Origin of the sequence: Reichenbachiella agariperforans, from assembly GCF_900142205.1 — a bacterium.
In the GTDB taxonomy this organism is placed as follows: domain Bacteria; phylum Bacteroidota; class Bacteroidia; order Cytophagales; family Cyclobacteriaceae; genus Reichenbachiella; species Reichenbachiella agariperforans.
Genome location: NZ_FRAA01000007.1, coordinates 1 through 115,343, shown reverse-complemented (window position 1 = coordinate 115,343; position 115,343 = coordinate 1). Strand labels below are relative to the sequence as shown.

Here is a 115,343-nt window from a genome sequence, read left to right as displayed (position 1 = left end):
AGCCACGAAAGAGGAGGAATAATCAGTAATATCCCTTCTCCAAGAAGTCCATCGGTTTTTGCCCAAAAACCAGATATGTCCACCCTGATCCCAGTTTTGATCTGGGATATTATCGAAGGACACACTCGTGCTATTACCTGTAGTCCATGGAGCTTCCAGGTTGAAATGATCAAAATCTGTCTTATTGGGCCAGCGGGCTAGGATCATACCTTGACCATCGTAGTAGATCAGGTTTTGATCTTCGAGGGTGGTTGGCAAGTCAGCCACATAAATATCTCCCTGATACAGCTCCCAGCTATCTACTGCATCGAATCCAGATATAATCACCTCCTCGTCCGCAGCGGCAGTGAAACTCAAGTTGTCTTTAGTAGGCTCGATCGTCTCAGTATAAATTCCGGCATGAATGATACATTGATCACCGGCACCCATCACCTGAATCGCTTTCCCTATGGTAAGAAAGGGTTCTGCTTCGGTTCCAGCCTGACTGTCATCTCCTGATTTGGAGACATGAAAATCCCTAGCCTGCAACACAAAACCTGCTACAAGCAAACCTATCGCTAATAAATATTTCATAGTTGTTTTATCTTTTTTCTCCGGCACTCGCCCGATCTAAAATTCTCTGGCGTTGCGCCTCTTCTTTGCTCACATTCGCTGCATGGGGGTCGTCCCATTTGGGTGCTACATTTTGTTGATCCCAAGTCTCATACAGCGCCATAAGTTCTTTCACTTTGTCAGGTTGCCTTGTAGAGAGATCCTTTTGTTCATAGGGATCCGTCGACAGATCAAACAACAAGGTCTCATTTTTATAAGCAGACATGACCAACTTATAATCTCCCTGACGCAGGGCATAGCCAGCCCCACCCGAATAGCGCCAGAATAGTGCATCGTGAGGTGCTTCTTTTTCTTGTCCACCGAGGTATGGCAGCAAGTCCACTCCATCTAGTGATTTGGATTTTGGTGTTCGAATATCTGCAGCAGCCAATACGGTAGGAAAAACATCTAAAGCAGAAATAGGCTGAGCAAAACGCTTTCCTCCTTGTAGCCCTTTGGGCCATGAAATCAAGAAAGGAACACGAATCCCCCCTTCGAAGAGCATGCCCTTGTGTCCACGAAAAGGAGCACTACTCGCGCCATGTATATGAGCACCATTGTCACTGTAAAAAATAATCAAGGTGTTTTCATATTCTCCTGTGTCTTTGAGTTTTTGAATCACACGCCCAATACCCTGATCCATCCCTACCACCATCGCAGCATAGGCTGCTCGCTCTCCATCCTCGATATGAGCCACCTGATCAATGTACTCTTCAGTAGCCTGAATCGGCGCATGGGGTGCATTGTAGGCTAGATACATAAAAAAGGGATCCTCCGATTGGGCATAGTTGTCGATGTAGCGAACCGCCTCTCTACTAAAATCATCTGTCAGATAAGTGAGTGAATCTTGCCCTACAGGTATCCCATCTCTGAGCACTCCTTGTATTTCTTTCTTGTTGCCCAAATCCCCCCAATAGTTGAAACCTCCGCCATAGAACCCATACCAGTCGTCGAACCCACGGTTAGGTGGCCAAAATTTTTGATCATCTCCCAGGTGCCACTTACCCACTGCACAAGTTTGATAGCCCTTTTTCTGCAACAACTCAGAGAGCAACAGCTCATCAAGGGGCAAACCATCCTCTGAACCAGCCGTTTTGTAGGGGATATTGCACTCATGCCCAAAATGCTGCTGATAGCGACCCGATAGCAATCCCGCTCTACTGGGACTACAGTAAGGATGTGAGGCATAGCCCGCCTCAAAACTCACTCCCTGAGCCGCCAATCCATCGAGATGAGGCGTAGGTATGTCCGTACCACCGTTGAAACCTACATCCCCCCAACCCTGATCGTCGCTCACGATGATCAAGATATTGGGTCTGTCTTTCATTTTCGCTGGTTTTGTAGCAGCTACTACCAAAATGGCATTAAACAAAAAAACCAGTAATATTGACCTTCTAATCATTCCAGTGCTCATCGATTACCTTTTGGATATGCGGGTAATTTTCATCCCCTTCATTTAGCTCTCCTCTTAGTGTTAGCAATTGTGATTTCAAGTCTGCAATCTCCTCTGCATATGCAGGATCGCTGTAGCGATTATTCATCTCTTTAGGATCATCCTTCAGATCATAAAACTCCCAAGCGACAGGTGTATGTCTAGTAAAGTCATTGCCCCAGCTGGCTTTGTTCCACTCGGCATTGGGATCATCTGTATCTACCCAATAGCGACCGTAGTAGAATATGAGCTTCTGTGTTTTGGTACGAATCCCAAAGTGAGCTGGATTTTGATGACGATGTGCCAAATGCATCCAATATCGGTAGTAAGTAGACTGTGGCCAGTCAGCAGGTTCATCACCCGTCTCTAGGATTGTTTTGAAACTACGTCCCTGCATGTAATCAGGAGTTTTACCTCCAGCCATTTCAATGAGCGTAGGTGCAAAATCCGTATTGTTGATCATGGCATCAGAACGCGTACCTGCCTCGATGGACTTAGGGTATTTAACAATGAAAGGCATGCGCATAGACTCATCATACATCCATCGCTTGTCGATATAATCGTGCTCTCCGAGCATAAAACCCTGATCACCTGTATATACAATGATGGTGTTCTCCATCAAGCCTTCCTCTTCCAAATAGGCAAAAAGTCTGGCCAGGTTATCGTCCACTCCCTTCACACACCGAAGATATTTCTTGAGATAATCCTGATAGACCTTGCTGGCATTGGCCTTAGATTCGGCATCATACTGCCATGCTTCTAGGTCTTCTGCAACAATATCCTCTGCATTGCCATAGGCACGGCTAATCGATGAATCTGGATAAATATTGTTCGCCTGAGTTCGGATTAGGTTGCGTTCCGAGACCGACGAACCTATGATTCGCGTCAGAGAATCATTCTTGCCTCTTACTGCTTCTGAGCCATGATTACCCATCTCATAAAGGCTCTCTGGCTCTGGGATGAAAGTGTCCGCTAGGTACTCCTCATATCTTGGTGCATTTTCGAAATCATCGTGTGGTGCTTTATAATGATGCATCAAGAAGAAAGGCTTGTCCTTGTCTCTTTTGGACTTAAGCCAATCCAAAGTAGCGTCTGTGATCACGTCCGACGAGTGTCCTGTGGTTTGGATGGTATTGTTAGGCCAAGGCTTATCACCCTGTACTCTAAACAGTGGATCGAAGTATGTGCCTTGTGATTTGAGCACCTGATAGAAATCAAATGAAGCAGGTTCATTTTTAAGGTGCCATTTGCCCACAATCGCTGTTTGGTAGCCCAAATTTTTCATCTCCTGTGGCAGGTATTGCTCTGCAATTTCCAAATCTCCTTCCAAATCTAATACACCATTGGCCTGACTGTGTTGCCCCGTTAGGATTGCGGCTCGACTGGGCGTACAGATAGAATTGGTCACGTAGCAATTGTCAAACACGACTCCTTCACTTGCCAATTTGTCGATAGTCGGTGTGGGGTTGAGCTCTGCGAGTCGACTACCATACACCCCTATACTCTGTGTGGTATGGTCATCAGACATGATAAAAATGATATTGGGCTTTGTCGTCTCCTTATGTTCCTGACCACAGGCAGACAATATCAAGAAAGACAAAAACCAAAAACAATAGTAACCTCCTAAATTATATCTCATCATAATCCTATAAAACCAACCGGACAAGCTTAATCACCTGTCCGGTATTAAATCAAAACATATTCAAATTCTCGTTTTAGATTGAAATCGCCAGTGTGTGTGCAAAATCACCTACTTTTTCCTTTGGCAACATTACGATCAGTCCTTCTTCTGTTTGCTCCCAGACCAAATCCTCTTCACTTCCTAACAACTGAACATCTCCAATTTTTTCAGGAGCGTACTCTGCGCCTTTTGCTAAAGTTTTAATCCTGATCTCTCCGCTTTCTGGCCAATCCATGGCTATGGCATACAGTTTTCCTTCCTTAGTCGTAAACCGAATATCCTCTGCTGACATGCCCTTGTTGTTGCCTTCTGAGTGATGGCCTTTGGCAACCTCCGTAGGCCCTTCACCGAAGGTTTTCCAATATTCGGTCGCATAGATCGCTTCACCATTGGTGCTAAGCCACTCTCCTATTTCGAGCAAAATTGCCTTTTGATCTTCAGGTATCGTACCATCTGATTTAGGCCCTACATTGAGCAGTAGATTTCCATTTTTGCTCACGATATCAACCAGATCGTCTACCAGCTCGTTGGTCGTCTTAGACTTCCAGTTGGTCACATAACTCCAAGAGTTTTTGCCAATCGAAGTATCCGTCTGCCACGGCAGCTTACGGATACCTGGCAGTTTGCCACGCTCCAAATCATAAATCACCGTTCCTTCGGGAAATGCCTCATGGCTAAAATTTTTGTCCTGCAGCACTACTTCTTTGCCCCACTCTAATCCTTTGTTATAATAGTAAGCTGCTAGCTTTGGACGCATCTCTTCAAAATCAGGAATGTCTACATAAAAGTCAAGCCAAAAGATATCTGGTTGATAGTTGTCCAGAACATCTTTGGTACGTTCCCACCATCTCTGTTTGAATTTATCAGAAACAGGCTCTGTTAGGTCTTTACCTTTAGAGCTATACAAATCTGCATATTCAGGATCTACCGTATCAAAACGATCCTTTTTATTGTAAAAAGACCAGTTGAAGGCAAAATGCGAAGAAGTTCCCATGATCATCCCTTTGGCACGTCCCGCTTTAAACAACTCCCCTAGCACATCTCTCTTAGGCCCCATATCATAGGCATTCCATCGGGTGGTATTGGATTTATACATAGCGAACCCATCATGATGATCTGCAACCGGGATGACATAGCGTGCTCCCGCCGCTTTAAAAACATCTATCCACTCGTTGGCATCAAAATTTTCGCCCTTGAACATAGGGATAAAGTCTTTGTACCCGAATTCCTTTTGATCCCCCCATTGCTTTTTATGATGCAAAAAGACTTTATTTGGCCCAGTTTCTCCAGGGTTCAACTGAGCACTAAAAGTAGCCGTGTCCATATACATCTGACGTGGATACCACTCTGACCCGAATGCTGGCACGCTATAAGCCCCCCAGTGAATGAATATTCCAAATTTCTGATCGTTAAACCATTCAGGATCTGAATAATTCGATTTGATTGACTCCCAATTCGGCTCGAACACTTTCGAAGAGGAATCCTTCTCTGCCAACTCTTTGCTCTGAGTTGTACAAGCTACTATTCCCAAAGCCACGAAACATACTTTCAACCTGGTCAATAACCCTAATTTCTTTTTCATTGATTTTATTTTATGCATTTATGTATTGTCTTTTAAGAGGTATCGGCTCATCCCTATAACCTGTACCTAAGGTTCTTACTATCGAGGTATTCATGCTTTTCAGGTATTCACTAGGTAGATACCCATACTGCTTCTTAAAGCAACGGGTGAAATAAGAAGCAGAATTAAAGCCTGATTTATATCGAACCTCCTTTATCGAACATGCACCCGACCTGAGTAATGCCACCGCATGTTTTAGCCGAATAGTTCTAATGAATTCGCTTGTCGAAAACCCCGTCAATTCCTTGAGTTTGCAATAGAGTACGCTTCTACTCATTCCACTGGTTTGGACTAGGCACTGGACATTAAATTCAGTATCTGCAATATTCTCTTCTATGATGGCAGTAACACGTTCCAGCCATGTCGTAACCATGAATACCGATGAGCCTGAGAGTTCTTCCGTCCCCATAAAACTAAGCTGCCTAAGTCTCATTGCTGATTGATGCTTAGTATACAGTAAAATAGGAGCTACATGTGATGATACTATATCTATTACCCCTTGTTGCAATAGTTCCACCTGTATCTCAGTATCCAAATCATCACTCAAAACAAAAACAGATGTTTCTTCTAAAACAAACCACCGAGGATACTCTTTGTTAAATTCATCCCAAAGAAAATATGGAACCAAAACCACATCAATGGCAAATAACGCTTTGCCTGTCCCCACAACTTCAAATTGAGGAGATAACCAATGCTTATCTTTATTTTCCAGCACATTCGATCCATATACTATCACCGTAGTTTGCTTCATATAACCTTCTATTTGGATTCAAAAAACTTCAAACTCACTACTCAAAGATAGAGGCTACAAGACGGCATGTTGTAAAAGAATTGAAAGCTAAAGCAGGGGGATTTAAAGAAAATCAGGGGGCAAATCCATCTCTAAAAGAGGGGGAGAATCACATCAATAGCTCAGTAAACATATAACCAACCGAAACCAGTTCATATGATGCCATGCCTATAAACAAAGAAGGCAGCCAATGGCTGCCTTCTTTAAAATAAAACTAGATCATTATTCCCATTTTTCGAACCGTATACCATTGTCTCTGAATACCAAAGAATCAGATACGTAATGTACATCACTCGCTGTACTAGGGTCGCTATCCTCATCAAACTCATAGGTATAACTGTAAGAGATCGTATTGTCCTTAACCACTCCTGAAAAATCATTGATGGCTAGTTGAGCATTAGGTTTTGACAGATCACCACTTACTTCCATTGTTTCCATATCTATCGTCAATTCTAATACGTCTACAAAGTCGGTTGCTTTTCCAATAGCTGGCAACAACAGTTTGTTTTGTCCCAGCGTACTCAGATCTACCGTCTCATTGTATACCAAAGTATCCGTACTGTATCTAATAACATTATCCACATCTACAGAGTCAGCGCCCATACGGTAGTAAGTACCGTGGTAATCATTGATATACTTGACCATTAGCAAAGTATAGTGCTTGCCATACAAAACAGAATCAGTCGTAAACTGAACCAGTTTAAGTGGAAGAATATAGTGATCCTGATAAGACAATGCATCATTATAAAACTCATCTGTCATCACCAATTCAAACTCTCCTTGAAACGAACCTGACGGAATTTTTATCAAGGAATCCTCATCTACTCTCAACTTATAGTGAGTACTAGGCAACACTGCAAATCTACTATCTGTCAACAAAGCGTCATCTTTACTAAAATAAGCGTACTCATTCACTGTATTGTCACGCTTTCCGCCCAATACGATACCTACCTCTATCACCGAATCCTCCAGCGTAACCGTACGCATAGGCTGCTGATGAGGAAAGTATACCGCCGTGTAATCAAAAGGTTTTTCGTAATCTTCGTAGCAAGCAGTGGCTAAAACCACCACTGCTATCAACATCATATATATTGCTTTTTTCATCTTCTCCAATTTTTAATTACCAACCAGTGTTTTGCGTAATACTAGGGGTCTTAATCGCCTCAAAATAAGGCATTGGCCCAAAGTACATGTAATCCTTATAGGTCGGCGTGAATAGTGATTCAATTGAATAGGTAGCGACCCCAAATTGGTTTTTCTCTATCTTAACCGACTTCACTTCATCATTCAAATCCTCATTCCATCGACGCAAGTCATAAAAGTAATGCCCCTCAAAACAAAGCTCGATTCTTCGCTCATTGCGGATCAACTCTCTCAAATCATCCTGATCGGCACTAACCATATCAAGATAGACATCAGGCTGTGCGATCCCTGCTCTTCTGCGTACCTCACGAATCGCATCTACAGCTGTCATACCTACTCCATATGGATCTGCATTTGGACCGAAAGCTTCATTGGCTGCCTCAGAAAAATTAAGAAAAACCTCCCCCTTTCTGAACAATGAAAAGTAGTGATATGCATTGGTATTATTAGCTGGATTTTTATCCACAAAAGTACTCAACCACTTTCTGAGATAGTAACCAGTACGTGTTGAGTTTTCTGTATTAGCCGCTCCACCTACTCCACCTGAATAATCCTTACCACCTACATAAGTCTGTACCGTCTGACCTTTAAAGAAAGCTCCATCATACAGCACAGTCATATAAAAACGTGGATCACGATTAGCATAAGGAAAATCTTGGTCATACGTACTACTCGGGTGATCTATAGGATATCCATCCGCGGTAGGAAAAGCATCTACTAGGTTTTGAGTTGGATTAGTACGCCCATTCCCAAAGTAGCTCGGAGGGAAATTAGCTCCTTCAATCGCGTTTTCGTTATTGCCAAGCCTTCTCATGATGAGTTCATCAGAATCCCCATTGTTAAAATAGTTGTCATAGCCAGTGCTACCACCTGCATCGAGATAAACATCCGGTAGTGTGGTACCGATCAAACCAAAAGCTTCTCCTGCTGCTCTAGCTGACTCGACATTCATATCCTGAGCATCACTGAGGCCATAGAGTTCACTACCAGCATATAGCAGTACTCTAGATTTCAAGGCAAGACAAGCCACTGATGACGCACGCCCTAACTGGTTTTGTCCCGTTATCTCGCTTGAACCACTATAATTCTCTGGAAGAAAATTGACCGCATAGTCCAAATCATCTATGATCTGCTCCAACACCTCTCTAAAGGTCGCTCTAGGTAGCTCTGGAACACTAGCGGCATCCAGCTGCTTGGTGATCAATGGCACACCCATTAATTCCCCAGACCCATCCACACCAGCAAAACGCTTGAGTAGATCGAAATAGAAATAAGCTCTGAGAAAATAAGCTTCTCCCTCCAAACGCTCGGTCAATTCTTTATTCGTTTGCTCATTTCCCTTCCAGAAAGTCACATCACCTCTCAACCCATACTCGATAAAACGATTGATTGACTGGATCGCTGCATAACGACTTGACCAATTGTCAATTGGACTCCCTAATGCCTGCCATTCTTCCGAAATGGTCTTATTTAGCTGATTATTAGGCAGATTAATCACTGCATTCTGTGTCGCACAATCCAGAAAACCTCCATAGTTGTCCTGTCCTTTGGGCAATGCATCATAGGCTTTGAGAAGAAATCCCTGAACGACTTGTGGGTCACTCACTGCCTCCTCTAGGCCTAACTCATTGGCATACTTTGGCTCCATGAAATTCTCATCACAGGCACTTAGGCCTACCAATATGGCCAGTGTATATATTATTTTTTTCATTCTTTTCTTATTTAAATATTAGTAAGAAAGATTAAAACCTAGAGACACTGTCTTCATCAAAAAGCCATTAGACAATCCAGAAGCAGCGTTATCAGAGTTGAAGTCGGAATTGCCTGAAAAACTGAACAAGTCAGTACCTCTAGCAAATACACGTAACTCAGATGCACGAATAGAATTCCTGATTTTCTCAGGAAAGGCATAGCTCAACTCTATATTTCTAATCGTGAAATAGGAAGCGTCTTGCAACCAGAAGGAAGAACCTTGGTAACTGTGCGCTCCTCCCACAGTAGTCAACCGTGGATGGCTAGCATCTAAATTATCCGGTGTCCATCTATTCATGGCGTTAGCGGCATACTTACCCTGAGCCACTCCATTGTATGCAGTGTTCCAACTCATCATTCTATCATGACCTGCAGCTCCTTGCCCTAGTACCGATAAGCCCAATCCTTTGTATCCAATATTGAAATTCAAAGAATACTGATATCTAGGTGTAGTATTAGCAATTACTTTTTGATCTTCCACAGTGATCAGTCCATCTTCAGTGATGTCTGTATATTTCAGATCTCCTGCGATGACATCACCACCCAATGTACTCTGTACATTTACTTCTGATGCATCAGTATAGAACCCTTCTGAGTTATATCCCCACATCGCATCGAGCGGCTGACCGTCTCTGTTCAAATGAGAAAAAGCAGTAAGGTCACCGGTCTTTTCGTAAATCGCTTCAGAGTATGTTACATATCCACCTACACCGTAGCTGATATCCCCTGCTTGACCACTGTAGTTCAAGCCCAACTCTACACCCTGATTGCTAACCTCCCCATAATTGATATATGGAATATAATCGCCAAAATAGTCAGGATATAAACTTGAAACCTGCATAGGAATATCTGATCGATATTCATTGAAATAATTGGCCTCAACAGACAAGTTTTTCATAATCAATGCTTCCAAACCAATGTTGTATTCAGTCGCTATTTCAAAACCAATGGCGGGGTTCCCTGCCCGTATCAAATTGTAAGCGCTCGACCCATTGCTGTTTTGTGAGCCGAATTGCACCCAACCATTAGGGCCGTATGCATCTCTGTACCAAAAATGCTGCAAAGAACGGTCATAGCCCATCTGTCCATAACTCGCCTTTATCTTCAAATAGTCTAGGGCATCTACCGACTGCAAGAATCCCTCTTCACTCAGTACCCAGCCTAGTCCTACAGAAGGAAAAAACTCATAGCGGCTACCTTCTTCCAACTTATTAGATCCCATATAAGTCAGGTCCACTTCTGCGATGTACTTATTGGCAAAAGCATAGTTCAAACGATATCCATAAGTCACATTCTTGTATGGCTGAGCAGTTCCTTGATACTCACGGTTTTGAGCAATCGCATTGAGATGAGAAGTAAAAGCATGGTCGCCAAATGTACGGTCATATGTCATCGTAGAGATCATACCAATATTGCGATACGCAGAATCATCAAACTTGCTGATACCAGAAGCTTGTACATCATCACCGACTTGAGTCCCGTCTGCCTGGTATCTTGCATACTCATCCTTCTTTCTAGTAATTAGAAAGTTGTAAGTATCAAATGAAACGTAGTTTTTCCAGGACAAACCTTCAATCCCCCATTGGGTAAAATCCATATCCAAACCTATGTTGGACTGAGACTGTCTGAGTAGTTCATCTCTATAACCAGCTCGTAGCAATTCTCCTTCTATATTTGTACTCTTAGCAGCTCCCCAACCTAACTCTCCTGGAGATTCGGCCGTCGGTGCGTTGTGATATATCGGGTACTCATTGGGTCTATGAGAACTAAGTGTACTAAAGAAACCTTGAACAGTATTGTTGTCGCCCAAGTTGTTCGGGGTACCGTCATAGTTAGAATATGTCATCTGATTGGTCGAAGTAGTCTCCAACCTAGCTGCTACATCCACTTGTACACTAAAGATATCATTGATCTTATAGTCCAGGTTACCACGAACATTCATGCTGTTGTACTTGGTTTGCTCGCCAATGGCCTCCAAACCTCCCTCACCAGCGTATCCAGCAGTAAAATAGAATGCCGTCTTTTCATCAGCATTGCTATAGGTACCATAGATTCTCTGGTAATTGGTAAACGATTTCAAGTAACGATCATAGTAGTCCACGTTAGGCAACTCGTCGTTGATTCCTGCTGATTCATAAGCTGCGATATCAGCATCGGAATACTGAGGAGTTAAGCCATCATTCTCTTGTGCTTCGTTGTAAAGTCTAGCATAATCTGCCGAATTAAGAAAGTCAGGCAAATGAGTAGGTTTTCTAAAACCGTACTCTGCATTGATACTAGCCTTTTTTACGCCCACTTCACCTCTTTTGGTTGTTACCAAAATCACACCGTTGGCAGCCTGAGGACCATAGAGAGACTTAGCTGTAATATCCTTGAGTACTGTGATTGACTCAATTTCATAGAAATTGAGTGACTCTAGGGAACGATTACTAACTCCATCAACCACCACCAATGGGCCATCGCCACCGATAGTATGTAAGCCTCTGACATTCAACCATGAATTGTCACTACCAGGACCTGCTGAGTTTTTAAACACATTTAGTCCCATAGCTTTGCCTATCATGGCAGACTCTACGTCCAAATCCGCTGTCGTTATCTGATCCTGAGTAATGAGACTCGTGGCTCCCACTACACGATTTTTGTCCATATCTCCAAAGGGCAAATGCACCTTTTGTTTTTTATTAGCTCCCAGAGTGTCCTGTAGCACTACTTCTTCGACTTGCTGAGCCTGCACCTGAGCAAAGCCAAACAAAACAGTCGCAAGAGCTATGATATATTGTATATATTTCATTTCGATTCTTTTTGTGGTTTAGAAATTACCATCCTGGGTTTTGAGTAAAGTTTTCTACCAATCTCATTTCGCCAGAAGGAAAAGGATACCAATAGTGCTTTTCTTCAAACACACGTGCACCTTCTATTTCTTTTTTATCATAGATAAGTGTGCTACCTGATTTGAGAATTTCAGCTCCGTAGATTTCATCTAACTCTTCGTGAGCAATTCTCCATCTTCTCAGATCATGCCATCTGTGCATCTCCTGATAGAGCTCTACAAAACGTTCGTTTCGAATTCTCTCTCTCAATGCTGTTTTCGATCCAGTATACATAGGATCTACATCAGGCATTCCAACTCTATTTCGCACTACATTGAGTGCTTCTACTGCAGTCATGGTTTTTCCTCCAGCAGATACTGCTGTGGTAGGACCGACTGCCTCGTTAGCAGCTTCTGCAAAATCAAGGTAAACCTGCGCATATCGAATCAAAGGAAAGATCCTTTTCACACCCGCTACAACATCAATGTTATTTGCACCATCCCAGCGATGCTTTCTGTGCAAATACCCAGTCCACAACCCTACAGATTTGGCCTGTAGTTCATGATAGCCTCCATTCCAAGCTTCCAAAGTTGCTGGTTTGCTCGATGGTGCAGAGATGTACATATTGTCTCCATTTTTGTAGACGAACATGTCCAAACGAGGATCTCTACTCACAAAAGGATCTTGCGCATCAAAAGCAGGATCATCTTTGATATCCAAACCATTAGCAGTTTCAAATCTATCTACAGCGTTTTGGGTAGGACCACTCCATACAGTCCATCCACCGTCCCAGTGTGGCATATACCATCCAAGACCTGCATTAAAACCAGGAGAGTTGGCATTGGACTGTGGGGGTGCCCACAGTGCCTCATAGGAAACTCCTGAAGCTATTCCATTCCAGTTTTCCTTATACTCGGCTAGTGTTAGCATTCTATAATAGTTAGAATTTTCAGCAGCGGCCAGTGCTTCTAAGGCTGCCTCAGCTGCTTCCTGAGCACGAGATTGAACGTAGGCATTTGCTCCTCCATCGATCATGCTCATATTTGGACTAGCTGCATACAGCAATGCCATGCTTTTGATCGCCTTGGCTGTAGCTACAGTAGCACGCCCTTCATAGTTAACAGGCCACTTTTTCGGCAAAAGATCTGCCGCCTTGTCCAAATCAGACACTAACCAATCCGTACAATCCTGATATGATCTACGAGTAGAATCAACTATGTCTGAACTCGTAAACGACTTGTTCAAATAGAATATCCCCCCATAGCGCTGAATAACCTGAAAGTAGTTCCATGCGCGAATCAAACGAGCCTCTCCTTCAAGATGCCTCTTCATCTCCTCTGGAGTAAAATCAGCTAGTTCTGGAAAATTCTCTAGTTTATCCAAGTTTTCCAAAGCCAAGTTGACCATTCTAATACCGACGATAGCTTCTCCTGCAGGTTGCTTTCTAGATCTACGCTCTGGATTACCTTCACTCCAGTTGTAATCAAAACCAAACTCGTGAAACCCTTCATCTAACCATAGTCCCTGATTAAACACATTGGCTATTGGTTTGTTATTCACGTTAAGGTGTTGTGCTTCATCACTTAAGGTTCCGATTTCTGAATCCCAATCCTGTGGATCGTATGCATAGTTATGCAACGTCCAATAGGCATGCGCGATGACTCCTTGGAATGACTCGTAGTTCGTATAAACCTCATCATCATCAAGTCCCAAATCTGGACTCACATCCAAATAATCTTCACAGGCAGATATGGTGAATATTGTCACCAAAATCGCCACGTATATATAGATATTTTTTAGTTTCATAATTCTCGCTTTTTAGAATGTCATCCTAAACCCTACATTGTACCTTCTCGAAATAGGATATACCTCTAGGCTTTGTGCTTCTGGATCGAATTCACTCGGTAGACTACTCCACGTCCAAAGGTTGTTTCCATTCACATAGATTTCGAAATTATTGATCATGTTCACGTTTTGCATCGGCAGTTTGTAGGACACTTCTGCCATTTGCAGTTTCAGATAGTCAGCCTTTCTGATCGTATGCGTACTGGTCTGTCTGTTATGTGTACTGGACAGATGCAGAGCTGGGTGAGACGCATCCAGATTATCTTCAGTCCAATAGTCGCGTTGCTCATTATTGTTCAGCTGAAAACCAAGAATACTCCTAGTTTCATATTCCCATAGGTAACTAGGTGACATATACTTAGCCATATTAAACACCCCAGTAAACCTGGCCATAAGACTCAACCCTTTGTAAGAAACACCTCCAGAAAAAGCATACGCATTGGCGGCATAACTAGGCTGCTTAATCACCACCTGATCTAGATCATTGATGATTCCATCAGCATTATAATCCACATACTGAAAATCACCTGGAATCAGGTCTTCTGTACCCCATGAAGACTCCGTCGTATTGTACACCTCGTCCCAGCTATCCAGATAACTATCAACCATCAGTCCTCTCCATGATCCAATTGGCTTTCCAGCCTCTTTTTGATACTCTGGAGCAAAACGTTGATCATCTTTGAATATGACTCTGTTTTCAGCCAAACTTAGGTTCGCTTTGACGAAATATGAGAAATCAGCAGAAACTGCCTCTTTCCATTGGAGGTCAAACTCTATACCGTGAGACTCTGTGCTTCCTATGTTCGCTTGTACTGCTCCAGGAAACCCAGTAAACACACTTACAGACTTTCTGTTAAGGAAGATATTCTCTCTTTTTTCATCATATAACTCTACATCCAAGGTCAAACGACTATCCAAAAACCCGAATTCAAAACCAAGGTTCTGTTTAGTACTCTCTTCCCACGTAGCACCAGGATTGGCAACTTTCCCTTCCTTATAGGTCGCTATCGATTCTTTATTTTGTCCAAAGTAAGGAACTTGATCAGCTGTATTGTTGATAGAATATGTCGAAACATAAGCAAATCTGGCGGCAGATTTTTCTGACCCCACTACCCCATAAGAATATCTAATCTTCAAGTGATCTAACCAACGCTTAGCTCCTCGCATAAAGCTCTCGTTAGACACCATCCAACCAATAGCGCCAGAAGGGAAAAAACCAAAACGATTGCCTGGAGCAAATTTTTCAGAACCATTATAGGCACCATTCATCTCAAAGAAATAGCGTTCGTCATAGTTATAAGTCACACGCCCAATCCAGCTTTCGAGTACACTTTTGAATTCGACTTTATTCTGGCTTTCTTGACGATAAAAAAGTCCTAATGCTGAAACGGAATGAGCGCCGAAGGTATTGGCATAGTCTATTCCACCTTCATAATAAAGGCTCCTGTTATAACTGTCCAAAGTTTCGTCACCCAAAACTGGTGGTTTTTGTACATCTTGGGTATTACTTCCATACTGTATAAGTTCTATCTCAGTCTGATCTGACCCCTGCACAGGCACTTCCTCTGCATAATATTGAATGATCTCATGCTTGGTTTCCTGTCGATACTGAAAGTAAGAGTTATATGCTACTTTGCCTCGTAGTTTCAATCCCTCTACCAAAGAACTCAAATCCTGCTCAATCCCAAAATCAGTCCAAAGCTTATTAGATTTTCGCTGTACAGAGCCATTGTGTTGCATCCTGACTAGGTAGTTGGGATTTTCAGCAACACCTTGCTCGATACCAAACTCTCCTGTAGAAAACACTGGCGGAGCACTTACCATCGGCCAATTATAGAACTGCTGAAGATAAAGGTTTCGACCAGAACCTGATCCCTGAGAAAAACCTGTTCCTCCACCTGCAGCTGTCACAAAATTACCGTTCCAATTGGTGATTTCACCAGCTAGTTTCATTTTGACAGTTGTACTTTTTGTAAGATTGATATCGACATTGGCTCTATAGTTATATCGCTTTTGCCAGGTGCGAGGGTCGTAATCCGATTGTTTTTCTAGATCGAAAATATCCCCATCATTGTTGTGTCCAAACGAAGTAAAGTACTTGACAAATTCATTCCCTCCCGAAATATTGAGGTTGTAACTCTGATTATACCCTGTCTGAAGCAACTCGCTCACCCAGTCAGTATATGAATATAAGTCTGGGTTTCTATTGGGGTCTTCCCATGCGGCAATTGTCTCCTCAGGTATCAGAGAGCTATATTGCCTATCATTCATGGCTGCAATATTCAAATGCCTCAAATTGGTAGGCATATCTGCCATGAAATCTGTATCGATTGTAGGCTGCTTCATACCAAAGTTTGCACTGAAATTCACATTGACTTTACCAGAAGTACCCGTTTTGGTAGTCACGATAATTGCACCATTACCTGCACGAGCACCAAACACCGCCGTAGCGGAGGCATCTTTCAAGACTGTAATAGATGCGATTTCATTAGGATCGATATTGTTCATATCACGCTCTACCCCATCTACCAATACTAATGGAGAGTTATTGTTCCATGAAGACTTACCTCTAATGAGAATCTCAGCCTGTGATGCTCCAGGTATACCCGCATTTTGCTGGGTAGTCACACCAGGCATCAACCCAGCCAATGCCTCACTCACAGTCGTCACACCACCAGATTTCACTACATCTTCTCCAGTAGTGGTTACGATTGAGCCTACTACACTTTCTTTCTTTTGTTCGGCAAAGCCCACCACGACCACTTCATCGAGTGATTCTATATCCAGCTTCATCCCCACATCTATAGTAGATCTAGAAGAAACCGTTACCTCCTGAGGTTCATATCCAATAAAAGAAAAAGAAAGAATAGCACCGCTCGGCGCATTGACTGCAAAATTTCCATCCAGATCAGTAATCGTACCTGTGGATGACTCCTTTATTACAACGTTGACGCCCGGTAATGGCTCTCCGTTTTCATCTGTTACCTTTCCCGATACCTTTTGGCCGCCTTGTGCAAAGGCATCCTGAACAAAGGCCGAAAAGAACAGCAACAATATCATACAACAAGCTACCCGTCCTGGGAAGCCGAGAAGTAGTATAGTCTTTTCACGCATTTAGTTATGTTTAAAATTTAACTTTCATTCATGGCTGATGAGCAGTTACTCCGTTCGCTTTTTGGTTAAAAAAGAGAATCGTTGATTATATCTTCAAACGAACAGAAAACGAAACTATCAACTTTAACAAATTTAAGCAGGAGCCTAGCGCAATAAACGAAAGCATGGTATGGGAAAAGGGGGTGATTTTAGATTTCAAGGGGGGAATGTACGGAATTAAGGGGGGTAAGATTCTCCCAACCTATCTATAAGCAACAAAAAAGGCCTTCGAGAGATCGAAGGCCTTTTTTGTATTTTCATGATAAGAACTTAATTTTTGACTACTCCTACGTTATCAAACCTCCATTTGGAAGCTCCACCATATACCTTGAAGGCAATGTTATATTTGCCAGGAGCAAGGGTCTTAGTCACATTGGCTCTATACCATTGGTCTTTCATGTTAGCTGGTGCCTGCCATGATTTATAGACTTCTGTATTACCGTCATGATTAGCTACCAAGTTTACTTCCACTACCATATTCCCCGCAGTTTCTGGTATGGTCTCTGCGTACAAATCAACAGAGAACGTGTGGTCTCCCTCGGCCGTGACTTCAAACTGTTGAGAGAAGAACTGAACCGTTCCTCCACCACCATCGTGGTAGTATATAATAGCTCCAGACCCACCTTCACCCAAATCTGGTGAATAACTGAGTCTTGACATGTGATTATAAGAGGCTCCATTAGAACCAGCCACCCATTCTGAGATATCATTACTTTCCAAGTCAAAATTACCACAGGCCAATAGATTAGGAGACGCTGTACATAATTCATCCTCTGCTCGTACATATACCAACACAGTATCTAGCTGGCCAAAATTCTCTGGTCTAGACGCTTTATAGGTTTTCAATACCGCACTGAATCGACCTGAACCATTGTAGCGTATCGTTGGATTCTTCTCAGTAGAAGTAGCGGGTACCCCTCCTTCAAATGTCCACTCGTACGTATCAGGAGACCCGAGTGACTTACTCGTAAATGAAATGGATTCACCTGGCAAAATCAGCTCTTTATCCACTTCAAAATCCGCAATTACTGGAATAATTGGGTTGACATGAATCAACTCACTCATAACCACAGTCTCAACGGATCCGTCAGGGTTATTCCTTGTCGTTTTCAGTGTGACATCATAATCACCTAATACCGAATACATTGCCACTGGATTTTGCTCATTAGAAGTAGAAGGAGTTGCTCCCTCAAAAGTCCATTCCCATTGATCAGGTTCTCCGATACTCTCGTCTACGAACTGAACCTCATCTCCAGTAGAGATATGAAATCCTGAATCTGATTCTAAAAGATCTACTCCTACTACAGGCTGAAGATCGTCCAAAACTTTGATCGGGAACTCAACAAGCTCTGACAGTCCAGACTCATACTGAATAGACAAACTGGCCTTGAACTCACCAGCTGTCTCATACATCACCTCTATGTCTGGATCAGAAGATAACTCAGGTATCCCTCCTTCAAAATTCCACACTCGCTTTGTTACGGATTTGGATTCATCTACAAACTGAGTACTCTCTCCATTTACGAGCAAAGTTTGGCTAACTGAGGCACTTGCCTCCCCCTTCTCGGGAGGTGCATTATTTGCAGTTTCTTCTTCGCAACCAAAGAGAAAAACACTAGTAGCTAAGGTTGCTACTCCTATATATTGATTTATTGATTTCTTTTTCATAAGAATCTATTATTCCGTCATCATTAGTTTTTCACCACATTCAGATTATCAAAATGCCATTTGGAATGACCTCCATACAATCGATACCCCACCACATATGTACCCGCAGGCAATGTCTTAGTAACAGACTTGGTCGCCCACTGATCCTTCATATCAGCTGGAGCTTGCCAGCCACGGTACAAGTTGGAATCGTTGGTTCCTTTGGGTATGATAGCTATTTCCACCACCATGTTTCCTGAGGTAGTACCAAGTGTCTCCGCATATATATCTGAGGTAAATGTATAATCTGCCTCTGTGTCTACTGTAAATTCACTTCCTGTAAAGATAACCAGACCATTTCCTTCGATCATCTCATACGAAATGCTACCTGCTCCACTACTCACTACAGCGGATGAAACACCTAAATGATCCATCTGCGTAAAAGAAATCGCATCTGTAGCAAACGAGCTTCCAGTAGCCGCTCTCCAGCCTGACAAGTCATCTGATTCACCTGCATAGTTTCCACACGCGATCAAATTGGCTGGTGAGTCATCACAAACAGTACCATCAGAAGCTACCACCACATAATTGGCTAGCATTTTAGAATTGCTACCTTGTGAATTTGTAGCAGTCAGCTTTACATCAAATGTCCCTCCTGAACTGTAGGTAACTGTTGGATTCATGTCAGTGGAAGTCGCTGGTGTTCCACCTTCAAATTCCCAAAAATAACTCGTAGGATCATTGGTCGTAGCATCTGTAAATGTCACAGTACCTCCTGCGTCAAAAACCAACGTTTTGTTATAATCTGACGTAAAATTAGCGACAGGCGGTTGTGGATCAGTGATCGTCACATGGTCTGACTTCAGTACTACAGTTTCTCTAGAAGGTTCAGATCTAGTCACAGTCAATTTCACATCATATACTCCCACAGTACTGTATGTCACAGTAGGATTACGTTCAGTCGACGTAGATGGGGTACCTCCCTCAAATTCCCAGAACCATTCTTGTGCATTGTCCGAAGATTCTTCGGTAAAGGTAATTTCACCTCCATAAGGGACAGACGTAGCATTGGCTACAAAATCAGCAGTAATATCTGGTGCTAACCCTACAGTAATATCACTCACTAACGTTTCGTCCCTGTCGGGTTCTGTCCTTGTCGTTCTAAGCTTCACCTCAAACGTTCCTGAGGTCTGATACAGCACCGTTGGATTAGCCTCTGTAGAAGTAGCCGGTTCGCCACCTTCAAACTCCCAAAAATACGTCTCTGCGCCACCTTCTGTAAGGTCAGTAAACTGGACAGATTCATACTCAACGGGGTTTTCATTGTCGACCTCATATTCAGGGTCAAGGGATGGGGCAGAAACTACCTGCACATAATCACTGACCAAAGTAGTGTCGGTATTTGCTATCTCTCCACTTTGTTTCACGATTAATTTCACATCGTACATACCTACATTTTTGTAGCGCACGTTAGGTAGCCTTTCCGTAGAGGTCGCTGGTTCGCCACCTTCGAACTCCCACAGCCACTCATCGGCCTTACCTATGGTGGTATCACTAAACTGAATGTAGCTATACTCTATGACCGAACTCTGGTCTGCTGAAAAGCCAGCCGTTAAACCATCTACAACCCTTATGGTTACTTCTTCCAGTTCAGTCTCACCGTTCGTGTAAGTCACTCTAAGCGCAGCTTTAAACAAGCCCGCTGAGTCGTATTGTACGGTCACCTCTGGCTCAGAAGACGTTTCCGGTATTCCTCCAGCAAATAGCCACTCTCGTTGAGAAACCTTGGTAGAAGAGTCTGTATACATAACCGTCCCTCCACTCATAATTCCTTTGTGTGAGGCCTTAATAGTAATGACACCACTTTCTTCGCCTACACCATCTTCTTCCTCATCACAAGATGAAGAAAAGACAAACAGACCTGCAGCCAGGCACCAACAGCCCAGTGAGATCCACTTCTTTCGAACATTATTCAACATACAAATAAGTTTAAATAATGATTCACTTTTTTAACCATCACCAATCTAAAAGAGACCCTATATACTCATGATAGGTATTTTCTCTTTTTTCCCCTCCATACAGAATACCCCATCCAATTTGCATGAATTTGCCCCCTAACCCAATAAAACTCCTTCCCTGCTAAATCCTTATTATTGCATAACACAAAAGTATAACGTGCATTAATTCTGTAGATTCAATAATCTAATGGACTGGTTATATTTAGCGGCAGTAAATTGATAAGGCAAGGCGAAAAATTATGAAGAAGAGATTTACTATTCAATCCACTATTACAGTATTGTTCATTTTTATTGGGGTTAGCTCATCTCTATCCCAATCTTTATACAACGATTTCATACACTATAGTACGAGGAATGGTCTTAGTCAAAACGACGTTCGGTCTATCTATCAGGATAGCTATGGATACATATGGATTGGCACGCACGATGGGCTCAATAGATTCGATGGGTATGATTTTAAGACCTTTAACACCGACATCTACGGGGGAAATTCTATCTCTAGTAACCTCATCAGTGATATTACGGAAGATAGCAGAGGCAATATTTGGCTCGGAACAGATGACAATGGAATCTCTATGTACAATAGAGAAAAAGGTCTATTTCACATAATAAATAATGATGATAACATTCGCGAAAAACGTCTTTCTAGCAACAGAATTGGCAAAATACTCATTGATCAAAATGGTACAATCTGGGCGGGATCTGACGAAGGGCTCAATAAAATAACTTATGACTATGATCAGGATACTTACCTCGTTTCTAATTTCTATCATGAAGAAGCACAACCAGAATCCATTTCACAGAATTTTATCACTAGTCTATTTGAAGACCGACTAGGTAACATATGGATAGGAACTAAGCAAGGACTGAATAGGTATGTCTCTAACAAACAGGGACAGGATTTATTTTTTAAACACCTCAGTGATCACGGGATTACCGATGTTCAAGAAACAGAAAAAGGCCTCTTAGTATGTGCAGGGCAGTTGTACTTTATGAGTTATGAGAGCTTTTACAATGGCGCCCCAGAGTTTAAGCGAATCTCCAATGACTACATGTCACGCGTAGAATCCGATAATCAAGGTAATATATGGGCTTTGTTAAAACAAGGAATGAAGGTGTATCAATTCGATGGAGATTCTGCGCTTAATCCCATGAAACAATTCAGGCACTACTGGGCCAACAACAAGTCCATTAGTAGCGATTACACCACCGAAATCATGAAAGACAATACAGGTATCATCTGGATAGGTACTAATGGATCTGGATTGAATAAATACAATCCCAAAAGAAAAAATTTCAAACACTTTTCTACCAACGAAAATCTGGGTAGCCTGTCCCACAACAAAATACGATCGATCTACGAAGACAATAACGACAACCTCTGGATAGGGACTGAAGGAGGTGGTATCAACTTCCTAAACTCAACCACACCTAAGCAATACGCTGACGGATTTGTGAACTACAAAAACAACAACATGAATAACGTCCCTACCTCTATCTATGCCATCGGTGGTATATCGAATTCGAATCAAGACTTTATCTTGGCTGGAGGCGGATTTCCTAAGAATTTAAATTCATTTATAGTCAATGGAAAAAGCCTCCCTGTTTCAGTCGACAATGTCTCTGGTATCATTGGTTCAGGCTTCTATATATTCACTGATAAAGATCAACAGGTTTGGGTAGCTTCATACAATGGCGGACTGTATCGTTTTTTACTAAACGAACGAGGAAACTTGATTGAAGACACTGTTTTCAAACATGATCCACATGTTAAAGGCAGTTTATCCTCTAACATAGTAAGAAGTATCAATCAAGACTTAAAAGGAAACCTTTGGATCGGTACTGACAAGGGACTAAATAAACTAACCTATGATCAAGTCCAGTCTAAGTCTGCTCAGTTCATCGTCTATAAACATGATCAAAATGATCCCTACTCACTTAGTTTCAACTATGTACTCCCGATCATGGTCACGGAAGACAATCAAGTTTGGGTAGGTACACTAGGTGGTGGACTAAACAAGGTAATACAAGGAGACAAGCCAGACAATGACCAATTCCTATCATACACCACTAAAGACGGACTACCTAACAACGTCATAAAAGCCCTACTAGAAGGAGATGATGGTTCTATCTGGCTTTCTTCTAACAAAGGAATCACTCACTTCTCTCCTGATAAACTAGAGTTCAAGAACTATAGCATCAATGACGGGCTTCAAGATTTAGAGTTTAGTGAACTGGCCGCCTACAAACGAAAAGATGGGGAAATGATCTTCGGTGGAGTCAATGGTTTCAATGCCTTTTATCCTCAGAACATCACGCGAGACAGCACCCAAATAACCGTAAGGTTAGACAACCTACAAATCCTCAACAAGGAAGTAGCTATTGGCGACAGTGTAAACCAACGAGTGTTGTTAAAAAAGAACATTAACGATCTAGAAAAACTATATCTTAAACATAACGAAAATAGCTTTTCGGTCAGTTTTGCGGCATTACACTATGCTGCACCAGATCAAAATGCCTATGCATACAAGCTGGAAGGCTTTGACAACAATTGGATAAAAACGACTGCCTCTAACAGAGTAGCTAAGTACACCAACTTATCTCCAGGAGACTATACCCTACTGGTCAAGGGTAGCAACAATGACGGCTTTTGGAGTAGCGAACCTATCAAACTACCCTTAACTATCCTACGACCATTTTGGAAAACACCATGGGCCATCGCAACCTATGTACTGCTAGTTTTGGCAGGTCTATGGTTCTTTAGAAAATTCACCCTGATTAGTATTACTAGCAAAAATGAGTTAGTGCTAGAACACATGGAACGTGAAAAACATGAAGAAGTCAACCAAATGAAACTAAAGTTCTTCACTAATATTTCTCATGAATTCAGGACCCCGTTGACATTAATCATTGGTTTCATTGAACGACTCAAAAATCACTCTGGTAGCCTCAGCGAGGAAGAAAGGCAAAAATACTATCAGAATGTAGGTAGAAACTCAAAGGTCTTGCTCAATCTCATCAACCAACTGCTCGGGTTTAGAAAGCTCGAACAGGGTAAAATGAAACTAAAAGCTTCCTATAACGACCTGACCAACTATGTCCAGCTCCTTGGTGAGAATTTTTACGAACTGGCCAACCAAAAAAACATCACTTTCAATGTAAACTACGACCATGTCATTGAAACATGGTTCGATCATGAAATCTTAGAACGTGTCATATTCAATCTACTATCCAACGCCTTCAAGTATACTCCAGCCGGAGGGAAAATAGATGTTCATCTAGTGTTAAATGGTGAATACGTAGACATCATCGTCGAAGACAATGGCGAAGGAATACCCGAGTCTATGCACGATCAGGTATTCGAGCGTTTTGCGCCCAACATGTCCAAACGAAAAACTGGCTCAGGCATAGGTCTTTCCTTTGTGCAAAGCCTAATCCATCTACATCATGGCGAAATCACTTTCGATAGACAGAGGGATACAGGTACTTTGTTTTGTGTATCTCTACCTATGGACAAGGAAGTATATACCAAAGATGAACTTGTAGACGGAGGAAATACAAGTATGGAAATACACACTGAGACCGATTGGCTCATCCCTACCAGTAATCCACGTCAAATACCTGCAACTAGCGAACCCAAAGACAAGACACTGCTTCTGATAGAGGACAACAAAGACATTCTTTACTTCCTAGAAGAAAATTTCAAGCATGAGTTTAACATATTGATGGCTGAAGAAGGGGAAAAAGCATATGACCTATGTATAAATAATAATATTGATCTGGTGATCAGTGACATCATGATGGATGGTCTCAATGGTTTAGATTTTTGTATAAAACTCAAACAAGACGAACGAGTCAACCATATTCCAGTAATTCTACTCACCGCTAAGGGAGATTCTGAAGACAAAATCAAAGGCTATGAGGTAGGTGCAGACGCATATATCGCTAAACCATTCAATCTCAAGGAATTGGAAACAAGAATACATGCTATTTTAGATTCTAGACAAGCCGTCATCGGGAAATTCAAATCCAACAAAAGCATTTCTCCATCAGAAGTTGGCATGACGAGTATTGATGAGAAATTCCTCAATAGAGTCATGGTCTATATCGAAGAGAATCTTTCGTCCTCTGAGTTTACAGTGGAAATGCTCGCTAGAGAATGTGGATTATCACAACTCCATCTCAACAAAAAATTAAAGGCTCTAGTAGGTGACACAGCTAATTCCTTCATCAGGAACATCAGAATACAAAGGGCTGCACAATTGCTAAAAAGGAACATGTACTCTATAAGCGAGATCATGTATGAGGTAGGGTTCAATGATGCCAAATATTTTAGAGATTGCTTCAAAAAAGAGTACCAAATGACTCCTAGCGAATATCAAAAACAACATACCGAAGAAGGCAATGAAGAAAAAGCTCCCAGTTGATACTGGAAGCTTTTCTTTTACAATTCATTAAGCTCCAAATCTAGTTTGACGGATGACCCATCCTTAAATTTAATAAAGTAGTAAGATTCTGTAGCGTTCCAAACTTGATTGACCGGACCAAAATTATCTAGTCCGCCATGGTCATTGACATACATCATCAATTCAAGAGGCAGTTTGAAGTAGTCATGCAAAAAAGCTTTAGTTTCTACCCATTCTCCCTGTTTAGAATATAGTATTTGACCATTTTGAAACTCGACATAGTCCGTTTTAAAAATGACCGTATACTGCTGGTTAAAATCCTGATAACCTCCAATAATATAGGCATTTTCGAGTCTCTCCTCTATATCCTTCTTGACCTCAGAGGTCAATACTAACCCGCCTCTGAGTGGCCCTACCTCCATCTTTTCAAATCCTGTATCCATCAACATAGTTTCGCCACTTTTAAGCACCATTTTATAGTATGGGGCATTCTCTGAAGTGTATATGAGCTGTCCAAATGCCAAAACCGCACCTTCCCTCTTATCTATGGCAGCTTGAATCGATACAGGTATTCGATGACTAATATCGAATTTATCTTCCATCCAAACTCCCTCCTTAGTATAGGCAGAAATATGATACACAGGTTCATCAAATTCATAAATCGAATTAGCCTTAACCCAGTACACCCCCCAATCTTGATACTCGATTTGATGTATAACCTGTGTATTTAGCCGTTTTTTCAAATCAGCCTCAATCATCGATACTACTTGAGGATCTTCCTGTGCCTGAGCGACATTTGGCAAAACAGCTGTTATTCCACAGATCATTACCATCGCAATTAGTTTTTTCATCATCATGTTTGTTTTAATTGTTACTCATTATACCGTTTGACATAAAGTAGATTAAGACAGGCAATTAGATAGCTATAAGGCCAAGGCTATAACTTTATGAACTCAAAAAACCAATAACTCTACGCTCTTAGGATTTCACGAATCGCTTAGCTTTATAGCCAGAAACATAGAGTACATATACCCCGCGAGGTAAAAATGAAATATCCATTGGGTCATTGATAGAGACGACTCCTTCTCTGACAATGCTACCCTGCATAGACACTAATTTCACCTCCAGTAATTCAGACGATTTGACCCACATCCGATCTTGTCCTGGATTTGGGTATATTTCCATATTTAGCTTGGGACCTTCTACTGCTAGGGTCACCTCATCCAAATCAACTATCTGCTCATCGACAAGACTATTCTCAATATCGTATAGCCTAAAACGCAACCGCTTAGCATGACTATTTTGCTCAGATGCTCCAATCAAAGCCAAATCGAAACGATCCTGTCCAAAGCCAAAATACAAATCCTGTTTAACACTAGATAATACCACATCATCTACCCCTAACAAGTCTACCTGCATATTTCCGTTGCTATTAAGTTTATAATTGAGTCGAACAGATATATCATCTCCTTCGTCAAAATCATAATCCAGTGCCATCAGTGATAAATCTTCTTCATAGACAGGAGTCATCATTTCCACATTAGCCCCTTGGGTATTAGCTACCAACTCGTAGGACCGTATCCAGTCGTAGTACGTGACATTCTTGCTGTTGTCAGCCAATTCCTCATCTGTGGGCACTCCTACCCAATCATAAGTTTCGGTCACCATATTGATCTGCATAGGTCGATCAAAAGGATTATCGGTCACGTCATTCCTAAATTTGACATTCCGTCCTGGCTGATCATCAAAATAGAAAGTCACTTCTTTGGCATCATGCCAGTGTGCTGCGTAGACATGAAAATCCTCCGTTACGTCCGTCTCTACCTCCTCTTCTGACCCTAGACTATAAGTCTCTTTCTCTCCTTCACAGTCGGTATACCAATAGTGCGTGTTCGAATGCATTCCTTTATGAAAACTATTCGTGGCACTACTAGCTCTACCTACACATTCTTGAATATCCAGTTCTTCAGAATAACTATCACCACACCCCTTTGGACCTTCACTCCCTCTATTCGACATCCAAAAAGTAGAAGACATCAGCGTCTTATTAGCTTTCATCCTGCACTCATAGTAACCATAGTGTGCCTCCAGTGTGCGAGATACGACTGCTCCACCAGCGATACTAAAAGTGGTATAAGTATCATTCCACGAATTGTATACCACAGAATCCTTTTCCAACTTCTGATTTTTTATTTGCAACATGCCCTCTGCTACACTGACCATATCAGTATGAAACATGGCAGGAGGACGGCCTTTCCAATAGGGATGATAGTTGTACCATTTATCCAGATTCAGCTCACTCCCATCAAACTCATCAGAAAACTGCTCTTGGAGTACCCATCGATAGCCATTGGCTGGCTCTGGTGGTTGTGCAGCTAGAGCATAGGACTGCAACACAACCATTAGCAACATTAGTCTTTTCATATCATTCGTGGGTTTAATTATTTCGACAGATCATAGCTTACCTTCTTCAATACATCACCAGATACTGAGGATACCAGTTCCAGTTCCAACTGGTATGTTTTGGATGGTGTAGGGGTAAAATCAAGCTCCAAATCTGCCTGCCCATGACCATAGCCTGCGTACACTTGCCACTCCATGCTTTGTATAGTTTGGGCTTTTTTGTTTACTCGCTCTACGACCTTACACACTACTTTTGTATTTTCATCACTAGCAAAAACATACTCTAGCGAAATGTTCTTCGACTCAAAAACAGTCTTCGGCATCTCCTTGAGATAAATTTTATTCTCGAATAGATCCAAATCAATTGCTTCAGAAGCTGCATCCTTTTGATCGACTGGCACCAACTTGTAAGCCCTTATCCAATCATAGTAAGAAGTGTTGATGGATTTGTCTTTTAGCTCCTTGACAGACGGTGCGGGTTGCCAATCATAGGTCTCCGTGACCATATTGACATGCATAGGCCGGTCGAATGGCTGCTCAGAGATATCTTTCCTGATTTTGATAGACTGAAAAAATGCATTATCCGCATAGAAATAGACCTCCTCAGCATCTCTCCACCAGGCTGCATAAGTATGAAACTCCTCCGACACCTCAGAGTCTAAGGTTGTTCCAGCTCCTTTGGAAATAAAATTTTCACGTCCTCCTTCGCACTTCACATAGCGATAGTGCGTATTAGAATTCATTCCCTTTCCCATTTTAGGGAAAGCCGGGTTGCCTCCCACGCATTCTTGAATATCCAACTCCTGACTATAACTATCACGTGGACAATCCGTGTCCTCGAAAGGCACCTTATCATTGGACAGCCAAAAGGTCGTGGACATCCCGATCTTTGATGCCTTGAACCGACATTCGTAGTAGCCAAAATGTGCCTCTGACGATTTTGATACCACAGCTCCGCCATACATCGTATAATCTTTCACTGGCTTTTTATACACACCACTTTCTATCTGAAGGTAACCACCCGAAAGTCTCAAGGCTCGTGGATCGAACCGTGCTGGAGTTCGTCCCTGCCAACCAGGATAGTAGTCGAACCATTTGTCGCTGTTTAATTCATCACCATTAAATTCATCTGAGAACTCAGGCTGCAACACCCACCTAAACCCCAATGGAGGCAAAGGGGGAACTGCGTGACAAATACCCACTAGTACCATCAAACAACACAATACAATCGTTTTTTTCATAATATTCATTTATTTCACTTTAAAGAGTAGTATCTGATCTATCGGGTGAAAGCGTGACCTACCGCATACTTCCACAGTATAAGTCCCCGCCCTATCAAACTGCGCATATAGCTGCATACCATTGACACCATGGTGTTCACCAAAACTGGCCCATGACCATGACTTAGTATCCTGAATCCATATCTTGGTAAAATCTCCTGTCAAATCTGTTTGCAAGCCATTTTTAGTACCGATGAAAACATTTGCATTCACACGCATCCAGCTGTCATTCATTTCATCGAATCTGACTGCTCCTTTACCATTTCTTGATTTCCATTTAACTTGATAGAGCCCTGGCGTATTAATTTGAATCGTATAGCGCAATGTATTTTTGTTCAGCGCTTTGGCATAGCTGTTTTCACCAGCAAACTCCAGATGCCCAGTACCCGCTGCGGGTTCATCAAATGACTGTTCTACAGTCCAGTCCCCCACCAACTCCGCTTCTTCCGCTTCTATCAGTAGAACGCCTCCACGTTCGACAAACAGCTTTGGCAGCTGCTGAGAAGGCGAAAAGGTTAACTTCAACCATCTGGCACGACTCCATTCTTTGCCATCTGCCGAATGTGTCATCCCCTTCACAGATACCACATCAGCCTCTTTCAATCGCACAGATCGGAAAACAGCATTGTAGGATTCACCTACCTCCCAGGACTCATTACTCAGTGGGAGCTGTACTTCACCTCCTATGGGCTGATCGTTGATGAACAGGAAAAAACTACTGCGACCGTCATTTTCTCCTACCCCATGAAATCTGATATCGTAGTATCCCTCCGACTGATCAAACACACGACTGGCAGTCGCACTGACAGGCTTGCCATTTTTTTCATCTGGGCGGATGGCAAGCAGTTCGACCCCAGTGTATTGATCTGTGTAAAAACCATCACTTTCAAAATCACTGGACGACCATTCTATTAGGCTCGACTCCTGAGCTATTGTCATGGGCAGATTTACTAGCCATGCGAAGCTTATTGCCAAGAGCCCCCTTATTGCTGTTCTAATTATCATTTAGTTTTTCTATTCGTACTAAACCAAATCTATAGCAATCGACCTCTACGGTCAGGGGTCATATTGATAGGGAATAAAGGGGGAAACCATTGGCTACATGAAATAACAAAATACCCCTGCAATACAGTACTTCTCTAGCCCTGCCATCTGACATAATGCAAGCCAAAGGGGTGGTTTACCCACTAATTAGATGGTAGAAAGATAATAGCACATAATACTGCAAATGCAGATTGACATTTGTCTTTATCATTGCTATATTAATGACAAAGACAAGCATACAGACCAAAGACAAAACGGAGCAGGGACAATTCTTGAAGATCGCGCCGTTTCGCAAACACATCCGTAAGACCGATGTGCACAGACACAAAAACTATTTCGAGATCATCTTCCTCTCCCAAGGGTCTGGCAGTCACAGCATAGATCACCACAGCTATCCTATACTGGGGCCTACTTTGTTTTTCATGCGTAGGGATCAAATTCACCACTGGGACATCCAATCAGAACCCGAAGGCTATGTGATCATCATCAAAAATGATTTTGTAGAAGAATCCGAAGATCTAGCGCTTCGCAAGCAGCTCTTGGCACTATCACAGGTCAGTTGCTTGCCAGTGGATGACGAGTCTATTGAACTACACTTTCGGTTGCTTCATCTAGAATTCGAAAGAACAGAAAAGTCCCAAAAGGCCATAATCATCCATCTGCTCAAAGCCTTGCTGGCTAAAGCCATTGATATCTCAGACCGTACCGATTCCCATACAACGCATAACTCTGACCTGTTCCAGTCCTTTATCAACCTACTCGAGACAGCGCGCCCCCTCATCAATCAGGTTGCTCACTATGCAGACCTGCTCCATACCAGTCCTCAAAACCTCAATCAAACCTGTAGAAAGGCCGCAGAACAATCCGCCTCCGAACTCATCTCCAGTTATATCATAGGAGAAGCCAAACGCCTGCTAGACTACACTTCCATGTCTGCAGCGCAGGTTGCGTATGAGTTAGGTTTCAAAGACCCCTCCCACTTCTCTAAATACTTTAAACGACAATACCAGCTAACTCCACAGGAATACAGAAGAAGAAAAAAAGCATAATACCATAGTTTTTTTTTCAAATAGACCATAGCTCGGTCATTCCTCCCACCTACTTTTGAAGCGAAATCATAATCAACAACAACAATTAAAAGTATACCAATGAAAAGGCTCTCCATTCTGTCCTTGTTATGCACACTGACAAGTGTTACACTAGCTCAATCCACCATTAGCGGCAAACTGGTAGACAGTGCCGAAAAATCCCCCATAGAATTTGCGAGTGTAGCGCTATATCAGCAGAGTGACAGCAGTCTAGTCACCGGAACAGTATCGAACACAGATGGTTCCTTTACCCTATCCAAAATCAAAACAGGCCAATACTATCTCAACATACAGTTCATGGGTTTTCAGGGTAGGTTCGTCTCCGATCTTTCACTTTCCAGAAAAGAAGATATGGAATTGGGTGTCATCGAATTGACTCCCGACGACCAATTACTGCAGGAACTGGTGGTTTCAGGACAAAAAGTGACCACTATGCATAAGATAGATCGACAAGTCTATGAAGCTGACCAATTCCAGAGCAGCCAAGGCGGCACTGCCACCGATGTACTGCGCAATATGCCCTCCGTCAGCCTCAATGCCGAAGGAGATATTTCTGTACGTGGCAGCACGGGCTTCGTCGTACTGCTCAATGGACAACCCGTACAGTCCGATCCCAAAATGCTGTTGAGCCAGCTGCCAGCCAACTCCATCCAAAACGTGGAAGTAATCACAGCCCCCTCTGCCAAGTACGATTCGGAAGGGAAATCTGGGATCATCAATATCGTAACCACTCAAAATGCGACAGACGGTCTCTTTGCGCAAATCAATACCAAAATAGGTCTCCCCAGCATCGAATCCTACGACAACAAAGAAGCCGCTCAGCGCTATGGAGCAGACTTTACGCTCAACTATCGCAAGAACAAATGGGACTTTGCGCTAGGAGCTGCCTATCTGCGAAACGACAAATCAGGTCGCAGAGAAGGAGATGTCTGGACAGAAATCGGTGACAAACGCACGGAATTCCCGTCTGATGGCGAAAGGAGCTTCGATGAAAAAAACTACTCTGGACGTCTAGCCATTGGCTTTCGTCCCGATGAAAACAATGACTTCAATGTTAGTTTTTATGGAGGAAAACGATCCAAAGACCGTACTGCCGACATCTACTACGACAACAAGACCTATCACCTGCCAGATGGCACCCAAACAGGTGCATTCGACTACTACAACGAAAATTTGAGAATTCGAACCAGTGACTTTGCCTTGGGGAGCTTTGACTATAGCCACCGCTTCGCCAACTCCTCCCAAATCAGTGTTTCGGCATTGTATGAATATACACTGCTAGGTGGGCCCACAACCAACCGCAACCTGGACAGCAACTGGCCAGAAAACCAGACGATCTACGATGATGAATACAACACCAACGACAACCCACTCTACGGTACCCGTTTCAATCTGGACTATGAATTTGCACCTTCGAAATGGGGACAATGGACTATTGGCTACCAGTTTAGAAATCTCGATCATCAGGGTGACTTCTACTATGAAGCTTACAACTTTGATAGCGACCAATGGGAGATGATACCTGAATACTCCAGCAATCTGAACCTGAAACGTAGCATTCACTCCGGCTATGTCAACCTCAGTGGCGAAAAAGGGAAATGGAATTATGGCATTGGCGTAAGGTCGGAGCTAATGGACAGGCAGCTCGATTACCAAGGCCGTGAAGCAGGCGCACAAAAGGAAGTGCTGAACTACGACTATTTCCGTCTCTTCCCTTCGGCCAGTCTACAATATGCTATGAGTGAGGATTTAAAACTAAAAGCTGCCTACAGCAAACGAGTGGAGCGCACGACGACCTTCAAAATGAACCCTTTCAAAGAGAAGGAACACTCCGAAACATTGGAGCAAGGAGACGCCAATCTCTTGCCCGAGTTTATCGATTTGGTAGAGTTAGGAGTGATCAAAGAATTCAATGACCACTCTGTTTTTGCTACGGCTTATTTTCGCCATACGCAAAATGTAATCAACCGAGTAAACACCGTAGATAGCGACACAGTGCTCAACCGTATCTACACCAACATAGGGACAGGACAAGCCATTGGGCTCGAAATAGGCAGTGACCTACAGCTAAACAAGTGGTGGAAACTCTACGCAGGAGGTAATATCTACAACTACCATATTGACGGTACTTTCAACAACGCAAATATCAATACGAGCGCCTGGCAGTACAACCTGAATGTGAACACAACATTTCAGCTCACCTCCACACTGGATCTGCAGTGGTCGCTCAACTATCTGTCGGAACGGGTGACAGCCCAAGGCAAAGACTCGCGCTACTATTCACCTAACCTGACACTGCGCAAAACCTTCCTAGACGACAGACTGACCACTACCCTACAGTGGATCAACATGGACATGGGGCTACTCGACACCAACGAGCAGCGCATCACCACATCCGGTAACTATATCGACCCGGCTGATAGTATCCAAAAGACCTTCTACACCACCACCAACTATGTCTATGAAGTAGACATGATCATGATCAATATCAGTTTCAAATTCAACAAACTGAAAAACAAAGCGAAATTTGCCGAAAGTGAATTTGGAGACAAAGAGTTTTAGATACGATCGTTTTATCTCCTAAAGAAAAAAATCAATATTGTTAGATCCCTAACCAGAGGAACAAAAATGCATAACTTTATTGGCACCTACCGAGGTTACGGTTTTACGTTGATAAACGTCCTCTCATGACAATGAATAACCAAGAGAAGGATGTTATATCCTATCCCGAAACGCATACACAGCTTGTTTATTTGTGGGGATAGAGGTCTGGAATCCCAAAGATTCAGGATAGCCAGCTAGTAACCATTAAAGGTTAATGAAAGTGATATTTATCAATGCAATTATATTTAGAATGAGGCAGAGGTTAATAATACAGAAGCATATGCTTAACGTCCTTTTTCTTTTGGTTAAAATTGATAGGAGCGAAAAAAATCAGTATAATCGAACATGGATAATGAAAAAATAATAGGTGACCTGCTACATGCTCATGGGCTTAAAAAAACGCCCATCCGTATGGAAATGCTTGACCTTTTTATGAACCATGACTTTGCGCTTTCGGCAAGTGATATTGTAGCTAAAATGAAAGCAAGACATGACCGGGTAACGGTATATCGAGCGCTGGCTTCTTTCGAAGAACATGGTATCTTACACAAAGCTTCTGAAGATGGACAAGGGGCAAAATATGCTCTTTGTGGTCATGATTGTCCTGATGAGACCCATGCTGATCAGCATGCCCACTTTGTTTGTGATGAATGTCATCATACCTATTGTCTGGAAGATGTAGAAGTTCCAGAGATAAAGATCTCTAGCGAGTTCTCAGTTAATCGAGTTAATTATACCCTCAGTGGTATCTGTAAGGAATGTAAAGTCTGATAAAGACCACCGGCCAACAATACTATTTGATTTCATAGGCACACTTTCATGTTGTGATGTAGCTTTGAAATGTCCGAATCTCATCTTTTAGTATAATCCAGAGCATTATTGCATAAATGACATTTTCGATGGCTAATGCATAATAAATTCCGTCTAGGGAGATAAAATTAGGCAAAATAAAAATCAAAGGAACGAATAAAAGTACCTGCCGTACAAGTGGGAGCAATGTGGCCTTTTTACCTTTTCCTATTGCCTGAAAAAAAATGATTGTACTCGTGGATATGGGTAAAAATGGCAGAGCGAGTAAAACCAGCCTTAGGTAATTCAGTTCATTATTGCTAATTGATTCATTAGGAATCATAAACCCCAGAAACTCTCTTGGGAATGTTACTACTGGTAGTAAAAGTAGACACATCAGAAGAATGCCGCCCCATCTGAACGTATTGATAGTATGAATGCACCTTTGCCAGTTGGCAGCTCCAAAATTCACCCCTATTACAGGCTGTAGAGATTGCAATAAGCCCATTCCTGGAATGGAAACGAAAGAGAATAGTCGAAAAACGGCACTAAACACAGCCAAATCATGGGCATTGCCGTACCATGTGACGGATCTAAAAACAATAAACTGACGAACCACATTGGACAATTGCATGACCAGTGTCGATGAGCCTACATTGATCACATCTGCGATAATGTCTTTTTCAATCCTAATGCAGAACTTCCCAGTATCGAAGGTAGCTTTCCCCTGGGTGAAATAGAAGGAAGTGAGTACGCTATACACCATCATACTGACAATACTGCTCAACGCTGCCCCCCTTACTCCCAAACCAACTGATTCTATAAATACCGGGGTTAGAATAATATTAAGAACCACAGCAATAACAGTATAAGTCATGGCCTGTCTGATTTTACCTTCTGAACGGATCAATCCATTGGCCGAAAGCCCGTAAATACTGAAAAATATCCCCAACACATAAACCTGCAGATAATCCACACCTGCCTGATACACCGCTCCTTCGACTCCCATCAACAAGACAGCTTCTTCTCCAAAAAACAACCCTGCCAACATAAGTATTACCGAAGAAAACAATGCAAGGACGATCATATTAGGTATAACCATTCGTTGAACCTGTTGGTTACCAGCGCCAATCGCCCTGCTCAACACAGATGATGAACCTGCTGCAATAAATCCGGTTACACTTGTAACCACTAGTGTCAGTGGAAACAGTAGAGATACTCCAGCAAAAGCGTCTGCACTTACCAAATGACTTAAGTACACAGAATCCACCAAGGAATTGATAGACAACACCATCATACCCAAAATACCTGGCAATGAAAGCCTATGCATTAGTTTCCAGGGGCTATCCTTCAGCAAATCAGGCTCTCTTAACATCCTAAAACTGCTTCAAAAAAGTGACCTTCCCAATCAACTGCTGTTGCTCAAAGGGTCGCTCCAGCCCATTGATTTGAGTGTCATTAAACACCAAATAGATAAAAGACAAAGGGCGGTATTCCCAACTTCCACGAACGTTCCACCGACCTTGCTCATCAAATGAATTGTATTGGTAAAAAGCAGAAAGTTGCAAACGTGGATTAAGTGCAAATCTTGCCCCAAAAGTGGCTAAGTGTGTATCCAAATCTTCCAACAATACACCTAAGTTATCCAAGTTGTTGTATTCATAATCAGCTGTAAATGCCACATGTGGAATAGGCGCATAACGCAAGCCTGTATTAGCAGTTAATCGTTTTCCATTGTAAAAACCACCCCAACCGAGTTTTCCTGATACTGAAAATTTCCTTGACTGATCTGAATTGTAGTTGATCTGATGACGAGTGTAATAATATTCGTCCTGAGCAATAGCTATTCCCAAAGGAGCAAAATCGAAATTGATGTTTTGCCAGGTTGGGTAAATGGCATATTCAAAAAAGCTGCCATCCGTGAAGTACACGTAAATAGGAAACAAGTAAATACTGGCCTGCTGAAAATTAGTAGGATCGCTTGCGTCCTGATAATAGTTGAAAAAGGCTCCAGGATCAAAACGCCTGATCCAAGGTATACTTTTTGGCCGCCAGATGAAATAACCACCTGGGTTATGCCAGATTACATTTTTCTGAAAGACAAACCCCATATCTGGATTGTAATCTTCTGTGACGAAATTAGTTAGCCAGCCTAAGTAAAACTTATTGGTGTTATAGCCCGCAAATAGCTTTCCTGCTAGACCTAAGGTGTCATTGGAATTATCACGTGATCCTGATAATAAGTAGGAGAAGGTCAGTTCGCTTTTGGGACGGATCAACCCATCCACAGTCAAGGTTGTATTGTTGCTTTGTGTCACTCCCAGTTCTTCGGAAGCCTCATCTAGCCGATGAGTGAACATGATACCTACATTGTTTTCCTTTCCATAATTTTGAATATAACGACCTACGGCAAAACTTGCAGCTGGAGAGTTGGCGGTTTGAGCTTGGTGCATGTACAGCCCTGCCGTGGATCGGTCATCGTTTCGCATGGTATATCTTGCACCTCCATCGATCCGAGCGGGTTCTGCATTAAAATTGCCCTGTAAGCCAATGGTTCTGCTAAAAAAGGGGATAACCGAACGGTCAGCCGCCCCAGCCCAGATACCTGAGTTCTCTAAGAAAAATTGCCTCTTTTCAGGGAAATAGACGTTGAATCTTTCCAGATTATTGACAGCCTGATCCACATCAGCTTGTGCAAAATCAGTATTGAAGGTAAGATCTAAAACCGAGCGTGGATTGATCGCCCATTTGATATCTCCACCTAATTTCACATTATCATCCGAAATAGTTTCACCATTAATTTCAGTATCCTCATACTGATAAAGAAAATAGGGTTCTATTCTCACATTGGCACTTGGTTCGGGAACAGTGAGCCCTTTTAGTTGAGCGGCATACGTCATCCGATAGGGAGAAAAAGACTGAGGTATGGCTGGAAATACGGTTTGTTCATACTCTCTACGAGCCAGACGTGTAAAGGTAATACCCCAGGTCACAGAGTCCGCTATTTCAGGTCGCTCGTACCGAATAGACTTGAAAGGAATGGCAAACTCTGCAAAGTAACCCGAGTCGGTCTGATGTGTCCGCACCGTCCAGAGCGCATTCCAATTGCTATCCGTATTGTTGTCATTGAAGTTTTGCATATCTCGTTGATTGCCATAGGGAGTAGTTTGAAACGACACACAATATTGCTTTAGGTTTTGCGGATCCAACTGAATACCAAAAGCATCATTTTCTCCCCAAGAAAAATCCCTTCGCAAGTCTTGCACCCGAACACCCTTTTTTCCGAGGGAGTCTGTACAAAAAACACCTACATATAGATTCTTCTCGTCATAAAGTAACCTCACCTGTGTCTGATACCGATAGGTGCCCCCCTGACGAGGCTCTACTCGATAAAAATCATGGGTTACTGGTGCTTTTTGCCAGGAATCCTCCATTAGTTCCCCATCCACTTTTATGTCTTCGCTGGTGCGAATGGCACGTATTTCAGGAGGTTTTGTAGGAGGTGGAAAGTTTTCAACTTCTTGTGCTATCAGGTAATAGGCATGGATTATAAAAGTAAGAAATACTAATACCTTTTTCATTGCTTGACCCCTTTACGCATTCTGAAAAAGCCTACTAAAAACACCAGCCCTGCCGCTATCAAAATTTTGCCTAAGCCAAACCAAATGATGTTCCCGCGATTTAGATCTTCGGACATCTCAAAAACAGGCAATTGCTCGTAATCTTCTAATAAAATTGGTCTGTCCCAGAACAGGCGCGTGAAGTAGAAGTCTGTGATTTCTTCATGAAAATCCGCTAACGCATTCTGAAAATCAAGAAAAGTATTGAGGTCCGTTTGCGTTATGTGAGCCAAAATCTCCTGCATGTTTACTGCTGGGCTGAGCCATAGAAACTGTGATGTCCATTGATTCCTTTTCGCCACCTTGTCATTATAGTGATCCACTTCCTGTTGGCTGTTGATGTCTTTTAGTGTGGTAAAAGCCGCATAAGCTTTTGGGAGCATGTTGTTTTTCATTAAGCTATCACTCCCAGTCAGCTCTGGCATGTGAGCAAGGAATTCCATAATTACTTCTTTAGACTCCTCTTCGTCATCCTCATTTTCGAGCCCAGTTCTGCGGGTGAGGCCAGCCAATGTTGCACTGCTCAAAGGATACTTGACGGTAACAATCACATTGAGCACTGCTGGAACTACGATGAGCAATAGCAACCAGCAACCAGCAGCGGAAATGGCATTGAAAGCCGAACCTTTCTTAAAGCTTATGATTAAAAACAGCAGCCCAAACCAAAAGGCACAATACAAAGTGGTCCCTATCACCCATGCGATGGCAGGCAACATGTTTTCCTCTGTAAAAGGATTGCCTGATAAACATAGACCTAAGAGCGAAATGAATATAGCTAGTCCCGTGATCAGTACGAAATAAAATGCCAGGCGAACCAGCATGATTTTTCGGATGCTAACGGCCTGTATCTGTAAGAGTGCAAGCGTACCGCTTTCCTTTTCAGAAGAAAACAAACCATAGCAAAAGGCGATAATCAGCAGCGGGAACAAATAAACCAGCAGGAAAGAGAGATCAAAATTGCCTGCTAGGAGGTTCACAGGGTTGGCCAGTTCATTTTCAAACAGCTGATAATGCAAGCTCGTGCCTGTGAGTCGGTAGTAGTACCGAAACAAATCACGCTGGCCGATCGCCAGTGGAGCATAATCGTGTGGAGGTAAAATAGCATGATAGCCATGGCGATACCAGGCATACTCTGGACGGGAAGCTATATCATGTGTTTGCTCCTGCGTCTGGTTTTCCATTTCTGTAGTAAAACTGCCTTTGTATTGAGAAAACTCTTTTGTCTCTAGAGCAGTTACTGCGTTGATCGTTTCCCGCTGTGCATTGATTTCTGACTGTCCGTAGTATATCGCGTACAGACCAAAAAGAAAGGTAATGACGAGCAGGAGCAGCTGAAACTTGTTGCGAACAAAAGTTTTCCACTCGTAGCGGATCAATGTTAGAATCTGTCTATTCATGGATTGGTTTCATTTTTCGGTTTGCAACATGTAAGAGTACCATTGTAAGCGCCATCCACAGCATCAGGGAGATTAGTTCCAATTTGTAGTAGCTGAGGAGCTGCCAGGCGGTAGGTGCTCGGTAAGAAAAGTCTTCGATTTCTCCCCACAAGTCACTTCCTGCCTTGTAGCCATAGAATTCTCCATACTTAGAGTTTTCGGCCATATCCTGATTCATTTTTCGTACCAGCTCTCTTCTATATCTCTCTACCTCTTCTTCAAAGTGGATAAAGGTGTGTATATCTGTCCCTGATAGAGCCATGGAAAGGTGCTGTACAGCCAGATAGGGATTGAAGAGACTAGCGATGCTGCCCAACTGGTTTTGCTTATGAAAAATCTCACGAAGGTTATTTAGATGATAATCATAGACTTGGTCACCAAATTCTTCCCCTGCCTGCATGCTCACGCCTTCAAAATTGAATGGCAGCTGTTGCACCGAATCTACCCCGTATTTTTCCAGATACTCTTTTTTCAAATTAGCCATACGAACGGATCGGGGCGTTTTCCCATCCAGTCCATTTCGCTTGGTTTCATCGATCTGTGCTTTAAACTCCCGCATGGAAGGTAGCGAATAAAAACTCTCACTGAGGTTAGCTACTGTTTTGGGCAAGAGAATGGCAAAAAATATCCAACAGGTAAGTAATGTAAGTAGCGCATTTCTCCCTGAGCCAGACCGTAGAGACACCCACACAGAAAAAGCGATAAAGAAACATAAATACAGACCATAGATCAGCACCAGCATGGCTACTCTGACTGTTATATCTGGAATGACATCATAGCTCATGTGACTTACCGAAAGGAGCACCAAACCGAGCAAGAACGGTAGTAGGATCACTGCCAGCATCACTGCGTAAGCCAGTATTTTTCCCCAAGTCAATGTATTGAAAGATGTCCCCTGACTCATGAGCAGTTTGAGTGTTCCGCTTTCCCGCTCACGAGTGAAAGAAGCAAAAGCCAAGAAAATAATGAGCAAAGGAACGAGTACCTGCAACACCAACGCAGCACTTAGTTCACCAAAACGGATCATACTGCTATGATCTTGGGCTGGACGAAACATGAATTCATGCTGATGATGTGCTTCCAAATACACCGAGGTCCCAGTATAAGCGTCTAAACCAAAGTCAAACAGACTGAGAATGGTTTTGGGTTTAAATACAAAGGTGCCATAGTGTGCAGCAATATGCGGATGTTTGTCACCTTGATTCAACCATTCTTGCCGCTTTTCAATCTGGGTTTGGGTGATGATTTGCTGCTGCTGACGATATGAAATATATCCAGCATACAAGGCTACTCCCAACAACAAAATAATAATTGCTCCTAGAGAAATAACGAGCCTTTCACGAATGGCCACCTTGATTTCCTTTTTGGCTATAAAAATTAGCTGATTCATAAACTACTTAATTGTGCATGTGCTTGAGGTAGAGTTTTTCCAAGTCCTGAAAGCTGACATCATCCGAAGCAAACTGCTCGATCAGTATCCCTTCTTTCATAATCCCGATATGCGTGCCCGTATCTTTGGCACGGAAAAGGTCATGAGTGGCCATCAATGTGGCCACTCCTTTGTCCTTCATATCTAGTAAAAGTTCGGAAAACTCGTTGCTGGCTTTTGGATCAAGTCCTGATGTTGGCTCATCCAGTAGTAGTACACTGGCTTCACGAGCTCGTGCCAAAGCAATTCCCACTTTTTGGCGCATGCCTTTGGAGTAATTGCTCACACGCTTGTGCAGGAAGTTGGTCTGCAAACCTGATTGCTTGAGCAGTTCTTCCAAATGATCCTTGCTATAACTCTTGCCTCCCAAGCCACAGAAAAAATCCAAATTTTCCAGCCCCGTTAGGTTAGGATATAGCATCAGATTTTCGGGGATGTAGGACAGCAGCTTTTTGGTTGCTTTCCCGTGCTGCGTCACGTCCAGTGCGTTGATGGTGGCTTTACCCCCCGTAGGCTCAATGAAGTTAAGAAACAGGTTAATCGTGGTAGATTTCCCTGCCCCATTAGCCCCAAGCAGGCAAAATATATCGCCCTTTTTTACCGAAAGATTGAGGGCATTCAGCGCTGTGAATTTTCCGTACTTTTTCGTGAGTTCTGTGGCTTGTAGCATAATTAATTTAGTTTTTCCAGACCTGAGATATAACCACCTGTGGATACAAAAAGCTTGCTACTGGTATTGGTATTCGTGTCAAATTCGTACACCGCATTTTCATCATTTGTGGCAATAGTGAATAGCAGTTTCTGATCTTCCAACTCATGAACGATCATTGTTCTTGAACCATAGGTAGTAGGTAACCCTGGAACATTGCCAAGGCTTTCTGTAGCTTCAAGGTCAATTTCTACATACTTAAATTGGGGCTCGTCCGTGAGATATTCCCAAAAGTCTGTTTCGTTTTGAACATTGGCGGTGAAAGTACGTCCGCTTGAAGTATGATAGATGCCATAGCAGATATTGCCTACTGCCTCTTCGAGATCAAAGAAATAATCTGGATCAAAATCGGTTTCACCACTTTTGATGCGTAATACCCCGCTAGGAGCTACTCCTCCGGCATTTGTAGTACCCAGTGTCTGAACATATATGTCCCCATTAGCGTCCAATATCATTCCTGAGTTGGGTGCTTGTCCACCGAAAAACATACCAGTTCGGGTGTCTGATATTACTTTTTCTACTGTATTGGTGCTTAAATCAATGACCGCTACGTAGGCATTGTCGTTGACTGGCACAAAATTATTTTCGTAATGAATGCCCATAAAAAGCTTACCATCTCTTTCTATCATGTCGAGATAATAGGTGCGAGTGGCTTCTGGAAATTTTTGAGTTATAGCCGTTAGGGAAACTTCATCCGTAATCCGCATCGTAGAGGGATCGAATATGATAAGTTTTGAAATACCCCCAGCTACCGTGCCATATGCTACGGTTTCACTTTCGAAATAGAGTGTGGAAAAGGTATTAGCCCCAGGCACTACAATTCGTTCTTCTTCTTCAGGAACGCCATTGGTATTTATGCTGTATTTTATCAGGTTAGCAGGTGCACCTGATGGGATCGCATACACACTGCCTTCGTAAGAAACTGTACGAGCACTTCCTGTCAGTTCTATGGCATTTTCATTTCCCAAACTGGTAAAATCCAAAGATTCAACGCCCTGTATATAAGTGGTTTGATCAGGCCATGCCCCACTTACCGTGGAAATGGCAAAATCAACTTCCACGCTTGGTTTGGTATTTGGTTCGGGATCATCATTTTCACATCCAATGAATGACCATACAGATAATAAGGCTATAACCAATATACCTTTTTGATTGAGTAATTGCTTTTTCATTAATTCTAATTTTAGTGTAAATAAGTTCTAAGAGTGACATACAAAGCCCTGCCTGGACGCTGCACACTGAAGTTGTCAAATGCTTTCTGGTCAAAAAGATTTGTGGGTTCGAGGCTGACGGAGAAGCGGTCAGCTGGAAGAGCGTATGAGACCCCAATGTTTTGAATGAATTGACTCGGTATGGTGTTTTTTAAATCTTTATTTCCATCTACTGCCCAATAGAGATAGAACTCATGTACATAGCTAGCAGACCACCACGCAGAGAATCGGCTATTTGTCCCAAGAAAATCGGACTTTTGATATCGGACTTCTCCATTGCCAAACAGATAGGGAATGTTTGGTAGTCGGGCGTCATAGTAGCGATTATCTACCGAACCAGTCACACTTCTCGATGATCTGTTTCGGATGTCCTGATAGGTTGCGTTTGCCTTTAGTCTGATAAAATCGAATGGTTGGTATTGAACCTCAACATCCAACCCTTTGACAAGTGCCTTTAATAGGTTTTGATATTGTGCAAAGAACTGAGAAGTCCGTAACCAGATGATGTTGTCAGTCAATCTGTAGAATGTATTCAATTCCACTTTTAACTTTTGGGTGTTGAATTGAAAGCCCAAATTGGCATTGTGGCTTTGCTCAGGGTTCAAAAACGGGTTGGGACGCACCAGGGTAAAATCACCAAACAACTCTGTCTCGTCAGGCAGGCGAGTGGCATATTCGTAGGAGGCTTTGGCTAGAAAATCCCTAAAAAATCGATAACGCAACGATTGGGAAACCCCAAAATTGGAGACTGTTTGCTTATTGGGCTGAAATTCCATGTTTTGAATGGCATACCCATCTGCCATCATATAGAAATGCTTGACCCCCGTGTAACTTACCAATGCAGTGGAGAAAGCATGTTCGTATGCCAGACCTGTGGCATTTTTAATCAAAGTTGTGGGGTTGGCATAAAAGTCCTCTCCATAAAATTCGGCGGCTATCGGATCTTTCCCATATCTATTGAACCGCGAGGAAAAAACATTAAGAGTGAACTGTCCCTTTTCCCAAGGATTGTGGTGAAGATTGAGCCTGCTTACAGCATTCCTAGAATGGAGACTCAAGAGGTTGCGCGATGTGGAAATCTCCCCTCCATCCGTTCGTCTGTCATATACCTCGCCATCCCATGTATAGGCATTGAGTGTGGTGTCCACAAAGTTCCCGCTAGTCATATTTACTCCCCCGTACCACTTGAGCGCCATACGAGGCAAGATTTCTTCCTTTTCATAATTAGCAGAAAAGCCCAATGTAGATTCATCATAAGTAACCTGACCATAAGGCTGAGCCATCACGGCATTGTGCTGAATATCATCATCAAGTCCTGAAAATCTGGCACTAAAAACTAGTCGATCAGCATACTTCTTATCATAAACTCCAGCATACGCATTGACTAAGTAGTTGGTAAACTGATCATGAAACCGTCTGACGGTAGTAGGTTCAGGGTTACCAAACTGATCAGGAATCTCTACGTCAACTTTATAATTATTATCCGAATGATTGTAGAACGAATTGACTCCTGCTATTAAATGATTTTCTGAATTTACGTATTGGCCATTCAGGTTGACTTTGTGTGTGTTGAAAGAACCAAGGGAATAGGATGCATCCAAGTAATTGATGTATTCCTTTCTCGATTTGATGTTAATTGCTCCCCCTAATGCATCAGCTCCCAGATCAACTGGCACTACGCCTTTGTACACTTCGATTTGTTCCATCAGGTTGACGGGTAAAACATTAAGCCCCAGTCCTGAACCATAGTAAGAAAGTGGAATTCCATCAAGAAAGAACTTTACCTGCTTGCCGGACATGCCGTTGATGTATACATCAGCACTACTACCAAACCCTCCCGTTTGTCTCACATTCACCCCCGAAATCTGCTTGATCACATCGCTGGTGTTGTTGCTTTGGGCATACAGTTTTTTTGTTTCAAGTACAGCGACACTTGCCACACTTTCATGCAGCTCTTGACTTTCTGATTTTGCCATGACAGTAACTTCATTCAATTGTGTTACCGCTTCTTTCAATGTGATATTGATGCTTATGGGTTTTCTATCCTTTATGGTAAAACGCTGATTATACTTCTGAAAGCCGATAAATGAGGCCGTGATTGTGTAATTACCTGATTTAAGATTTGGGAAAGTATAGTGCCCTACATGGTCAGTAACAGAGCCACGATTTAATTCATTGATTTGAACCGTTACACCAGGAAGTTTCTCCCCATGGGCGTCTATCACTATACCTGAAATCATAGCATCTTGTCCAAAACAAAGGCTTTGAAGAAGGGTGAGGGGAATCAATATATAAAGGCGATAGATCATACTCTTTTAAAATGCAATATTGTTGCAAACATAGCAATTCGTTTCAAACGCAATCATATTGCGTTTGAAAAATAAAAGTAAATTTTATGATTCGATTAAAACGATGGGTAAGTGGCAAAATGGAGAGGTTTCCCCTCTAAAGAGATAAGTAGTGAATCAAGTCTTCTGCTACCATTTCTTCCAAAAGCATTCTTTCATTTTTGGTCAAAGATTCTGTCTTCAATAAACCATTGGCTTTTTGCCATAAAATTCTTTGACTTTCATTGAGGTGATAAGCTTCAGTATTTTCTTTTTTAAATAGATAAATATCTCCTCCGGATTTATTTAATGAAGAAATCTGTTGATTTCTCAACAAAAGATTAGTAAAACTCTCTTGTAAAGGAATAACCTGCCGTTCTTCATTGTAAAGTAAAAAACTCAAGGAGGTAGTTAATGGGACTTTTTTCTCTTCATAACCGCCCATTTCAAAGACATTCACAGTGGTCTGCATTTTCCCTTCTAGGGTAGGTATGCAACCGACTATTTTGACCGGCGTTTTTTCCGGAGAATGATTAAATATTAATACTTGATGGTGATCATTGAATTTTTCAATCTTTTTGGAAGACATTTTTTCAACAAAAAAGAAGTCATCTGCCGCTGTTTTGGAAAGCCTTAACTCTCCATTGATGTGGATTTCTGAGATCAGATGATATTTGCCTAAAGGAGCATTTTTGGGCACTTTATAGGTGAAATAATAATGGCGACCAGATTGGATGTTTTCAAGTATCTCAACCAGCTTTTCCTTTTTGTGCTTTCCGCTGAGGTAATCGGCCAATAAAAGTAAGGGTACACTTTTGTTAAGATATTTTAATTTTGGTTCTTCAGTCTTCAGTTCTTTTGGTTCATCAGGTAGTCCTAGTACATGTCCTTCAAAAAGCATTGTAACTTTTCCTAAAGGATTTTTGATGCCAATCCTTACCCAAGGTAACACATGAAAATCATTAAGGTTAGATGTATTGAAGTTCCAGTGAATAGTCACTGTTTCACCCTGTATAGTCCGTTTGGGGAAAATGCTCATTTTCTTAACGCTTTAATTTTCTCTTTACTGTATTTTTGGGGGTACTCCTGAAACCATTTCTTTACAGTTTCTTCACCTAAATGATCATAGGTAATGGAAATAAGTACTTGCAATTTGTCAAGATACTCTTGCTTAGCATTTTCAGGTTTCTGCTGAAGTACCCACTTTCTCTCTTCCTTTTCCGACTTTTTTGCGGGTAAGTGATGAAGGTATTTAGAGAAATACTCTTGTGAAAACCTGTGATACTCTGGTGTAAACAAGATCATATTGTGCCACATTTCATCCAACATCAGTATGTCATCGGAAATAAAAACACCTGGAATATGACAGATATAAAGAAACTTAAGCGTTTCCTTTAAAATATCCTCTGCCTCTTCATTACTCACATCAAACGTATCAGTGAATCTAGAAATCACATTTTCGTCATTATAATCAAGAAGTCTGTCTAACCGTATTTTTTCTAAACCTCCCATATTAGAATATTTAAGTAGCAGTAGTATGATTCTCACACTACTGCATATTGTGATTACAAAGTAGAAGTACAGTGGCCACCGCCACTACAGTGCGTACCTCCAACAGGGTTTGCTGCTTTGCTTACCAAAATTTGTGCAATCAAAGCTTCTTTGTTGGTTTTCATAACTGATAAAATTTAGAATGACGCCTACTCTATTTTGAGGTTTTCGGCTTGCCCTCTACTATCGCAACAGTGTTGCATATTTAATGAAAGAATATTACAAAAGCAATAATGTTGCGTTTATAATATTGATACTATGATTTAGAGAAAGTTTAAAGAGCTGTCTTAATAGTGTGGGGTTCCGAAAGAAATCCAAAGTTTAGCTATTTGGAAAGAGGAAGAGTTTTTTGCTTAGGCAACTTTAGAACTAGACTTCTGATTTCAGACCAGTCTGTAAAGTTGGGGGGATAAACTAGGTAGTCAGGTTCAATATTTTTTATTCCAATCATTCAAACTAACCTCAAGGACTTATAAGAGATGGTTATTCACGAAAAACAATAATGAATTTCGAACAATGAATCTTGAATCACGAAGTGATCTATGAATTTTGGGCATAAAAAAAGGTCAACTATTGTTGACCTTTTTTGCTTAGTAGCGGGAGCTAGACTCGAACTAGCGACCTTCGGGTTATGAGCCCGACGAGCTACCAACTGCTCCATCCCGCGCCGTTTTCGACCACCTTTTTTGTGAATCGCGTTGCAAAAGTAAGAAGCACTTTCGCAAAAAGCAAGTACCTTTGTTAATATTTTATTGACATGGAGGAAACAAATTTTAAATCTGGCTTTGTAAGCATAATAGGCAAACCAAACGCTGGAAAATCAACATTAATGAACGCACTAGTAGGTGATAATTTATCCATTATTACTTCAAAGGCACAGACTACCAGACACAGAATTATGGGTGTGCTGACTGGTGACAATTTTCAGATTGTGTACTCTGACACACCGGGTCTACTCAAGCCACAGTACTCACTGCAAAAGTCTATGATGAGCTTCGTCTCTTCATCTCTCGAAGATGCAGACCTAGTGCTCTATGTCGTAGATCTGATGGAGAAACAAGATGAAGACGAAGAAGTACTCGAACGTGTCATTAATAGCGGTACACCAGTCATATTCGTCATCAATAAAACTGACCTCAACAAAGGCTCGCGCCTCAAAGACAAAATCGACTACTGGGAGTTAATCCATCCAGATATCGAAATACTTACACTATCTGCGCTGACTAAAACTAACGTAGATGTTCTCTTTGCTCGAATACTGGAATTACTACCTTTACACCCTCCTTATTTTCCACAAGACACACTGACAGACAAGCCGGAGCGCTTTTTCGCATCTGAAATCGTTAGAGAACAAATTTTCAAAATCTACAAACAAGAGGTCCCCTATAGTTCGGAGGTAGAGATCACTTCGTTCGAAGAAGAAGAGGATATCATACGACTCAGAGCAGAAATCATCGTCGAACGAAAATCACAAAAAGGGATTATCATTGGCAAAGGTGGAGAAGCCATCAAAAAGGTAGGAATTGAGTCTCGTTTGCAATTGGAGAAGTTCTTTGGCAAAAAAGTTTTTATAGAGACTTTTGTCAAAGTAGAAGCGGATTGGAGAAAGAAAGACAGAAGTCTGAAAAGGTTCGGATACAAAGGATAATCAAGCAAAGTCTAGGAATATATGAAGCATTTTAAAAATACTTGGTTTTGGAAATTGATCTTAAGAATCTATGGAGCGTATTGCATCCTTTTATTTGTAGCGACTTTCACTTTGTTGTTTCCATTATTCGTATTTGCTGACAAATTTAATCGCCCAAAGTTTGGACTGATACTCAATCATTACTGGGCGCATATCTTCTTTTTCCTCATTGGCGTCAGAATGGAGATCACTCAAAAAACTGACTTTGACAAATCGACTAGTTACATCCTCTGCCCTAACCATTTTTCGTTCTTGGATGTTGCGATTCTGCCCTTTGTACCGATCCCGTTCAAGTTCGTTGGGAAGATTTCTATTGCTAAAGTTCCTTTCTTCGGCTATATGTTCAAGGCCTTTCACATCACTGTGGACAGGTCCAAAATGAGACAGCGCTATGCAACCTACCAACAAAGTATCGATGCACTCGCCAAGGGTTTTTCGTTAGCCGTCTTCCCCGAAGGAGGAATCAAAAGCAGTCAACCTCCCCAGATGCATACATTCAAAGAAGGAGCGTTTCGCATGGCCGTAGAGACAGGTGCCATGGTCGTGCCTGTCACCCTCGCTGACAACTGGCACATGTTCCCTACGGATGGAAAGTACTTTTTTAGACGGAGAAAATGCAGAGTGGTCATTCACGAACCGATCGACCCACGAAAATACACTTTGGACAACCTCAAAGACTTTCAAAATGAAGTCTATAACCTCATCCAAACCGAACTCAACACACTCAATAATCTCACACCTCACCCGGTCAAATAAAACATGATTGATCTAAGAAGCGATACAGTCACCCGCCCTACTCCTGCCATGCTAGAAGCCATGATGACCGCTGAAGTAGGCGATGATGTATTCGGAGAAGACCCAACTGTCAGCGCACTAGAACAACGTCTCGCTGGCATGTTCGGCAAGGAGGCTGGGATCTTCTGCGCTTCGGGTACGATGGCCAATCAAATCGCTGTAAAAATCCACACCCAGCCTGGTGACCAGGTCATCTGCGACAGCACCTCACACATCTATCACTACGAGGGAGGTGGCGCTGCCTTCAATGCAGGTGTATCACTGCGAATGCTAGAGGGGGATCAAGGTAGATTCAACGCGGAGCAAGTCCGTGACAACATCAATGCAGATGACATTCACTTCCCGAAATCTACACTCATCTCTATCGAAAACACCTCCAACAAAGGCGGTGGCAGTATCTGGAACCTCCACGAAATCAAAGCCATCGCTCAAGTAGCTGCTGACCATCAAATCAATATGCATCTAGACGGAGCACGACTCTTCAATGCACTCGCTGTGACAGACGAATCTCCTACTGAGATAGGACAGCTCTTTGACACGCTCTCGATCTGTCTCTCCAAAGGACTGGGAGCTCCCGTCGGTTCTGTTTTGCTAGGAAGCGAAAAGCTGATAAAACAGGCCAAAAGAGTTAGAAAAATGCTCGGTGGTGCGATGCGGCAGGCTGGATATCTCGCAGCAGCTGGACGCTATGCATTAGCTCATCATGTCGACCGAATCAAAGAAGACCATCACCGTGCTGCAACATTGGCTGCACTATTTGAATCTAAAAGTTATGTAGACAGGGTTTTGTATGCAGGCACCAACATTGTGATCCTACAGCTGAACAAGGAGACAAATGAAAAAGCATTGCTGGAAGACTGGAAAGCCAAGGGACTGCTGGCAGTTCCCTTTGGCAAAGGCCATATCCGACTCGTGACGCATTTAGATTTTAGCGATGATCAACTGGATCAGCTATCCTCTATTGTCTAACAAAACCCTCATTTTCCTTCCCAACCAAATCCCGGTCGATCGCTAGGATATAGCACCCCTTTCTCGCAGCGCACCATGGCAGCAAAAGGATCATCGATCAGGTCAAAGTGACCATCCAAATCTGCATAAAGAATATTAGGGCGAGCAAGTGCAAAGTGCAGTCCCGCTGATATCCCCATCGCTGACTCATCCATGCAGCCCACCATCGTCTCCACATTGGCGGCCATAGCTACCGCATTGATCCGAATCCCCTCCATGATACCGCCTGCTTTCATGAGCTTGATATTGATCATATCCGTACTATTGTTGGCGGTGAGATGAAACACATCCGCCAACCCCATCAGGCTCTCGTCTGCCATGACGGGTACACTCACTTGGCGACTCACCTGCTTTAGCAAGTGATCCTCCTCGCGCTTGGTAGGCTGTTCTAGCAGTTCGATCTTAGCAGAGCGGATTTGGTGCATGAAATACACCGCCTCTTTGACACTGTAGCCTTGGTTGGCATCAAAACGAATCTCCATGTCAGGCCCTACCATCTCGCGGAGTTTCATGATCCGCTCGACATCCTCATCCACATCCGTCCCTCCTTTTACCTTCAGGATAAAAAAACCCTGCTGCATAAAAGCCTTGGCTCTCTCCAGTGTTTCTTGCACTGGCAATATCCCGACCGTGACGCTAGTTGGGATCGCATCTCGGTACCCTCCGAGCAGTCGATAGACGGGTTCCTGCGTTTTCTTCCCTATGAGATCAAAAAGCGCCATGTCTACCATGGTCAGCGCAGCAGGCTGACCATGAAGTAGGGTCTTTAGTTCATCCAAAATCAAAGCGTAAGTAAACGGCGCCTTGCCCAACAGGTACGGCTCGATGATGTCTCTAAAAGCAGTCATCACCGTCTCCCCCGTCTCGCCAGTCACCTCCAGATCAGGTGCCGCACAGCCAAAACCGCTCGGCGACCTATCTGTATCTATGCGCATAAACACGTTGGTAGTGGTGTCTATGGTTTCGTATGCAATCGTATAGGGCTCTGCCAGTTTCATTTTCTCCTGCCAGCATTCTAGTCCTGTGATTTTCACAGTTGTTGCATGATTAGAGACACGAGCGCTTCAGGACCATCCTGCAATACATCGGTACACAGTAGTCCTGTCTCGGCAGTGATCTTCGCACATTCGCTTGCTATGTCGGCCTTGTCCATGTCCTCATGGTTGAGTGTGATCGCCAAGACCTTCTTGCCAGAGATCATCTCTATCGCTGCGATCTGCTCGCGAATCGGCTGAATCGGATAACCAGGAAAGCCATCATACTCCAGTCGTCGTGGTGCATGCTGTAGGATCACAAAGTCCGGTCTACCTGCTGCGAGTATCTCAAACCCACCGGGGTAGGCTGGATTCATCAAGCTCCCCTGCCCCTCGATCACAATCGCATCAGGCTGCTCGTTTTTCCAAGCACTATGTACAGCATGCTCGATCTCTCCCGATACGAAATCGTTGATCAACGAATCCATCACCATCGAGTACTTTGCCCCCTGCATCCAGCCCGTCTGTCCTGTCCCTATCATTTCGGCTTTCTTGCCCGCCTGACGCAGGCCATGCACGATGATCCATGCCGTGGTACGTTTACCTACCGCAGAGTCCGTCCCTAGCACTGCCAGCTTCAAGCAGCTAACCTCTTCTATCTTCCCTGAGAAAAAATGCAGCTCTTCACGCTCAGGCGTACGGCGAATGTCTCTGAGCTTGACACCATTGGTCTTAGCCAGCGCGACGAGTTCCGCATCCTTGTACATGAAGTCATGCAAGCCCGAGTCTACATTGAGTCGCTTCTTCACCGCAGCATGCACATCTGCACGCGCCGCATCGGGCAGCCTCCCCCCATCCGGTGCGAGTCCCATGACGAAATACTTCGCACCATCCGTTTGGTCCAGTGCCTCTAAAAAACTCGCAAAAACAGGGATTCCGTTCTTTTTGCCATCCAGTACTTCACCCGCATCTTGGCCAGCGTACCGTGAGTCTATCACACCGAGAACTTTGTAGCGCTCCGTAAAGCGAACCAAGCCGTGTGCCGTTTTACCATTGGGTGTATTGAAAGCTCCTTCACAATAGACCAGAGCATTTCCATCTATAATTTTTGTCATCTTCTACTCGTAAGGACCGCCACATAGCGGTCAGGTTCTAATTCTTTTTGATCATCTATCTCTAACAAAGCCACCAAGCCAGCGACCGAGGCGGGCAGTACATGCAAACCCTCTTTTTCCTTGAGCAGTTTGGACACTTTCAGCATTTTTTCATCGCTGATGTTGTGCGCACTGCCGTTGGACTGACGAATGGCGTACAGTGCCTCCTCTCCATCGAAACTGTGCCAGTTGATCAATGGCTCGTTTACCACAGTCTCCTTGATCTTTTCGGGTCGCAGGTCTACACAGTTTTCCATCCCCTTTTTGAAGGAATACACGATGGGGTTTTTGTGCGTAGACGAAGCAGCCACCATGAGTGGCACCCGCGAGGTTTTGCCTCGCTTGTAGAGACTCACAAAACCACGGTATATCCCTGCCAGCAGCGTACCGTTGGACACAGGCACTGCGATGATCTTGGGCGCGTCTCTCAGCTGGTCGTAGATCTCGTTGGCCATCTCGGCATAAGCCATAATCTGTAGTGCCGTGTTCGCTCCTCCCGGATTGGCATCATACCAGCCTTCAGCAGCTGCAGCTTCACTGGATGCCTGTACGGTATCTTCGTAGGTCCCCACGACACGATGCACTTCTCCGCCTGCCATCTCCATCTCACTGATGCGGTCGGTATGGTAGTTTTCGGGGATGTGAATCACACAGCGCAGACCTGCCAAATAAGCCGCCAATGCTACAGAAGCACCATAGTTGCCACAGGTAGCGACGGTGATCGTGTCATAGCCTCGGCGCAGCGCATCTAGACACTGCGCAAAGGCTATGCGGTCCTTTTGGGTGCCGGTCGGATTGCCGCCCTCAAACTTGAGAAACAACTGCCGAAAACCCGTCTCCCGCTCGATGTTTCGGGCACGAGACAGAGAGGTATCTCCCACTTCTAAGTTGATAATGTCCTCAAAGGACTCGATCCGATCCAGCAGCGACAAGGAGGTGTCCTTGACCATTTCACTGAGCTTTTTGGACTCTGGTGAGATGGCTTTTTGTAAGAAGTTGGGGTCTGGTTTTTTTTCCGTTTTCATGTGTTTATGCTAACACCATATACATGGCAGCATGCATACGGAGATTCGTTTTTTTCGAATGAATATTGAGACGAATTTTTTCGCTTTTTCCCGTCTTTTTTTCTTATCCTAAAAGGTAGACAATTATTGACACGGCACAAGGCATAAATCGCACAGGTTTGTACACTCCAAAACGGAGTAACTGCAGACCGCAAGAAGCAAATCAAGATAAGTCTAAACTGATTGGGTCTAAATGAGAAAATGGTCTGGGATATCTGAGGAGCTTGTACTAGTTTGGTCTCACAGGTCGAAGCTATTTTGTCGTCAGACCTAAAAAGAATTCTATATCAGGGATACAGCATATTTTACCTACCACTTTTTCAATAAGGATGATTGAAGCAATTAAAGCTTTTTGGGTTTTCATCATGGTGCTGAGTGCTACATCCAGCAGTGCCCTGGCGATGGAGCAAGATACTGTCACCAAATATTACCTTGATGAGGTAGAAGTGACTGTCGATAGGTTCAACAGCGAACTGTCCAAAATGAAGGAAACAGGAGGCTGGTTTTGCCGTGAGACAGATACCGGAGGAGCTACAGGATACAACTGCCAAGACAAGGCCGGGCGAGCCTATAAGTACGTCTGCATATCCGAACCCCATGAGAATCGCTGCAGCCTCTCCCGAATCAACGCTCCTGCTTCAGGAACTCTTGACCCGTGAGTATGCTACCTGTGGAGAGAATGCTGATCCATAAATCCAAATCCCTAGAAGAATATGACGATGTACGCGCGATACAAAACCACCTCAAAAAACGTGGTATAGAACTGACTGCCGAAGCTAAAGTCAGAATGGAGCACATTCCAACCCAATCTGAACTGAACCTTCAGTACAAAGCATACACAGCCTCTTGACTCTTAATCATTTAGACATAGGCCTAACTATTTTAGAACCTATTTTTTAGTACAAACTAAGGTAGAGCAGATACCACTACACCCTGATGATTGCTATAATGAGTTATACATTCTGCTAATCATAGCAATCATCATTGAGATCTCAGGTATAATCCGTTTAGACAATCAGATCATCAGAAGCCAGAGCGTCTTTTTTCTCGGGCATACCAGCTTCGAGCCATTCATTGTACATCGCAATGGACTCATCTGGCAATGGACCACCTGGAGGCATACGATGTGCAGTAGGTGTTTCAGGTCTGTAACCTTCTATGGCGATTTTGATTCGTTGGCTCAGTTGACATACAGACTCATAGTTGCTCAAATCCAAACTAAAGGTACCTTCATCGGTAGCGATAGAGACTGCGAGCATAGGCTGTACATAGGGTGCAAAGATGGTTTTGATATCGGGATCGAAGTAGACACTCATGGTATTATCGTTTAGTATAGTTTACAGTTATTTGGTATGCCTCTCCAGCATGATTCTGATTCAAGGCATTCATAGCTTCCGTTAGGTTCACATTCAACTTGTGCTCCCCCATCATGTGGTGAGCATGACTACTATCTAGCCATGCGGTGGCAGCTCCTACAAAATATCTCTTTCTAAATTTTTCCAAAGAAACATTAGGCTTCACTTTTACTGGATGCATATAGAGGTCTATTTGGTAGGAGGAAGAAGGGTCTTTCTCGGTATAGCTATAGCTGTATGGATTAGCTACGTCAGCGGCTCTAATCGTTATCGTTTCAGATGTCAACTGCCCCTTAGTCTCTGGTCTCCATGACACTCTACTGGTAAAGAGTCTATAGTAGGGACTCTCTTTGCTTTTTCCCAAGACAAGTGGACGACCCTTTTTATCCTTGAGAAGCCCCTCTAATTCCTGCTCAGTATAAAAATCATCCTTGCCTCTGGCTAAATACTGATAGCCCAATTCAGAGATATCAAGATACAATTCGGCTCTCCCCATATTTGGTCTATCACCTAACCCGGGATCATAGCCTGGCAAGTTAAAGTCCTTGGGTTGCTCCGCCCTCAAAAAGTAATCTAATGATGTGATATCTCCTGAGCCATGCTTTTGTATCCATGCCTCAAAGATATAATCGATGTAGGCATGAAAAGAATAGAAAATCGGATCATATGCAGCTCTCGAAGGATAAGTCATATCTCCTCCTATATAGGGGGTATGCATCGGATTGTGCATTTGGCTTTCAAAAGTACCATAACCACCATGGGTAGCATTTGGATATCCTCCAAATGTAGACCAATTGCTTTCTTGCATTAGTTTGGCTAGCAAATACGGAGAGGTAAAACGCCTATAATCAGGATTGACTTGTAAGTTTCGACCTGCGTGATATAGTACCGAGGAGCTGTCTTCAAATATCGCTGGGAATTTAGTACCACTGGGCTCGTTGGTAAAATTCCAGAACGGGACGCCTACCTTAGCAGTAGGACATTTATTCCCCCTGCTGTCTACAATCGTACCCTCAGGGTCTGTGTTTTGAAGCACTTTTTCGAAATAATAAAACTGCGCTCTATGCCAGACAAAGAAGATATCCTTGCCGTGCTCGCACATACCGGGGTACCCATAGGATCCATCAGCATAGGTTTGCGTAGCAGCCATTTCATAAAATGCCGTAGGGTCTTGATCTCCTTGACTTAGTGTATTCTCCTTAGGGACTGAAACACGGTTCTTGTTGTGCACCCAGGCCTGCCATGCATAGCCATCCATTAGATAAGGGTTGTCCGCACTACGATCTCTTAGCAGCTGTATAGCATGTTGATATGCAGCTAGTTCCTCGGTACTAAGGGAGTCAATATTCTTTCTGATCACCTGTGCATGGCTCAGTGATGCTGACAATACCCAGAGCAGACCTACTAAAAGCAGTCTGTAGACATGTACATTCATTGTTTTGGTTCGTGTCATGATTCGCTATGGTTTTAAAAGTTTAGTTACTGGTGAGGCTATTGGTATACTGTGGTCCACAAAACTCGATCCCCTGATCCAAGAGATAGTTACCAATAGTATTGGCACTATCTATACGTACACACTGCATCATCCCCTGGTCTTCATGATCCAAAATATGACAGTGTAGTACAAAATCTCCAACAAAGTCTTTGTAGACAGTTTTGAGAACAATAGAGTCTGAACTTGGTACGAAATAAGTGTCTTTCCATATAGGTTTCACTTGTTGCTTTATCCACTGGTTATTCCCTTTGGTGTAGCGCTCCTGGATCTGAAAATGATTGATATGAATATGAAATGGGTGGCCACCTAGAGATGAGGTCAGTGTCCATTCTTGTATATTATTGAGACCAAGTGTACGTGGTGGATTGCTATGATCGAATGAAACATTGTTGATTTGAAACAATGTCGTATCGCCAGGTTTAATCTCAAAATTAACATACTGCATCGTGTCTGTAACTGGTACATTGACCAATGAAGGATAAGGTGCATATTGGCGCAATGCTACTGAAGTGGGGAGCTGCCTAGCCACTGGCTTAGTCGTCTTAGCCTTCAACACCACCAGAGCGAGTACTCTTTCGGACTCATACTCGTCAGTGTTCGTTTCGTCCAAAACGGGAGAACTAGCATCTATCAGATAGAGGGTGTCTTGACCGAGTCCATCGGTCAGTTTGGCTTGTACCAATAGGTCTGCCCTATACCCTGGCTGTAGTAGCATACTGTCTATATCACTGCGGTAGCCATAGGCTATGCCGTCTTCGGCAATAGCGTATAATTTTTCATGAATCACCTTGCCCTCCTTTGATTTGATCAGTTTGAGGTTGAGTGTCTCGCGTACGCCTGCATGTACAAACCGCCACCTTTGTGCTTCTTCTGATTCTATTTCGATCACAGGCAGTACCATGCCATTGATGGTCGTTCTCCAACCTGTAGAATCCTTAATTCCATCCCCCCAAGTACCTGGGCCAAAGGTTTTATCCTCAATGAACTTTAAAGCATACCTATTCGGATCACCTCCTGCACCTGTATCTGGCACATAGGGTATCTGCTGCATCACGAAAACCTTCTCATCCATCTCTTTGATTTGTGGTTGGTCATCCAAACCTCCCTCGATGAGGATGGTCCCTCCCATCCCTGAGGACACCTGAATCGCCGTAGACCCGTGTACATGGGCATGGTACCAGAAAGTGCCTGATGCATGATCCAACGGAACAGCTATTCTGTTTTGAAAATCACAGCCAGGAGCCAAGTTGACAAAGACGTTGTCCCCATGTGCCATAGGCGAAACATGCAGGCCATGTGTATGTAAGTTGGTGTTGTTAAATCGGAGCGAATCAATGATATTAGGATCCTGATCATCATGTAGTGGCTGGTAAGGGTCGCATGGTCCAGGGTTTTCATAGACGGGTAGTTTGTTAATCAAATTCACCAGAAGCGAATCTCCAGGTTTCACTCGGAGCGTAGGCCCCACCAATCGACCATTGTATGATCGATGATAAAGTTCAATATTTTTCTTTTCTATAGTATTGTAGAGGCGATTGGTCGCAAACTTGATTACCATCTCAGTATCAAGTTTGCCATCTATGGAGGAAATTTCTTCTGGATTAGCAAATGGCAGGTAAACCAGCCCTTGCTCCTGATTCTTCAAAAGAGCTGATGATGGCCTGAGACTCGACTGAATATTAGCTATTTCGCTCAGAATGTCTGAAGTCGCTCGGGTCGTCAACCGTGCATCGACTGGCTCCTGACAAGAGAATATAACAGAGAAAAACAGGATATAAACTATTTGAAACCTGTGCAGATAGAATAATTTCATGGTGTGGTGAGTTTGTTTGCCATAGAATGAATCTTGTCTCACTCCATATCATCATATGATAAAGTTAGGAAGGCCGTTTAGATCAAGCAATACCCTAATCTAGGTATATATCAAGCAACGGTATGCTCGGAGTACTACAGACAACCCCAAACTGCTATACATCTGAGTAGCCTCTCCCGAACCAACGCCCCTGCTTCAGGAACTCTTGACCCGTGAGTATGCTACCTGTGGAGAGAATGCTGATCCTTAGATCCAAATCGCTCATAATATTCCAAAAAAAGTGAACAATACGACCCAATGCATATATTTATTAGGTCATCCACTAGGGATGCAATACCTAGAAACCTGCGTCCGATTTTAACTTTCATTAAAACCGTTTCTGAAATACATCAATTGTACTTTGTCTTCAAGCCAGACAGGCCATGCTTCCGGCAGGTAAACGCTTCCTTTTTCATTGCCAAAAAAGGAAGCAAAAAGGCTGGAAAATTATAAACTCGCTATCGCTCAGACAGTATAATTTTCAAAAACATTGAATTAAGAAGATAATTTATTTCCTTTATTAATCGAACTCAGGTTAGAACAAAACAGAAATACCATGAAATTAGGCGCATTTTCTATCAGTCTGGCTGTCAAAGACATCCACAAATCAAAAGCATTCTATGAGAACCTAGGCTTTGTATATAAGGGTGGAAACATCGACCAAAACTGGGTGGTTCTCAAAAATGAAAATGCCGTCATTGGCCTTTTTCAGGGGATGTTTGAGGACAATATCATCACCTTCAACCCTGGATGGGACGGCAGTGCACAAGAACTAGAAGAGTATGACGATGTACGCGCGATACAAAACCACCTCAAAAAACGTGGTATAGAACTGACTGCCGAAGCTGATGAAACATCCTCTGGCCCAGCACACATCACCTTGACCGACCCTGATGGCAACCATATCCTGATCGACCAACACAGGTAAGATCAACCTCCGTCCAAACTGCGTAGAAAAACACAGTACAGTATAAAAAAGGTATAGTAGAAATAAAGCGTACTCATTTTATTTGAACGTTAGATCCAACAGCCCTAACTACAACAGAACATTGAAAGCTAAATCAGACATCCCGATTTATAACCAAAGTAGCGAAGCAATTGGCGGTATACAAATTGTGAAATCATCACTCCAAGGCATAGACTACCCACCTGAAAAAATGGGAGCGCATAGGGACGAGTTTTATGTTTTTTTTGTTCTGACAAAGGGGAATGTAGTCGTGCTATGTGACAACATAGCGGTTGAATTAAACGAAATCGGAATTGGTTTTATCAAACCTTTTCAGGTACATGCGGCTAAGCACATCTCTAATAATACAACTGGCTACTTTATTAGCATTGCCCCTTTCCTTGTCCCTGACGCCTGTTTAGAAATATTTCAACCTTTACAAATCTCCGAACAAGGAAAAAAAATAGACCCGCTTTTTCAAGATGATTTCCTGAATCTTGTTTCATTACTGCACAACTCTTTTGAAAAACAGAAACAAAACAAACCACAAATCATCAATGGGCTTTTCAATGCTTTGATTTACGAAATTGCGAATTTGTTTCAATCGTCAGAAAGAACAATTCCCAAACCAAGAAACCAATCAACAGTCATTTCCACAAACTTTAAAAAACTCATCTCCAAAAGTAATTTTTTAGAAAGCCCTTCTTTTTTTGCAAAAAAACTAAACATTAGTGCTTCACATTTGACAGACTGTGTAAATGCCAGTACAGGAAAACCGACAACTTACTGGCTTCAAAATGCTATGATAATAGAAGCGCAAAGACTTTTGTATTATACCGAAAATGATGTGAAAGAAATTGCTTTTAGTCTTGGGTTCAAAGACCATTCCTATTTCTCAAGAATGTTTAAAAAATTAACCCACGAAACCCCATTAGCCTTTAGAAAAAAATTCCGTAAATAGTCCTATCATTACGCCAAGCTATCCATTTCTATTTTTTTGTTTTCGCTCCAGTTTTGCCATTGAATTAATAGAAAACAATTATGCCAACAGCACCAAAATTCATAGGCGACTTTATGGAGTTACGTCTTAGTAACAAATTTTGTAAAGCAAGCGTCGTTTCAACTGAAATATCAAGCCCTAATGTCAAAACGATCACATTTAAAGGGTCATTCCCAAAGATTAAATTCAAAATAGGACAAGCAATACTCATTCGAGTCAACGATACAAACTACCGAAACTACACACCCAGTAAATGGGACAGTGAATTAGGGATATTCGAAGTTGTCTTTCATATGCACGGCAATGGACCAGGAAGTCATTTTATTAATCATCTAAAAGCCGATGACCAAATCACGGTGGGTCTACCAAGAGGATTTAATATTTACAAACAAGAAGCTCAATATCAGTTCTTTTTTGGTGATGAAACGTGTATTAGTGTTTTTAAAAGCCTGAAAGACAAAATAAATAGTGACAATAATAATTATTTGGGGGTTCTGGAAGTAGACGAAGTATCGATTGACGAACTCTACAACCTAGGTCTGATGTTGGACACAGTCCCAAAATCAATAAACCATGCTGAATTCGCAATTGAGAGTTTAAATGAATTGGATGATAAGATTTGGGATCTCTGGCAAAACGGATATTTCTATCTAATGGGCAATGCTAAGTCAATACAAGCTTTTAGACGAGCATTAAAAGAGAAAGGCGTGTCAAGCAAAAACATTTATACCAAACCCTTTTGGGCAGACGGTAAAATTGGGCTTTAATAGATTGGACAGAGAAAAATGGCGGCAGCCAACAAGACCATTAAAACCCGCCCGCCTACATTTTCTTATCGAATTATCTTACCCGATCGAGTACGTTTGTAACGCGACTACCAAAAAGCAAAGACTGCTACTTATCGTTTTCCAGCCTTGACAAAAGCGAGGCTATAAATCCCACTGATAGTCGTCTGCGAGAAGGATACAAAATCGACATACAGCAGGGCGACCGATGGCACAAAGCAGACACTCAGGCTAAAAGCCCTATAACGAAAAACGGTCTCACTGCTGCGAGACCGTTTCATGGTCTGATACTAAACATGGCTGTTGATTTAAGTGAACTTATGGGGCTGGCGCTACATCGCTGGCCGTGCTTACTTTCTCATACTTTAGCGTTTTGGCCAAACGCTTCAGCCTTGCGCCGGGTCTGAACCTGATACGAGCCTGTTTGATCCTGTCGCTACGGTACTCCTCTGGGCGCTCTACCCCTTCGCTATTCAGGGTCAAAAACAAGGTACCCAGGTTGCTCAGCCTCACTTGTCTACCAAATGCAAGCTGCATCTCGATCACCTCCAGCAAGGTACCGATCGCACCCAGCACCGTGCCGTAGTTCAAACTGGATACTTTGCTGATGATACCGACCAGTTCCTCAAAACTGACATCATCGCCATTGATGATTCGTGCATAATACTTCTTGGGGAGGGTAACATCATTTGGGTTGATACGCTCCGTGACTTTATACTGTACTGACATAATTGATAAAATTTAAAGGGTTAAAAAATAAAACTGTGATAAGAATCCTAACGGAGCGCTCTGTGTGGGATTTGTCATGTTAAAGACAAGTATGATGCCAAAAGGAAGGCTGATTCTGCCAAAAAACGTTAAAAAACCACAGCCTTTTCATTGCTCAAAAACCTTCTAAAAAGGCATTTGAGCAGGCTTTATGCGCTTTGAACAAAAGCTTAGCTTACCTGAGCCTGAAGGTAAGCTTACCAGAGCCCCAACCTAAGCTTACTACAGGGTGAAACTAAGCTTACCTCGACCCTGAGGTAAGGCAACATGGGAGCCGAACTAAGCTTAGGTTGGACAGGTCAGGTCTCACCCCCCTCCCAACCCAAAATATAGCACCCACCTCATAGCGTTTTGTGATATACCAAGGGATTTGCTTGTAGCCTTGGGAAATATCGATAGGAAATACTAGTTTGGCCTCACCAAGCCGATCAGCAGTCCGCTTCCCGCAGCATCATTCGAGAAGAGAAAAACAATTTTTCAAACGTTTATAAACGTTTGAAACAGTGCGCTGTGTACTTTACACGAATGTTGTGCTTAATTAAAATGGATTATGGCTAATCTTAAGATATTATTATCATCTACCTGTTACGATCTATCAATTGTTAGGTCACAGGTTCGGTCATTCATTCAAAAAATGGGATATGAACCAGTTATGAGCGATAACTCAGACATTCTGTATGACCCTAGAACACATACTCACATCAGTTGTGTAAAGGAAGTCGAGAATTGCGACATGGCTGTGCTAATAATTGGCTCAAGGTTTGGTGGTGAAGCAATTCCTCAAACTCTAGATGAACTAGATATTGAAGGGCTTAAACCTAAAAGCAGAAATGTAAAGTTTTGGGAGACAGTTGAACATATCTCAGTTACCCAAGCTGAAATTCTAAAATGCGTTGAACTAGGATTGCCAATATTCACATTTGTTGATTCTGGAGTAATGCATGATCATTTCGTCTATGAAAAAAACAAGAATAAAGAATTCATTAAGAACATAGAATTTCCATCGATTGAAAAAAAAGAAACAGCTCAATACATTTTTGAATTCATTAATTTCATCAGGTTAAGAAGTGAAAACAACAGCATTGTAGAATTTTCAAAGTTAGAAGACATTGAAATATTTTTAAAAAAGCAATGGGCTGCATACTTCCAGAGATTGCTACAAGAACAACAAAATAAGAAAGGTGAATTTAGAAGATTGGATTTTGTTGCAAACGAACTTGCTGATATAAAGGCTGCATTATTTTCTTCTATTTCCAGTGAAGATCTTAGAGATACTGCATCTGGGGCTATAAGATTCAGACGATTAATTGACTCTCTAGCCGTTTTAGCTCCTGATAAGTACGAAGAATATTTAATGTCTAATTCTCGATGGGAAACGATATTCAAATCGAAAATCGGAATTGAGGAAATAATACAAAGCGATGGTATTCAAGGACCTAGAGCTTTTTCATACTTAATTCGTAAAGATAGAAAATTCTTTATCATGAGATATCCATTAAGATTTTTGGAACGCATGGAAGGCGAATGGAATGAATTCAAGAAACTTAATGAACCTACTAAAACGGCAATTATTAAGGCAATAAAGGACATTTCGGATGATAGATTTTTTCATCTAAGATTTAAAGACAAGAAATTTGAAGATTTCATTGAAGAATCGAACAACGAATCTGATGATGATTAAAACTAAGCACAACAAGGGCTAAGAAAACATAGGGGTTCGGTGGTATTCGAAAGTTCAGAGCTTTTACATGTTCCGCCAATCCAAAATTTTGATAATGATTAAGTAAATTGAATTATAAAAATATTTGGCTTGGCTAATGAGTAAACCAAAGGGCAGCATTTCAAACTCCCCTACGTTTCTTAGCCAGTCGTTATATGCCAGAATCAAATCGACTATAAACATCAGGATCATGAGGACTCATCGTAAGAATTTCATCCTGTTTTAAAACAACATTCATAATTGCCCGTTTTTCTGAAAAAGAACCCTCAAATTGGACCGACATACGAAAAGAAAGAATTCCGTCAACTTCTGATTCATCCACTGGTAACGCTCTATTACGAACTCAAAACTGACTATATCAGTCTAACTTTGGTTTGGGCTAACAAGAAAGATCCAGATGAGTTGCGGGAAGAATTAAAACGGATGTGAATCGAGTAAACAGCTGACGGTCAAATAACCGTCATTACACGACAAGGACGAGGCACGAGGACACAGATCGGGTAATCCCCTACTAATCGCAGGGTGACATAAAAGCCGTCCCAAGGTCTGTGGCACACAGACCAAGTACTATTAATTCGTTCTATCACACCTTATAGCTCTAATGTTCAGTACAGCCGATAGACCTATAAGGTTAGGGAGCCTCTAACAGACCTACTTTAGGCTTTCCTCTCAAAGAAGATCTGTTGTCACCCCTTGGAGCGTATCGTCGCATTAGTAGACGACATCATTTTGATTATCTCCTGAATTGCATCATTCTGGTTTAAATATGTTTGCCCTGCACCAGAAACAGGACATGATCCGTATATTGCCTAGTATGAAACAACTCTCGCTGTACAACGACCAACTGATGCCTGCACTAGGGCTAGGCACATGGAAATCTCAAAAAGGAGAAGTCTATACGGCGATTAGACAAGCCATAGCAATCGGGTACAGGCATTTTGATTGCGCGCCCATCTATGGCAATGAAAAAGAAATAGGCACTGCGCTGCACGATGCGCTGCTGGCTGGAGATGTCACACGAAAGGAGCTGTGGATTACCTCCAAGGTATGGAACACCCATCACCGTGCCGAGGATGTGATCGTGGCACTCAAGCGGACACTAGCGGATGTACAGTTAGGCTATCTCGACCTCTACCTGATCCACTGGCCTGCCGCCCATCTCAAAACAGTCAAAATCCCTAAGACAAAAGAAGACCTGATCAGTCTCCAACAGCTACCGCTCGAAGAGACATGGCAAGGCATGGAAGAATGCGTCCTCGCTGGACTCACGCGTCACATCGGTGTGTCCAATTTCAGCACGAAAAAGATCAAGGGCATTCAGGCCTCCGCTAAAATCAAAATAGCGGTCAACCAAGTAGAAGCCCACCCGTATTTTCAGCAAAAGGAGTTACTGGCATATTGCCAGCAGCAGCACATCGCCCTGACGGCCTACGCTCCTTTGGGTGCCTATGAGCGTGCCAGTCTGATGCCCAACCATTCCCTGCCTTTTCTCTCAGACAGTCCCATCATCCAGCGCATTGCAGATCAGCACGATGCTACGGTAGCGCAGGTACTACTCGCCTGGGGCATCCAGCGGGGCACGGCTGTCATCCCTAAGTCTACCAACCCCGACCGACTGCTACAAAACTACCAAGCAGCCGACCTATCGCTATCGACCGAGGATATGGACATGCTCGCGCGCTTGGATAGCGGCTACCGCTATGAGAGAGGCAGCTATATCACACTGGAGGGATCTCCCTATACGGCAAAGAATCTCTGGGACGAATGATTAATTCTGTAGGGACATTCCTTATTAGTACATCATTCATTAAATTGCCCAGATCAATATTCAATCGTCACCAAAATCAGATTATGAAAAATACATACAACTTATTCATTGTCCTACTCCTATCTGTTGCGATTATTAGCTGTAGCACCAAAAAAGGAACTGATACTGAAAAAGTAACGACCGCCAATGTCAAGCAAGTCGTGGAGAAAGAGTTTAACTACCCTATCCCTACGTCGTTCGAAGTGACCACACTTCTACAAGACGCAGATGCGGCGTTCGTACTCGACATAACCAACCCAGTAGAAAACGTAGACAAATACGAAACACAACGAGACAAAGCGCTCAACCTCGGTATCTATGGAGCTGACCTCAGCTACGCCAGTACTTACAACATGAACGAGCAGACTTTGGAATTCTTAGACGCATCGAAGACGCTTATCGATGGACTGGATGTCCCAGGTATATTCACCGAAGACATGTTGGTACGTGTGCAAGAGAACATGGACAACAGAGATTCGCTGATCCTGATCGTGACTGAGTCGTTTTACAACACCTACGAGCAACTAAACAAACTAGGTCAGGACAAACTTTCTTTCCTCGTGATCTCAGCCAGCTGGATCGAGGGATTGTATATCACGACGCAACTCGCCGTCTCTAGTAACTACGACGAACGCATCATGGCGATCGTAGCACAGCAGAAAGGACCAGCCAGCATCCTCGTAGATACTGCCGAAAAATACAAAGACGATGAAGATATTCAGGCGATCGCTCCCCTGCTCAACTTCATGAAGTTGACCTACGAAGGAGTCGATCCTGCCGTGGGGATCACCAAAGGACAGTTGGATGACATCACCGCCAACGTCGAGTCTACTAGAAACGAAATCGTGGATTGATCCAAATATCAATTTCTTATTGGAAAGGCATATTGATTATTCAATATGCCTTTTTTAATTTGCGCCCGACAATAACATGATCCCGAACGAATGAGTGAATCTATTATTAATGCCCTGATGCGGCTATTTGCCATCATCGAAAGTGTAAAAGATGAAGTGGTGGATTCGGGTCACATGATCGTCAAGCCCTACCTACAGCGACAGCTCAACCAAGAGCTGTCAGACCAGTACCTGGGGCTATTTCAGGACTATGTGGACTTCTACAGAAAAGAAGCTTCGTCCAATACGCCTGAGATTGAAAACGAAACCAAAAACATCATTCAGGTCACCAAAATCTGTCAGCAGCTCAACAAAGAACTGCTACAGCATGAGCGCGTACTCGTATTCGTCGAACTGGTAGAGCTCATCAATACGGACAAGAAAGTCTCCACCCGCGAGAACGATTTCATGCAATTGGTCGCGCTCAACTTTAACCTACCCAAACAAGAAACCGACGACATCTGTTCGTTCATCCTCGATCAGGACATCAAAAATGTCCACAAGGGCAATGGCATGGTCATCGACAACAAAGTCACCGAATGGCCAAAAGAGATCGCTTGGATGATGAAACGAAAGACCGAACCCGGCATCACGGATTTTCGACACATCCAGGTCGAAAACCTATTCGGCACCATCGTCATACTCCATGTAGAAAGTGTCAATACTTTCATCTTTAGATACAATGGCCCACTGAGTCTGTTCGTCGAGGGAAAGAAAATCCAAAACGGAAAAATATACATCCTCAACTCTGGCGCCATCATCAAGGGCAGTACGATCAAACCCATATATGAGTCAGACATCAGCAAACGGTTTCTACTGGATGTCAAAAAAACAAAGCTCGTCCTACAGGCCGAAGAGATGACCTATAACTTCAAGAACAGTGACAATGGCATCAAGCCATTCAGCTTTAGTGAAGAGTCGGGGCAGCTCATAGGCATCATGGGAGGCAGTGGCACTGGCAAGTCCACCCTCATGAACCTGCTCAATGGCAAACTAGAGCCTAAGTCTGGCGAGATCAAAATCAATGGCTACAGCATACCCCGCAGTGTACAAGAAGGGGTCATCGGCTATGTCCCGCAGGACGACCTCCTGTTCGACGAACTCACCGTGTACGAAAACCTCTACTTCAATGCCAAGCTATGCTTTGGAGACCTGCCCGAAAACCGCATTCGTCGAGAGGTCAACAAAGTGCTCGAAGACTTAGACATAGAGGAGATCAAAGACCTCAAAGTCGGTGATCCGCTCAACAAGTCCATCAGTGGTGGGCAAAGAAAACGCCTCAACATCGCGCTGGAGCTACTGCGTGAGCCATCGGTACTTTACATCGACGAACCTACCTCCGGTCTATCCTCTATGGACTCAGAAAAGGTCGTCAACCTACTCAAGGAACAAACCCGAAATGGCAAACTCGTCATCATCATCATCCATCAGCCCTCGTCGGCCATCTACAAGCTCTTCGACAAAGTATGGATACTAGACAAAGGAGGCTACCCCGTATACACCGGCAACCCCATCGATGCAATCGTCTATTTCAAAACCATGAATACGGAGGTCAACGCTGCGGAAAGCGAATGCCGTACCTGTGGCAATGTCATCCCAGAGCAGATCCTCCACATCATCGAGACCAAAGAGATCGACGAAAAAGGTGGCTCCACCAAACACCGAAAAACATCACCCGAAGAGTGGTACGAAAAATACAAAGAGAACATAGAGTCTAAGACTGAAAAAATAAAATTCGAAACGGCACTCCCTCCGTCCAACTTTTCGATCCCTAACCTCATACAGCAGTCTACGATCTACCTCAAACGTGTACTGCTATCCAAGCGTAGCAACACGCAGTACATCCTACTCAACATCCTAGAACCACCACTGCTGGCACTCATATTGGGTTTCCTAGCCAAGTATTCGGAGAGTAGTGTGTATGACTTTAGCGAAAACCGAAACATCCCGATCTATCTCTTTATGACCATCGTCGTATCGCTGTTTACAGGACTGACGGTCAGTGCAGAGGAGATTTTCAAGGACAAGAAAATCCTAGAACGGGAGTCCTTCCTAAACCTCAGTCGGTTTAGTTATCTCAACTCGAAGATTATCTATCTGTTTGGGTTATCCGCTGTGCAAGTATTGATTTTCACCCTGTTTGGTAACTACCTGCTTGAGATCAAAGGGCTGACTTTCCAATACTGGCTGATACTGTTCTCTACCGCTTGTTTTGCCAACATGGTCGGGCTCAACATCTCATCGGGGTTCAACTCTATCGTCACGATCTACATCCTGATCCCATTGATTCTCGTGCCACAGCTGCTGCTAGGCGGTGCGATGATCCGCTTCGACGATCTCAACCATGGCGTTGGGGACAAGAAGAATGTGCCCTTTATCGGAGACATGATGGTATCCAGATGGGCTTATGAGGCTCTCGCAGTAGAGCAAGCGTCTAACAATGCCTACAGAAGTCACTTCATGGCTTATGACAAACGCATGAGTGACGCCAGCTACACTTTTGCGTATTTGATTCCTGACCTATCTGGTAAACTCCGAGAAGCCTATATGGAAGTGCTAGAAGACAACCATAGCCAAAAAGCCATCTATAACCTCAAGATGTGCCGCCACGAAATCGAGAAACTCCAAAACGAGGAAGGCAATCCACGCTTTGCAGCGATGGACCAGCTGTACTTTGAGAACCTAGACTCGGCACTGTACGAACAGTCCCTAGCCTACCTAAGAGGGCTGAGAAAGAAGTACAAAAACATCAAACAACAGGCAGTCAACGAACGTGACTCAATCTACCGTCAGCTCATCAAAGAGATCGGACAAGATGGATTGCTAGAACTCAAACGAACCCATCACAACGATGCGCTGCACTCGCTCGTCCTCAACCGAGACCAAATACAAAAAATATATGAAGGTGAAGATGAGCTGATTCGCAAAAAAGATCCGCTCTTCATCACGCCTGATTCGAACTGGGGTGATGCTCCATTCTACGCCCATGTCAAGGTACTGGGCAACTGGGAGATAGACACCTTCTACTTCAACTTGGCAGTGATATGGATCATGACCTTTATCACCTACCTGATGCTCTACTTTGACCTCTTGCGAAAAGTGCTCAAATGGTCCTCTCGCCAATTTGAAAAGCGATAACAGAATGAATAATATATCTACTCAATCTCCCCACAGCTCTCGCGCTGCGGTTAGTATCTTCTTTTTGATCCATGGCATCAACCTTGCCTCGTGGGCCTCACGTATCCCAGACATCAAGGCTGCCATGGATATCAATGATGCGCAGATGGGTACACTACTACTCGTTATGCCCATCAGTTCTCTACTAGGGCTCGCTGCGAGTAGCTGGATACTGCGGAGCTTCGACAACAAAGTACCGCTGATAGTCGCCATGATCGCCCAATCTATCGCGCTGGCATGTATCGGCATCAGTAGCAACCTCATCGCATTAGGCAGCTCATTGTTTTTCATGGCGCTGGCATTTCGTGTAGGAGGCATAGCCATGAATACACAAGCTGTGATTCTACAAAAATCCTACGCCAAACCGATCAATGGCTCTTTTCACGCCATGTGGAGTTTTGGTGGGATACTCGCTGTAGGGCTCACGTCTCTGATGATCGCCTTAGACGTCCCTATGCATACCCACCTCATCTGGACCTCTGTATGCATCGGTATTTTTGCGATCGTGTGTTACCCGTGGTTACCCTCAGGAGATCGTGCTACCGAAGGCTCTAAAATCAAAATGGGCAAGCCAGACAAACCACTGTTTCTACTGGGTGTACTGATATTACTCGCTTCGTTCTGTGAGGGAGGGATGTTTGACTGGAGCGGTGTGTATTTCAAAGACATCGTCAACGTAGAAGTCTATACCGCAGGCTATTTCACTTTCATGATCTGTATGACGATAGCCAGACTACTCTTAGACAAACTAATCGCTCACATAGACAACAAAAAAATCTACATAGGGAGTTCATTACTCATCGTCGGAGGCATACTCCTCGCTGTACTCCTCCCAAACCTCATACCAGCTATGATTGGTTTTTCAGTAGTCGGTATGGGTACTGCAGTCGTGATCCCAACTACTTTTCTGATGGCTGGGGATTCCAAAAAATACTCCGCAGGCATGGCTATCTCTATCATATCGAGCTACAGTGTGGTTGGTATGTTATTTGGCCCTCCCTTGATAGGTTTTATATCCGAGGCGTTTGGGTTGCAAGTGTCCTTTCTCTTCTTTGCCTTGATGGGTCTATTGATTCTTCCCGTTTCGCTGATGTACTTTCACGCGGTTAAGCGGCAAGGTTAATCATCGAACTGAACTACCCTCATCACCCCGACATGAGATCGAGGTATCCCTCACATCGGGCAGACTGTATTATTCTTTGTAGTTCTTTCTCATAGGATTCCCTAATAGCGCTTTTATCGTTTATGCAGACGAAGCTAAAAGGAGATAGTAAAGGTACAGTCACGTTAAAATTCTAAGACATATTACCCATCATGCAATCTCAATCGATCAAAGAAGGTTGGCTAACACTAGATCTGTCCAAATATGATTTGCAGATAAATGAAGATTTCGTAGTTACCTTAGAAACAGAGAGAAAATCTTCAGATGTAGGCTCCCTATCCTATGAAGTAAAACCACTGGCTAACAGGTACAGCTATTACCGCATCAACGGTAACAAAACCTGGAAACGCCCCCCTCACAGATATTGCCTACAAGTCGTCGCTGATGTGTTGTAGATCGGTATGACAAAAAACTGACGCTAGAGTACTTTCGACGTACCTCTAGCGTCATTGATGCTTTATCCTTTCACGTCAAACGCTAGTAAACTCTCTCCCTCCAAAGTAGCGACGAGCTTGTCGCCTGCTTTCACCGCTCCTACGCCATGTGCGGGTGTTCCTGACAAGATGATATCTCCTGGGTTGAGCGTCATATACTGCGACACATGCGCGATAATTTCTGGCAGTTTGTAAACCATAAGCGAAGAATGACCTGTCTGTACACGCTCCCCATTGAGATCTAACGCAAAATTGATGTTATCAATGTCAGCAAACTGCGACAGTGGCAAAAAGCCTGAAATCGGCGTAGCGCCATCAAACCCCTTGGCCAATGCCCATGGTCCCTTTCCTTCGCGACTTTGTGACAACACGTCCTTTGCCGTAAAATCAATCGAAACAGCCACTTCGTCTACGTGCGACAATGCTTCTGCTTCCGTTATATTTTTACCTTGCTTAGAGATTTTAAAAGCGAGCTCAACCTCGTAGGCTACATTCTGAGAGACTGCTGGAATTTCAAAAGCAGCATTGTCAGTCAACAGCGTAGTTTCAGGTTTGGTAAAAATAATAGGAGCCCATTTGGGCGATGGCATTTCCTCCAGCGTATTCACATAGTTTTTGCCTATTCCGATGATAATCATAGTCTTGTTTTTAGTTTTTCACAAAAATAGACGACTATCCGATTCCTGCAATTGAACACATATTATTCTCTGCTTTATTTGTTTTCATGGAAGTAAAAACCACTTTACCAACAAAGAACAACAAAGATGTCAATCAATACACCAAAGACTTCATCTTGAAAGAAAAACAGATCGAGTCCATCGAAACTGAAACAATTGAAAACCATAGCCCTAATCAAAAAAAGAGGCACCTCTACAAGCACCTCTTTAAACTATGAATTACTAATTACTAAAACTCTATTTTACTTGTCGGTAGACGTTGTTGTGCTGGAGCGTGCTTTTGAAATCACGAATGTTCGTGTTTTCATCGATGGTCACGATTTCCAGATCTACCATATCGGCATAGTCTTCTAAGTATTCATTGCCTAGGTTTTGACTATAAACGGTGTGGTGTGCGCCACCAGCCAAGATCCATGCTTGTGCAGCGATCTCAAGGTTTGGTTTGGCATCCCACAGTACACGAGCCGTAGGCAAGTGTGGCAGGTCTTGTGTAGGCTCGATGCCTTCCACGTTGTTGACAATCATGCGCATACGGCCTCCCATGTCTACTACAGATGCATTGAGGGCTTTGCCACCAGCTGCATTGAATACCAAACGAACCGGGTCTTCTTTTCCACCAATTCCGAGCGGGTGTACTTCACATTTTACTTTCTCAGCGCTGATAGATGGACAGATCTCCAACATGTGCGAACCGAGTACCAAATCCTTCTCAGGAGTGAAGTGATAGGTATAATCCTCCATGAATGAGTTGCCCCCTCCCATACCGGCAGCCATGACCTTCATCGTACGTGTGAGAGCAGCTGTTTTCCAGTCTCCCTCACCAGCGAACCCAAAGCCATCAGCCATCAGTCGCTGTGCAGCGATACCTGGAAGTTGTTTTATGCCATGTAGGTTTTCGAATGTATCGGTAAAGGCTGTGAACCCTCCTTCCTTAAAGAAACTTCTCAGACCTATCTCGATCTTTGCTGCATCTTCTAATGACTGTCTCTGTGCTCCACCTAATTTCAATACATCTTGCATGATGTAAGTCTCTTCATATTCCTGAATCAAAGCCTTCACCTGATCATCAGTAGCTGACTCGATGTGCGCTACGACATCCCCCACGCCATAGCCATGTACTTCATAGCCAAACTTAATTTGTGCTTCTACTTTGTCTCCTTCGGTCACAGCTACCTGGCGCATGTTGTCACCGATACGAGCTACTTTGCCTGACTGAGCATCCTGATGTGCGCTGGCCACACGCGTCCATACGTTGATTTGCTCTACGACACGCTCGTCTTGCCAGTGTCCAACGACTACTTTGCGTTGGATACCCAAGCGAGAACAAATAAATCCAAATTCACGGTCACCGTGAGCGGATTGGTTTAGATTCATAAAATCCATGTCTATAGTCGACCATGGAATCTCCGCATTGAACTGTGTATGAAGGTGCAAGAAGGGCTTGTTGAGTACTTTCAATCCACCGATCCACATTTTCGCAGGAGAGAAAGTGTGCATCCAAAAGATCAAACCCACACAATCGTCTGCATTGTTAGATTCTAAACATATTTTTTTGATCTCTTCTGGAGTTGTTACTACTCCTTTGTATTCAATTTGTACCGGAATCTTACCGTGGGCATTCAGAGACTTAGAAATCTCTTCTGAATGCGTCGCTACTTGCTTGAGCGTCTCTGGTCCATAGAGGTGCTGAGACCCTGTGACGAACCATACTTTATTTTGTTCTATTGATATCATCGTGTTAATCGTTTCTTTTATAACTATTGCTAAGGCTGTGGTATACAGACCAAGGTCTCAAAACACACCCAAATTATGACTGACCGTAATAAGCTCCTTTGCCGTGTTTGCGCTCGTAGTGTTTCTTTTTGAGTGACTCCTTGAGACGTGGTGCTTCGGGATTAATCGTCTTGGTGATCCATGCCATCTTGGCAACTTCTTCCAATACAGCAGAGTGGTACACGGCTTTTTTTACATCCTTGCCCCAAGTGAATGGCGCATGATTCGCGACGATTACCATCGGCACTTCTTCTGGTGTGATACTTTTATCTTTGAAGCAATCCATGATCTGAAACCCCGTCTCGTACTCATAGTCTCCTTCGATCATCTCGTCAGTCATCACAGGAGCACAAGGAATATCAAATGCCAAGTGATCCGCATGGGTCGTCCCATAGATCGGAATGTCCAGTTGGGTCTGCGCCCAAGCCGTAGCATGTGTCGAGTGCGTATGCACGATCCCGCCGATGTTTTCCCAATTTTTATATAATACAGCGTGTGTTTTGGTATCGGACGACGGTCTCATGCTGCCTTCTATGATGTTGTTCTCAAAATCAACAATCACCATGTCCTCGACTTTCAAGTCTTCGTAAGGCACCCCACTAGGCTTGATCGCAAAAACCTTCTTGTCTCTGTCAACAGCACTGGCATTGCCAAAAGTGAACAGCACCAATCCCAGTTGAGGCAACTGCATGTTAGCGTCGTAGGCTTCTTGTTTTATTTTCTGATATGGGCTCATTGCATGGTTATTTTTTCGATTGATTCTCCTAGCTGGCAGTACTTTACGTACAGCTGTGCATAGACTTCTGCTTTGTCCGCATTGGGCTGATAGGTCTTCTCAAAACCACCCCCCATGGCCTTCATCGCTTGTTCTACTTTCTCATATTTGCCTGCTGCGACTGCCGCAAACATCGCCGCTCCTAGAGCACAAGTCTGCTCTGAGCTAGCCACTTTGATGGGCATCTGCATGACATCAGAGAGCGTCTGCATCACGAGTTTGGACTTCTTGGCGATCCCACCGAGCGCGATGACGCCTTTGATTTCGACTCCCTCGTCTGCAAAGCGATCCGAGATGCGTTTCGCACCAAAGCATGTCGCTTCGACCAGACTCTTGAATAATCGTGGCGCGTCTGTGCCGAGATTGATACCAGAGAGTACACCTTTGAGTGCTTGATTGGCGTCCGGAGTTCTGCGTCCATTCATCCAATCGAGTGCTACCGGGTCATTGGCAGTTGTTTCTAATTGTGCTGCAGCTTCTGCGAGGGCGGGGATGATTTTATCATCCAGTTCTGTAGCATATTGCTCCTTCAACTCCGTACTCATGTGCTCTACGGGCCAGAGCAACAGTCGCTTGAACCACGCATAGACATCTCCAAAAGCAGATTGTCCCGCTTCCAGACCGAGCATGTTAGGGATCACTGACCCGTTGACTTGCCCGCATATTCCTTTGACAAGGTGCTCTTTGGCCTCCAAAGGAGCTACCATGATATCGCAAGTAGAAGTCCCGACGATTTTGCTGAGGTAGCCTGGCTCGATCTCACCACCAACAGCTCCCATGTGACAATCGAATGCCCCCACTGCAACGACCACATCCGTAGAAAGACCGAGTTTATCCGCCCATTCGCCTGTCAATTGTCCGACGGTTTCGTCTGAACTATACGTTTTTTCCAGAAGCTCCGTACGGTACTCCGCAAAGCTCGAATCGATCTGTGTCAAGTAGCTTTTGGGTGGTACACCATGGTAGTCTTTGTGCCAGAGAGCCTTGTGCCCTGCAGCGCATACGCTACGTTTCAAATCCTCGGCCTTGTTTCCTCCTGTAAGAAGAAAAGGTATCCAATCACAGTGCTCGACCCAAGTATAAGCAGCCGATTTGACGACAGGATCGACACGGTTGGTATGTGCTATTTTGGCCCAGTACCACTCAGAAGAGTAGATACCTCCGACATACTTAAGATAGTCTTCGTTGGATTGCGCATTGATAGCGTTGATTTCGGTAGCCTCTTGTAGTGCCGTATGGTCTTTCCAGAGGTGAAACATCGCGTTAGGGTTCTCTGCAAACTCGGACTTAAGCGCGAGAGGTGTCCCTGCTGCGTCAACTGGCACGGGTGTAGAACCCGTAGTATCTACCCCGATACCAATTACATTTTGACTCACTGCTGATCCTGCTTCTAACATGGATCGAGTGATTACATCTGTCATGGCTTCTATGTAGTCGAGCGGGTGCTGTCTAAACTGGTTGTCATGCGGAATGCAATATTGCCCCTCTGCCCATCTCGGGTAGTTGCACACGGCAGTCGCTACTTCTTCGCCAGTCTCCACATTGACGACCAACGCCCTGACACTGTCAGAACCAAAGTCTAGTCCTATGGTATATTGTTGTCCTTTCATTCTCTGCTTTTTAATTCGTGTACGATTCACACTTACTAGACAAATATAGCAACTTTTAATAAAGTGTCTATTTTACACTTATAAATTTTAAAAGAAATTTGATGAACTAAAACGCAAGAAATAGTACTGATGACTCAGACAGTCTAAATCAAGATAAGGCTGGAGATTTTGATTTTATTTCGTCGTAACACCGACTTAAACATGAGATAATACCAGATTAAGAAAGGTAAATCATAAATACTATAATAATATTACAAAATATTATTGGATAAGTAATATTTTAAAACAGCAGCTATGAGAATTTTTAAATCAAATATCCGTCTATGGATTGGGATAATCGCTATTTATATGCTCTCTTCCTTAAGCGCATGCGTCGCACACAAACCACAAAGTGCATGGATGGACCTCCCACACGCCCGTTCATTAGACAAGAAAAAAGGCAAACGCTCCAAAAAGATTCAAAAACGAGAAAAGCCCCCTCGTCGCTACAGACCCTGACATCATAACTCCGCAACAATACACTTAATTAGATGATGGCTAGCCTATCATCTAGCCAAAATACATTAATACTACTCCAACGTTCAATTTGGAATCAGGATTGATATGCACAGTCGTAAATAGGGGCCAAATCATACCAATTAATACTACACTACCACATTAACTTTTCAATTAGTCAATTTTCATATTGCCTCCCACAATAATTAGTATTGGTCTCTTTATGAAAAATTAATTCGTGCCAGCACCTTCATATACCTTTCTAAAACAATGAATATTCTGTAAATTAACAGAAAGAGAGTTCTCATAGATTTGAATCTGACACGATTGCAAACTATGGGTTCTTATTTACATCTAAACTACAACCATTAAAACACCTCACAATGGAAAACAATCATTCAAACTCGGATGGGGAAGGCAAATGTCCGTTTATGCATGGGACACTAGCTCATGGAGCTGGTAGTGGTCATAAAAACCAAGACTGGTGGCCCAATCAACTAAAAATAAATCTCCTCCGACAACACTCCTCACTGTCCGACCCAATGGATTCAGGGTTTGATTACAAACAAGCATTCGAGAGTCTCGATCTAACAGCCATCAAAAAAGACCTTACGGACTTGATGACTGATTCGCAAGATTGGTGGCCAGCAGATTTTGGCCACTATGGCCCGCTATTTATCCGAATGGCTTGGCACAGTGCAGGCACCTACCGCGCTGGAGATGGTCGTGGAGGAGGAGGCAGTGGATCTCAGCGCTTTGCGCCGCTTAACAGCTGGCCAGACAATGCCAACCTAGACAAAGCCCGCAGGCTTCTCTGGCCTATCAAACAAAAGTATGGACGCAAAATATCATGGGCAGACCTCATGATTTTGACAGGTAATGTCGCACTAGAATCTATGGGATTCCAAACTTTCGGTTTTGCAGGAGGGCGTGAAGATGTTTGGGAACCCGAAAACGATATATACTGGGGTGCAGAAACCACGTGGCTTGATGACAAACGCTATACAGGGGAGCGCAACCTAGAAAATCCTCTAGCCGCAGTACAAATGGGACTTATCTATGTCAACCCTGAAGGTCCAAACGGTAATCCAGACCCGATCGCTGCTGCTAAGGATATCCGAGAAACTTTTGGCAGAATGGCCATGAATGATGAAGAAACCGTCGCACTCATCGCAGGTGGACACAGTTTTGGTAAGACACACGGTGCAGGAGATGCAGGACTCGTAGGTGCAGAACCCGAAGGAGCGGGTATCGAAGAGCAAGGTCTAGGCTGGAGGAGTACCCACGGTTCAGGCATAGGCGCTGACGCAATCACTGGAGGGCCAGAAGTAACATGGACCACCACTCCTACTCAATGGAGCAACAACTTCTTCGAAAACCTATTCGGCTATGAGTGGGAACTCACCAAAAGCCCCGCTGGAGCCAGCCAATGGATTGCCAAAAATGCTGACGACATCATACCTAATGCTTTTGACTCATCCAAGAAACAAGCTCCCACTATGCTCACGACAGATTTATCGCTTCGATATGATCCAGCCTATGAGAAAATATCTCGACGGTTCTATGAAAATCCTGACGAATTTGCAGATGCATTTGCGAGAGCTTGGTTCAAACTGACACACAGAGATATGGGGCCTAGAGTTCGCTTTTTAGGGCCAGAAGTACCCGCCGAAGAACTTATCTGGCAGGACCCGATCCCAGCCGTTGATCATCCGTTGATCAGTGATCAGGATATAATTACGCTCAAAAACAAAATTCTAGATTCAGGACTATCGATCTCACAACTAGTTACCACGGCGTGGGCTTCTGCCTCCACATACCGTGGCTCTGACATGCGTGGTGGTGCGAACGGATCGCGGATCAGGCTTGCACCACAAAAATACTGGGAGGCTAATAATCCAGCAGAATTATCTATAGTACTGAACAAACTAGAAAGTGTACAGCAGGAGTTTAATAACTCTGGTAAAAAAGTCTCACTAGCCGATGTAATCGTCCTAGGCGGATGTGCTGCAGTTGAAAAAGCAGCTAAAGATGCTGGACATACGCTGACAGTTCCGTTCTCTCCAGGAAGAATGGATGCAACACAGGAGCAGACAGAAGTCGAGTCTTTTGCATTCTTAGAACCTTTAGCAGACGGCTTTCGCAACTACCAGAAAAAACAATACGCTGTCTCTGCCGAAGAACTGCTAATCGACAAAGCACAACTACTGACTCTTACTGCTCCAGAGCTAACCGTCCTGATTGGAGGCATGCGGGTACTAGACACCAACTATGACCAGTCTAAACATGGCGTCTTGACCGACCGACCAGGAGTACTCACCAATGATTTTTTCGTCAACTTACTGAATATGCGTACTGTATGGAAGGAAAGTAGTAAAGAAGGAATTTTCGAAGGCAGAGACATTACCACTGGTAGTATCAAATGGACTGGAACCCGTGTAGATCTAGTTTTCGGATCAAACTCAGAACTCCGAGCCATGGCTGAAGTTTATGGTTGTGAGGATTCAAAAGACAAGTTCGTCAAGGACTTTGTCGCAGCATGGAGCAAGGTTATGAACCTAGACCGCTTTGATTTGGATTGATTCCAATAGGAAAACATGACGAGAGGTTGCGTTGGCAACCTCTCGCTTCATTGCATGACTATGATACAACTGATGACTATAGTGAGACAGAGTGCTAGCAGCCTCTTTCTAAATCGGCAATACCTGTCGGATTTCAAATCTCTAATGCGCGCACTCACCTCGGGCAACGTCACCATTATATCTACCAAATTCAGATCTGACTTCTTCTACCATAGCCCCACTCCTAACAATACTTCTATCCTAAAGCTGTGGTCATTATACGCCAACATCAATCCCATAACTCTGGACCCAAAAGACTTGATAACGCATGCAGGAGATAAAAAATCACTTACGAAATACTTTCAATCAATTAACCATCTATCCACAAACAGATACTACTACCGACAATACAAACAGGCTTTTTTAGACAGTATCTATAGCGACGACCCCAACAATACCATAACACAAATGATTCTGGCATGCGATGAATACCTTATCAATAAGTGTCGCATCAAACGAATGCTACTAGTAGAACATAAGAACCTAGCCTCTTTTCAAACCCTCACCAAGGACACTTTCTCTCTGGCCATGAGGATTCTCCACAGTGAAACACATGTGAATTGAGCTTTTTTGATTATCATAAATTACTTAAAACAAAAAACTTACAACCAACTGATTAACAGCTAGCTTACACTTAATCAATCCCAGAACCATCATACTTTTTATTGACTAAATATTCTTTAGTTTTGTAGCCTTCCCTGATATTACTAGAACAAATCCCCCTGTATGAACTGGTGGGTAAATTAGGCGGGTGATCAAAGGGTTTGTTGGTTCTGCTCATCCCAAATAGCTACTCTTCTCATGATTTTAGGGTACTTTTTCTGTATGCATTCAAAGGCTTATTGCGAAATTGGTGTCCCAAAATCTGTCTATTTATTGAGTTTTTAATTGAGAAAAGAACACTTGAAGTAAGTGTCATATCTATATTATTTTAATATAACTAATTAGTTTTTCTTCAACAACATGACCTATAACGTGACCTAAACAAAAAAGCCTTGCAAATCATTGATTTACAAGGCTTTAACTGCTTACATGTACCCAGGGCCGGAATCGAACCGGCACGACCTAAGCCATTGGTGTTTGAGACCAACGCGTCTACCAATTCCGCCACCTGGGCATATTCTTCGAAATGACTACTTCATTTTCTTGCGGAATGGCCCGCTCTCTTTCAAACGGGACGCAAACATATTTAAAGTTTTTTATTAACACAATAGCCAAATGAAAATCCAGCTATTTTATTTTCACCTCAAATGAACGAGCCTCTGCTGGGGCAGCAAATAGCAGTTTGGTAGCAGGCCAGATTCTACCAAAAATAACAGACTGACGATACGCGTTAAGTTCCTCCTCCGAATCCCAGTGACTATGCGTCACAAACACATTCGGTTCATGTAGATCCTGTAACAACTCCACCGAACGACAGCCGGGAAAACCCGCTATATCATCATGGTATGCCGCAAACAATGCTCTGAAATCCTCCACTCGATCTATTGCGATCGTTAGTTTCACCAACCTTACTATCATATCTTAAAATCTAAAAACACTTGATCGTTGACCATTAGTCCTAATAGCTCAGAACCATTCCCTTGCAATATTCCAATTTGTAGACGTCCTGAGGAATCAAAAACCACGAAACACTCTCCTGGCCCAACATCAAAAAAATGATCATGAATAATTCCGATTTTTTCCCTCCTGAAATTAATTTCATAAGGACAATATTTATTGATCTGCATGATCGCTTCAAAATCATGCTTCATTATGTTGGTAATCAAATTACCATAGTGATCAACTCGAACAATATTACCAGCAATCTGCTGCTTGGTTGCTTTCGCTCTAGTAGGCATGTACTTATTGATAGCTGAGATTTCAGTACCTACCTCTTCTAACGCCTCACCACTCGCCAAACGTGCCGCGACAGGGCCAAACACCTCCTGTGCCGCGAACGTCCCCATACTTCCACCCAAAGCAATCATACGCGTAGCTGGCTGTTCTGACAGCAGTGAAAACACCCCTGAATCTTCTCCTATGAAATAGTGGCCTTCTATCTCCACAACCACTGACCTTGGCCTGCGTTCGTTGCTATTCGACACACCAATGATATGAACAGTCCCCACAGGAAAGTCTCTAAATACTGATGAGAGCAAGTATGCTGCATGCCCCATATCTCCTACCTCGACCTGATGAGAGATATCTACGATCACAGCCGTTGGCAGCCCTCTCAGCACACTTGCTTTGACAGCAGCCACGTAATGATCCGACAACCCGAAATCAGAAAGAAAAGTTACGATGGCCATAGAGAGTGAATGAGAAAAAATTGTTTATTTTGGGTACACAAAAGTAAAAATTGACTGCAAATTAGGTATTTCATTTGGTAGAAAAAACTATAACCCTAGAGAACATTCCTTTGGCCGAATTCCTCGGTATCGAGAATGAAAACATCGAAGTATTGGCGACCGCATTTCCAAAGTCGAAGATTATTTCGCGTGGCAATGAGATCAGAATCCAAGGCGCTTCGGCTGAGATCAAAAAGATCAATGAAATTCTAAACGGTCTCGTTGATCACTATCACAAATATGGTAAAATCAGCAAAAACCACGTCTCCTCGTTCATCAATAGCGATAGTGATGTGTTTGGAGAAGAAGAGTCTGACGTACTCGTATTCGGGACAAGAGGCTCTAAAATAGCTCCTAAATCTCAGAACCAGCAAAAGCTCGTATTGAGTTCTCGAAAGAATGACTTGGTATTTGCGATAGGACCTGCGGGAACGGGCAAAACCTACATTTCAGTGGCTATGGCAGTCAAAGCACTTAAAGATCGATCGGTCAAAAAAATCATCATTACCCGTCCTGCAGTAGAGGCGGGAGAAAATTTAGGTTTTTTACCAGGTGACCTCAAAGAAAAGATCGACCCCTATTTACGTCCAATTTATGACGCGCTCAACGACATGGTCCCCTCAGAAAAGCTTCGTTTCTACATGGAAACTGGCGTGATAGAAATCGCACCTCTAGCTTACATGAGAGGGCGTACGCTCAACAATGCATTTATTCTACTCGATGAGGCGCAAAACACCACGCCGATGCAGATCAAAATGTTCATGACACGCATGGGACCTAATTCTAAAGTCATCATTACGGGAGACATGTCTCAAATCGACCTTCCCACCAAACAAAAATCAGGACTGAGAGAATCTATCAGAATTCTAAAAGATGTCAAAGGAATTGGTTTTGTTACCTTGGATGGAAAAGATGTCATGCGACATGCACTTGTCAAAAACATTATAGACGCGTATGATAAAGCCTCAGAAAATGAATAACCGTTTCCATTTTTTTTACTAAATTGGAGGTAGCAGCAGCATTTTATTCGGATAGAAATGTTTGCATGGTCGCACCTTCCATTTGTTAGAATTACTGCAGTATTCATTTTGGGAATACTGCTCTCAACTCAATTGCCTCAGAGTTGGGGTTTCTCTTATCACGTCTTATTGATTACTATAGCCTTTATGGTTACTAGTATTTTTTTCCTGTTCGAAAAAAAACACCTGACCACTCTCACAATAGGCTGTATACTACTCGGGTTGGTCGCTACACTCGGTAGTTACCGCTACCTAAACTATAACCAATCCCACGTCCAGCAGAGTGATGATATTTTTCGCCAATGCCAAGCAAGTACGGGTGTTATCACTTCTTACCCTATATCCAAAGCAAAATATGATATCTACCAAGTCGAAACACAACACATCAAAACCGACTCAAGCATCATCGCTTGGCAAGAGAACATTCAACTCTACGTCAAAAAGGACACGCTAAACCCCAGTGTATTTCAATATGGAGACCTCATCACACTGCAAGATTCTCCATTTCGGATTTCACCTCCGAACAATCCCCATGAGTTCAATTATGCTGAGTATATGGCGATAGGAAAGATATACTTTCAACAATTTATTGCTACCGAAGACATCATTTTGCTCAAAGAGCATCAGGCCAATCCTCTACTAGGTGCAGTATATAGACTAAGGGAACATTTCGAAAACCTCATTCTATCCGCAGTTCCTACCCCTAAAGAACAAGGCATAGCGCTAGCCCTACTCTTAGGCATCAAAGATCAGCTCGACACAGACATTAAATCCGCCTATGCAGCAGTAGGTGCGATGCACGTCTTGGCCGTGTCAGGCCTTCATGTAGGAGTCATCCACTTCATTCTACTATTCTTTTTTCGACCGATTCGATCAGCCACTTTCAAAAAATACGTTCTCCCGGTGATTAGCATCACAGTCCTATGGGTCTACGCCTTACTCACTGGGTTTTCTCCATCTATATTGCGTGCAGTTACGATGTTTAGTCTTATCATCTTAGGACAGTCCATGGATCGCACAGTTAATATCTATAACTCGATATCTGTCTCTGCCTTCATACTCCTGTTTTTCAATCCCAATCAGATATTTTCGGTCGGTTTTCAGTTGTCTTATCTAGCCGTCATCGGGATTATTTACCTATATGACAAAATCTATCAACTCTGGAGCCCCCGACTATGGATTTTAGATAAAGTCTGGTCATTGACCGCTGTTTCTATTGCTGCACAGGTAGCCACAGCACCGATTAGCATCTACTATTTCAACCAATTCCCTAACTATTTCTTAGGCTCGAACCTCGTCGTTATACCTGCCGCTTTTGCCATCATGGCCGAGGGCTTGTTTATGTTTTTAGCGAATAGTATTTACCTAACAGCTTGGCCTGGTTTCATACTATCACATACTATCATGTGGCTCAATTGGGTCGTTGACTTCATCTACCTGCTACCTGGAAGTCTAAAAAACTGGCTATTTCTATCAAGTACTCAGACAATACTCACGTATCTAGCTATACTCTTTGCAATAGCATTTTTTGAATTAAAAAAAATGCGCTTTGTATGGCTCATTATGTCTTGCATACTATTGATTGCCTGCGAAGGTAGTTGGCGTATCTATCAACAACACCACACCCAAGAGACACTCCTCTATCATACGCGAAAAAACCGAACCATTGATCACATAGACGGGCTTAAAACTAAACTCTATGCACTAGACTCGGTCAGTGACCATGAACTACTTGCCTATCAGATTAACCCCAACCGTCTGCACAAAGGCTTACCTGAACTGACAGGTTATACTTTAATCTCTCAACCTCAGAACATGATAGATTCGGGTATTTATGCACAAATTATAAATGACGAGAAGTTCATATTCCTAACGGAAAAACTCCAGTCTCAAAAGATTCGCTTCAAGTTAGAAACAGACTACTTGGTTCTCGAAAAAAATGCTTTGAGCAGTCTAGAAACAGTTGATAAATATTTCGAGTTTAAAGAAGTGATACTATCCAACTCGAATCGTAGAGGACTGATTCGTAAACTAGAAAAAGAAGCAAAGCAACTCAATATTGCCTATCGTTCTATGCTGGACGAGTCTTACATGCTTAAGAAATAAGAAATTTTTGGATCTCCTTTTTCAGTGATTCTTTGTCAGCACAAAGATCTGGGTCTGCATATATCTTAAGCATGAGTTCGAACAAAACGTTCTCATCATAACCAAGACGAGCAGCCATCTTAGCACAGTATTTAATCTCTTCGTTGTAGAGTTTGCCGTCGATTTTCATCAACTGCACTACTGAGTAAATCAATTCATACTTTTCATCATCTTTGAGCTCCGACAGGTTTTCTAGCGTCATCTCTTGATCATAAAAAGCCATAATCTCCTCTTCTGTCAACCCATTAGCCTTACCTACTTCATTGATCAGATCGATTTCTTCTTGCACTACGATTCCATCAATCTTAGCGAGCTGAATGAGGATATTAAGGTGAATGTCTGACATGATTAGATTTTTATGCTACCTGACAAATATAACCAATCAAGTGAAAAGCTTTATATTAACCCCACAATGAATTACCTCGCGCATATCTTCCTCTCTTTTGGTGACGAATCCATCACTATTGGCAATGTCATTGCTGATTTTGTCAAAGGAAAAAAAGTCCTAGACTATAGTCCTGAAATCCAAAAAGGCATACTGATTCACAGAGAGATAGATTCATTTACTGACCAACACCTATTGGTCAGACAGGGCAAGAGGCGGCTATCTGAATACCGCCATTACTCTGGAGTGATTATGGACATGTACTACGATCATATCTTAGCCAAAAACTGGAGTCGCTATTCGAATGAGACCTTACAAAACTACGCTGCACGACATTACACCTTATTTGAAAAGAACAAAGTGTTAATCCCTGAGAAGGCCAATTACCTCCTCCATCACATGAAAAGAGGAAACTGGTTATATAACTATCAATATATCGAAGGGCTCCAATCTGCATTAACGGGCATGTCCCAACGTACCCCCTTCGAATCAGGTATGGAGCGTGCCACAATCAACCTTAAGAAGGATTATACATTACTCGAAAAAGAATTTGATGTGTTTTTCAAAGAAATTATTGATCATATCCATAATTTTACCACTCAATTAGAAGTGGTATGATCATATCTAAACCAAAAGTTACAACCCTATTTTCTATTAGTATATTTCTTGTCCTAGCGTTCGGGGCATTGATCTATGGCCTATTGAATATCACCGAATCGGATAGCAAAACGGGTTGGTATATCCTCATTTATACCTCTGGGCCAATTGGTGTCGTCGTACTCCTCAAAGTGTTAACAGGGCTAAAATACATGCGCATCGGCAAAGAAAAATTCGATCTCAAAATGCCTTTTAGGTTTAGTCGCCTTCGTTTCGACGCAAAGGATATCGAAAAATGGAGTCATAGCTCTATCAAAACTTATGGAGGACAATACGAAGAAGTCACATGGAGACTCAAGTCAGGAAAAGAATTTGGGCTAAGTAAGCAGGAAAACACCGACTTTGACAAAGTACTGAGGTATATGAAGAAGAAACTGAAAAAATTAGAAGCATGATCAAACTCGCTCTTTTTGTTGGTATTGGAGGATTCTTAGGTAGTATAGGTCGTTTTTTATTAGCACAGGTATTTGTCAAATGGTTCCCAGGCTTTTCTTCAGTAGGCACCTTGGCGGTTAACCTTATCGGATGTTTTATCCTTGGGGTTCTCGTGCATAGTGCTACCAAACTAGACAAGGAATACTTTCTACTGCTGACCACAGGCTTCTGCGGTGGTTTCACCACTTTCTCTACATTCGGGATAGAAAATTTAAATTACCTTATTAATAACAACATCAATACCGCACTGCTATATATGGCGATCAGTCTGGTCTTTGGACTATTAGCTGCATTCGCTGGATGGTATATTGGCAGACTACTCATTGCATAACGATTGACCTCATGAAAACAACTCCAATTCAAAACATTTTATTTTGGCTGATAGGCTCTGTGATCTTTTTCTCTTCATGCGAAACCGAAAAAGAAACCTATAACCCTGTACGCAATGAGACCGATTCTCTGTTTATCGTCAACAACTATGACAAATTAGAAGTCGAAATACCGATGCGTGATGGAACCAAGCTATTCACTGCTGTCTACACTCCCAATGATGGCGGTGAGTATCCAATCATTTTGTTTCGTACACCATACTCTATCGCACCTTATGGAATAGAAAAATCAGACTATCGCATGGATCTAGGGCCTAACATGGCACTCACTAGAGATAAATACATCTTTGTCTATCAGGATGTCAGAGGAAAATTCATGTCCGAAGGAGATTTCGTCAACATGACACCACACAACGGTATCGTCAATGGTCGCCGTGTCAACGAAAGCACAGACACCTTCGATACCATCGAATGGCTCATTGCCAACACCAAAAACAACGGAAATGTCGGTCAGTGGGGTATCTCATACCCTGGATTCTATACTGCTGCAGGCATGATTGATTCTCACCCAGCGCTCAAAGCAGTATCCCCTCAAGCGCCTATAGCAGATTGGTTTTTTGATGACTTCCACCACAACGGCGCTTTTTTTCCATCCCACACCTTTTGGTTCTTTTCCTTCTTTGGCGTCCCACGTGAGGGACCTACCCAAGACTGGGCTCCAAGATTTGATTTCGGTACGGAGGACGGATACAGTTTCTATCAGAATATGACACCACTGACCAAGGCCAATAAAAACTATCTACACGACAGCATACCGTTTTGGAATGAGGTCATCAGTCACCCGAACTATGATCAGTTCTGGCAAGACAGAAGTATACTCCCTCACCTCAAAAATGTAAATTGCGCTGTCCTCACCGTCGGGGGATGGTACGATGCAGAAGATCTATATGGGCCGCTCAATATTTATCAGACGGTGGAGAAAAATAACCCAAAGATCAGCAACACGCTCATCATGGGGCCATGGAGTCATGGTGGATGGCGTAGAACCGAAGGGGACTTTTTAGGAGATGTCTATTTTGGAGAAAAAACATCTACATTCTTCAATAATGAAGTCTTAACTCCCTTTTTCTCCAAGCATCTCAAAGAAGACACTGATGCAGCACTGGCAGAAGCGATCATGTTCGAGACAGGAACGAACCAATGGAGAAAGTTTGATCAGTGGCCTCCCGAAAATCTGAGCTACAATACGCTCTACTTCAAAAAGAAAAATGAGTTATCATTTACCCCTCCTAAGGCCAATGAATTCGGTGTAGATATATTCAAAAGTAACCCTGCCAGCCCAGTACCATTCACCCAATATCCGAATCTAAGAATACCGAAAGAGTATATGGTCGAGGATCAGAGTTTTGTCATCACGCGTGATGATGTGCTGTACTATGTGACAGCTCCTCTCGAAGAAAACCTTACTGTAGCTGGTCCTATCACAGCTAATTTAGTTGTACGGACGGATCAAACCGCTGCGGACTGGGTAGTAAAACTCATTGACGTATATCCGAATGACCATGCAGCCTTCTCACATCAACCTGACAAGATAATGGGTGGCTATCACCAAATGATCCGTAGCGAAGCAATCCGTGGGAGATTCAGAAACGGCCTAGAAAACCCAGAGCCTTTCACACCAAAAAAAGACGAAACGGTGAAGTTGAAACTACAAGACGTTCTACACACCTTCAAAAAAGGACACCGGATCATGGTACAAGTGCAAAGCTCTTGGTTTCCGCTTATGGATATCAATCCGCAGACTTATGTAGACAATATCTTCGAAGCGGAAGAAGACGATTTTGTACAGGCCAAACACTATCTAGGTCGATCAGGGGCTAACCCCTCTTATATCAAGATCGGTGTATTGCAAAATGACAAATGACCGAAATACCTTCTTTAGATATTCTCTAATTCATTTTTGTCAATCCCTAGGATGAAAATACAGACTACAAAACTTTTGACAAGATCTTATAAACAAACCATCCTGACTTATAGCCCCTCATAGCTTCTGCTACGAGGGGTTTCCTCCCTCTTAAAAAAAAAGCCATCTCAAAAGAGATGGCTTTAACCAAAGTATTTAGGTCAGTTTGGTTTTTGGAATTTGTACTATAAAGTAGCGTTTTTTTGGCTAGAATCAAACACATTCTTCGATGAACTGAGTCATTTCTTAGATAAGTGACATTATCCTCTCCAAATAATGAAACCTATCATCTGATTAATCATATTTCATTGTAATACTTCGGAATCCAAATTTTTATCCTTAGCCAACTTTCTAGCCAATGGATAAAGCAACACTGACAGGATGATCAGAGCAGTCCCAAAGTAAAAACCATTCCCCATATGCTCATCATCTTTAAAAATCAACACTGCCATAACAATCCCATAAACTGGCTCCAAATTGATTGTCAGATTGATAGAAAATGCTGAGAGCTGTTTCATCAGTTTGACGCCTAACGAAAAAGCAAATACTGTACACAGCAGACTCAATAGTGCTACATACACACCATCCAGCCCCTCCATCACAAAATGATCCGATGCAGATTCACCCACCCAATACATGCTAATGGGAATGATCACAAGAGTAGTCATACATGCCCCCATCATCTCATACATCGTGATTGTATAATGACTCTGGTGGGTAATCAACCGACCATTGATCACAGTAAAGGTCGCTGCTAGAATCGCTGACAAAATAGCTACTGAAAGCCCCAGATATTCATCAAAAGAAGAATTGAACACAAGTACAATTCCAACCACTGATAACACACCTAACAAAGGTTCATAAAACTTAATCGGTCTCCTATTCACTAACGGGTCAATAAAGCTAGTCCAAAAAGAAGTGGTAGCAATCCCTGCCAAACAAATCGAAATATTAGATAACCGTGCAGCTAAGAAAAATGTAGTCCAATGCAAACCAATCAGGATACCCGTACCCGCTATTTTTGCAATTTCCTTGCGCGGTAGTAAGAACACAACACCTCTAAACCGTACTATCGCATATAAAGCAATCGCTGAAATCAGTGTACGATAAAAAACCACTCCTAACGGAGATAGACTAATCAGCTTTCCTAAAATGGCTGTAGCTCCCCATATCAGCACAATGAAATGCAGCTGTAGATAAGCTTTGATCTGCGACTCTTCATTCATCATTTCGGTACAAATCGATATAGCACGAGCGTAATAACCGTACCTATTATATTAGGTATCCAGATTGCAAAAAGTGGATTCATAGAGCCTGCCTCCGCTATCGCCTTGACCAAAATAAACATGATAATGAATACAAAAGCGATCAAGAAGCCCAAAGCAATCTTAAATCCAGAACCTCCCCTACTGGACTTCTCTGCAGACACGGAGACGCCCATCATCGTCAAGATGATCGCCGTAAAGGGTAACATGTAGCGTATATACTTTTCAATTTCGTAGACTGCTACATCATCAGCTCCACGATCCTTGAGCATCGCGATATGGTCATTCAGTTCATTAAGATTCATCGTCTCATTGAGCTGGTATTTGTTATCAAAATCCTCTGGCGTGATACTCAGCAGCGTATCTATTTCATCCCCTTTCGAGTAAGTCTCACCAAACTCACCAATCTCGCGCAGCTCCCAGTTTTTGAATTCCCAGACTTTGAGAGAGTCATCCCACGTCATCTTCCTAGCCGTTAGTTTTTGTTTCAGTTCTGTCCCTACGATTTCTTCCAGTGTCACTTTATAACCGACTTCTGACCGATTATTATAGCGCTGCAGATACAGGTATTGATCTGGCCCTATTTTAAAATGGATATCTCTTTCATTGAAATAAAAGGGTTTTTTGAGGTACTCGACCTCAAATGCAATCCGGTATTTATTGGAATTAGGGATCATCCACCCATTAACATAAAAAGTCGTGAGTGCTATCAATATCGATCCCACAGCAAAAGGCGCAAGCATCCTTCTAAAACTGATCCCTCCTGCCAGAATCGCTACTATCTCGGTCTTTCCTGCCATTCCTGCCGTCACTAGTACTGTTGCGATAAAAACGGTAATCGGTGCAATCAGATTAGCAATCCACGGCATGAAGCTCATGTAATAATAGAAGATCAAATCAGTAGGTACCTCATTCTTGATGAACTTCTCGTTTTTCTCCGTAAAGTCAATCACCACAATCACCACCACCAACATGGCTACCACGAAGATGAAAGTGGTCATGAATTTTTTAAAAATATACTTATCTAACAGTTTGATCTTCACGCCTTATCTAAAGTCTTGATGAAATTTTGGGTAATATAAGATTTTTCCAAGTGGAGAAATCTCCCGCTTTGATGTGTGCTCTAGCCTCACCCACCAGCCACAAATAAAACGCCAAATTATGGATACTCGCAATCTGCGCTCCCAAAGCTTCGCTGCTATGCACCAGATGTCTCACGTAGGCCTTAGAATATGCCGTATCCACATAACCTCCGAGATTAGGGTCCAGTGGAGAAAAATCCTTCTCCCATTTCTTATTCTTTATATTGATGATTCCCTCAGAAGTATAGATCAATCCATGTCGGGCATTCCGAGTAGGCATCACGCAATCGAACATATCCACTCCTAAAGCAATGCACTCAAGGATATTTTCAGGAGTCCCAACACCCATCAGATAACGAGGCTTATCCGCAGGAAGGATACTACATACGAGATCTGTACTTTCATACATCATCTCGGCTGGCTCACCGACTGACAGTCCTCCGATAGCATTTCCTTCCCGACCAAATGAAGCGATAGTCTCCGCAGATTTTTCACGAAGGTCATGATAGGTGCTACCCTGCACGATAGGAAACAACGTTTGGCTATAACCATACTTAGATTCGGTCTGATCAAAACGGTCACAACAGCGTTTGAGCCAGCGATGGGTCATTTCCATAGATTCCCGTGCGTACTTTCGATCACACGGGTATGGCGTACACTCATCAAACGCCATGATGATATCCGCGCCTATCGTTCGCTGAATATCCATTACCACCTCAGGTGTGAAGTTGTGCCGAGAACCATCGATATGCGACTGAAACTTGACTCCTTCTTCGGTAATCTTACGACGGTGCTTCAATGAGTACACCTGATACCCTCCGCTATCAGTCAGCATAGGCTTTTCAAAACCATTAAACTTATGCAGACCACCTGCCGCTTCGATCACATCCAGTCCAGGACGGAGGTAGAGATGATAGGTATTGCCCAAAATAATTTGAGCTTTAACATCCTCGTTGAGCTCACGTTGATGCACAGTTTTGACTGTACCAGCAGTACCTACAGGCATAAATATCGGTGTTTCGATTTGCCCGTGATCTGTCGTTATCACCCCTGCTCTTGCTTTTGACTTAGCGTCAGTTACTTCTAATTTAAAATCCATAGAGGATGCAAAAATATGTGGATTTCTCAGATTAAGTTTATGTGCTGGTGCATATTTGCAGGCAATTCGGGATCAACAGCTATGACGGATATTTACTTATACATTTTACTAAGCAGTACTGGTATTCTTTTCATTTATTGGATTTTGGGATGGACCAAAATAGGACTCTACCGAAAAGCAGCCCAAACCACAGCACAACCTGTGTCTATCATCGTCTGTGCACACAACGAACTCCACAACCTCAAACTACTCATCCCAAAGCTACTACAGCAAGACCATCCAGATTTTGAAATCATCATCGTCAATGACAGATCGGATGACGGCACCTATGATTTCATGCTCGAAACCAAATCTGATCGTATCAAAAACGTAACTGTAGATCAAGTACACGACCACATCAACACAAAGAAATACGCCATCACTCTTGGTATACGAGCTGCCAAACATGATGTACTGCTATTCACCGATGCAGACTGCATGCCTTACTCGGACCAGTGGATACAGGAGATGACCAACGGCTTTACCGATCAAACGGATTTTTGCATTGGCGTGTCCCAATACACCAAAACTAAGGGTTTTCTCAACCGATACATACGCTACGAAACACTCCTCACTGCCATCAACTATAGCAGCTGGGCACTAGCTGGAAACCCATATATGGCCGTAGGTCGAAACCTCGCCTATCGAAAGTCAAGTTTCTTAGAACACAAAGGTTTTAATAAGTTTCAGCATATCACAGGAGGAGACGATGATCTTTTGATCAATCAGTTCGCCAACAAGAAAAATACGCAGGTAGTACTCGGGGCAGACGCTCTCACCCACTCCATACCCAAAACTGGATGGAACACCTATTTCAAACAAAAGCTCAGACACTTTTCGGTGAGCAAGTACTATTCTACGAAAGATAAGGCACTACTCGGATTACAAAGTCTATCTAACCTGCTTTATTGGTTGTCTTTGATTATTTTAGCCTTACAAACCAACCAATACGAAATCCCACTAGCTGTGCTTGGGTTTAGATGGATCATACTGATGAATCTGAACTTTTTCACATCTAAAAAGATTGGAGATCGTATGAACAGTTGGCTAGTTCCCGTTCTAGATTTGTTTTACGTACTATTCGTAACCATCACTGGAACGATCGCGATATTCACTAAGAAGGTTAAATGGAAGTAAAGAAGCAGTTTTCCGAAAAGGCACTAAAAGATTTTAAACTCATAGATCATGCGATCAATGAAGGAGACGAGCAGGCATTTGCAGAGCTCATGGATCGCTACAAGCGTCCCGTATACCACATGATCCTCAAGATGATACGCAATACGGACGATGCGGAAGACCTAACGATCGAGGCATTTGCCAAGGCTTTCAAAAATCTCCATAAGTTCAAAAAAGACTACACTTTTAGTACGTGGCTATTCAGAATAGCCACCAACAACACCATTGATTTCATCCGAAAAAAGAAATTGAAGACTTTCAGTCTAAACACCTCTTTCACCGATGATGGAGGTGAATCTGTCACGATAGATGTAGAAGACAAAAACCTCAATCCACAGGACGAAACGATCAAGACCCAAAAAATAGAATTGGTACAAATGTTCGTCACCAAACTACCACCAAAATACCAGCGTTTGGTTCGACTCAGATACTTTGACGAATTGTCATATGACGAAATCGCCAAAACCTTAGATGCACCCTTAGGTACTGTCAAAGCACAGCTACACCGTGCTCGCGAACTCATGTACGATCTGGTCAAAGACAAAAAGCAGCACATCTAGCTACACCGATGCACCGACTTATTACTAAATATTTTCCGAATCTAACGGACAAACAAAAGGATCAATTTGCGCAGCTCGAACCCCTCTACAAAGAGTGGAATGCGCAAATCAATGTCGTCTCTCGTAAGGATATCGACGAACTATACCTGCGTCATGTACTGCATTCGCTAGGAATCGCTAAAGTAATGGAGTTCCTACCAGAAACCTCTGTTCTTGATATTGGTACTGGTGGTGGATTTCCAGGCATCCCGTTAGCGATTTTATATCCTGAAACTGATTTTGTACTAGTAGACAGCATTGGAAAAAAAATAAAAGTCGTAAACGAAGTATCAAAAGGCCTTGGCCTTACCAATGTAACTGGTATCCACGGCAGAGCAGAAGAAATCAAGGGTTCTTTTGACTTTATCGTCAGTCGAGCTGTGACTCGCATGAAACCATTTTATCAATGGACCAAAGGAAAGATCAAAAAGGAATCTAAACACCCGCTCAAAAACGGAATACTTTATCTAAAAGGAGGGGATCTCGGCGATGAAATGCTAGAATCCAAGCTTAGATACAAGTTGTACAATCTCACAGACTATTTTAAGGAAGACTTTTTCGAAACGAAAAAGGTCGTTTACGTTGAAAAGCAGTAGTATCTAATCGCCAGCGATCTTTACATAGTGCAGTTGTACAAGACCAGATTCGTAACTCGTCGAATTGATGAGTGCAATATCCTGAGGAAGTAACCCGCCTTTGAACAGCCTTTTACCTTCTCCCAAAAAAACTGGTATAATCGAAATAATAAACTCATCAATCAACTGATGCTTCATCATCAATTTGACCAAATCAGCTCCTCCATCACAGACGATATTCTGACCACTCTCTTTTCTCAATTCATCAATCAGATGCTCTATATCATCATTATAAAATATGATATTCTTCTGAGGTAACAGTTCTTGTCTCGTGATCACATAACACTCCATCTTCTCAGCCTGAGGCAGATACCCTACTATATCGACTATCTTATCATAGGTTTTCCTACCCACCAGATAGGTATCCACGTTTTCCATCACAGCAGCATAACCATAATCCTCCCCCTCACGCTCTACTGTATCCAACCAAGACAAATCATCATCCTCTGTAGCCAAATACCCATCAACACTCATACTCACATATAGTATTACCTTTCTTTCGGACATAAATAGTGTTTTAAAAAATCAACTTGTCAATTAGCTACAATTGCTAGCCATGACAGTATCCAAGATAAGAATCCTGATTTAGAAAGAGAATAGTAGAAGCTGATCTTTTTGATGAGAAATTAAAAACCTTGACACATAGAAGAACCTTTACATCACAAAGAAGTCGTCTAATACAGGTTTCTTAGCGGGAAGGTCATCTCTACTTAAGAGTTGTTTGATATTGAGTTCTATCGTATGAGCAATGGCCGATACAGACACATCTGTAGGTCGGTTTTCGAAGGGATCTTGGAGGTAAAGAGCTGTTTTCTCAAGTAAGAAAAAAGGTAGAGATATCAGTACCAAGAGAGGTATCTCCCACAGTCGGTCCACTTCTGCTAGCGCTACTGCAAGCAACGTAATAAATAAGTATATAAACAAATGTAGAAACAACCTATAAGTGGTAGGAAACACCGTGTTTTTGATCCTTTCGGCACGTCCCATACTCTCACACAGCCTAACTAGGGTCTTATCAATTTGTATCTGCTGATATTCATTAACCTTTCCATCTCTAAATATTCGCTTCAGGTCTGCTGATTGCTCGTTGAGCAGTGCTAGGGGAATATTACTATGCTCACTAATGCGTGCAAGCTCCTCAGCACTGATAAACTCATCCAGTTTACCCAACGGAGACAATCCTCTCAGCGACTGTCCCAAACTGTGTGACCACCCCGCCTGACGCATTGCCATTCGCTCTGTGATTTCACATTTCCCATCAGTATGATAGTTGAGCAGTTGCATCGTCAACGTCCTAGAGTCATTGACGATTGCACCCCATATCTTTCGCGCTTCCCACCATCTATCATACGACTGGCTCAGTTTAAAACCCAGCAACAGTGATATTGCCGTACCCATAAAGGCAGGTATGTTAATGGGAATGATTGGGAAATCAATTTTTCGTATCGTAAAGAAAACCCCAATGGACACTAACAGTACCACGATCGCATCTACGTAGGCAAATCGAATAAAGTATTTGAGAGGAATTCTATATCTAACGAGCATACCTGACTACTTAAAGAATGTACTGACTGAGGTCTCTATTTTCTACCATTCCGCTAAGTTTCTCTTGCACCATCGTCTTATCTACCACTATTTGAGCATTCGCTCCGATGACATCTGGAATATCAAAAAGTATATCATTGAGCAGTCGACTCATAACCGTATGTAACCTTCTCGCTCCTATATTTTCTATCTCAGCATTGATATCAAACGCTATCGATGCTATCTCTTCGACAGCCTCATCGCTAAAGCTGACATTCACATCTTCCGCACCGATCAAAGCAATATACTGCTTGGTTAAAGCATTTTTGGGTTCGCTGAGAATACGCACAAAATCAGCTTTGGTCAAGCTCTCCAACTCTACTCTAATCGGGAACCTACCCTGCAGCTCTGGAATCAAATCCGAAGGCTTGGCAAAATGAAAAGCCCCTGCAGCTACAAAAAGCACATGATCCGTATTGATGACGCCATATTTGGTATTGACAGCACTACCCTCTACGATAGGAAGGAGATCACGTTGGACTCCTTCTCTGCTGACATCTGGGCCACCCTTTTTAGATGCCCCTACTGCTATCTTATCTATCTCATCGATAAAAATAATCCCTGTATTCTCCGCTTTGGCAATCGCTTCATCTTTGACCTCATCCATGTCTATCAAACGAGAAGACTCCTCTTCCATGAGTAGTTTTCGAGCATCAGCGATCGTCACCTTACGCTTTTTACTCTTCTTAGGCATCATGTTGCCGATCATCTCTTGGATATTCATCATGGATGACTCATCCATCTGCCCTCCACCGATCATCCCTACACCAGGTGACGAATTTTGACTCACGCTGATGTCAATCTTGCGATCCTCCAGTTCACGGTTTTTTATTTTCTCTCTAAAACGCTCACGCGTACGTTCGTTCAAATCTTCATCATCAGTCACTGCGTCTCCGTTGCTCTCCACAGTCGACATAGCAGATGTAGATTTCTTTACTGGTGGGATCAGCGCGTCAAGGATGATGTTTTCCACGGCTTCTTCTGCCCTTTCTTTGACTGCCTCTTTTTTGTGGGTTTTGACAAGTGCAACAGCCTGCTCAACCAAGTCACGAACCATGCTCTCCACATCACGCCCGACATAGCCTACTTCTGTAAACTTCGAGGCTTCCACCTTGACGAAAGGCGCATCAGCAATCTTAGCTAGTCGCCTTGCAATTTCGGTTTTACCAACACCCGTTGCCCCTATCATTAGAATGTTATTCGGCACTATTTCACCTTGAATCTCAGTTTTGACATTCATCCGTCTCCATCGGTTTCGCAGTGCGATCGCTACATTTCTCTTGGCACTATCTTGGCCAATGATGTATTTATCCAGCTCGGCAACTATTTCCTTTGGGGTTAAATATTGATCTGTTGACAACATTCTATATTTCGTTTTTATTCAACTCTAGCTTTAAAAAACATCACCTCTCAGACGAATCTCCCCTTGAAAGGTGATGAAATACTTCTATTACTTTTCAGGGAATTCAAATTTCATGGCATTCTGAACCTTTTGAGGAAGCAATGCAATCTCCAAAACCTCATCGACTGTATCCACAAAATGGAAGATCAATCCTTTGATATATCGCTCATCGATTTCATCAATATCCCTTCGGTTCTTCTTGCACAAGATAATCTCATTGATCCCTGCTCTTCGCGCAGCAAGAATCTTTTCTTTGATCCCCCCGACTGGCAGCACCTTTCCTCTCAATGTGATCTCGCCTGTCATGGCCAGCTTATTTTTAACCTTTCGTTGCGTAAAAATAGATGCCAATGAAGTCAGCATTGTGATACCCGCAGATGGCCCATCTTTAGGAACAGCACCCGCTGGTACGTGAACATGCAAGTCGTATAGATCGAAAGCCTTGTAGTTGATCCCTAACTCCTCAGCATTAGATCTGAGATAGGATAGCGCCGTGATGGCAGATTCTTTCATCACGTCACCCAGCTGACCTGAAAGTGTCAATTTCCCCTTACCTCTACTCAAACTAGACTCAATAAAAAGGATTTCTCCCCCGACAGAAGTCCAAGCAAGCCCCGTCACGACACCCGCCATTTTGTTATTTTGGTACAACTCCTTATCAAAAATTTCTGCTCCTAGTATGCGACGCACCTGCTCTGAATCGACCTTCTTCACATATTCCTCCTCCATCGCAATAGACTTGGCTGCATCTCTCACCAGTGAACCTAATTTTCTCTCTAAGTTTCTCACACCAGATTCTCGAGTATAATCATCGATAACTTTCGAGAGTGACTTTTTATCGATAGATAAGTCAGAAGATTTCAAACCGTGCTCTTCCAGTTGTTTAGGGAACAAATGCTTCTTCGCAATCTCGATCTTTTCCTCCATGGTATAGCCATTGATTTCGATGATCTCCATTCTGTCTCTCAGTGCAGGCTGAATTGTATCCAGTGAGTTCGCAGTAGCGATGAAAAGCACCTTGGACAGGTCATATTCTACCTCCAAGAAATTATCCTTGAATCCGTTGTTCTGTTCTGGATCCAGTACCTCTAGAAGTGCTGAAGAAGGATCACCTCTAAAGTTGGTCGCGATCTTATCGATCTCATCCAGTACAAATACAGGGTTAGAAAATTTCGACTTATTGATATTCTGAATCACCTTGCCAGGCATAGCACCTATGTAGGTCTTGCGGTGACCTCTGATCTCTGCCTCATCGTGCACCCCACCGAGAGACATTCTGACATACTCACGGTTCAGTGCTTTAGCAATTGATTTTCCGAGGGATGTTTTACCCACACCGGGAGGGCCAAACAAACATAAGATCGGTCCTTTGAGATCATTCTTAAGTTTTCTAACCGCTAAATACTCGATGATACGATCTTTGACTTTCTCTAACCCGAAGTGCTCTTGGTCTAAGATTTTTTTGGCACGTTTGAGATCAAAATTATCTTCTGACATCTCGTTCCATGGTAATTCTACCAGTAGTTCCGCATAGTTCATCGCAACTGGATATTCAGCTGCCATAGGGTTCATACGCAAGATTTTATCCATCTCCTTATGAAAATGTTGGGCAATCTCTACTGGCCAATTCTTCTTAGTTCCTCGTTCCCTCAAGTCATCCAGCTCCTGCTCTGGACTCCCCTGACCTAGTTCCTCCTGTAGGACTTTCATCTGCTGTCGGAGATAGTAGTCACGCTGCTGTTGATCTATATCCGTATTGACTTTGTTCTGGATTTCATGTTTGAGTTCCAAAACCTGTATATCCTTCAGCATATACTTCAACAGCAACTCAGCACGCTTCGTACCATCATTGATATCTAGGAGCTTCTGCTTGTCCTTTACATCTGTATTGATGTTGGAACACAAAAAATGAGTAAGAAAGCTAAAACTATCTATGCTCTCCAGTGCCACTTGTGCTTCCTTCGGAATATCTGGATTCAGTTTTAGGATTTTTTTAGCCGCATCTTTAAGCGAATGAATGATTGCCGTACGCAAACTCTCCTCTCCCGATTCGAAATCCTCCTCTAGCAATTTAACACGAGCTGTCAAATACGGATTTTCCTGAACGATCTGTTCAATATTCATCCGCTTTTTGCCTTGGATAATGATGGTCGTATTCCCGTCAGGCAAAACCAACATTTTCAATATCTTAGCAACCGTACCGGTTCTGTATATTTCCTTTTCTTTGGGATCCTCTGCCAATGGATTTTTCTGAGCAATCACCCCAATGATCTTATTGGTTCTATATGCTTTTTTGACTAGACGTATGGACTTTTGTCTGCCCACCGTAATCGGAATCACTACTCCTGGAAAGAGTACCGCATTCTTAAGTGGTAGTATGGGTAACTCGTCAGGAAGATCATCCTGATATATTTCGGAATCATCTCCTGTCAAATCCAATGGAATCAAATCTCCATTGTCATCTTCTGATAAATCCGATAAAAAGCTTGTTGATAACATATTATTTTGCGTCATAAATAACTTCACTTGCCTGTCACTATGGCATAAAACTTAGAATTTCAGCCATATTTTAAAGATACACATAAGTTGCAATCGGTATGCCAAAGTACTTATATTTAATAAGCCTATAAATTCGTTTAGTGCATCTACTGTATTAGTTTTAAAAATCAGCTATTTTCACATTTTATTAATCGAGCATCGTCTTAACCAAAAACGAGTGAATAGTTTATTAACTATCAAAAATCACATCCAACTCCTATTCGCCTTAGTAGTACTACTCGGTATCAGCTATCCTGACGCTACACAGGCGCAATTCTTAAAGAAAAAGCAAGACAGTCAAGCGATTACAGATATAGACACACTGAGCTCGGAGTGGGAATTCAACATCTACAACTTCACCAACGTCAACCGTATCACCGAATACTACAATAAATCCGAACTCCAAAAAATACAAAAACTAGAGGCCAACAAAGACTGGTCAAACCTCTACCCAGTACTACAGGAATATGTCAAAAAATTTGGAATCAGAAATTTCTACGTCGACACCTATTGGATATGGAGACTCGCCAAATTGACAGAGATCTATGGCACAGAAGAAGAAGCTACCTCACTCTACAAACTCGTCCTGCGTCACCACCACAAAAACATAGATATCCGTGAACTCGAACTATACTACGATTCCCTCAATACCCAAGAGACTGAAAATTTCGTACCACTAGACTACTACTATAAGCTCGTCGAACACCGCAAAGCCATCGACACCATCCGTCCACCGCGTGGCGTACTGCTCAACATGGGACGAAAAATCAATTCGAGACATGCTGACTATGGTCCCTCCATAGGTATGAACAATCAGGTTTTGATTTTTACCTCACAAAGAAATGAACGAAGAATCGGGCTGGACTATGTCAAAAATGAAGACCTGTTCATTAGCATCAAAGAAGACGGGTACTGGGAACTCAGTACCGACCTGACTCAAATCAATACACATTACAATGAAGGGTCTGCATGTCTCAGTAAAGATGGTCGGACACTCTATTTCTCTCGCTGCGGTTCTCCGATGGGACTAGGTGACTGTGACATTTTCGTAGCAACCCTCGACCAAGATAGTGTCTGGACCGACATACAAAATCTCGGAACCAATGTAAATAGCCTGACCTGGGACTCTCACCCCTCTCTGTCTCATACAGGGGACACGCTCTATTTTGCCTCGGATCGTATGGGAGGATTCGGTCTGTCTGACATTTACTTCTCCTACAAAAACGAAAATGGTGCTTGGATGCCTGCACAAAATCTTGGTCCAGTGATCAACACGCGAAAAAACGAGGTAAGTCCATTCTATCATCCCGAATTCGAAGTGTTGTTTTTCAGTTCCAATGGACAGTTATACAAATTTGGAGAGTTTGATATCTACAAATCCTACCACAAAAGTGGTATCTGGAGCGAACCCATCAACATAGGCCCACTGGTCAATGGACGTGGCAGTGAGTTTTATTTCACCATAGATTCCAAATCCAAAGATCTCTACTACGCACGGTCTGCTACTGACGATCTAAACATGCTGGATCTATACTCTTTCCCCTTACCGATGGAGGCACAGCCACAAGCTCTCACCCAGATAGCTGGGAGTCTCACAGATTCCTTGACTGGAAAACCTTTCACAGGAATCGTATCCGTCATCGACCTAGACGAAGGAGTCGAGGTATCTCCTAAATACCTCAAGCCTGATGGCTCGTTTGAGTTCGATCTGATCAACAACCGCAACTACCTACTGGTTATCCAAGGAGATGAGTTCTTTCGAATAGAAGAAATGTTCTACCTGGATGGGCCAGAAAGGTTCGATGAAGTCACCGATCATATTGCCAGCCGTGTCAAGTTCGAATCCATAGAGTTCGACCCAGGTCTCGCCCATCTCAAAAGTGAGATGTACGGTGACCTCAATAAAATCGTCAACTTCATGTATGACAATCCTGACTTCTTCTTGAAAATTTCGGGTCATACAGACAAATACGGTACAGAGGATTTCAATTTGACACTATCTGTAGAAAGAGCCAACACCATCAGAGATTATATCGTGGTTTTTGGGGGAGTCGCTGGAGACCGTGTGATTGCTGAAGGTTTTGGTAGTAACAACCCAATCGTAGAGGAGCACACCAAAGAGGATCAAAACCTCAATCGCCGCGTAGAATTTGAAATCTACCGCCCTGCCAAACCAATCGAAAAAAAGGCTATCGAAGACTTGACCGATGAAGATTTTGATTAACTAGAGCTTGCCCATAACCTCCACTCTCTGCGTTATGCTCATCAATAAAACACTCATTTCCGAAAGGAAATTCCGCTTATTCTTCCTCGCATGCCTTGATAGCAAAATTCTGAATCAGCCTCTTTCTATATAGACAGATTCTAACTAATCAGGGATTGTAAAAAAGAAACTACTCCCTTTTCCTTCGATACTTTTAACCCATATTCTACCCTTGTTCAATTTGACGAATTCTTGACAGAGCAACAACCCTAACCCCGTACCCAATTCCTTTTTTGTACCCGGAAGGCTTGATATATTAGACTCGTCGAATAGTCCCTCCATCGTTTCTGGGCTCATCCCCACTCCCGTATCCTTGATTTGAAACAATATTTCGCCTTCTTGTCTTACGGCTGTGATCTTGATCGTCCCCAACTCATCGGTAAACTTGATGGCGTTGTTGTAGAGGTTACTAATCGTACTCTGTAACGAACGCTGATCAGCTGTAACCATCAGATCAGGAGCAATATCTATCTGCGTCGCTATCATCTTAGATTCTGCACTTGGTCTGTAGTTTTTGATACTATCCTCCGCTACCTCCAATACTACCATTTCTTTTTGATCAACGGCCACCATCTTTTGCTGCGACATAGCCCAACTCAGCAGGTTATCCAATAGCTCGTACACATTTTCAGAAGCAGAGCGCAGGTGTTTGATGAGTTCCTGCTCTTGAGACGCTGAAAGTTTCATTCCCTTAGCGGATAAAATTTTAATGAGCTCTCTTATGTTCCCTACTGGTCCCCTTAGGTCATGAGCAACAATAGAAAAGAACCTATCCTTACTTTCCAAACTCTTTTTCAAAGCTAGCTCTGACGATTTAAGCTCCGTGATACTCTTCCCAAAACAAGCTACACCTGCCACCTCACTGGCTATTCTGATCGGATTAAAAGAAAGTTCGACGTACGCGGTTTCTCCCCCATAATCAAAAGTTTGTAATTCTTTAAAATGCTCACCCCTTAGTGCCCTATCATACCAACCTTTCCACATCTTTTTCACTCCCTGTCCTTCGGGAGTAGATTCGACGATATTATCACCCACTGATAGTCTCACACCGATAGCTTGCTCATAACCTACGGTCATGGCCGTGTTAATTGTCAACAGGTTGTAATTCCTATCCACTGACCAGATCGCATCACTCGTATTCTCTATTTGAGCGATCAGGTACGCTTCATTCTGAATCACCTTTAGTTCCGCTAACCTTCTCTCGGTTATATCTCGGGAAGTACATGCTGCGCCAATTACGCGCTCTTCTTCAATGATGGGTATCAACACGACCTTAACATAAGTCGGTATACCACGTATATCGAACTGATCCTCAAACTCTACCTTCTCTCCCTGTAGTGCTAACTCGTAGCGTTCAACCCACATTGAGCTTAAAGGTTCTGGGACATTCTCGAGGATATAATCTCCTGGCTTGAGTGCATAACCAAAAGCAGTTTTAAAATCCTCCGACATGTTACGATTCACCACCGTGCATATCAAATCACGATCATAAGACCATAAGCGATCTTCTGAATGATTTATCTGGTCTAGTAATTCTTTCTCCATAATCTAGATAGGTCTACAACTAAAAAATAGGCCTATTTACATTCAATTCAAAGTTCATACTGATTTTGATCCCCCCCCTAATTATGAAAAAGTTCGGTCTTAAACTCAAGACACAAAGCTAAAACAACTACAAATCAATAATACACCGCCACTTCACTGAGCAATTTCCGATCAAAATCAGGTACATAAACCTCATCTTCGGGGTAGCCCACGGGCAGTACCAAAAAAGCACGTTCATTATCTGGTCTTTCTAGAATATCAGAGAGAAAATTCATCGGGCTAGGTGTATGGGTCAGCGTCACCAATCCCGCATGATGCACTGCCGAGATAAACATCCCCGCGGCAATCCCCACCGACTCATTGACATAGTAGTTGTTAGACTTAACACCTGACGCATCACGCTCAAAGACTCGTTTAAACAATACGACCAGATAAGGAGCTGTCTCCAAAAACGGTTTCTTCCAATCCGTACCGATAGGCTTCAAATCATCAAGCCAACGCTCACTCATACGTGACTGATAGCTCTCATACTCTTCCTTTTCAGCTGCTTCACGGATTTTGGATTTAATGCCAGAGTCTGTCACTACACAAAAAGTCCACGGCTGTTTGTGTGCCCCTGAGGGCGCAGTAGACGCTGCACGTATTATATTATCTAATACTTCTTTGGGGAAAGAACGGTCAGAAATCTCTCGTACACTGCGACGCTTATCTAGCCACTCATAATATGCCTTGCTTCGTTCTCGCATTTCATCTTCTGCATAGCTCTGTGTATCATGTTTCACATGTCTGAATCCATTGACATCTTTCGTTTTCATCTTTCAATCTATTTTAAAGGCTGTTGTATGTTTATTCTTTGACAGGACGAATTGACTCTTGACATGTGCAATATTGGAGTTGACAGATAGCTTAGCCAGTATAAATGACTGAAAAGACTCTATATCTCTCGTTACGATCTTGAGCATATAATCAAAATCACCCGCTATGTGATAACACTCCTGCACCTCTGGATAGTCATTCATCTCACCAATAAATTTATCCAAATATGATCGCGTATGATTCTTGAGAGAGATAAAAACAAAAACCGTCAGCTTCTTATCAATCTTTCGCTGATCCAAAAGCGCTACATATTGCTTGATCACACCTTCCTTTTCTAATCGCTTGACCCGATCAAAAACAGGAGTCGTAGACATCCCCATTTTTTCTGCCAACGCCTTGTTCGTAATTCGCCCTTCGGCCTGTAGCAGATTCAAAATCTTAATATCTACCTCGTCTAATAATGCCATTTTTAGAATTTAATTATTCCCACAATCTCACCGGCATAATTTTAAAGAATTATCACTATATAAAACTCAAATAATAACCATTTAATTCTTAATACAGATATTTTGTCAGGATATACAACTATCAAATATAACCTATTAATACTTTTATTCTTTTTTAAATCATCAAATGAGTGAAAGAATTATTAAGACAATTTGAACAAAAAAGACCCGAAGTGGTATTCGAGTGGTACGATGACGAAACAGGTGCAGAAGGCTGGGTGGTAATCAATTCACTACGCGGTGGAGCTGCGGGTGGCGGTACTAGAATGCGTCTTGGCCTAAACCGAAATGAGGTAGAATCTCTCGCCAAGACCATGGAGATCAAATTTACCGTATCAGGCCCTCCTATCGGTGGTGCCAAATCAGGAATCAATTTTGACCCCTCAGACCCACGAAAAAAAGAAGTCCTAGCGCGATGGTACGCAGCAGTCACCCCACTACTAAAATCGTACTATGGTACAGGGGGGGATCTAAACGTCGACGAGATACATGAGGTCATCCCGATCACAGAATCCAACGGACTATGGCATCCACAAGAAGGGGTCTTTAACGGTCACTTCCAACCCAACGAAGCAGACAAAATCAACCGTATCGGACAGCTCCGCCTTGGCGTCATCAAGGTCATCGAAGACACTGCCTACTCCCCCGACCCAAAACGAAAATACACCATAGCAGACATGATCACAGGATTTGGTGTGGCTGAAAGTATCTCTCACTACTATGAGCTATGGGATGACGAACTCGTAGGGAAGCGTGTCACCATACAAGGCTGGGGCAATGTCGGCGCAGCAGCTGCCTTTTATCTATCTGCCAAGGGGGCTAAAATCGTCGGGATTATTGACAAAAGTGGAGGACTAATCCGTGAAAATGGTTTCTCTCACGATGAAATCGTTTCCCTCTTTGTATCCAAAAAGAAAAACACCCTCACACACCCTGAACTCCTCAGCTACGAAGAGACAGACAATAGAATCTGGCATCTCAAAACTGACATCTTCGTACCTGCCGCAGCGTCTCGGTTGATCGATCGCTATCACGTAGATCGTATGATCGCTAGCGGGCTGGAGCTGATCGCTTCTGGTGCCAATGTTCCATTTGCTGACAAAGAGATCTTTTATGGTCCGATCAGCGAATACGTGGATCACCAAGTAGCTGTGATCCCAGACTTTATCGCCAACTGTGGTATGGCGCGAGCCTTTGCTTATTTCATGGAAGGGAAAGCAGACCTCTCGGATTTGGCCATCTTCGAGGATACCTCCCGCACCATCAAAAATGCACTGGTCAAAATCCACCAAGTGAATCCATCCAAAACAGGACTGACACAGACAGCGTTCGAAAATTCATTGACCCAATTATCCCCACAACCCTTAGAAACAGCAACACCATGAAAACACAACCCATAGAAAAAATATTCGCCGAAGCAGATGATTTCTTACCGCTCAATGGTACTGACTTCATCGAACTATATATAGGCAATGCCAAACAAGCCGCTCATTACTACATGACAGCATTTGGGTTTCAACCTCTCGCGCATAGTGGACTAGAAACTGGCAATACAGAAACCGACTCCTACGTCCTCATACAAGACAAAATCAGACTAATCCTGACTTCACCATTGGTAGCAGGTACAAAAATCGGCAAGCACATCGATGCACATGGCGATGGGGTCAGAGCTGTCGCTCTCTGGGTGGATGACGCGACCTATTCTCATCAGGAGACCGTTCGTCGGGGTGCAAAATCATTCCTCGCACCCGAAACACACAAAGACTCAAATGGCGAAATAATCATCTCTGGCATCCACACCTATGGGGAAACCGTTCACTACTTCGTAGAGCGAAAAAACTATAATGGCGTCTTTATGCCCGGCTACCAACCTTGGACTCCAAGCTACCAACCGAGCCCTATTGGGCTGAAGTATGTTGATCACATGGTCGGCAATGTTGGCTGGGGCGAGATGAATCAGTGGGTAGATTTCTATGCAGATGTGATGGGGTTTGCTCAGTTAATCTCTTTCGATGATAAAGATATCTCGACCGACTACACTGCCCTAATGAGCAAGGTCATGAGCAATGGCAATGGTCGAATCAAATTCCCTATCAATGAACCTGCCGAGGGGAAAAAGAAATCTCAAATCGAAGAATACCTCGATTTCTATGGGTCACCTGGCATACAACACATCGCTGTAGCAACTGATAACATCATAGAGACCGTCCAATCGATGCAACAGCGTGGAGTGGAGTTCCTACAGGTGCCTGCCAGCTACTACGAAACTGTACTAAACCGCGTCGGGAAAATAGACGAAGACATCACCCCGCTACAGGAACTAGGCATACTGGTGGATCGAGATGATGAAGGTTATCTCCTACAGATTTTTACCAAACCAGTAGAGCCTCGGCCTACATTATTTTTTGAAATCATCCAGCGAAAAGGTGCACAATCATTTGGTAAGGGAAACTTCAAAGCGCTCTTCGAAGCGATAGAGCGAGAGCAGGAATTGAGAGGCACGCTGTAGGATGGATGAATGAACTCCAAAAACTATTTCAAAGCCCCCATCAACCCAAAGCGAACATTCCAAGGTTTAGCGTTAAGCGGGTTGGTCTGGTGCATAAAGTTGTAGAGGATAGACACTTGGCCTTTGAGGCGACCTCTGATCTTGAACTGGCTCTCGATCCCTGCCAGAGCACTGTATTGCCAAGTCTGCGCTTTGGACATCTCTGGTGTCTTGAGGGCAGAGCCATTGGATAGAGACTCCATCTCCACATGTGCATAGAAATGGCTCACAAGGTAGTACTCCGTAAAGACGCGATAGCCATACACCTGTGTTTCTTGAAAATCACTATTGATCTCTATCAAGTCTCCATTGGCACGGTAGTTTCCACCTACGCCTACGCTCCATTTCTTGGTGATCAGGTACTGTAGCTCTGGACTAACATCCACTGACGTATGCTCATCGATGCGCAACTGAAAATTACCCCCAAGCACTAGACGCTCAGCCATTGGCTTACCTTTCATCGAGTTTCGTTTGGTAGCGCTGGTCAAGTCAGTAGCATCGGTCACGGCACTGTATTTCTCCTTGAGCTCCTCAGTCTGCTCCATCGCTCCACTTAGTGCCTCACTCTTGTCTGCAAAAAAATCCTCATTCGCTGTAGCCGTATTGGCTAGGTCTTCGTCGGGTAGAGAAGCTGCTTTGGCGAGTTTGTTCATCTCCTGTAAACGCTCCATCTCTGGGCTAGAGACTGGTAGAACAAGTTGCTCGCTTTGCTCTAGTTCCTTTTTGGCATAGCCCTCTAGCTCTTCATTATATTTTTCAGCGAGTTCCTTTCGTTTGACTTCCAGTAGGTATTCTTCTTCGTAGTTGGGGAGGTTCTCATGCTTGAGACTGTCTTTGTACTCTCGGTACTCCTTTTCATCCTTGAGCAGGCTGTTGTTGAGTGAGGTGTATTTGCTTAGCTGGTCGTGGGACTCTAGGATGTCACGAGAGCGGGATTTGGTTTCTTCCTTGGCGATGCGTTTCGCCTCGTCCCAGCTCATGAGCGCTTCGTAGCTGTAGAGTGAGTCGGTGTAGCGGTAGTGCTCTCGCTGTAGCTCCTGTAATACTGCCAGCGAATCCTCTCCGATCTGCTGCTCTAGGCTGTCGCTATCGCTAGCCAAACGCAAGCTATCCTCCATGGTCTCATAGCGCTTGTCCTGCTCCTTGAGCCAGGCTTCATTCTCCTTCTTGAGATGGCGGTATTCTTTTATGTTTTTGTCTACCTCCGAACCGACCTTGCCTCCAGACTTCTCAAAAAAGCTCACATCGAAGTTCTGCGCTGGTAGGCTGAGCGTGGTGATCGAAAGCAAAATAAAAAGCAATAGCTGTCTCATGGAGTGATGTGATGAGGGTTGGTATATGATGGGAGTAAAAATAAGGGAAATGGGGGAATAATTATAGAATCTTCTTTGTTGGATTACCTCTTTTAAGTCGCGTTGCAAACGCTCAATCTCAATCATCCTCTAAACGCGGACGAATAAAAAAGAGACCATGAATTAACACCTATATATGTCATTCATGGCCTCTTTTCATTAGTACATTGCTGCGGTTTATGCAGCGTTCTCCTCTCTACTTGCATCAGATACTTTTTCAAATTTCACATGATCCAGTCCCTCTTGCAGCAGTGCACTGGGGCGATAGATTATCTTGAACCTTCGGATAGAGTTGCTACTGACCTCATCCTCGCTTTCGGCAGACGAACTACTGATGGAAGGATAAAAAGTCCCTAACTGACCCAAATGTACCGCACGACCATTGAGCAGATGCTGGTTGGTTTTGCGCAGGAATGCTTCTAACACGGCTAGAAAAACACCGGGATGAACGACATTCAACTCTTCGATCTCAACCAAGAGATCCCGAAAATCAATCTTTTCGCCTCTTACGATATTTGCATAATACTTAGTGACTCCTCCACCGACTACTCCTGGGTAGCCTTTGGGGATGGCTTTAAATTTCACAGACATAATTTTAATATTTAAAGGGTTAAACAAAAATTTGAGAATCGCTTAACTAACCCTTTAGCACAGTTCGGACAGCGTCCTTCTCTGAGGGAGACCTTGGCAGAAGCCGACAATGCTTGTCTGGAGCTTTGCTAAGTATGTACTTACAAAAAGGGGTGTTGCTTTGCTGGGTCGCGACAGTGTAGTGCTCGACTTGGCTGGGCCTGGGCTGTAAAAGCGAGTGTACCGAATGGCCTTTTCAGTGCATCTATTAGATATAGAGTTCAATAACAATTTTCGATCCAAAAAAACCACGAATGACGTTAAAAAAAGTTAAATACAAACACCTGTGGTTCGCACTCCAATCACCTGTGGTTGACGCCCGGACCACCTGTGGTTGAGCCGCCAACCACAGGTGGTCTGAGCACCCCGCTCAAATGCCTCCAAATGGCCTTTTTGAGGATAAAAAAAGGGTGTAAATGTAAAATTTGGACAAACAGGAAAGACTCGACTATAGAAATAAACCACTATGAGCTGAAAGCACCATGGTTTTGGTGATGACTGAAAGTCATTCTATGATAAAGTTCGATTGATCATCCCCTAGCGCGCTTTTGCAAAGCGTGCTCATTTAGCATGGCATTTTCAATGCGAGTAGCCCAGGCATCCCAGCGTAATCCCGGGCACTGCTATAAACATAATGTTCTGGCTCGTACAGTATTGAGTGCAGAGGTCCAGCCTCCTGACTGATCCCTCTGGTCGTAGCGTCCGCTAAGACCCTTTATAAAGTAGAGCGCCTGCCTGTCCGGCGAGGCAGGTCCGCTCGATTACAGATAACGTAGCTCTAATTCACCATGTTCACCTGCATACTGTCTGGCACTACTCCACACCCAGTCTTCTGGCTTATATACAAACCCTGCCTCTACTGGGTTGTAATGTATACCCGCCTGCCGGATCGGGCAGGTACTCCAGTCTTTGATCTATCATCTCATTGGTGGACAACTCTATGGGATGATTATGTTGTTGCCAAAATTGGTAATCTTGGTTTCGCTTATTTTTCTTTCCTGCTCGCTCAAACATCCATAGCAACCATTCTCGTCTGCTCTCTGGATTGGTTTTGTCTTGTAAGATTTCTTTGATCTGTCTGGATGTGAAACTCTTGAAATCCCGAATTACATCTGACAATTCCCCTTCCGATACACTCAAAATGAGGTGAATATGACTCGTCATGATGCAATAGGCATGTACTTGTAGATGTTTGTTTTCCTGACAATGCTTCAAGCTGGACAGAATCACTTCTTTGTAAATATCACGTATGAATATATCTATCCAGTTGACTATTGTAAAAGTCACACTATGAGCTGATAACTGATCTCGAATGGCGTATTTTCTACCCATGAATACAAGATAAGCACTTCCTGCAAAACATCATCAACGGGCGGACCTGCCTCGCCGGACAGGCAGGCGCCCTTCTACATTTTGGGTCTTAGCGGACGCTACGACCAGAGGGTGGGGTTACCCATCCCTTGTCTGGCACTTCCATCTCACTAGATACTGGCACATCAAAATAAACCTCAGTCCATTCTGGATTGTCCACCCAAAATTTCATCAAGAACCTTGAACCTATTTGAGCATCAATACACTTTTGAGAAGTGCAAATCCCTTCAAGTCTCTTTCCTTCCACAACGTACTCAAACTTCTTACCTACATCCTTTGCACTAATGTATTTAGTCGTGATTTCACAAACTGTATACCGTACACCTGATTGTGACTTCACGTAGTTCTTGTAAACTAAATACCCAACAACTACGATCACCAACCCGATCATAAATATCATAGACAATCTGTACTTCAAACTTTCAACAGTCATTCTTCTATTGCTTTTTTAGAACCTTCAGAAATCACTTTCATAGAAAGATCAGCCCCCCACTGAATCAATGGTTTAGCAACAGACCCTTTTATCACTTCCAAACCTCCAACTTTCCCGGCCGCATAACCAGTCACAAAATCGACTGCTGATCCTGAATTTAGATTTACAAAGTTATAATCACTGGCAAAAGGTTTAATATCAAACACAGCTCCAGCTCCCGCACTTATTGGGGTATTTAATCCCAGAAATCCTTGTGCTCCAATATCAAAAACATCCAACTGACTTGCGTCACCTGTCAATAATTGATTTGTTGTCTCAACAAACATATTAAAACCTGCCTTCGTCAAATATGCCTTAGAAGTTAAATCAGTAGTCCCAAAGAGTGCCATTTTGATAGAGGAAGCAGACAATGAAACTGATCCCTCGCCAAGTAAATTCAATAACATCGGCGATCCATAAATAGCCACCATAGTCCCTCCAATACTATAGGCCGCAATTTTCATCCACGCATCCCCCATTTTATTGGGGCGATATTTTTCCTTAAGGTAGTCACCATAGGAGAAGTTGTTGGATTGATCGCTATACATCTGAACTTGACGAATATCACCTTTACTCAAAGCAATCCCTCCAGCTCTCTCTAAGGGATTTATGCTTTGAATTAAATCAGAGTAATCTTCAGGTAGTTTTTCAGCAGTTACCACTACCTCATCCAATATCTGAGGACCTACTCCATCTCCTTCTGGATTTAATCCTAAAGGATCGTTGAACTTTATAGGGTTGCTATAGGCATAAGACATCGGACTCATAGAAGGAAAAAGGTCAGCAAGCGCATCAACTCCCCAAAACCTACCTAACTCAGGATTCATCATTCTATTTTGAGTCATATAGAATCCTAAATTCACATCGTACTCTGAACCTGCGTTATACTTAAACAATTGAGAAGTCATCCCCACATTGCTGTAAGAATTAAAACTCAACCCAAAGGGATAATAATCATCCTTCTGTACAATCGGACTGTACTGCTGTTCGACCCTGAAATCGTCAAAGAACACATCGATCGGATCGGTCGTCCCGTTCTCGTTCGATAGGTAAATATACACATAGCCTGCTTCCTCTATCGCTATGCTGTGCGACAAATGCTCGTGTGCGACATCTGTACCGTCCTCGGCGGCATCTTCGCTCATCTGCTGGTAACCGGACTGCTCTAGGATGGGTTGGTAGTTGTTGTCGAAGACCAGGTAGTTAAGGTAAGCTTTCGGTGCGGTGCTCGGGTCGCTCTTGCCTGTCAGTAGGTCTGCAAAGGGTAGCTGCGCCGAACCGTAGTTGGCACCCTCGAAGACTACTCCAGTACTAGCAGCTGCGATCTGTCCCACTAGGGTATTGAGTGCAGAGGTCCAGCCTCCTGACTGATCTCCATCCAGATACTTGGCATAGACCTCTAGATTGATCACATCTCCAGGCTTCACTCGTAGCTGTCGGGACAGGCCGATCACTTCGTCATCAGAGCCATTGAGACGTACAGCATATTCTCCACCCGTCGTGTGATTGAAGAGATCCGCTTTGATCCGCATGGCTTTGTCATAGTCTCCGAAGTTGTCGTTGGTTGCTTCTTCTATAGTCGCCAAGGCTTGCTCGGTCTTCGGCTCGGACGTGAAGGTGGCTCGCACATTGCCTAGGTGGTCTTTGAGGTGGTATTGGTATTCGTAGACACCCCCCTGTCCCCCCTCTAGGGGGGAATAAGTCACTCTGCCTTCGGCATGCTGGATGAATTGCAGGGATGTCTCCGCCCCGGCGGACAAGCCTAACTCAGCTAGCGTCTCATAGATGAAAGCGCCTTTGTAGTCGGTGCGTTTGGCTTCTTCACCATCCTCATATACAATCTGGGCTTGCTTTACGCCTGCTGCGTCGTAGATATACACTATCTCGACACCCCCCTGTCCCCCCTCTAGGGGGGATTTCACCACTCGTACTGGTAAGTTCAGGTGATTGTAGGTAATCTCGGTGATGCCCTTGTTTTGATCCACCGTCATGTTGCCATTGGCGTCATAGCGGTATTCTTCGTCCTGATCCGCTCCGTCCTTAAAACCAGTATCTGATTCGCTATCATCTGTAACTTTGATCAGCTGGTTGCCTTGATAGCCATAGACCAACTCGTCGATGCTCTGGCCTGGCAGATTGCCTGCACTGCCGTTGTCTTTGTCACCCAGTCGGTTTAGGTGCAGGATATTTCCATTGAGATCATAGTCTATCCCAGTCACATCATAGTCCAAGCCTGCTTTGGTACTGGAGTACATCGCTTCGTTGAGACGGTTCATCGGATCGTAGGCATAGTCATAGCTATTGAGGATAGCGGTTTCCATGGGGTTAGTCCAGTCGATCTCACCGATATTGCCATTGTACTGAGCATGCGTGGCATCCGTATACTTCAGCTGCATGGAGAAATAGCGCGAAGGATCGTCCGTCCCTGGGTCATTAATATGCGTCAGCCAACCTCGGATATTATAGGCATAGTCAATTTCTTGTTTGTAGACACCCTCCGCACCCTCCTCTGAGGGGGGATTTTCTTGATGGAGCTTCTTAGTGATCAGTTCGCCGAGTTCGTTGTATTCATTGGTCAGTATGACCACTGGTGTCTCTTCGTTGATTTGATGCGTGACAGACATCAGTCGGTCTGCATGATCATAGTCGAAATGCTCCGTGATGGTAGTCGTCTGATCACTGTCGGCATGATAGTGGGCATGACGGGTCTCCACTACGAGTGGATAGACGATGCTATAGTAGTCTGTCTCGACTTGGTCCGTATTGCCTTGATAGTCTTTGTTGACCACCTCATCCACACGATAGCGGCTGTCGTAGAGAATCAGGCTTTGGTTCCACGCCTGATCGGCGTGCAGGCACCCCTCTCCTTCAGGGCAATCCTGGCTAGAATCGATACCCAGAACTTTGGTCATAGTCCCCGTCACGTAGGTTTTGGCAGTGGGTTCTGAGCTGGTATCTACCTCATCTATCTCCCAGTCCGCGATGCTGGTAAAGCCATAGTTGTCGTAGAAGATCACTGATAGATGATCCAAACCTGTTTTGGGGAATGATTGGTTGGTATAGCCGAATGTTCCGTTGTTGTCCTGAACCTCATACCATTCGTCTGTATTGCTCTCAGCATCTTCATAGAACTGGTCGATGAGACCTTGCATGGTCGCCTGGTCTACTTCACTGCCATGGGTATAGATACCCGTAATCACAGGACGATTCAGGGCATCGTATTTGGTAAAGAGCCATTCCTTGTTTGCTCGCTGATTGGCATCCTGAGTCAGCACCAGTCGGTCTCTATCGTCATAGACCATGTAGACCCATCCTGCGCCCGGCACACGCTTTTCGGTCATGCGCTGGCGGTGGTCATAATGATATTGGAAGGCGAGGGAGTCAAAATCAGCAATATTTAAGTTCGCTGAATACTTGGGAGGCAATACAAATCTAAGGTTTCCAAAGTCATCATATACGTAGTAGGTCTCTGCCCATTCGGATGCACTTTCATCGGCTTGCACTTTCTTCAAAACTACCTGTCCTTCGAGGTTTTTGTACTCAATCACCCTATGCTGCTCTTCATCGATGGTTGTATTTTTATAAAGGCTAGCCGACTCATAGTAGCCTTGGTTGGTAAGACTACTCGAAACTATTCCCCACCAAACTACCTCTTCTTCTATATTTGTGGAATACTCGAAAAGTACAGGTCTACCATCTCTTCTCCATACTTCTCCTGGGCCGTACTGTGCCGCAACTCTGTTGAGGGGGGAAGGCTCGTATATAGTTTCCGAATAGGGTATTGCGTCTACAGGCGTATTAGGTGATCCCGCATAATAATCGAAGACTGCTCCTGAGTTTTGATTGAGAGATAGGGCATTGGGATCATAGCACCCCTCATCAAAGCCATTTCTGACATATGACTTAAACCCCTTCGAAGTTCTGCCAAACCCATCTAATGCATATGGTGTTATCGCATCAAAGCCACTATGAGAATTGCCTATCATAACAACTTGTCTTTCCTCGCCAAGTCCATCATAATATGTAATAGATGAAGTAATATTCTCTTTTGTACTAGGTAAATCTATCTCCTCTTCATATGCATCTTTGTATTTTATAGAATGGACATAATTAAAGTCAACACTTCCTATAAAAGACTTCATTTCCACCTCATTCGTGAAAATGCTATGTCCAAGATTATTTTCGATTAGTACTTTATAAGTTCCCGGCTCACCAACATCAACAGAAGCTTGTTCTAACTCACTTACCTCCACATCGTCTCTAAACCATGTGTAAGAGTCATACCCAGAGCTCGTAGATAACACTCCTAAAGTAATATCTTTGCAGTCACTAATAAATTTATCAATGTTTAGTTCAGGAACAGGAATTACAGAAACGATCAAATCACCCTCAACCTCAGGACAAACTGACCCTTCTTCTCGATATGAATAAGTTAGTATATGAAGCCCTATACCCAAATCCGAGGTAAATATCGTTTGGCCAAAAACAAGATCTCCTTCCACAGACCATTGCCCTCCAGATAAGTTAGCAATTGGTAAATCTAAAGTTTGATTTGGAAACGTTTCAACTCGTTGTGGAATAATAACCTCAGGCAAAGCGCTTATCTCGATAGTAGCACTACCTATCATCTCACTTGCACATGGCTCTTCTGTCACAATAATATCTGGAATGTAACCATGAACAGTATATACTCCTGCCGCTGTTAAACCCGTCCATGACAAAGGCTGACCCTCGACCTGAGAAATCCGCTC

Annotated in this window: 87 protein-coding genes and 2 tRNA genes (1 of these 89 running past the window's edge); 33 read left to right on the top strand and 56 right to left on the bottom strand. The window is 43.2% G+C overall.

What is annotated here, in order from left to right:
- The 12 genes from BUB99_RS16280 to BUB99_RS16225 form a co-directional block, all read right to left on the bottom strand.
- Positions 1–573: the 5' end (the start) of a T9SS type A sorting domain-containing protein gene (locus BUB99_RS16280; protein WP_139281058.1), read on the bottom strand. The gene continues 1,638 nt to the left of window position 1, outside the view; only the first 573 of its 2,211 coding nucleotides appear in the window; it begins with the start codon at positions 571–573; its stop codon lies off the left edge, out of view.
- 7 nt (positions 574–580) lie between these two features.
- Positions 581–1,918: a sulfatase family protein gene (locus BUB99_RS16275; RefSeq protein ID WP_245816862.1), complete on the bottom strand. Its 1,338-nt coding sequence runs from the start codon at positions 1,916–1,918 to the stop codon at positions 581–583.
- A gap of 67 nt (positions 1,919–1,985) precedes the next feature.
- Positions 1,986–3,665 carry a sulfatase family protein gene (locus tag BUB99_RS16270; RefSeq protein WP_221407515.1) on the bottom strand — a complete coding sequence of 560 codons (1,680 nt, stop codon included), beginning with the start codon at positions 3,663–3,665 and terminating at the stop codon, positions 1,986–1,988.
- A 73-nt stretch (positions 3,666–3,738) separates the two neighbouring features.
- Positions 3,739–5,286, bottom strand: a complete 1,548-nt coding sequence (locus BUB99_RS16265; RefSeq protein ID WP_073124246.1) for an alpha-L-fucosidase — start codon at positions 5,284–5,286, stop codon at positions 3,739–3,741.
- Positions 5,287–5,296: 10 nt separating this feature from the next.
- A complete protein-coding gene (locus BUB99_RS16260; protein ID WP_073124244.1) occupies positions 5,297–6,076 on the bottom strand; it encodes a helix-turn-helix domain-containing protein in 780 nt (259 codons plus the stop codon).
- A gap of 261 nt (positions 6,077–6,337) precedes the next feature.
- Complete coding sequence (locus tag BUB99_RS16255) at positions 6,338–7,219, bottom strand: DUF1735 domain-containing protein (RefSeq protein ID WP_073124242.1); 882 nt, start codon at positions 7,217–7,219, stop codon at positions 6,338–6,340.
- Between the two features lie 16 nt (positions 7,220–7,235).
- Positions 7,236–8,969, bottom strand: a complete 1,734-nt coding sequence (locus BUB99_RS16250; RefSeq protein WP_073124240.1) for a RagB/SusD family nutrient uptake outer membrane protein — start codon at positions 8,967–8,969, stop codon at positions 7,236–7,238.
- Positions 8,970–8,987: 18 nt separating this feature from the next.
- The gene (locus tag BUB99_RS16245; RefSeq protein WP_073124238.1) at positions 8,988–11,801 is read right to left on the bottom strand and encodes a SusC/RagA family TonB-linked outer membrane protein; all 2,814 of its coding nucleotides are present in this window, start codon (positions 11,799–11,801) and stop codon (positions 8,988–8,990) included.
- A gap of 25 nt (positions 11,802–11,826) precedes the next feature.
- Entirely contained in the window at positions 11,827–13,626 is a 1,800-nt protein-coding gene (locus tag BUB99_RS16240; protein WP_073124236.1) for a RagB/SusD family nutrient uptake outer membrane protein, read from the bottom strand.
- Positions 13,627–13,638: 12 nt separating this feature from the next.
- Positions 13,639–16,779 carry a SusC/RagA family TonB-linked outer membrane protein gene (locus BUB99_RS16235; protein ID WP_073124235.1) on the bottom strand — a complete coding sequence of 1,047 codons (3,141 nt, stop codon included), beginning with the start codon at positions 16,777–16,779 and terminating at the stop codon, positions 13,639–13,641.
- Positions 16,780–17,088: 309 nt separating this feature from the next.
- Entirely contained in the window at positions 17,089–18,486 is a 1,398-nt protein-coding gene (locus BUB99_RS16230) for a PKD domain-containing protein (RefSeq protein WP_073124233.1), read from the bottom strand.
- Positions 18,487–18,509: 23 nt separating this feature from the next.
- Positions 18,510–20,444, bottom strand: coding sequence for a PKD domain-containing protein (locus BUB99_RS16225; protein WP_073124231.1), 1,935 nt, complete (start codon positions 20,442–20,444; stop codon positions 18,510–18,512).
- A 278-nt stretch (positions 20,445–20,722) separates the two neighbouring features.
- Here BUB99_RS16225 and BUB99_RS16220 point away from each other — a divergent pair, with 278 nt between their 5' ends.
- Entirely contained in the window at positions 20,723–24,910 is a 4,188-nt protein-coding gene (locus BUB99_RS16220; RefSeq protein WP_073124229.1) for a hybrid sensor histidine kinase/response regulator transcription factor, read from the top strand.
- 17 nt (positions 24,911–24,927) lie between these two features.
- On the opposite strand, the gene BUB99_RS16215 is transcribed toward BUB99_RS16220, so the two are convergent.
- From BUB99_RS16215 to BUB99_RS16200, 4 genes are all read right to left on the bottom strand, one after another.
- Positions 24,928–25,740 carry a hypothetical protein gene (locus tag BUB99_RS16215; RefSeq protein WP_139281057.1) on the bottom strand — a complete coding sequence of 271 codons (813 nt, stop codon included), beginning with the start codon at positions 25,738–25,740 and terminating at the stop codon, positions 24,928–24,930.
- 127 nt (positions 25,741–25,867) lie between these two features.
- Positions 25,868–27,313 carry a family 16 glycosylhydrolase gene (locus BUB99_RS16210; RefSeq protein WP_084190602.1) on the bottom strand — a complete coding sequence of 482 codons (1,446 nt, stop codon included), beginning with the start codon at positions 27,311–27,313 and terminating at the stop codon, positions 25,868–25,870.
- A 17-nt stretch (positions 27,314–27,330) separates the two neighbouring features.
- Positions 27,331–28,533 (bottom strand): family 16 glycosylhydrolase, encoded by a 1,203-nt coding sequence (locus BUB99_RS16205; RefSeq protein ID WP_170863824.1) that lies wholly within the window; start codon positions 28,531–28,533, stop codon positions 27,331–27,333.
- A gap of 9 nt (positions 28,534–28,542) precedes the next feature.
- Positions 28,543–29,511, bottom strand: a complete 969-nt coding sequence (locus tag BUB99_RS16200) for a hypothetical protein (RefSeq protein ID WP_073124221.1) — start codon at positions 29,509–29,511, stop codon at positions 28,543–28,545.
- Positions 29,512–29,837: 326 nt separating this feature from the next.
- Between BUB99_RS16200 and BUB99_RS16195 the strand changes: the two genes are divergently transcribed.
- The 3 genes from BUB99_RS16195 (at position 29,838) to BUB99_RS16185 (ending at position 34,079) form a co-directional block, all read left to right on the top strand.
- Positions 29,838–30,665, top strand: coding sequence for an AraC family transcriptional regulator (locus BUB99_RS16195; protein ID WP_073124219.1), 828 nt, complete (start codon positions 29,838–29,840; stop codon positions 30,663–30,665).
- A 99-nt stretch (positions 30,666–30,764) separates the two neighbouring features.
- On the top strand, positions 30,765–33,266 hold the full coding sequence (locus BUB99_RS16190; protein ID WP_073124217.1) for a TonB-dependent receptor domain-containing protein: 2,502 nt from the start codon (positions 30,765–30,767) through the stop codon (positions 33,264–33,266).
- Positions 33,267–33,653: 387 nt separating this feature from the next.
- Positions 33,654–34,079: a Fur family transcriptional regulator gene (locus BUB99_RS16185; RefSeq protein ID WP_073124215.1), complete on the top strand. Its 426-nt coding sequence runs from the start codon at positions 33,654–33,656 to the stop codon at positions 34,077–34,079.
- Between the two features lie 46 nt (positions 34,080–34,125).
- On the opposite strand, the gene BUB99_RS16180 is transcribed toward BUB99_RS16185, so the two are convergent.
- The 10 genes from BUB99_RS16180 to BUB99_RS16135 all read right to left on the bottom strand — a co-directional run bounded on the left by BUB99_RS16180 (position 34,126) and on the right by BUB99_RS16135 (position 47,047).
- Complete coding sequence (locus BUB99_RS16180) at positions 34,126–35,472, bottom strand: MATE family efflux transporter (protein WP_073124213.1); 1,347 nt, start codon at positions 35,470–35,472, stop codon at positions 34,126–34,128.
- 1 nt (position 35,473) lies between these two features.
- Positions 35,474–37,678, bottom strand: coding sequence for a carbohydrate binding family 9 domain-containing protein (locus BUB99_RS16175; protein ID WP_073124211.1), 2,205 nt, complete (start codon positions 37,676–37,678; stop codon positions 35,474–35,476).
- Positions 37,675–39,114, bottom strand: a complete 1,440-nt coding sequence (locus BUB99_RS16170; protein WP_073124208.1) for a DUF3526 domain-containing protein — start codon at positions 39,112–39,114, stop codon at positions 37,675–37,677. The genes BUB99_RS16175 and BUB99_RS16170 overlap by 4 nt, the downstream gene beginning before the upstream one ends.
- Positions 39,107–40,543, bottom strand: a complete 1,437-nt coding sequence (locus BUB99_RS16165) for a DUF3526 domain-containing protein (protein WP_073124206.1) — start codon at positions 40,541–40,543, stop codon at positions 39,107–39,109. Before BUB99_RS16165 ends, BUB99_RS16170 begins: the two co-directional genes overlap by 8 nt.
- A gap of 7 nt (positions 40,544–40,550) precedes the next feature.
- Positions 40,551–41,252 (bottom strand): ABC transporter ATP-binding protein, encoded by a 702-nt coding sequence (locus tag BUB99_RS16160; RefSeq protein ID WP_073124204.1) that lies wholly within the window; start codon positions 41,250–41,252, stop codon positions 40,551–40,553.
- A gap of 2 nt (positions 41,253–41,254) precedes the next feature.
- Positions 41,255–42,463 (bottom strand): DUF4374 domain-containing protein, encoded by a 1,209-nt coding sequence (locus BUB99_RS16155; RefSeq protein ID WP_073124202.1) that lies wholly within the window; start codon positions 42,461–42,463, stop codon positions 41,255–41,257.
- A gap of 11 nt (positions 42,464–42,474) precedes the next feature.
- Positions 42,475–44,742, bottom strand: coding sequence for a TonB-dependent receptor (locus BUB99_RS16150; RefSeq protein ID WP_245816861.1), 2,268 nt, complete (start codon positions 44,740–44,742; stop codon positions 42,475–42,477).
- Between the two features lie 205 nt (positions 44,743–44,947).
- Positions 44,948–45,868, bottom strand: a complete 921-nt coding sequence (locus tag BUB99_RS16145; protein WP_073124197.1) for a hypothetical protein — start codon at positions 45,866–45,868, stop codon at positions 44,948–44,950.
- Positions 45,865–46,341: a glycine-rich domain-containing protein gene (locus tag BUB99_RS16140; RefSeq protein ID WP_073124463.1), complete on the bottom strand. Its 477-nt coding sequence runs from the start codon at positions 46,339–46,341 to the stop codon at positions 45,865–45,867. Before BUB99_RS16140 ends, BUB99_RS16145 begins: the two co-directional genes overlap by 4 nt.
- Positions 46,342–46,974: 633 nt before the next feature.
- Positions 46,975–47,047: transfer RNA gene (locus tag BUB99_RS16135), tRNA-Met, on the bottom strand.
- Between the two features lie 90 nt (positions 47,048–47,137).
- On the opposite strand from BUB99_RS16135, the gene era reads away from it, so the two are divergent.
- The 3 genes from era to BUB99_RS16120 are packed head-to-tail and all read left to right on the top strand — an operon-like array spanning position 47,138 to position 49,831.
- Positions 47,138–48,028, top strand: coding sequence for a GTPase Era (gene era, locus BUB99_RS16130; protein ID WP_073124195.1), 891 nt, complete (start codon positions 47,138–47,140; stop codon positions 48,026–48,028).
- Positions 48,029–48,049: 21 nt separating this feature from the next.
- Positions 48,050–48,823 (top strand): lysophospholipid acyltransferase family protein, encoded by a 774-nt coding sequence (locus BUB99_RS16125; protein WP_073124193.1) that lies wholly within the window; start codon positions 48,050–48,052, stop codon positions 48,821–48,823.
- Positions 48,824–48,826: 3 nt separating this feature from the next.
- On the top strand, positions 48,827–49,831 hold the full coding sequence (locus tag BUB99_RS16120; protein ID WP_073124191.1) for a threonine aldolase family protein: 1,005 nt from the start codon (positions 48,827–48,829) through the stop codon (positions 49,829–49,831).
- 8 nt (positions 49,832–49,839) lie between these two features.
- Here BUB99_RS16120 and BUB99_RS16115 read toward each other — a convergent pair whose 3' ends face one another.
- Genes BUB99_RS16115 through BUB99_RS16105 form a run of 3 tightly spaced genes read right to left on the bottom strand, consistent with a single transcriptional unit; the run spans position 49,840 to position 53,023 of the window.
- Entirely contained in the window at positions 49,840–50,904 is a 1,065-nt protein-coding gene (locus BUB99_RS16115) for a mandelate racemase/muconate lactonizing enzyme family protein (protein WP_073124189.1), read from the bottom strand.
- Positions 50,901–51,959, bottom strand: a complete 1,059-nt coding sequence (locus BUB99_RS16110) for a DUF1611 domain-containing protein (RefSeq protein ID WP_073124187.1) — start codon at positions 51,957–51,959, stop codon at positions 50,901–50,903. Before BUB99_RS16110 ends, BUB99_RS16115 begins: the two co-directional genes overlap by 4 nt.
- Entirely contained in the window at positions 51,956–53,023 is a 1,068-nt protein-coding gene (locus BUB99_RS16105) for a pyridoxal-phosphate dependent enzyme (protein ID WP_073124185.1), read from the bottom strand. Before BUB99_RS16105 ends, BUB99_RS16110 begins: the two co-directional genes overlap by 4 nt.
- Before the next feature lie 368 nt (positions 53,024–53,391).
- Here BUB99_RS16105 and BUB99_RS16100 point away from each other — a divergent pair, with 368 nt between their 5' ends.
- The gene (locus BUB99_RS16100) at positions 53,392–53,721 is read left to right on the top strand and encodes a hypothetical protein (protein ID WP_073124183.1); all 330 of its coding nucleotides are present in this window, start codon (positions 53,392–53,394) and stop codon (positions 53,719–53,721) included.
- A 20-nt stretch (positions 53,722–53,741) separates the two neighbouring features.
- Positions 53,742–53,912: a hypothetical protein gene (locus tag BUB99_RS20465; RefSeq protein ID WP_158584202.1), complete on the top strand. Its 171-nt coding sequence runs from the start codon at positions 53,742–53,744 to the stop codon at positions 53,910–53,912.
- Positions 53,913–54,069: 157 nt separating this feature from the next.
- Here BUB99_RS20465 and BUB99_RS16090 read toward each other — a convergent pair whose 3' ends face one another.
- The 3 genes from BUB99_RS16090 to BUB99_RS16080 are packed head-to-tail and all read right to left on the bottom strand — an operon-like array spanning position 54,070 to position 57,725.
- The gene (locus BUB99_RS16090) at positions 54,070–54,378 is read right to left on the bottom strand and encodes a hypothetical protein (protein ID WP_073124179.1); all 309 of its coding nucleotides are present in this window, start codon (positions 54,376–54,378) and stop codon (positions 54,070–54,072) included.
- A 4-nt stretch (positions 54,379–54,382) separates the two neighbouring features.
- Positions 54,383–55,870, bottom strand: coding sequence for a tyrosinase family protein (locus BUB99_RS16085; protein ID WP_084190600.1), 1,488 nt, complete (start codon positions 55,868–55,870; stop codon positions 54,383–54,385).
- Between the two features lie 22 nt (positions 55,871–55,892).
- Positions 55,893–57,725 (bottom strand): multicopper oxidase family protein, encoded by a 1,833-nt coding sequence (locus tag BUB99_RS16080; protein ID WP_084190599.1) that lies wholly within the window; start codon positions 57,723–57,725, stop codon positions 55,893–55,895.
- A gap of 595 nt (positions 57,726–58,320) precedes the next feature.
- Here BUB99_RS16080 and BUB99_RS16075 point away from each other — a divergent pair.
- The 3 genes from BUB99_RS16075 to BUB99_RS16065 all read left to right on the top strand — a co-directional run bounded on the left by BUB99_RS16075 (position 58,321) and on the right by BUB99_RS16065 (position 60,477).
- Complete coding sequence (locus BUB99_RS16075; RefSeq protein WP_073124173.1) at positions 58,321–58,692, top strand: VOC family protein; 372 nt, start codon at positions 58,321–58,323, stop codon at positions 58,690–58,692.
- A gap of 121 nt (positions 58,693–58,813) precedes the next feature.
- Positions 58,814–59,671 (top strand): helix-turn-helix domain-containing protein, encoded by an 858-nt coding sequence (locus BUB99_RS16070; protein ID WP_073124171.1) that lies wholly within the window; start codon positions 58,814–58,816, stop codon positions 59,669–59,671.
- A gap of 80 nt (positions 59,672–59,751) precedes the next feature.
- Positions 59,752–60,477, top strand: coding sequence for a siderophore-interacting protein (locus BUB99_RS16065; RefSeq protein WP_073124169.1), 726 nt, complete (start codon positions 59,752–59,754; stop codon positions 60,475–60,477).
- A gap of 336 nt (positions 60,478–60,813) precedes the next feature.
- Here the strand turns inward: BUB99_RS16065 and BUB99_RS16060 are convergent, their stop codons facing one another.
- Positions 60,814–61,224, bottom strand: coding sequence for an HU family DNA-binding protein (locus BUB99_RS16060; protein ID WP_073124167.1), 411 nt, complete (start codon positions 61,222–61,224; stop codon positions 60,814–60,816).
- 589 nt (positions 61,225–61,813) lie between these two features.
- Between BUB99_RS16060 and BUB99_RS16055 the strand changes: the two genes are divergently transcribed.
- The 6 genes from BUB99_RS16055 (at position 61,814) to BUB99_RS16025 (ending at position 70,417) form a co-directional block, all read left to right on the top strand.
- Complete coding sequence (locus tag BUB99_RS16055) at positions 61,814–62,944, top strand: DUF4062 domain-containing protein (protein ID WP_073124164.1); 1,131 nt, start codon at positions 61,814–61,816, stop codon at positions 62,942–62,944.
- Positions 62,945–63,776: 832 nt separating this feature from the next.
- Positions 63,777–64,751 (top strand): aldo/keto reductase, encoded by a 975-nt coding sequence (locus BUB99_RS16045; protein ID WP_245816860.1) that lies wholly within the window; start codon positions 63,777–63,779, stop codon positions 64,749–64,751.
- Between the two features lie 83 nt (positions 64,752–64,834).
- Entirely contained in the window at positions 64,835–65,644 is an 810-nt protein-coding gene (locus tag BUB99_RS16040; protein WP_073124160.1) for a hypothetical protein, read from the top strand.
- Positions 65,645–65,734: 90 nt separating this feature from the next.
- Positions 65,735–68,821, top strand: coding sequence for an ATP-binding cassette domain-containing protein (locus BUB99_RS16035; RefSeq protein WP_073124157.1), 3,087 nt, complete (start codon positions 65,735–65,737; stop codon positions 68,819–68,821).
- A gap of 4 nt (positions 68,822–68,825) precedes the next feature.
- Positions 68,826–69,983, top strand: a complete 1,158-nt coding sequence (locus tag BUB99_RS16030; RefSeq protein ID WP_073124155.1) for an MFS transporter — start codon at positions 68,826–68,828, stop codon at positions 69,981–69,983.
- Positions 69,984–70,174: 191 nt separating this feature from the next.
- Positions 70,175–70,417, top strand: a complete 243-nt coding sequence (locus BUB99_RS16025; RefSeq protein ID WP_073124153.1) for a hypothetical protein — start codon at positions 70,175–70,177, stop codon at positions 70,415–70,417.
- Positions 70,418–70,479: 62 nt separating this feature from the next.
- Here the strand turns inward: BUB99_RS16025 and BUB99_RS16020 are convergent, their stop codons facing one another.
- Complete coding sequence (locus tag BUB99_RS16020; RefSeq protein ID WP_073124151.1) at positions 70,480–71,094, bottom strand: fumarylacetoacetate hydrolase family protein; 615 nt, start codon at positions 71,092–71,094, stop codon at positions 70,480–70,482.
- Positions 71,095–71,180: 86 nt separating this feature from the next.
- Here BUB99_RS16020 and BUB99_RS20460 point away from each other — a divergent pair, with 86 nt between their 5' ends.
- Positions 71,181–71,351 carry a hypothetical protein gene (locus BUB99_RS20460; protein WP_158584206.1) on the top strand — a complete coding sequence of 57 codons (171 nt, stop codon included), beginning with the start codon at positions 71,181–71,183 and terminating at the stop codon, positions 71,349–71,351.
- Between the two features lie 19 nt (positions 71,352–71,370).
- On the opposite strand, the gene araA is transcribed toward BUB99_RS20460, so the two are convergent.
- The 3 genes from araA to BUB99_RS16005 all read right to left on the bottom strand — a co-directional run bounded on the left by araA (position 71,371) and on the right by BUB99_RS16005 (position 75,291).
- Entirely contained in the window at positions 71,371–72,867 is a 1,497-nt protein-coding gene (gene araA, locus BUB99_RS16015; protein WP_073124149.1) for an L-arabinose isomerase, read from the bottom strand.
- A 73-nt stretch (positions 72,868–72,940) separates the two neighbouring features.
- Positions 72,941–73,642 (bottom strand): L-ribulose-5-phosphate 4-epimerase, encoded by a 702-nt coding sequence (locus BUB99_RS16010; RefSeq protein WP_073124147.1) that lies wholly within the window; start codon positions 73,640–73,642, stop codon positions 72,941–72,943.
- Positions 73,639–75,291, bottom strand: a complete 1,653-nt coding sequence (locus BUB99_RS16005) for a ribulokinase (RefSeq protein WP_073124144.1) — start codon at positions 75,289–75,291, stop codon at positions 73,639–73,641. Before BUB99_RS16005 ends, BUB99_RS16010 begins: the two co-directional genes overlap by 4 nt.
- An 878-nt stretch (positions 75,292–76,169) precedes the next feature.
- Here BUB99_RS16005 and katG point away from each other — a divergent pair.
- Together katG and BUB99_RS15995 are read left to right on the top strand one after the other, a co-directional pair.
- Positions 76,170–78,368 (top strand): catalase/peroxidase HPI, encoded by a 2,199-nt coding sequence (gene katG / locus BUB99_RS16000; RefSeq protein ID WP_073124142.1) that lies wholly within the window; start codon positions 76,170–76,172, stop codon positions 78,366–78,368.
- Positions 78,369–78,512: 144 nt separating this feature from the next.
- Entirely contained in the window at positions 78,513–78,971 is a 459-nt protein-coding gene (locus BUB99_RS15995; protein WP_139281056.1) for a hypothetical protein, read from the top strand.
- A 471-nt stretch (positions 78,972–79,442) separates the two neighbouring features.
- Here the strand turns inward: BUB99_RS15995 and BUB99_RS15990 are convergent.
- The 3 genes from BUB99_RS15990 to BUB99_RS15980 all read right to left on the bottom strand — a co-directional run bounded on the left by BUB99_RS15990 (position 79,443) and on the right by BUB99_RS15980 (position 80,698).
- Positions 79,443–79,524, bottom strand: a tRNA-Leu gene (locus tag BUB99_RS15990).
- Between the two features lie 113 nt (positions 79,525–79,637).
- On the bottom strand, positions 79,638–79,928 hold the full coding sequence (locus BUB99_RS15985) for a putative quinol monooxygenase (RefSeq protein ID WP_073124138.1): 291 nt from the start codon (positions 79,926–79,928) through the stop codon (positions 79,638–79,640).
- The gene (locus BUB99_RS15980; protein WP_073124135.1) at positions 79,925–80,698 is read right to left on the bottom strand and encodes an SAM hydrolase/SAM-dependent halogenase family protein; all 774 of its coding nucleotides are present in this window, start codon (positions 80,696–80,698) and stop codon (positions 79,925–79,927) included. Before BUB99_RS15980 ends, BUB99_RS15985 begins: the two co-directional genes overlap by 4 nt.
- Positions 80,699–80,772: 74 nt before the next feature.
- Between BUB99_RS15980 and BUB99_RS15975 the strand changes: the two genes are divergently transcribed.
- Positions 80,773–81,717: a PhoH family protein gene (locus tag BUB99_RS15975; RefSeq protein ID WP_073124133.1), complete on the top strand. Its 945-nt coding sequence runs from the start codon at positions 80,773–80,775 to the stop codon at positions 81,715–81,717.
- Between the two features lie 57 nt (positions 81,718–81,774).
- The gene (locus BUB99_RS15970) at positions 81,775–83,862 is read left to right on the top strand and encodes a ComEC/Rec2 family competence protein (protein ID WP_073124131.1); all 2,088 of its coding nucleotides are present in this window, start codon (positions 81,775–81,777) and stop codon (positions 83,860–83,862) included.
- Here the strand turns inward: BUB99_RS15970 and BUB99_RS15965 are convergent.
- A complete protein-coding gene (locus BUB99_RS15965; RefSeq protein ID WP_073124129.1) occupies positions 83,852–84,247 on the bottom strand; it encodes a hypothetical protein in 396 nt (131 codons plus the stop codon). The two genes, BUB99_RS15970 and BUB99_RS15965, sit on opposite strands and share 11 nt — an antisense overlap.
- Positions 84,248–84,313: 66 nt before the next feature.
- Between BUB99_RS15965 and BUB99_RS15960 the strand changes: the two genes are divergently transcribed.
- From BUB99_RS15960 to BUB99_RS15945, 4 genes are read left to right on the top strand one after another with little or no spacing between them, the layout of a single operon-like run.
- Entirely contained in the window at positions 84,314–84,904 is a 591-nt protein-coding gene (locus BUB99_RS15960) for an acyl carrier protein phosphodiesterase (RefSeq protein WP_073124126.1), read from the top strand.
- A complete protein-coding gene (locus BUB99_RS15955; protein WP_073124124.1) occupies positions 84,901–85,338 on the top strand; it encodes a hypothetical protein in 438 nt (145 codons plus the stop codon). Before BUB99_RS15960 ends, BUB99_RS15955 begins: the two co-directional genes overlap by 4 nt.
- Positions 85,335–85,709: a fluoride efflux transporter CrcB gene (gene crcB, locus BUB99_RS15950; protein ID WP_073124122.1), complete on the top strand. Its 375-nt coding sequence runs from the start codon at positions 85,335–85,337 to the stop codon at positions 85,707–85,709. Before BUB99_RS15955 ends, crcB begins: the two co-directional genes overlap by 4 nt.
- 11 nt (positions 85,710–85,720) lie before the next feature.
- The gene (locus BUB99_RS15945) at positions 85,721–87,631 is read left to right on the top strand and encodes a CocE/NonD family hydrolase (RefSeq protein WP_073124120.1); all 1,911 of its coding nucleotides are present in this window, start codon (positions 85,721–85,723) and stop codon (positions 87,629–87,631) included.
- A gap of 344 nt (positions 87,632–87,975) precedes the next feature.
- On the opposite strand, the gene BUB99_RS15935 is transcribed toward BUB99_RS15945, so the two are convergent.
- The 3 genes from BUB99_RS15935 to tgt are packed head-to-tail and all read right to left on the bottom strand — an operon-like array spanning position 87,976 to position 91,116.
- Positions 87,976–88,899 carry a DMT family transporter gene (locus tag BUB99_RS15935; protein WP_245816859.1) on the bottom strand — a complete coding sequence of 308 codons (924 nt, stop codon included), beginning with the start codon at positions 88,897–88,899 and terminating at the stop codon, positions 87,976–87,978.
- On the bottom strand, positions 88,896–89,978 hold the full coding sequence (locus BUB99_RS15930; protein WP_317041718.1) for an LptF/LptG family permease: 1,083 nt from the start codon (positions 89,976–89,978) through the stop codon (positions 88,896–88,898). The genes BUB99_RS15935 and BUB99_RS15930 overlap by 4 nt, the downstream gene beginning before the upstream one ends.
- A 7-nt stretch (positions 89,979–89,985) precedes the next feature.
- Positions 89,986–91,116 (bottom strand): tRNA guanosine(34) transglycosylase Tgt, encoded by a 1,131-nt coding sequence (tgt, locus tag BUB99_RS15925; protein WP_073124116.1) that lies wholly within the window; start codon positions 91,114–91,116, stop codon positions 89,986–89,988.
- A 39-nt stretch (positions 91,117–91,155) separates the two neighbouring features.
- Between tgt and BUB99_RS15920 the strand changes: the two genes are divergently transcribed.
- The 3 genes from BUB99_RS15920 to rsmG are packed head-to-tail and all read left to right on the top strand — an operon-like array spanning position 91,156 to position 93,526.
- On the top strand, positions 91,156–92,292 hold the full coding sequence (locus BUB99_RS15920) for a glycosyltransferase (protein WP_245816857.1): 1,137 nt from the start codon (positions 91,156–91,158) through the stop codon (positions 92,290–92,292).
- Entirely contained in the window at positions 92,283–92,891 is a 609-nt protein-coding gene (locus BUB99_RS15915; RefSeq protein ID WP_073124112.1) for an RNA polymerase sigma factor, read from the top strand. Before BUB99_RS15920 ends, BUB99_RS15915 begins: the two co-directional genes overlap by 10 nt.
- Positions 92,892–92,899: 8 nt before the next feature.
- A complete protein-coding gene (gene rsmG, locus BUB99_RS15910) occupies positions 92,900–93,526 on the top strand; it encodes a 16S rRNA (guanine(527)-N(7))-methyltransferase RsmG (protein WP_073124110.1) in 627 nt (208 codons plus the stop codon).
- A gap of 3 nt (positions 93,527–93,529) precedes the next feature.
- On the opposite strand, the gene BUB99_RS15905 is transcribed toward rsmG, so the two are convergent.
- From BUB99_RS15905 to lon, 4 genes are all read right to left on the bottom strand, one after another.
- Positions 93,530–94,072 carry a dihydrofolate reductase family protein gene (locus tag BUB99_RS15905; RefSeq protein WP_073124108.1) on the bottom strand — a complete coding sequence of 181 codons (543 nt, stop codon included), beginning with the start codon at positions 94,070–94,072 and terminating at the stop codon, positions 93,530–93,532.
- A gap of 147 nt (positions 94,073–94,219) precedes the next feature.
- On the bottom strand, positions 94,220–95,110 hold the full coding sequence (locus tag BUB99_RS15900) for a bestrophin family protein (RefSeq protein ID WP_073124106.1): 891 nt from the start codon (positions 95,108–95,110) through the stop codon (positions 94,220–94,222).
- Positions 95,111–95,120: 10 nt separating this feature from the next.
- Positions 95,121–96,512, bottom strand: coding sequence for an ATP-dependent protease ATPase subunit HslU (gene hslU, locus BUB99_RS15895; protein WP_073124104.1), 1,392 nt, complete (start codon positions 96,510–96,512; stop codon positions 95,121–95,123).
- 87 nt (positions 96,513–96,599) lie between these two features.
- The gene (gene lon / locus BUB99_RS15890) at positions 96,600–99,050 is read right to left on the bottom strand and encodes an endopeptidase La (protein ID WP_139281054.1); all 2,451 of its coding nucleotides are present in this window, start codon (positions 99,048–99,050) and stop codon (positions 96,600–96,602) included.
- A 217-nt stretch (positions 99,051–99,267) separates the two neighbouring features.
- On the opposite strand from lon, the gene BUB99_RS15885 reads away from it, so the two are divergent.
- Positions 99,268–101,313 (top strand): OmpA family protein, encoded by a 2,046-nt coding sequence (locus tag BUB99_RS15885; protein ID WP_245816856.1) that lies wholly within the window; start codon positions 99,268–99,270, stop codon positions 101,311–101,313.
- Positions 101,314–101,457: 144 nt separating this feature from the next.
- On the opposite strand, the gene BUB99_RS15880 is transcribed toward BUB99_RS15885, so the two are convergent.
- The 3 genes from BUB99_RS15880 to BUB99_RS15870 form a co-directional block, all read right to left on the bottom strand.
- On the bottom strand, positions 101,458–102,897 hold the full coding sequence (locus tag BUB99_RS15880; RefSeq protein ID WP_073124098.1) for a sensor histidine kinase: 1,440 nt from the start codon (positions 102,895–102,897) through the stop codon (positions 101,458–101,460).
- A 134-nt stretch (positions 102,898–103,031) separates the two neighbouring features.
- A complete protein-coding gene (locus BUB99_RS15875) occupies positions 103,032–103,712 on the bottom strand; it encodes a nitroreductase family protein (RefSeq protein ID WP_073124096.1) in 681 nt (226 codons plus the stop codon).
- A 3-nt stretch (positions 103,713–103,715) separates the two neighbouring features.
- Positions 103,716–104,180 (bottom strand): Lrp/AsnC family transcriptional regulator, encoded by a 465-nt coding sequence (locus BUB99_RS15870; protein WP_073124094.1) that lies wholly within the window; start codon positions 104,178–104,180, stop codon positions 103,716–103,718.
- A gap of 170 nt (positions 104,181–104,350) precedes the next feature.
- Here BUB99_RS15870 and BUB99_RS15865 point away from each other — a divergent pair, with 170 nt between their 5' ends.
- On the top strand, positions 104,351–105,604 hold the full coding sequence (locus BUB99_RS15865; RefSeq protein WP_073124092.1) for a Glu/Leu/Phe/Val dehydrogenase dimerization domain-containing protein: 1,254 nt from the start codon (positions 104,351–104,353) through the stop codon (positions 105,602–105,604).
- Positions 105,601–106,728, top strand: coding sequence for a 4-hydroxyphenylpyruvate dioxygenase (hppD, locus tag BUB99_RS15860; protein WP_073124089.1), 1,128 nt, complete (start codon positions 105,601–105,603; stop codon positions 106,726–106,728). Before BUB99_RS15865 ends, hppD begins: the two co-directional genes overlap by 4 nt.
- A 23-nt stretch (positions 106,729–106,751) precedes the next feature.
- Here hppD and BUB99_RS15855 read toward each other — a convergent pair whose 3' ends face one another.
- From BUB99_RS15855 to BUB99_RS15835, 5 genes are all read right to left on the bottom strand, one after another.
- On the bottom strand, positions 106,752–108,080 hold the full coding sequence (locus tag BUB99_RS15855) for a hypothetical protein (RefSeq protein WP_073124087.1): 1,329 nt from the start codon (positions 108,078–108,080) through the stop codon (positions 106,752–106,754).
- A gap of 216 nt (positions 108,081–108,296) precedes the next feature.
- Entirely contained in the window at positions 108,297–108,710 is a 414-nt protein-coding gene (locus tag BUB99_RS15850; protein ID WP_073124085.1) for an HU family DNA-binding protein, read from the bottom strand.
- Positions 108,711–109,586: 876 nt separating this feature from the next.
- Positions 109,587–110,081: a transposase gene (locus BUB99_RS15845; protein WP_245816855.1), complete on the bottom strand. Its 495-nt coding sequence runs from the start codon at positions 110,079–110,081 to the stop codon at positions 109,587–109,589.
- An 88-nt stretch (positions 110,082–110,169) separates the two neighbouring features.
- The gene (locus BUB99_RS15840; protein WP_073124083.1) at positions 110,170–110,553 is read right to left on the bottom strand and encodes a hypothetical protein; all 384 of its coding nucleotides are present in this window, start codon (positions 110,551–110,553) and stop codon (positions 110,170–110,172) included.
- Positions 110,550–115,343: DUF6443 domain-containing protein (locus BUB99_RS15835; RefSeq protein WP_073124081.1), on the bottom strand; the 4,794-nt coding region annotated here is incomplete at its 5' end. The genes BUB99_RS15835 and BUB99_RS15840, both read right to left, overlap by 4 nt.

What these genes read in the sequence shown, in the direction of transcription:
- BUB99_RS16065 (WP_073124169.1), top strand. Translation starts at nt 59,752, where the DNA reads ATGCCAACAGCACCAAAATTCATAGGCGACTTTATGGAGTTACGTCTT.
- BUB99_RS16265 (WP_073124246.1), bottom strand. Translation starts at nt 5,286, where the DNA reads ATGAAAAAGAAATTAGGGTTATTGACCAGGTTGAAAGTATGTTTCGTG.
- rsmG (WP_073124110.1), top strand. Translation starts at nt 92,900, where the DNA reads ATGCACCGACTTATTACTAAATATTTTCCGAATCTAACGGACAAACAA.
- BUB99_RS16140 (WP_073124463.1), bottom strand. Translation starts at nt 46,341, where the DNA reads ATGGGAGGTTTAGAAAAAATACGGTTAGACAGACTTCTTGATTATAAT.
- BUB99_RS16125 (WP_073124193.1), top strand. Translation starts at nt 48,050, where the DNA reads ATGAAGCATTTTAAAAATACTTGGTTTTGGAAATTGATCTTAAGAATC.
- BUB99_RS16145 (WP_073124197.1), bottom strand. Translation starts at nt 45,868, where the DNA reads ATGAGCATTTTCCCCAAACGGACTATACAGGGTGAAACAGTGACTATT.
- BUB99_RS16090 (WP_073124179.1), bottom strand. Translation starts at nt 54,378, where the DNA reads ATGAGTGTCTACTTCGATCCCGATATCAAAACCATCTTTGCACCCTAT.
- BUB99_RS16030 (WP_073124155.1), top strand. Translation starts at nt 68,826, where the DNA reads ATGAATAATATATCTACTCAATCTCCCCACAGCTCTCGCGCTGCGGTT.
- BUB99_RS15935 (WP_245816859.1), bottom strand. Translation starts at nt 88,899, where the DNA reads ATGATGAATGAAGAGTCGCAGATCAAAGCTTATCTACAGCTGCATTTC.
- BUB99_RS16165 (WP_073124206.1), bottom strand. Translation starts at nt 40,543, where the DNA reads ATGAATCAGCTAATTTTTATAGCCAAAAAGGAAATCAAGGTGGCCATT.
- BUB99_RS15850 (WP_073124085.1), bottom strand. Translation starts at nt 108,710, where the DNA reads ATGTCTGTGAAATTTAAAGCCATCCCCAAAGGCTACCCAGGAGTAGTC.
- BUB99_RS16110 (WP_073124187.1), bottom strand. Translation starts at nt 51,959, where the DNA reads ATGACAAAAATTATAGATGGAAATGCTCTGGTCTATTGTGAAGGAGCT.
- BUB99_RS16250 (WP_073124240.1), bottom strand. Translation starts at nt 8,969, where the DNA reads ATGAAAAAAATAATATATACACTGGCCATATTGGTAGGCCTAAGTGCC.
- BUB99_RS15970 (WP_073124131.1), top strand. Translation starts at nt 81,775, where the DNA reads ATGTTTGCATGGTCGCACCTTCCATTTGTTAGAATTACTGCAGTATTC.
- BUB99_RS15980 (WP_073124135.1), bottom strand. Translation starts at nt 80,698, where the DNA reads ATGGCCATCGTAACTTTTCTTTCTGATTTCGGGTTGTCGGATCATTAC.
- BUB99_RS15870 (WP_073124094.1), bottom strand. Translation starts at nt 104,180, where the DNA reads ATGGCATTATTAGACGAGGTAGATATTAAGATTTTGAATCTGCTACAG.
- BUB99_RS16230 (WP_073124233.1), bottom strand. Translation starts at nt 18,486, where the DNA reads ATGAAAAAGAAATCAATAAATCAATATATAGGAGTAGCAACCTTAGCT.
- era (WP_073124195.1), top strand. Translation starts at nt 47,138, where the DNA reads ATGGAGGAAACAAATTTTAAATCTGGCTTTGTAAGCATAATAGGCAAA.
- BUB99_RS16020 (WP_073124151.1), bottom strand. Translation starts at nt 71,094, where the DNA reads ATGATTATCATCGGAATAGGCAAAAACTATGTGAATACGCTGGAGGAA.
- BUB99_RS15955 (WP_073124124.1), top strand. Translation starts at nt 84,901, where the DNA reads ATGATCATATCTAAACCAAAAGTTACAACCCTATTTTCTATTAGTATA.
- hslU (WP_073124104.1), bottom strand. Translation starts at nt 96,512, where the DNA reads ATGTTGTCAACAGATCAATATTTAACCCCAAAGGAAATAGTTGCCGAG.
- BUB99_RS16205 (WP_170863824.1), bottom strand. Translation starts at nt 28,533, where the DNA reads ATGAAAAAAACGATTGTATTGTGTTGTTTGATGGTACTAGTGGGTATT.
- crcB (WP_073124122.1), top strand. Translation starts at nt 85,335, where the DNA reads ATGATCAAACTCGCTCTTTTTGTTGGTATTGGAGGATTCTTAGGTAGT.
- BUB99_RS16175 (WP_073124211.1), bottom strand. Translation starts at nt 37,678, where the DNA reads ATGAAAAAGGTATTAGTATTTCTTACTTTTATAATCCATGCCTATTAC.
- BUB99_RS20465 (WP_158584202.1), top strand. Translation starts at nt 53,742, where the DNA reads ATGCTGATCCATAAATCCAAATCCCTAGAAGAATATGACGATGTACGC.
- BUB99_RS15905 (WP_073124108.1), bottom strand. Translation starts at nt 94,072, where the DNA reads ATGTCCGAAAGAAAGGTAATACTATATGTGAGTATGAGTGTTGATGGG.
- BUB99_RS16075 (WP_073124173.1), top strand. Translation starts at nt 58,321, where the DNA reads ATGAAATTAGGCGCATTTTCTATCAGTCTGGCTGTCAAAGACATCCAC.
- BUB99_RS15965 (WP_073124129.1), bottom strand. Translation starts at nt 84,247, where the DNA reads ATGTCAGACATTCACCTTAATATCCTCATTCAGCTCGCTAAGATTGAT.
- BUB99_RS16160 (WP_073124204.1), bottom strand. Translation starts at nt 41,252, where the DNA reads ATGCTACAAGCCACAGAACTCACGAAAAAGTACGGAAAATTCACAGCG.
- BUB99_RS16270 (WP_221407515.1), bottom strand. Translation starts at nt 3,665, where the DNA reads ATGATGAGATATAATTTAGGAGGTTACTATTGTTTTTGGTTTTTGTCT.
- BUB99_RS15995 (WP_139281056.1), top strand. Translation starts at nt 78,513, where the DNA reads ATGCGCGCACTCACCTCGGGCAACGTCACCATTATATCTACCAAATTC.
- BUB99_RS16275 (WP_245816862.1), bottom strand. Translation starts at nt 1,918, where the DNA reads ATGAAAGACAGACCCAATATCTTGATCATCGTGAGCGACGATCAGGGT.
- BUB99_RS16040 (WP_073124160.1), top strand. Translation starts at nt 64,835, where the DNA reads ATGAAAAATACATACAACTTATTCATTGTCCTACTCCTATCTGTTGCG.
- araA (WP_073124149.1), bottom strand. Translation starts at nt 72,867, where the DNA reads ATGATATCAATAGAACAAAATAAAGTATGGTTCGTCACAGGGTCTCAG.
- BUB99_RS15845 (WP_245816855.1), bottom strand. Translation starts at nt 110,081, where the DNA reads ATGGGTAGAAAATACGCCATTCGAGATCAGTTATCAGCTCATAGTGTG.
- katG (WP_073124142.1), top strand. Translation starts at nt 76,170, where the DNA reads ATGGAAAACAATCATTCAAACTCGGATGGGGAAGGCAAATGTCCGTTT.
- BUB99_RS15945 (WP_073124120.1), top strand. Translation starts at nt 85,721, where the DNA reads ATGAAAACAACTCCAATTCAAAACATTTTATTTTGGCTGATAGGCTCT.
- BUB99_RS16045 (WP_245816860.1), top strand. Translation starts at nt 63,777, where the DNA reads ATGATCCGTATATTGCCTAGTATGAAACAACTCTCGCTGTACAACGAC.
- BUB99_RS16185 (WP_073124215.1), top strand. Translation starts at nt 33,654, where the DNA reads ATGGATAATGAAAAAATAATAGGTGACCTGCTACATGCTCATGGGCTT.
- BUB99_RS16105 (WP_073124185.1), bottom strand. Translation starts at nt 53,023, where the DNA reads ATGAAAACGGAAAAAAAACCAGACCCCAACTTCTTACAAAAAGCCATC.
- BUB99_RS16225 (WP_073124231.1), bottom strand. Translation starts at nt 20,444, where the DNA reads ATGTTGAATAATGTTCGAAAGAAGTGGATCTCACTGGGCTGTTGGTGC.
- BUB99_RS16220 (WP_073124229.1), top strand. Translation starts at nt 20,723, where the DNA reads ATGAAGAAGAGATTTACTATTCAATCCACTATTACAGTATTGTTCATT.
- BUB99_RS16210 (WP_084190602.1), bottom strand. Translation starts at nt 27,313, where the DNA reads ATGAAAAGACTAATGTTGCTAATGGTTGTGTTGCAGTCCTATGCTCTA.
- BUB99_RS16080 (WP_084190599.1), bottom strand. Translation starts at nt 57,725, where the DNA reads ATGAAATTATTCTATCTGCACAGGTTTCAAATAGTTTATATCCTGTTT.
- BUB99_RS16180 (WP_073124213.1), bottom strand. Translation starts at nt 35,472, where the DNA reads ATGTTAAGAGAGCCTGATTTGCTGAAGGATAGCCCCTGGAAACTAATG.
- BUB99_RS16055 (WP_073124164.1), top strand. Translation starts at nt 61,814, where the DNA reads ATGGCTAATCTTAAGATATTATTATCATCTACCTGTTACGATCTATCA.
- BUB99_RS16235 (WP_073124235.1), bottom strand. Translation starts at nt 16,779, where the DNA reads ATGCGTGAAAAGACTATACTACTTCTCGGCTTCCCAGGACGGGTAGCT.
- BUB99_RS15915 (WP_073124112.1), top strand. Translation starts at nt 92,283, where the DNA reads ATGGAAGTAAAGAAGCAGTTTTCCGAAAAGGCACTAAAAGATTTTAAA.
- BUB99_RS16215 (WP_139281057.1), bottom strand. Translation starts at nt 25,740, where the DNA reads ATGAAAAAACTAATTGCGATGGTAATGATCTGTGGAATAACAGCTGTT.
- BUB99_RS16005 (WP_073124144.1), bottom strand. Translation starts at nt 75,291, where the DNA reads ATGAAAGGACAACAATATACCATAGGACTAGACTTTGGTTCTGACAGT.
- BUB99_RS15840 (WP_073124083.1), bottom strand. Translation starts at nt 110,553, where the DNA reads ATGACTGTTGAAAGTTTGAAGTACAGATTGTCTATGATATTTATGATC.
- BUB99_RS16025 (WP_073124153.1), top strand. Translation starts at nt 70,175, where the DNA reads ATGCAATCTCAATCGATCAAAGAAGGTTGGCTAACACTAGATCTGTCC.
- BUB99_RS15985 (WP_073124138.1), bottom strand. Translation starts at nt 79,928, where the DNA reads ATGATAGTAAGGTTGGTGAAACTAACGATCGCAATAGATCGAGTGGAG.
- BUB99_RS16200 (WP_073124221.1), bottom strand. Translation starts at nt 29,511, where the DNA reads ATGACAATAGCTCAGGAGTCGAGCCTAATAGAATGGTCGTCCAGTGAT.
- BUB99_RS16190 (WP_073124217.1), top strand. Translation starts at nt 30,765, where the DNA reads ATGAAAAGGCTCTCCATTCTGTCCTTGTTATGCACACTGACAAGTGTT.
- BUB99_RS15960 (WP_073124126.1), top strand. Translation starts at nt 84,314, where the DNA reads ATGAATTACCTCGCGCATATCTTCCTCTCTTTTGGTGACGAATCCATC.
- BUB99_RS16170 (WP_073124208.1), bottom strand. Translation starts at nt 39,114, where the DNA reads ATGAATAGACAGATTCTAACATTGATCCGCTACGAGTGGAAAACTTTT.
- BUB99_RS15875 (WP_073124096.1), bottom strand. Translation starts at nt 103,712, where the DNA reads ATGAAAACGAAAGATGTCAATGGATTCAGACATGTGAAACATGATACA.
- BUB99_RS16240 (WP_073124236.1), bottom strand. Translation starts at nt 13,626, where the DNA reads ATGAAACTAAAAAATATCTATATATACGTGGCGATTTTGGTGACAATA.
- BUB99_RS16010 (WP_073124147.1), bottom strand. Translation starts at nt 73,642, where the DNA reads ATGAGCCCATATCAGAAAATAAAACAAGAAGCCTACGACGCTAACATG.
- BUB99_RS16035 (WP_073124157.1), top strand. Translation starts at nt 65,735, where the DNA reads ATGAGTGAATCTATTATTAATGCCCTGATGCGGCTATTTGCCATCATC.
- tgt (WP_073124116.1), bottom strand. Translation starts at nt 91,116, where the DNA reads ATGGATTTTAAATTAGAAGTAACTGACGCTAAGTCAAAAGCAAGAGCA.
- BUB99_RS16085 (WP_084190600.1), bottom strand. Translation starts at nt 55,870, where the DNA reads ATGACACGAACCAAAACAATGAATGTACATGTCTACAGACTGCTTTTA.
- BUB99_RS15855 (WP_073124087.1), bottom strand. Translation starts at nt 108,080, where the DNA reads ATGAGACAGCTATTGCTTTTTATTTTGCTTTCGATCACCACGCTCAGC.
- BUB99_RS16100 (WP_073124183.1), top strand. Translation starts at nt 53,392, where the DNA reads ATGATTGAAGCAATTAAAGCTTTTTGGGTTTTCATCATGGTGCTGAGT.
- BUB99_RS16150 (WP_245816861.1), bottom strand. Translation starts at nt 44,742, where the DNA reads ATGATTTCAGGTATAGTGATAGACGCCCATGGGGAGAAACTTCCTGGT.
- BUB99_RS16255 (WP_073124242.1), bottom strand. Translation starts at nt 7,219, where the DNA reads ATGAAAAAAGCAATATATATGATGTTGATAGCAGTGGTGGTTTTAGCC.
- BUB99_RS16155 (WP_073124202.1), bottom strand. Translation starts at nt 42,463, where the DNA reads ATGAAAAAGCAATTACTCAATCAAAAAGGTATATTGGTTATAGCCTTA.
- lon (WP_139281054.1), bottom strand. Translation starts at nt 99,050, where the DNA reads ATGTTATCAACAAGCTTTTTATCGGATTTATCAGAAGATGACAATGGA.
- BUB99_RS15880 (WP_073124098.1), bottom strand. Translation starts at nt 102,897, where the DNA reads ATGGAGAAAGAATTACTAGACCAGATAAATCATTCAGAAGATCGCTTA.
- BUB99_RS15920 (WP_245816857.1), top strand. Translation starts at nt 91,156, where the DNA reads ATGTGCTGGTGCATATTTGCAGGCAATTCGGGATCAACAGCTATGACG.
- BUB99_RS16195 (WP_073124219.1), top strand. Translation starts at nt 29,838, where the DNA reads ATGACAAAGACAAGCATACAGACCAAAGACAAAACGGAGCAGGGACAA.
- BUB99_RS16245 (WP_073124238.1), bottom strand. Translation starts at nt 11,801, where the DNA reads ATGAAATATATACAATATATCATAGCTCTTGCGACTGTTTTGTTTGGC.
- BUB99_RS16120 (WP_073124191.1), top strand. Translation starts at nt 48,827, where the DNA reads ATGATTGATCTAAGAAGCGATACAGTCACCCGCCCTACTCCTGCCATG.
- BUB99_RS15900 (WP_073124106.1), bottom strand. Translation starts at nt 95,110, where the DNA reads ATGCTCGTTAGATATAGAATTCCTCTCAAATACTTTATTCGATTTGCC.
- BUB99_RS16260 (WP_073124244.1), bottom strand. Translation starts at nt 6,076, where the DNA reads ATGAAGCAAACTACGGTGATAGTATATGGATCGAATGTGCTGGAAAAT.
- hppD (WP_073124089.1), top strand. Translation starts at nt 105,601, where the DNA reads ATGAAAACACAACCCATAGAAAAAATATTCGCCGAAGCAGATGATTTC.
- BUB99_RS16060 (WP_073124167.1), bottom strand. Translation starts at nt 61,224, where the DNA reads ATGTCAGTACAGTATAAAGTCACGGAGCGTATCAACCCAAATGATGTT.
- BUB99_RS20460 (WP_158584206.1), top strand. Translation starts at nt 71,181, where the DNA reads ATGGAAGTAAAAACCACTTTACCAACAAAGAACAACAAAGATGTCAAT.